The sequence below is a fragment of the Stenotrophomonas sp. 1337 genome, assembly GCF_031455455.1.
In the GTDB taxonomy this organism is placed as follows: domain Bacteria; phylum Pseudomonadota; class Gammaproteobacteria; order Xanthomonadales; family Xanthomonadaceae; genus Stenotrophomonas; species Stenotrophomonas indicatrix.
Genome location: NZ_JAVDSR010000005.1, coordinates 1 through 111,938, shown reverse-complemented (window position 1 = coordinate 111,938; position 111,938 = coordinate 1). Strand labels below are relative to the sequence as shown.

General features: G+C 66.7%; 104 protein-coding genes and 5 tRNA genes (1 of these 109 running past the window's edge). 57 read left to right on the top strand and 52 right to left on the bottom strand.

Going from position 1 to position 111,938, the window contains the following annotated elements; translation table 11 throughout:
• On the top strand, positions 1-454 hold the 3' end of the coding sequence (locus J2X70_RS09390) for an alkene reductase (RefSeq protein ID WP_025879265.1). It extends 662 nt beyond the left edge of the window; 454 of the gene's 1,116 nt are visible here — the last part of the coding sequence; its start codon lies off the left edge, out of view; its stop codon occupies positions 452-454.
• A 75-nt stretch (positions 455-529) separates the two neighbouring features.
• Here J2X70_RS09390 and J2X70_RS09385 read toward each other — a convergent pair whose 3' ends face one another.
• The gene (locus J2X70_RS09385; protein WP_025879264.1) at positions 530-1,423 is read right to left on the bottom strand and encodes a mechanosensitive ion channel domain-containing protein; all 894 of its coding nucleotides are present in this window, start codon (positions 1,421-1,423) and stop codon (positions 530-532) included.
• Positions 1,424-1,573: 150 nt separating this feature from the next.
• A complete protein-coding gene (gene ppsA, locus J2X70_RS09380) occupies positions 1,574-3,952 on the bottom strand; it encodes a phosphoenolpyruvate synthase (RefSeq protein WP_025879263.1) in 2,379 nt (792 codons plus the stop codon).
• A 145-nt stretch (positions 3,953-4,097) separates the two neighbouring features.
• Here ppsA and J2X70_RS09375 point away from each other — a divergent pair, with 145 nt between their 5' ends.
• From J2X70_RS09375 to J2X70_RS09365, 3 genes are all read left to right on the top strand, one after another.
• Positions 4,098-4,919: a pyruvate, water dikinase regulatory protein gene (locus J2X70_RS09375; RefSeq protein ID WP_025879262.1), complete on the top strand. Its 822-nt coding sequence runs from the start codon at positions 4,098-4,100 to the stop codon at positions 4,917-4,919.
• A 170-nt stretch (positions 4,920-5,089) separates the two neighbouring features.
• Positions 5,090-5,602 (top strand): DUF1249 domain-containing protein, encoded by a 513-nt coding sequence (locus J2X70_RS09370; RefSeq protein ID WP_099784603.1) that lies wholly within the window; start codon positions 5,090-5,092, stop codon positions 5,600-5,602.
• Positions 5,603-5,642: 40 nt separating this feature from the next.
• Entirely contained in the window at positions 5,643-6,131 is a 489-nt protein-coding gene (locus tag J2X70_RS09365) for an 8-oxo-dGTP diphosphatase (protein ID WP_080148528.1), read from the top strand.
• 95 nt (positions 6,132-6,226) lie between these two features.
• Here J2X70_RS09365 and J2X70_RS09360 read toward each other — a convergent pair whose 3' ends face one another.
• Entirely contained in the window at positions 6,227-6,877 is a 651-nt protein-coding gene (locus J2X70_RS09360) for a class I SAM-dependent methyltransferase (RefSeq protein WP_033831406.1), read from the bottom strand.
• Positions 6,878-7,222: 345 nt separating this feature from the next.
• Here J2X70_RS09360 and J2X70_RS09355 point away from each other — a divergent pair, with 345 nt between their 5' ends.
• From J2X70_RS09355 to J2X70_RS09310, 10 genes are all read left to right on the top strand, one after another.
• Positions 7,223-7,837, top strand: coding sequence for a phosphatidylcholine/phosphatidylserine synthase (locus J2X70_RS09355; RefSeq protein ID WP_025879258.1), 615 nt, complete (start codon positions 7,223-7,225; stop codon positions 7,835-7,837).
• Between the two features lie 22 nt (positions 7,838-7,859).
• Positions 7,860-8,918: a class III poly(R)-hydroxyalkanoic acid synthase subunit PhaE gene (gene phaE, locus J2X70_RS09350; protein ID WP_059064468.1), complete on the top strand. Its 1,059-nt coding sequence runs from the start codon at positions 7,860-7,862 to the stop codon at positions 8,916-8,918.
• Between the two features lie 3 nt (positions 8,919-8,921).
• Positions 8,922-9,989: a class III poly(R)-hydroxyalkanoic acid synthase subunit PhaC gene (locus J2X70_RS09345; protein ID WP_309910059.1), complete on the top strand. Its 1,068-nt coding sequence runs from the start codon at positions 8,922-8,924 to the stop codon at positions 9,987-9,989.
• Positions 9,986-10,354, top strand: coding sequence for a YfeK family protein (locus tag J2X70_RS09340; RefSeq protein ID WP_223482942.1), 369 nt, complete (start codon positions 9,986-9,988; stop codon positions 10,352-10,354). Before J2X70_RS09345 ends, J2X70_RS09340 begins: the two co-directional genes overlap by 4 nt.
• Positions 10,355-10,404: 50 nt before the next feature.
• Positions 10,405-10,608 (top strand): PspC domain-containing protein, encoded by a 204-nt coding sequence (locus J2X70_RS09335; protein ID WP_025879254.1) that lies wholly within the window; start codon positions 10,405-10,407, stop codon positions 10,606-10,608.
• Positions 10,605-11,057, top strand: coding sequence for a hypothetical protein (locus J2X70_RS09330; protein ID WP_025879253.1), 453 nt, complete (start codon positions 10,605-10,607; stop codon positions 11,055-11,057). The genes J2X70_RS09335 and J2X70_RS09330 overlap by 4 nt, the downstream gene beginning before the upstream one ends.
• 692 nt (positions 11,058-11,749) lie before the next feature.
• On the top strand, positions 11,750-11,965 hold the full coding sequence (locus J2X70_RS09325; RefSeq protein WP_025879252.1) for a hypothetical protein: 216 nt from the start codon (positions 11,750-11,752) through the stop codon (positions 11,963-11,965).
• A gap of 207 nt (positions 11,966-12,172) precedes the next feature.
• Positions 12,173-14,566: a Tex family protein gene (locus tag J2X70_RS09320; RefSeq protein ID WP_309910054.1), complete on the top strand. Its 2,394-nt coding sequence runs from the start codon at positions 12,173-12,175 to the stop codon at positions 14,564-14,566.
• A gap of 200 nt (positions 14,567-14,766) precedes the next feature.
• Positions 14,767-16,968: a PAS domain S-box protein gene (locus J2X70_RS09315; protein WP_309910052.1), complete on the top strand. Its 2,202-nt coding sequence runs from the start codon at positions 14,767-14,769 to the stop codon at positions 16,966-16,968.
• A gap of 64 nt (positions 16,969-17,032) precedes the next feature.
• On the top strand, positions 17,033-17,272 hold the full coding sequence (locus tag J2X70_RS09310) for a hypothetical protein (RefSeq protein WP_100436483.1): 240 nt from the start codon (positions 17,033-17,035) through the stop codon (positions 17,270-17,272).
• A 32-nt stretch (positions 17,273-17,304) separates the two neighbouring features.
• Here J2X70_RS09310 and J2X70_RS09305 read toward each other — a convergent pair whose 3' ends face one another.
• Entirely contained in the window at positions 17,305-17,595 is a 291-nt protein-coding gene (locus J2X70_RS09305; protein ID WP_099784588.1) for a putative quinol monooxygenase, read from the bottom strand.
• A gap of 52 nt (positions 17,596-17,647) precedes the next feature.
• Positions 17,648-18,736 carry a DUF5694 domain-containing protein gene (locus J2X70_RS09300; protein WP_105164276.1) on the bottom strand — a complete coding sequence of 363 codons (1,089 nt, stop codon included), beginning with the start codon at positions 18,734-18,736 and terminating at the stop codon, positions 17,648-17,650.
• Between the two features lie 160 nt (positions 18,737-18,896).
• On the opposite strand from J2X70_RS09300, the gene J2X70_RS09295 reads away from it, so the two are divergent.
• Positions 18,897-19,190 carry a hypothetical protein gene (locus J2X70_RS09295; protein WP_105164275.1) on the top strand — a complete coding sequence of 98 codons (294 nt, stop codon included), beginning with the start codon at positions 18,897-18,899 and terminating at the stop codon, positions 19,188-19,190.
• A 254-nt stretch (positions 19,191-19,444) separates the two neighbouring features.
• On the top strand, positions 19,445-21,280 hold the full coding sequence (locus J2X70_RS09290) for a methyl-accepting chemotaxis protein (protein WP_100436482.1): 1,836 nt from the start codon (positions 19,445-19,447) through the stop codon (positions 21,278-21,280).
• Between the two features lie 19 nt (positions 21,281-21,299).
• Here J2X70_RS09290 and J2X70_RS09285 read toward each other — a convergent pair whose 3' ends face one another.
• Together J2X70_RS09285 and J2X70_RS09280 are read right to left on the bottom strand one after the other, a co-directional pair.
• A complete protein-coding gene (locus J2X70_RS09285) occupies positions 21,300-21,866 on the bottom strand; it encodes a GNAT family protein (RefSeq protein WP_059064458.1) in 567 nt (188 codons plus the stop codon).
• 81 nt (positions 21,867-21,947) lie between these two features.
• Positions 21,948-22,033 (bottom strand) — tRNA-Leu (locus J2X70_RS09280).
• Positions 22,034-22,171: 138 nt separating this feature from the next.
• Here J2X70_RS09280 and J2X70_RS09275 point away from each other — a divergent pair.
• Positions 22,172-22,552 (top strand): response regulator, encoded by a 381-nt coding sequence (locus J2X70_RS09275; RefSeq protein WP_025879243.1) that lies wholly within the window; start codon positions 22,172-22,174, stop codon positions 22,550-22,552.
• 9 nt (positions 22,553-22,561) lie between these two features.
• On the opposite strand, the gene J2X70_RS09270 is transcribed toward J2X70_RS09275, so the two are convergent.
• Positions 22,562-23,518, bottom strand: a complete 957-nt coding sequence (locus tag J2X70_RS09270; protein ID WP_309910046.1) for an SOS response-associated peptidase family protein — start codon at positions 23,516-23,518, stop codon at positions 22,562-22,564.
• A 78-nt stretch (positions 23,519-23,596) separates the two neighbouring features.
• On the opposite strand from J2X70_RS09270, the gene J2X70_RS09265 reads away from it, so the two are divergent.
• Entirely contained in the window at positions 23,597-24,013 is a 417-nt protein-coding gene (locus tag J2X70_RS09265) for a GNAT family N-acetyltransferase (RefSeq protein ID WP_025879241.1), read from the top strand.
• A gap of 63 nt (positions 24,014-24,076) precedes the next feature.
• On the opposite strand, the gene J2X70_RS09260 is transcribed toward J2X70_RS09265, so the two are convergent.
• From J2X70_RS09260 to J2X70_RS09240, 5 genes are all read right to left on the bottom strand, one after another.
• A tRNA-Glu gene (locus J2X70_RS09260) sits at positions 24,077-24,152 on the bottom strand.
• A 49-nt stretch (positions 24,153-24,201) separates the two neighbouring features.
• Positions 24,202-24,277 (bottom strand) — tRNA-Ala (locus J2X70_RS09255).
• 182 nt (positions 24,278-24,459) lie between these two features.
• Positions 24,460-24,535 (bottom strand) — tRNA-Glu (locus J2X70_RS09250).
• A gap of 53 nt (positions 24,536-24,588) precedes the next feature.
• Positions 24,589-24,664: transfer RNA gene (locus tag J2X70_RS09245), tRNA-Ala, on the bottom strand.
• A 143-nt stretch (positions 24,665-24,807) separates the two neighbouring features.
• Complete coding sequence (locus tag J2X70_RS09240) at positions 24,808-25,206, bottom strand: heavy metal-responsive transcriptional regulator (RefSeq protein ID WP_309910042.1); 399 nt, start codon at positions 25,204-25,206, stop codon at positions 24,808-24,810.
• A 183-nt stretch (positions 25,207-25,389) separates the two neighbouring features.
• On the opposite strand from J2X70_RS09240, the gene J2X70_RS09235 reads away from it, so the two are divergent.
• The 8 genes from J2X70_RS09235 (at position 25,390) to J2X70_RS09200 (ending at position 35,398) form a co-directional block, all read left to right on the top strand.
• Positions 25,390-26,457, top strand: coding sequence for a helix-turn-helix domain-containing protein (locus J2X70_RS09235; RefSeq protein WP_032975236.1), 1,068 nt, complete (start codon positions 25,390-25,392; stop codon positions 26,455-26,457).
• 87 nt (positions 26,458-26,544) lie between these two features.
• Positions 26,545-27,348, top strand: coding sequence for a TlpA disulfide reductase family protein (locus J2X70_RS09230; RefSeq protein WP_025879238.1), 804 nt, complete (start codon positions 26,545-26,547; stop codon positions 27,346-27,348).
• Between the two features lie 30 nt (positions 27,349-27,378).
• A complete protein-coding gene (gene dsbG, locus J2X70_RS09225; protein ID WP_033831389.1) occupies positions 27,379-28,221 on the top strand; it encodes a thiol:disulfide interchange protein DsbG in 843 nt (280 codons plus the stop codon).
• A 520-nt stretch (positions 28,222-28,741) separates the two neighbouring features.
• Entirely contained in the window at positions 28,742-30,184 is a 1,443-nt protein-coding gene (locus tag J2X70_RS09220; RefSeq protein ID WP_309910039.1) for a DcaP family trimeric outer membrane transporter, read from the top strand.
• 78 nt (positions 30,185-30,262) lie between these two features.
• On the top strand, positions 30,263-31,615 hold the full coding sequence (gene adiC, locus J2X70_RS09215) for an arginine/agmatine antiporter (RefSeq protein ID WP_025879235.1): 1,353 nt from the start codon (positions 30,263-30,265) through the stop codon (positions 31,613-31,615).
• Between the two features lie 20 nt (positions 31,616-31,635).
• Positions 31,636-33,924, top strand: coding sequence for an Orn/Lys/Arg decarboxylase N-terminal domain-containing protein (locus tag J2X70_RS09210; protein WP_025879234.1), 2,289 nt, complete (start codon positions 31,636-31,638; stop codon positions 33,922-33,924).
• A gap of 28 nt (positions 33,925-33,952) precedes the next feature.
• The gene (locus J2X70_RS09205) at positions 33,953-34,855 is read left to right on the top strand and encodes a cation diffusion facilitator family transporter (protein WP_025879233.1); all 903 of its coding nucleotides are present in this window, start codon (positions 33,953-33,955) and stop codon (positions 34,853-34,855) included.
• Positions 34,856-34,963: 108 nt separating this feature from the next.
• Positions 34,964-35,398, top strand: a complete 435-nt coding sequence (locus tag J2X70_RS09200; protein WP_025879232.1) for a RidA family protein — start codon at positions 34,964-34,966, stop codon at positions 35,396-35,398.
• On the opposite strand, the gene J2X70_RS09195 is transcribed toward J2X70_RS09200, so the two are convergent.
• From J2X70_RS09195 to J2X70_RS09170, 6 genes are all read right to left on the bottom strand, one after another.
• Positions 35,395-36,108, bottom strand: a complete 714-nt coding sequence (locus J2X70_RS09195) for a TonB family protein (protein WP_309910036.1) — start codon at positions 36,106-36,108, stop codon at positions 35,395-35,397. The two genes, J2X70_RS09200 and J2X70_RS09195, sit on opposite strands and share 4 nt — an antisense overlap.
• Before the next feature lie 326 nt (positions 36,109-36,434).
• A complete protein-coding gene (locus J2X70_RS09190) occupies positions 36,435-36,920 on the bottom strand; it encodes a hypothetical protein (protein ID WP_309910035.1) in 486 nt (161 codons plus the stop codon).
• Positions 36,921-36,970: 50 nt separating this feature from the next.
• The gene (locus J2X70_RS09185) at positions 36,971-37,525 is read right to left on the bottom strand and encodes a hypothetical protein (RefSeq protein ID WP_309910033.1); all 555 of its coding nucleotides are present in this window, start codon (positions 37,523-37,525) and stop codon (positions 36,971-36,973) included.
• Positions 37,526-37,610: 85 nt separating this feature from the next.
• The gene (locus tag J2X70_RS09180; protein WP_025879228.1) at positions 37,611-37,835 is read right to left on the bottom strand and encodes a hypothetical protein; all 225 of its coding nucleotides are present in this window, start codon (positions 37,833-37,835) and stop codon (positions 37,611-37,613) included.
• Positions 37,820-38,533: a glutamine amidotransferase gene (locus J2X70_RS09175; protein WP_309910031.1), complete on the bottom strand. Its 714-nt coding sequence runs from the start codon at positions 38,531-38,533 to the stop codon at positions 37,820-37,822. The genes J2X70_RS09180 and J2X70_RS09175 overlap by 16 nt, the downstream gene beginning before the upstream one ends.
• Positions 38,530-39,303 (bottom strand): YggS family pyridoxal phosphate-dependent enzyme, encoded by a 774-nt coding sequence (locus J2X70_RS09170; protein WP_099842812.1) that lies wholly within the window; start codon positions 39,301-39,303, stop codon positions 38,530-38,532. The genes J2X70_RS09175 and J2X70_RS09170 overlap by 4 nt, the downstream gene beginning before the upstream one ends.
• A gap of 75 nt (positions 39,304-39,378) precedes the next feature.
• Between J2X70_RS09170 and ptsJ the strand changes: the two genes are divergently transcribed.
• On the top strand, positions 39,379-40,662 hold the full coding sequence (gene ptsJ, locus J2X70_RS09165) for a transcriptional regulator PtsJ (protein WP_309910028.1): 1,284 nt from the start codon (positions 39,379-39,381) through the stop codon (positions 40,660-40,662).
• A gap of 10 nt (positions 40,663-40,672) precedes the next feature.
• On the opposite strand, the gene J2X70_RS09160 is transcribed toward ptsJ, so the two are convergent.
• The 7 genes from J2X70_RS09160 to J2X70_RS09130 form a co-directional block, all read right to left on the bottom strand.
• A complete protein-coding gene (locus J2X70_RS09160) occupies positions 40,673-41,179 on the bottom strand; it encodes a hypothetical protein (protein WP_025879224.1) in 507 nt (168 codons plus the stop codon).
• A gap of 82 nt (positions 41,180-41,261) precedes the next feature.
• Positions 41,262-44,372, bottom strand: coding sequence for an error-prone DNA polymerase (locus J2X70_RS09155; RefSeq protein ID WP_309910026.1), 3,111 nt, complete (start codon positions 44,370-44,372; stop codon positions 41,262-41,264).
• Between the two features lie 5 nt (positions 44,373-44,377).
• Positions 44,378-45,787, bottom strand: a complete 1,410-nt coding sequence (locus J2X70_RS09150; protein WP_033831382.1) for a DNA polymerase Y family protein — start codon at positions 45,785-45,787, stop codon at positions 44,378-44,380.
• A gap of 9 nt (positions 45,788-45,796) precedes the next feature.
• Positions 45,797-46,411, bottom strand: a complete 615-nt coding sequence (gene imuA, locus J2X70_RS09145) for a translesion DNA synthesis-associated protein ImuA (RefSeq protein ID WP_032975251.1) — start codon at positions 46,409-46,411, stop codon at positions 45,797-45,799.
• A 286-nt stretch (positions 46,412-46,697) separates the two neighbouring features.
• Positions 46,698-47,705, bottom strand: coding sequence for a cyclase family protein (locus tag J2X70_RS09140; RefSeq protein WP_309910022.1), 1,008 nt, complete (start codon positions 47,703-47,705; stop codon positions 46,698-46,700).
• 33 nt (positions 47,706-47,738) lie between these two features.
• Positions 47,739-48,389, bottom strand: coding sequence for a DsbA family protein (locus tag J2X70_RS09135; RefSeq protein WP_025879219.1), 651 nt, complete (start codon positions 48,387-48,389; stop codon positions 47,739-47,741).
• A gap of 92 nt (positions 48,390-48,481) precedes the next feature.
• On the bottom strand, positions 48,482-49,387 hold the full coding sequence (locus J2X70_RS09130) for a LysR family transcriptional regulator (RefSeq protein WP_033832181.1): 906 nt from the start codon (positions 49,385-49,387) through the stop codon (positions 48,482-48,484).
• A 178-nt stretch (positions 49,388-49,565) separates the two neighbouring features.
• Here J2X70_RS09130 and J2X70_RS09125 point away from each other — a divergent pair, with 178 nt between their 5' ends.
• Positions 49,566-50,444 (top strand): sterol desaturase family protein, encoded by an 879-nt coding sequence (locus J2X70_RS09125; protein WP_309910019.1) that lies wholly within the window; start codon positions 49,566-49,568, stop codon positions 50,442-50,444.
• An 8-nt stretch (positions 50,445-50,452) separates the two neighbouring features.
• Here the strand turns inward: J2X70_RS09125 and J2X70_RS09120 are convergent, their stop codons facing one another.
• Both J2X70_RS09120 and J2X70_RS09115 read right to left on the bottom strand, forming a co-directional pair.
• Complete coding sequence (locus tag J2X70_RS09120) at positions 50,453-51,157, bottom strand: AraC family transcriptional regulator (RefSeq protein ID WP_105164260.1); 705 nt, start codon at positions 51,155-51,157, stop codon at positions 50,453-50,455.
• A 274-nt stretch (positions 51,158-51,431) separates the two neighbouring features.
• Complete coding sequence (locus J2X70_RS09115) at positions 51,432-51,866, bottom strand: glyoxalase/bleomycin resistance/dioxygenase family protein (RefSeq protein WP_025878496.1); 435 nt, start codon at positions 51,864-51,866, stop codon at positions 51,432-51,434.
• A gap of 336 nt (positions 51,867-52,202) precedes the next feature.
• On the opposite strand from J2X70_RS09115, the gene J2X70_RS09110 reads away from it, so the two are divergent.
• Entirely contained in the window at positions 52,203-54,998 is a 2,796-nt protein-coding gene (locus J2X70_RS09110) for a glycoside hydrolase family 3 C-terminal domain-containing protein (RefSeq protein ID WP_132824855.1), read from the top strand.
• 147 nt (positions 54,999-55,145) lie between these two features.
• Here the strand turns inward: J2X70_RS09110 and J2X70_RS09105 are convergent, their stop codons facing one another.
• Entirely contained in the window at positions 55,146-56,051 is a 906-nt protein-coding gene (locus J2X70_RS09105; protein ID WP_032975257.1) for a LysR family transcriptional regulator, read from the bottom strand.
• A gap of 104 nt (positions 56,052-56,155) precedes the next feature.
• Here J2X70_RS09105 and J2X70_RS09100 point away from each other — a divergent pair, with 104 nt between their 5' ends.
• The 3 genes from J2X70_RS09100 (at position 56,156) to J2X70_RS09090 (ending at position 60,013) form a co-directional block, all read left to right on the top strand.
• Positions 56,156-57,514, top strand: coding sequence for an MFS transporter (locus tag J2X70_RS09100; RefSeq protein WP_309910015.1), 1,359 nt, complete (start codon positions 56,156-56,158; stop codon positions 57,512-57,514).
• Positions 57,514-57,900, top strand: coding sequence for a DUF4440 domain-containing protein (locus tag J2X70_RS09095; protein WP_309910013.1), 387 nt, complete (start codon positions 57,514-57,516; stop codon positions 57,898-57,900). Before J2X70_RS09100 ends, J2X70_RS09095 begins: the two co-directional genes overlap by 1 nt.
• A 202-nt stretch (positions 57,901-58,102) precedes the next feature.
• The gene (locus J2X70_RS09090; RefSeq protein ID WP_025878501.1) at positions 58,103-60,013 is read left to right on the top strand and encodes a CocE/NonD family hydrolase; all 1,911 of its coding nucleotides are present in this window, start codon (positions 58,103-58,105) and stop codon (positions 60,011-60,013) included.
• 759 nt (positions 60,014-60,772) lie between these two features.
• Here the strand turns inward: J2X70_RS09090 and J2X70_RS09085 are convergent.
• Together J2X70_RS09085 and J2X70_RS09080 are read right to left on the bottom strand one after the other, a co-directional pair.
• Entirely contained in the window at positions 60,773-61,726 is a 954-nt protein-coding gene (locus J2X70_RS09085) for an AraC family transcriptional regulator (RefSeq protein ID WP_025878502.1), read from the bottom strand.
• Between the two features lie 91 nt (positions 61,727-61,817).
• Positions 61,818-62,150, bottom strand: coding sequence for a hypothetical protein (locus J2X70_RS09080; protein ID WP_025878503.1), 333 nt, complete (start codon positions 62,148-62,150; stop codon positions 61,818-61,820).
• A gap of 128 nt (positions 62,151-62,278) precedes the next feature.
• Here J2X70_RS09080 and J2X70_RS09075 point away from each other — a divergent pair, with 128 nt between their 5' ends.
• From J2X70_RS09075 to J2X70_RS09045, 7 genes are all read left to right on the top strand, one after another.
• On the top strand, positions 62,279-63,037 hold the full coding sequence (locus tag J2X70_RS09075) for an SDR family NAD(P)-dependent oxidoreductase (protein ID WP_025878504.1): 759 nt from the start codon (positions 62,279-62,281) through the stop codon (positions 63,035-63,037).
• Between the two features lie 132 nt (positions 63,038-63,169).
• Positions 63,170-63,619, top strand: coding sequence for an MgtC/SapB family protein (locus tag J2X70_RS09070; protein WP_032975262.1), 450 nt, complete (start codon positions 63,170-63,172; stop codon positions 63,617-63,619).
• Between the two features lie 177 nt (positions 63,620-63,796).
• Entirely contained in the window at positions 63,797-65,455 is a 1,659-nt protein-coding gene (gene lldP / locus J2X70_RS09065) for an L-lactate permease (protein ID WP_025878506.1), read from the top strand.
• A 53-nt stretch (positions 65,456-65,508) separates the two neighbouring features.
• The gene (lldR, locus tag J2X70_RS09060) at positions 65,509-66,273 is read left to right on the top strand and encodes a transcriptional regulator LldR (protein ID WP_032975263.1); all 765 of its coding nucleotides are present in this window, start codon (positions 65,509-65,511) and stop codon (positions 66,271-66,273) included.
• 4 nt (positions 66,274-66,277) lie between these two features.
• The gene (lldD, locus tag J2X70_RS09055; RefSeq protein ID WP_309910010.1) at positions 66,278-67,417 is read left to right on the top strand and encodes an FMN-dependent L-lactate dehydrogenase LldD; all 1,140 of its coding nucleotides are present in this window, start codon (positions 66,278-66,280) and stop codon (positions 67,415-67,417) included.
• Entirely contained in the window at positions 67,414-69,120 is a 1,707-nt protein-coding gene (dld, locus tag J2X70_RS09050; RefSeq protein WP_309910008.1) for a D-lactate dehydrogenase, read from the top strand. The genes lldD and dld overlap by 4 nt, the downstream gene beginning before the upstream one ends.
• 67 nt (positions 69,121-69,187) lie before the next feature.
• A complete protein-coding gene (locus J2X70_RS09045; RefSeq protein ID WP_309910006.1) occupies positions 69,188-70,060 on the top strand; it encodes a hypothetical protein in 873 nt (290 codons plus the stop codon).
• A 49-nt stretch (positions 70,061-70,109) separates the two neighbouring features.
• Here J2X70_RS09045 and J2X70_RS09040 read toward each other — a convergent pair whose 3' ends face one another.
• Positions 70,110-70,403: a hypothetical protein gene (locus tag J2X70_RS09040; protein WP_025878511.1), complete on the bottom strand. Its 294-nt coding sequence runs from the start codon at positions 70,401-70,403 to the stop codon at positions 70,110-70,112.
• Positions 70,404-70,571: 168 nt separating this feature from the next.
• On the opposite strand from J2X70_RS09040, the gene J2X70_RS09035 reads away from it, so the two are divergent.
• Together J2X70_RS09035 and J2X70_RS09030 are read left to right on the top strand one after the other, a co-directional pair.
• Positions 70,572-71,234: a decarboxylase gene (locus tag J2X70_RS09035; RefSeq protein ID WP_309910004.1), complete on the top strand. Its 663-nt coding sequence runs from the start codon at positions 70,572-70,574 to the stop codon at positions 71,232-71,234.
• Between the two features lie 68 nt (positions 71,235-71,302).
• Positions 71,303-72,076: a CDP-diacylglycerol diphosphatase gene (locus J2X70_RS09030; RefSeq protein WP_223495375.1), complete on the top strand. Its 774-nt coding sequence runs from the start codon at positions 71,303-71,305 to the stop codon at positions 72,074-72,076.
• Here the strand turns inward: J2X70_RS09030 and J2X70_RS09025 are convergent.
• Positions 72,073-72,678: a GNAT family protein gene (locus J2X70_RS09025; RefSeq protein ID WP_309910001.1), complete on the bottom strand. Its 606-nt coding sequence runs from the start codon at positions 72,676-72,678 to the stop codon at positions 72,073-72,075. The genes J2X70_RS09030 and J2X70_RS09025 overlap by 4 nt on opposite strands.
• A gap of 219 nt (positions 72,679-72,897) precedes the next feature.
• Between J2X70_RS09025 and J2X70_RS09020 the strand changes: the two genes are divergently transcribed.
• Both J2X70_RS09020 and J2X70_RS09015 read left to right on the top strand, forming a co-directional pair.
• Positions 72,898-75,624: a TonB-dependent receptor gene (locus J2X70_RS09020; protein ID WP_309909999.1), complete on the top strand. Its 2,727-nt coding sequence runs from the start codon at positions 72,898-72,900 to the stop codon at positions 75,622-75,624.
• A gap of 109 nt (positions 75,625-75,733) precedes the next feature.
• Positions 75,734-76,366, top strand: a complete 633-nt coding sequence (locus tag J2X70_RS09015) for a hypothetical protein (RefSeq protein ID WP_032975272.1) — start codon at positions 75,734-75,736, stop codon at positions 76,364-76,366.
• Between the two features lie 27 nt (positions 76,367-76,393).
• Here the strand turns inward: J2X70_RS09015 and J2X70_RS09010 are convergent, their stop codons facing one another.
• Complete coding sequence (locus J2X70_RS09010) at positions 76,394-77,035, bottom strand: hypothetical protein (protein WP_263929273.1); 642 nt, start codon at positions 77,033-77,035, stop codon at positions 76,394-76,396.
• 184 nt (positions 77,036-77,219) lie between these two features.
• Here J2X70_RS09010 and J2X70_RS09005 point away from each other — a divergent pair, with 184 nt between their 5' ends.
• Positions 77,220-78,380: an amidohydrolase family protein gene (locus J2X70_RS09005; RefSeq protein WP_099842774.1), complete on the top strand. Its 1,161-nt coding sequence runs from the start codon at positions 77,220-77,222 to the stop codon at positions 78,378-78,380.
• A gap of 570 nt (positions 78,381-78,950) precedes the next feature.
• On the opposite strand, the gene J2X70_RS09000 is transcribed toward J2X70_RS09005, so the two are convergent.
• Positions 78,951-79,832: a LysR substrate-binding domain-containing protein gene (locus J2X70_RS09000; protein WP_032975274.1), complete on the bottom strand. Its 882-nt coding sequence runs from the start codon at positions 79,830-79,832 to the stop codon at positions 78,951-78,953.
• Between the two features lie 94 nt (positions 79,833-79,926).
• Between J2X70_RS09000 and J2X70_RS08995 the strand changes: the two genes are divergently transcribed.
• Together J2X70_RS08995 and J2X70_RS08990 are read left to right on the top strand one after the other, a co-directional pair.
• On the top strand, positions 79,927-80,628 hold the full coding sequence (locus J2X70_RS08995; protein ID WP_309909996.1) for an ankyrin repeat domain-containing protein: 702 nt from the start codon (positions 79,927-79,929) through the stop codon (positions 80,626-80,628).
• A 49-nt stretch (positions 80,629-80,677) separates the two neighbouring features.
• On the top strand, positions 80,678-82,144 hold the full coding sequence (locus J2X70_RS08990; RefSeq protein WP_032975277.1) for an amidohydrolase family protein: 1,467 nt from the start codon (positions 80,678-80,680) through the stop codon (positions 82,142-82,144).
• Positions 82,145-82,159: 15 nt separating this feature from the next.
• On the opposite strand, the gene J2X70_RS08985 is transcribed toward J2X70_RS08990, so the two are convergent.
• Positions 82,160-83,089 carry a LysR family transcriptional regulator gene (locus J2X70_RS08985; RefSeq protein ID WP_025878522.1) on the bottom strand — a complete coding sequence of 310 codons (930 nt, stop codon included), beginning with the start codon at positions 83,087-83,089 and terminating at the stop codon, positions 82,160-82,162.
• Positions 83,090-83,183: 94 nt separating this feature from the next.
• On the opposite strand from J2X70_RS08985, the gene J2X70_RS08980 reads away from it, so the two are divergent.
• The gene (locus tag J2X70_RS08980; RefSeq protein WP_025878523.1) at positions 83,184-84,380 is read left to right on the top strand and encodes an MFS transporter; all 1,197 of its coding nucleotides are present in this window, start codon (positions 83,184-83,186) and stop codon (positions 84,378-84,380) included.
• 589 nt (positions 84,381-84,969) lie between these two features.
• On the opposite strand, the gene J2X70_RS08975 is transcribed toward J2X70_RS08980, so the two are convergent.
• Positions 84,970-85,623: a response regulator transcription factor gene (locus J2X70_RS08975; RefSeq protein ID WP_032975280.1), complete on the bottom strand. Its 654-nt coding sequence runs from the start codon at positions 85,621-85,623 to the stop codon at positions 84,970-84,972.
• A complete protein-coding gene (locus tag J2X70_RS08970; RefSeq protein ID WP_309909992.1) occupies positions 85,616-88,639 on the bottom strand; it encodes a triple tyrosine motif-containing protein in 3,024 nt (1,007 codons plus the stop codon). The genes J2X70_RS08975 and J2X70_RS08970 overlap by 8 nt, the downstream gene beginning before the upstream one ends.
• 104 nt (positions 88,640-88,743) lie before the next feature.
• Between J2X70_RS08970 and J2X70_RS08965 the strand changes: the two genes are divergently transcribed.
• The 7 genes from J2X70_RS08965 to J2X70_RS08935 all read left to right on the top strand — a co-directional run bounded on the left by J2X70_RS08965 (position 88,744) and on the right by J2X70_RS08935 (position 95,524).
• Complete coding sequence (locus tag J2X70_RS08965) at positions 88,744-89,079, top strand: hypothetical protein (protein WP_309909990.1); 336 nt, start codon at positions 88,744-88,746, stop codon at positions 89,077-89,079.
• 78 nt (positions 89,080-89,157) lie between these two features.
• Positions 89,158-89,574 carry an AraC family transcriptional regulator gene (locus J2X70_RS08960; RefSeq protein ID WP_025878527.1) on the top strand — a complete coding sequence of 139 codons (417 nt, stop codon included), beginning with the start codon at positions 89,158-89,160 and terminating at the stop codon, positions 89,572-89,574.
• The gene (locus J2X70_RS08955) at positions 89,571-90,227 is read left to right on the top strand and encodes a hydrolase (RefSeq protein WP_059064421.1); all 657 of its coding nucleotides are present in this window, start codon (positions 89,571-89,573) and stop codon (positions 90,225-90,227) included. Before J2X70_RS08960 ends, J2X70_RS08955 begins: the two co-directional genes overlap by 4 nt.
• Before the next feature lie 2 nt (positions 90,228-90,229).
• The gene (locus J2X70_RS08950; protein WP_025878529.1) at positions 90,230-90,655 is read left to right on the top strand and encodes a DoxX family membrane protein; all 426 of its coding nucleotides are present in this window, start codon (positions 90,230-90,232) and stop codon (positions 90,653-90,655) included.
• A gap of 119 nt (positions 90,656-90,774) precedes the next feature.
• Positions 90,775-92,622: an amidohydrolase gene (locus J2X70_RS08945; protein ID WP_301867447.1), complete on the top strand. Its 1,848-nt coding sequence runs from the start codon at positions 90,775-90,777 to the stop codon at positions 92,620-92,622.
• Positions 92,601-93,884, top strand: a complete 1,284-nt coding sequence (locus J2X70_RS08940) for an alginate export family protein (protein WP_309909987.1) — start codon at positions 92,601-92,603, stop codon at positions 93,882-93,884. The genes J2X70_RS08945 and J2X70_RS08940 overlap by 22 nt, the downstream gene beginning before the upstream one ends.
• Complete coding sequence (locus tag J2X70_RS08935; protein WP_059064418.1) at positions 93,878-95,524, top strand: MFS transporter; 1,647 nt, start codon at positions 93,878-93,880, stop codon at positions 95,522-95,524. The genes J2X70_RS08940 and J2X70_RS08935 overlap by 7 nt, the downstream gene beginning before the upstream one ends.
• Positions 95,525-95,598: 74 nt before the next feature.
• On the opposite strand, the gene J2X70_RS08930 is transcribed toward J2X70_RS08935, so the two are convergent.
• Positions 95,599-96,423 (bottom strand): alpha/beta hydrolase, encoded by an 825-nt coding sequence (locus J2X70_RS08930; protein WP_025878533.1) that lies wholly within the window; start codon positions 96,421-96,423, stop codon positions 95,599-95,601.
• 198 nt (positions 96,424-96,621) lie between these two features.
• Here J2X70_RS08930 and J2X70_RS08925 point away from each other — a divergent pair, with 198 nt between their 5' ends.
• On the top strand, positions 96,622-97,005 hold the full coding sequence (locus J2X70_RS08925; RefSeq protein ID WP_140227224.1) for a hypothetical protein: 384 nt from the start codon (positions 96,622-96,624) through the stop codon (positions 97,003-97,005).
• Between the two features lie 56 nt (positions 97,006-97,061).
• On the opposite strand, the gene J2X70_RS08920 is transcribed toward J2X70_RS08925, so the two are convergent.
• The 13 genes from J2X70_RS08920 to J2X70_RS08860 all read right to left on the bottom strand — a co-directional run bounded on the left by J2X70_RS08920 (position 97,062) and on the right by J2X70_RS08860 (position 109,647).
• Positions 97,062-97,766 carry a DUF2968 domain-containing protein gene (locus J2X70_RS08920; RefSeq protein WP_025878535.1) on the bottom strand — a complete coding sequence of 235 codons (705 nt, stop codon included), beginning with the start codon at positions 97,764-97,766 and terminating at the stop codon, positions 97,062-97,064.
• A gap of 100 nt (positions 97,767-97,866) precedes the next feature.
• A complete protein-coding gene (locus tag J2X70_RS08915; protein ID WP_025878536.1) occupies positions 97,867-100,017 on the bottom strand; it encodes a TadG family pilus assembly protein in 2,151 nt (716 codons plus the stop codon).
• Positions 100,018-100,025: 8 nt separating this feature from the next.
• Positions 100,026-100,490, bottom strand: a complete 465-nt coding sequence (locus tag J2X70_RS08910) for a DUF3613 domain-containing protein (RefSeq protein ID WP_099784487.1) — start codon at positions 100,488-100,490, stop codon at positions 100,026-100,028.
• Complete coding sequence (locus tag J2X70_RS08905) at positions 100,487-101,371, bottom strand: tetratricopeptide repeat protein (protein ID WP_309909983.1); 885 nt, start codon at positions 101,369-101,371, stop codon at positions 100,487-100,489. The genes J2X70_RS08910 and J2X70_RS08905 overlap by 4 nt, the downstream gene beginning before the upstream one ends.
• A gap of 5 nt (positions 101,372-101,376) precedes the next feature.
• The gene (locus tag J2X70_RS08900) at positions 101,377-102,306 is read right to left on the bottom strand and encodes a type II secretion system F family protein (protein WP_033831344.1); all 930 of its coding nucleotides are present in this window, start codon (positions 102,304-102,306) and stop codon (positions 101,377-101,379) included.
• 28 nt (positions 102,307-102,334) lie between these two features.
• On the bottom strand, positions 102,335-103,276 hold the full coding sequence (locus tag J2X70_RS08895; protein WP_309909979.1) for a type II secretion system F family protein: 942 nt from the start codon (positions 103,274-103,276) through the stop codon (positions 102,335-102,337).
• Positions 103,277-103,278: 2 nt separating this feature from the next.
• A complete protein-coding gene (locus tag J2X70_RS08890; RefSeq protein ID WP_025878541.1) occupies positions 103,279-104,628 on the bottom strand; it encodes a CpaF family protein in 1,350 nt (449 codons plus the stop codon).
• Positions 104,613-105,869, bottom strand: coding sequence for a fimbrial protein (locus J2X70_RS08885; protein WP_309909977.1), 1,257 nt, complete (start codon positions 105,867-105,869; stop codon positions 104,613-104,615). Before J2X70_RS08885 ends, J2X70_RS08890 begins: the two co-directional genes overlap by 16 nt.
• 28 nt (positions 105,870-105,897) lie before the next feature.
• The gene (locus tag J2X70_RS08880; RefSeq protein WP_025878543.1) at positions 105,898-107,256 is read right to left on the bottom strand and encodes a type II and III secretion system protein family protein; all 1,359 of its coding nucleotides are present in this window, start codon (positions 107,254-107,256) and stop codon (positions 105,898-105,900) included.
• Between the two features lie 18 nt (positions 107,257-107,274).
• On the bottom strand, positions 107,275-108,324 hold the full coding sequence (cpaB, locus tag J2X70_RS08875; RefSeq protein ID WP_025878544.1) for a Flp pilus assembly protein CpaB: 1,050 nt from the start codon (positions 108,322-108,324) through the stop codon (positions 107,275-107,277).
• A gap of 24 nt (positions 108,325-108,348) precedes the next feature.
• On the bottom strand, positions 108,349-108,822 hold the full coding sequence (locus J2X70_RS08870; RefSeq protein WP_025878545.1) for a TadE/TadG family type IV pilus assembly protein: 474 nt from the start codon (positions 108,820-108,822) through the stop codon (positions 108,349-108,351).
• Positions 108,819-109,364 (bottom strand): A24 family peptidase, encoded by a 546-nt coding sequence (locus J2X70_RS08865; RefSeq protein ID WP_033831339.1) that lies wholly within the window; start codon positions 109,362-109,364, stop codon positions 108,819-108,821. Before J2X70_RS08865 ends, J2X70_RS08870 begins: the two co-directional genes overlap by 4 nt.
• A gap of 100 nt (positions 109,365-109,464) precedes the next feature.
• Positions 109,465-109,647 (bottom strand): Flp family type IVb pilin, encoded by a 183-nt coding sequence (locus J2X70_RS08860; protein ID WP_025878547.1) that lies wholly within the window; start codon positions 109,645-109,647, stop codon positions 109,465-109,467.
• Positions 109,648-110,338: 691 nt separating this feature from the next.
• On the opposite strand from J2X70_RS08860, the gene J2X70_RS08855 reads away from it, so the two are divergent.
• Positions 110,339-111,319, top strand: a complete 981-nt coding sequence (locus J2X70_RS08855; protein ID WP_309909972.1) for a helix-turn-helix domain-containing protein — start codon at positions 110,339-110,341, stop codon at positions 111,317-111,319.
• A 177-nt stretch (positions 111,320-111,496) separates the two neighbouring features.
• Positions 111,497-111,938: transposase (locus J2X70_RS08850; RefSeq protein ID WP_309909969.1), on the top strand; the 442-nt coding region annotated here is incomplete at its 3' end.

Here is a 111,938-nt window from a genome sequence, read left to right as displayed (position 1 = left end):
GGCGGTGGTCGATGTTGCTGGCGGCGAGCGTGTCGGCGTGCGTCTGGCGCCGCTGACCACGCTGCAGGGGGCGGTGGATGACACGCCGCAGGCGACCTATCTGGCTGCCGCACACCTGCTGGGCGAGCTGGGTGTGGGTTACCTGCACATCGCCGAGGCCGACTGGGAGGATGCCCCGTTGATGCCCGTCGCGTTCAAGCAGGCGCTGCGGATGATCTATCCGGGCACGTTGATCTACGCCGGCAAGTACACCGCCGAGCGTGCCGCGCAGGCGCTGGAGGAAGGCTGGGCGGACCTGATCGGCTTCGGTCGGCCGTTCATTGCCAATCCCGATCTGCCCGAGCGCCTGCGCAGCGGCGCGGTGTTGAATTCGCCCGATCGCGCGACGTACTTCGGTGGTGGCGCGGCGGGATTCACCGACTATCCGGTGCTGGAAGAGGTAGTCGAGGCCTGAAGCAGCGTCCGCCGGGCATGGCCCGGCGCTACCGATGACGGCGGATGGGTGCCGGCCACTGGCCGGCACTGCCGATCAGGGCTTGTCGCGCACCAGTGCATCGGCCTCGACCACGCCGCCATCCTTGCCATGCAGGTACAGGTGCATGTCCTGCTGCGGATACGGAATGTTGATGCCGGCCTTGTCGTAGCCCAGCTTGATCTGTTCGAGCAGGGTGACCTTGGTGCCGAAGTGATCGGCCGACTTCACGTAGCAGCGGATGCCCAGGTTGATCGCGTGCGCACCCAGCTCGTACACCACCACGTCCGGTGCCGGCGTCTGCAGCACGCGCGGATCGGCCTTCATCAGGGCCAGTGCGGTATCACGCGCCAACTGGATGTTGTCTTCGTAACCGATGCCCACCACCAGCTCGACGCGGCGGGTGGGCTCTGCGGTGAGGTTGATGATCGGTGCGGCGGTGATCAGCGTGTTCGGAATGGTGGTGTGCTGGTTGTCCGCGCCGGTGATCACGGTCTGGAAAATGCGTACCTCGCGAACCGTGCCGGTCTGCCCGGCGATGGTCACCACATCACCCACGCGGAACGGACGCAGGGTCACCAGCATCACGCCCGAAGCAATGTTCGACAGCGAATCCTTCAGCGCCAGGCCAACGGCGAGGCCGGCGGTACCGAGCACGGCCAGCAGCGGAGTGATCTGCACGCCCAGCGTACCGATGGCCAGGATCACCACGATCACCAGCGAGGCCGCGTAGACCACGTTGCGCAGGAAGCTGCCCAGCATCGGGTCCACGCCCATGCGCGAGGTGGCGCGCGGCATGGCATTGGACAGCCGTCGTGCCAGCCACATGCCGACCAGCAGCACCACGATCGCGGCCAGCAACGGCACGCCGTAGGTCTCCAGCAGGCGTTCCCAGTCGAGTGAGCGGAACCAGGAGGTCGTGGCGGGGGAGGGTGGGGCAGCGGCGATCATGCGGACTCCTTTGCAACGGCAACAGGTGCGACGGGAACATGGCGTACGCGGACGCCAGAAACAGCAAGCCCCGCAGAGGCGGGGCTTGCGTGCAGCTTCAGTATGGGCAGGCGTCGATGAAAGCGACGTCAGCCATCACACGTCAACAGGTCAACCCTTGGCCTTCAACTTGGCCAGGCGCAACCAGGTATCGACCACGGTGTCCGGATTCAACGACACCGACTCGATGCCTTCCTGCATCAGCCATTCGGCCAGATCCGGATGATCGGACGGGCCCTGGCCGCAGATGCCGACGTACTTGCCCTTGGCCCGTGCCGACTTGATCGCCATCGACAGCAGCTTCTTCACCGCCGGGTTCCGCTCATCGAACAGGTGCGCCACGATCGACGAATCGCGGTCCAGGCCGAGGGTCAGCTGGGTCAGGTCGTTGGAACCGATCGAGAAGCCGTCGAAGATCTCCAGGAACTCATCGGCGAGCAGTGCGTTGGACGGCACTTCGCACATCATGATGATCTTCAGGCCGTTCTCGCCCTGCTTGAGGCCATTCTGTTCGAGCACCTGGACGACCTTGCGGCCTTCTTCCAGGGTGCGCACGAACGGGATCATGACCCACAGGTTGTCCAGGCCCATCTCGTTGCGCACGCGCAGCACGGCCTTGCACTCCAGTGCGAAGGCGGCCGAGAAGCTCGGATCGACGTAACGGCTGGCGCCGCGGAAGCCGATCATCGGGTTCTCTTCGTGCGGCTCGTAGTTGCTGCCGCCGATCAGGTTGGCGTACTCGTTGGACTTGAAGTCCGACAGTCGCACGATCACCGGGTTTGGCGCGACCGAAGCAGTCAGGGTGGCGATGCCTTCGGCCAGACGGTCCACGTAGAAGCCGACCGGGTCGGAATAACCGGCGATCTTCTCGTCGATCTTCTTCTTCGTCGCCGCATCCTGGCGGTCGTATTCCAGCAGCGCGTTGGGGTGGATGCCGATGTGGCTGGCGATGATCATTTCCAGGCGCGCCAGGCCGATGCCCGCGTTCGGCAGCTGGCCGAAGTCGAAGGCACGTTCCGGGTTGGCCACGTTCATCATGATCTTCAACGGTGCCGGCGGCATGTTGCCCAGATCAGTGGTGGTGCGCTCGAAGCCGAGCTTGCCTTCGTAGATGAAGCCGGTATCGCCTTCAGCGCAGCTGACGGTGACCAGCTGGCCATCCTCGATGACCTTGGTGGCATTGCCCGAACCGACCACGGCCGGCACGCCCAGCTCGCGCGCGATGATCGCCGCGTGGCAGGTACGGCCGCCGCGGTTGGTCACGATCGCCGAGGCACGCTTCATCACCGGCTCCCAATCGGGATCGGTCATGTCGGCGATCAGCACGTCGCCCGGCTGTACGCGGTTCATGTCTTCAAGCGTCTTCACCACGCGCGCCACGCCGGCACCGATCTTGGCGCCCACGGCGCGGCCTTCGGCGAGAACGTTGCCGCCCTTCTCGGTCAGCGCGAAACGCTCGATCTGGGTGGCATGGCTGCGCGACTTCACGGTCTCCGGGCGCGCCTGCACGATGAACAGCTTGCCGCTGACACCGTCCTTGGCCCACTCGATGTCCATCGGGCGGCCGTAGTGCTTTTCGATGGTCAGCGCCTGGCGCGACAGTTCGGCCACGTCTTCATCGTTGATCGAGAAGGTGGTGCGCAGTTCGGCCGGGGTGTCCTCGATCCTGACGCGCTCGCCGGGGACATCCGAGTACACCATGCGGATCGCCTTGCTGCCGAGCGAGCGGCGCAGGATCGCCGGCTTGCCGGCCTGCAGGGTGGGCTTGTAGACGTAGAACTCGTCGGGGTTGACCGCGCCCTGCACGACCATTTCGCCCAGGCCGAACGAGGAGGTGACGAACACCACGTCGCGGAAGCCGGATTCGGTGTCCAGGGTGAACAGCACGCCGGACGCGCCCACGCCCGAACGCACCATCAGCTGCACGCCTGCGGACAGGAACACGTCCTCGTGCTTGAAGCCGTGGTGCACGCGGTAAGCGATGGCACGGTCGTTGTACAGCGAGGCGAACACTTCCTTGACCTTGTGCACGACATCGTCGGCACCGGTGACGTTGAGGAAGGTTTCCTGCTGGCCGGCGAAGGACGCGTCGGGCAGGTCTTCGGCGGTGGCCGAGGAGCGCACGGCCACGGCCACGTCGCCGCCGCCGTTGTCGGCGCTCAGCTTGGCGTAGGCAGTGCGGATGTCCTGGTCCAGCTGCGGCTGCAGCGGTGCATCGATCACCCAGCCGCGGATTTCCTTGCCGGCTGCGGTCAGCGCGTTGACGTCCTCGACGTCCAGCGTGGCCAGCTTGTCGAAGATGCGCTTGGACAGGTCGTTGTGCGCGATGAAGTCCTTGAAGGCTTCAGACGTGGTCGCGTAGCCCCCCGGAACGGAGACGCCCAGACCGGCAAGGTTGCCGATCATCTCGCCCAGCGAGGAATTCTTGCCGCCTACGCGGGCCAGGTCGGCCAGACGCAGTTCGTGCAACCACAGGATGTTCTCGTTCAAGCGCGATGCTCCGTTTGGCCATCGCCCGAGGCGGGCTTTGATGGCCGCGTCCGTAGGAAGAAGCCGATATGATGCCGGGCAGACCACCGTCGGCACAAGCTTGTGTTGGCGGCCCTTTTAGGCTTCGTAGGGGGTAAATGCGCGCATGTCGACCATCCGTCCGGTGTTCTACGTTTCCGATGGAACCGGTATCACCGCTGAAACCATTGGGCATAGCCTGCTGACCCAGTTCTCCGGGTTCAGCTTCATTACCGACCGGATGTCATTTGTCGATGACCCCGAAAAAGCCCGCGAAGCCTGTGCCCGGATCCAGGCGGCGGGGGAGCGCTACCAGGTCCGGCCGATCGTGGTGAACTCCTGTGTGGACCAGAGCCTGAGCCTGATCCTGGCCGAAAGCGGGGCGCTGATGCTGGATGTCTTCGCCCCGTTCATCGAGCCGCTGGAGCGCGAACTGTCCAGCTCGCGCCTGAACCGGGTCGGCCAGGCCCACGGCATGGTCGACTTCGACACCTACCACCGGCGCATCAACGCGATGAACTTCGCGCTGACCCACGACGATGGCATCGCGGTGAACTACGACGATGCCGACGTGATCCTGGTGGCGGTGTCGCGGGCGGGCAAGACGCCTACCTGCATCTACCTGGCCCTGCATTACGGGGTGCGCGCGGCCAACTACCCGTTGACCGACGAGGATCTGGAGAGCGACCGCCTGCCGCCCCGCCTGCGCAACTACCGGCGCAAGCTGTTCGGCCTGACCATCGACCCCGACCGCCTGCAGCAGATCCGCCAGGAGCGCCGGCCCAATTCGCGCTACGCCAACCTGGACACCTGCAAGCGCGAGGTGGCTGCGGCGGAGGTCATGTTCCAGATGGAACGCATCCCGACCCTCAGCACCACCCATACCTCGATCGAGGAGATCTCCAGCAAGGTGCTCGGCACGCTGGGGCTGCAGCGCGAACTGTATTGACGGGGGCGCCACGACCAACGGTCGTGGCCCACCTGCGCGGTTGACGGGGCGCTACGAGCCACAGTCGTGGCCCACCTGCGCGGTGGGTATCGACCGTTGGTCGATACAGGGCCCCTTTGGCCGGGGCCGATCAGTCCCCACGTTGAAGGGCCAACGTGTAGGATCAACCCATGGCCCGAGCATTGCCCCGTACCGAGCGCATTCCCCGCCTGAGCCGGCTGAGCTGGCTCATGGGGCTGTACGCAGAGAACTACCGTCACCTGGTGCGCCTGTTCGCGCCGGCCGAGCTGGTGGCGGGAAGCTATGTCTCTTCGGTGGGCGATGGCCTGGACGTGCGCCTGGACGTGATCGAGTGCCACCGCTACACGGTCGAGCTGCGCCTGACCTATGACCTGGCCGACCCGGTGACCGGTGAACCGGACCCATCGGCCTTCGTCCGCCTGTACCGGGACGCGCGCCAGGCCGAGACCACCCACTGCTACGTCGGCCGCCGCTGGCAGGACACGATGGGCCTGTACCCACCGCCGGCCGAGCTGATCAGCCATCGCATGCGGATGAACACCTTCCTCGGCAAATGGCTGGAATACCTGGCCGAACGCGGCCATGGCGTGGCCACCCTGCGCCGTGATCCAGACGGCAACACCGTGGGTGAGGGCGACCGTCGCCTGTCGCTGGTGCGTTGATCGGCCATAATCCACGGCTGACCCGCCGCCGGACCCGCACATGCCGTATACCCCGATCGTCGCCACCCTGGGCTATGTGCTCTCGCCCGATCGCCGCCAGGTGCTGATGATCCACCGCAATACCCGGCCGGGCGACCACCATCTGGGCAAGTACAACGGCCTGGGCGGCAAGGTCGAGCCGACCGAGGACATCGCCGCCGGCATGCGCCGCGAAATCGCCGAGGAAGCCGGTATCGACTGCACGGCCATGCGCCTGCGCGGCACCATCAGCTGGCCGGGTTTCGGCAAGCACGGTGAAGACTGGTTCGGTTTCGTGTTCGTCATCGACAGCTTCGAGGGTGCCCCGCACGGCGGCAATCACGAGGGCACCCTGGAGTGGGTGGACGTGGACAAGCTCGACCAGCTGCCGATGTGGGAGGGCGACCGCAACTTCCTGCCGCTGGTGTTCGATGCCGATCCGCGGCCGTTCCACGGAGTGATGCCTTACCGGGATGGACGCATGCAGAGCTGGTCCTTCAGCCGGCTTTGAGGCATTTCGGAGGCCGCTGCGCTCGCCGGACATGGTCCGGCGCTACCATCCGGCGCAGCCTCGGTAGCGCCGGGCCATGCCCGGCGGGGAGAGCTTCAGCGCCGGCGCGCCAGCAGCAGGTGGAAGTGCTTTTCCCGCTGCTGGCCGTCATTGCCGGCCGTGCATTCGCGATGCGAGCGCCATGCCGTGACGGTGAAGCCGGACACCCGCAGCGCCAGCTCCACTGCGTCCAGCTCATGCAGCTCAAAGTCGGCGGCAAAGGGCAGGCTGCGCATGAATCCGGCATCGCCGAAGGCCAGGCATAGCCGGCCGCCGCGATGCAGCACCCGTGCCAGTTCATCCAGTACCGGTGCCAGGTCCGGCCAGAAGTACAGGGTGTTGACCGCCAGCGCAGCATCGACGCTGGCATCAGCCAGGGGCAGGGCATGGGCATCACCCTCGCGCAGCGCGGCACGGCCAGCCAGGCCGCTGGCGGCAAGGTGCTGGTTGCCGGCGTCGACCATGGCACTGGACAGCTCGACACCCACGTAGCGACTGCCAATGGCCTGCAGCAGCAGCGGCGCAAAGGCGGCGTTGCCAGGACCGATTTCCAGCACCTGCTCTCCGGCAGCGACGGCCAGCAGTGCGATCGCCGCCTGGTTGAGGGCGTCGTTGCTGCGGTTCATCGATTCGCCCACGGCCAGCGCGGCCTCGCCATGGGGCTGCCGCAACTGCGCGGCCAGGGTGCGTGCATCCAGCATCAACATCGTCCGTCGGTAAGGAGTCGGACGTGGCGGCGGCGGGTCCGCCGCAGACCATAGCGCTGGCGGATCGGCTTGGGAAGTAGGGAAACCCCGGCTTGTGGTGATGAGGAAATGTCCAGCGTCGCAGTCGGTGAGAACCAGTTGTCCACAGGGGGTGTGGATTACGCGTGGGCAACTTTGTGGATAAGCGCTGACAGGCGCCACCCCCCTAGGCTGTCAAGATGGGTGGCGAAAAATTCACCGCCGGTGAGGATCGGTGAGTGACGGGTGAAGGGCAGGGGCAGCCCACGCTGTTGCCGGTGGCGGCGCTCGCGGTACCCTGTGGGCCTTGATGCCCCGTGAGACTTCATGAAACGTCACTTCTCGATGCTGCGCGAGTTCCATCTGGCGGACTGGTTCACCCTCGCCAACGCTTTCTGCGGCACCGGCGCGGTGTTTGCCGCAATGCGTTTCCTGCAGGATGGCGAGCGCGGCTACCTGCTGTTCGGCATGGCGCTGATCCCGCTGGCTTTCATTTTCGACGCATTGGACGGCCGCATCGCGCGCTGGCGCAAATCCAGTTCGACCCTGGGCCGCGAGCTCGACTCGCTGTCGGACGTCATTTCCTTCGGGGTCGCGCCCGCAGCGCTGGCCTATGCCTGTGGCATGCAGGGGGGCTGGGACTGGCTGGTGCTGAGCTACTTCGTCTGCTGCGGCGTCAGCCGCTTGGCCCGTTACAACGTAACCGCCGAGGCGATGAGCGGTGACGAAGGCAAGGTGAAGTACTTCGAGGGGACGCCGATTCCCACCAGCTTGGCGCTGGTGATCGTGCTGGCGATCGCCGCCGGCACCGATGCCATCGGCCACGACCTGTGGCTGGGCCAGTGGCAGATTGGCCCTTGGCAGCTGCATCCGTTGGTGCTGCTGTTCGCGTTGTCCGGGTCGCTGATGATCAGCAAGACCCTGCGCATTCCCAAGCCATGACCCAGCCCTGCGGAGGAGCGCGATGACCAGCTCGGCCAACGACGCCGGCAGCAGCGATTTCGAAAATCTGGCCCGCCAGTACTTCGGCGCCTGGGGTGATGCCTTGCGCCATGCAGCCGTGCCGGGAACCCCGGCTGGCGACGACCCGGGCAGTTGGAAGCGCCTGTTCGACTGGTGGGGCCAACTGCTGCCCGGGACCGGTGCTGCCGCGCCCGAAGAGGCAGTGCGGCGGTTCCGCGAGCAGGCTGGCAGCTGGTACGGCACCATGCAGGAAGTCGCTGCACGCTTTGCCGGCCGCGATGCCAGCAGTGCCGAGGTCGCCCAGGCCTGGCGTGAAGCGGTGAAGGGGCAGGGCGACGGCATGCTGCAGTGGATGCTGCAGGGGGCCCGCGGCAGCACCCATGTGGACGCTGCTCCGCCCGAGTTCACGGCGTGGTTCCAGCAGTTGCAGACGCTGGCTGGCCCTTGGCTGCAGAGCCCGGCGTTCGGGCCCGGCCGCGAGCACCAGGCGCGGTGGCAGGCCCTGCTGCGCGCGCAGGAGGAGTACCAGCAGCATTCGCAGGCCTATGTCGAGCAGATCAAGCAGGCACTGGAAGAGGCATTCGACCTGTTCGAGCAGCGACTGGCCGAACACGAGCAGCCCGGCAGCCAGCTGACCAGCGCCCGGGCGATGTTCGATCTGTGGATTGAAGTCGCCGAGGAGGCCTACGCCAAGGTCGCCATGTCCGAGCCGTTCCAGCAGGTGTATGCCTCGCTGGGCAACGCACAGATGCGCCTGCGCGCAGGCCTGCAGCGCGAGGTTGAACAGATGAGTGAACGCATCGGCCTGCCCACCCGCAGCGAGATGGATGCCGCCCACCGTCGCATTGCCGAGCTCGAGCGCAGCCTGCGCCGGGTGCAGGCACAGGTGGCGGCGCTTGCCGGTACCGATGCCGTCGATCCGGTTGCCCAGCCAGCGCCTGCCAGGGTCAAGCCCGTCGCGCGCAAGCCTGCAGCGAAGAAGGCTGCAGCGAAGAAGCCTGCTGCGAAGAAAGCGCCAGCGAAGAAGGCCGCCACCCGCGCGACCACGCGGAAGTCGTAAGCCATGAAAGGACCGCTGGGCTTCAATGCCGATGACCTGATGCAGGAGACCCTGGGCATGCAGCGCAAGCTGATGGAGGGGTTGAAGCTGCTGCCGCAGGTGGAGGATGTCGACTATGGCGCCACCGCCCGCGAGGAAGTCTGGCGCGATGGCAAAGTGGTGCTGTATCGCTTCGTCGGCGAGAACGCGCCGGTGCGGCGTACACCGCTGCTGATCGTGTACGCACTGGTCAACCGCCCGTACATGGTGGACCTGCAGGCCGATCGGTCGCTGGTGCAGAAGCTGCTGGCATTGGGCCAGGACGTATATGTGCTGGACTGGGGTTATCCGGACCGTTCCGAACGCTACCAGACACTTGAGGACTATCTGCTGCGCTACATCGATGGCGCGGTGGATGCGCTGCGCGCGCGCAGTGGTGGAACGGTCGACATGCTGGGAATCTGCCAAGGCGGCGTGTTCGCCCTGTGCTACGCCGCACTGCGACGGCAGAAGCTGGGCAACCTGATCACCATGGTCACCCCGGTCGACTTCCAGACCTCCAACAACATGCTGTCGCACTGGGCCCAGCAGGTGGATGTGGATCTGCTGGTGGATACGCTGGGCAACATCCCGGCCGATCTGATGAATGCCAGCTACCTGATGCTCAAGCCATTCCGCCTGAACGTGCAGAAGTACGTGGGCCTGCTCGACATCCTCGATGACAAGGCGGCGCTGGAGGATTTCCTGCGCATGGAAAAGTGGATCTTCGACTCGCCGGACCTCGCGGGTGAAGCCTTCCGCGAGTTCATCAAGCAGTTCTACCAGGGCAACGGCCTGGTCAACGGCACCGTGCGCATCGGCGAAGAGGCGGTGGATCTGTCGCAGGTGACCCTGCCGGTGCTGAACATCTACGCCGAACAGGATCATCTGGTGCCACCGGATGCATCGCGCGCGATGCGTGGCCGGCTGGGCACGCAGGACTACACCGAATCCAGTTTCCGCGGTGGGCATATCGGCATCTACGTCTCCGGCCGCGCACAGCGCGAAGTGCCGGCGACCATCGACAACTGGCTGAAGGAACGCACGCCATGAAACATTCCCCTCTGCTCGCGTTTGCTCTGGCCCTTGCGCCCGGCGTCGCCAGCGCTGCGCCGAGCGCCGATGCGCGCCGCGAGATCGCGCAGTTGATCGGAAGCCTGGATGGCTCCCAGTGCCAGTTCCAGCGCAATGGCAGCTGGTATGGTCCCGCCGATGCGCGTTCCCACCTGCAGCGCAAGTACGACTACCTGCTGAAGAAGAACATGGTCGACACCGCCGAGCAGTTCATCGAGCGTGCCGCGAGCCAGAGCAGCATGAGTGGCAAGGCCTACCGGATCCGCTGCCCCGGCAAGCCCGAACAGACCTCCGCGGCGTGGTTCGGCGCCCGCCTGCAGGCCTTGCGCCAACGCACGCCGTAGACATTGCAGGCGCTACAGTGGCAACAGCCAGTCAGCCGGGAGACCTCGCCATGAACGCTGTGCCGCGCACCCTGTCGCGCTCGCTGAACGACCGCATGATTGCCGGAGTCATGGGCGGCATCGCCCATCGTTTCGGCTGGAACCCGACCCTGGTACGGGTGCTGTACGTGGTGGTCTCGCTGGCGTCGGCCGCCTTCCCCGGCATCCTGGTCTACCTGCTGCTGTGGCTGCTGATCCCCAACGAGGCGGATTGAACACCGCGTCCCGTCCCTGGCCGATCTGGCTGCGCGCGTTGCAGGTGCTGGGCGCGCTGTGGACCGTGCCCAATACCCTGATCGGCCTGCTTGGCGGTCTGGCCGGGTTGCTGGGTGGTGCGAAGATGCGCTGGAGTGGTCGTGATTGCGCGGTGGTTTTCGATCACTGGCCCTGGGGCCCGGGCGGAGCGATCACCCTGGGCAACGTGATCCTGCACACCGGCCACGATCTGGGCATGTGCTGCCGTACCTACGCGCATCAGGCGGGGTGGGGCGTGGAGCCATTGATCCGGCTGGATGACCATGAACGTGCGCACGTGTACCAGTATCTGGTGCTGGGGCCGCTGTACCTGCCGGTGTATCTGCTGTGTGGAGGTGTCAGTGCGCGTAATCCGTTCGAGCGTGCGGCCGATCATTACGCGCGGTTCGGGCACGGCTGGTGGCCGTAGATTCCAGCCAACGGCGCAGCCCCTCGTGGGTGGGTCACGAAATGCGATTCATGTGATTGGGCCGGGCGGGGTGGGTTGCGCAGGGGCCGCTGCAAGTACGTCCCTGTAAGTTCGGTCGCCGCATCCATGCGGCTCACGCCCCTGCGCAACCCACCTGCCCGGCCCCTGACAGTTTCCGGGCGCGTCCAGCCACGGAGAAGAAAAAGAACAGCAACCGCGGGTCGCGCGCTGCGCTTGCTCTACAGAAAGCGGCCAACCACGCCGCTTTTGCTTTTGATCTTCTTTTTCTTTTCCGTGGGTGGCAGACCGCAGAAATCTGTCAGAGGGCGGTCGGGTTGGGTTCGCGGGGGTGTCCGCGGCATGGATGCCGCGGCCAAGTCTCCAGGGACGGATTCACGGCGTCCCCCGCGAACCCAACCCGACCGACCCACCTGCGGCTTTTGCATTCCGCGACCAACCACACCCACCCACGAGGGGCTGCGCCGTTGGCTGAAAACACCTCCATTCGTTATCCGGAAGTTAAAGATCCGTAAGCATTCTGCTGCGATCCCGCAGTCATCTGCATGCAACCGATCGTCATTAGTCTTCGTGACGTTCCAGTCAGCTTGGTCGCGGTAAGCTCTATCCCGATGAGCCAACAAGTACCGCTCATCGTGTGCAGTACGCAGTAGCAATTTGGAGGAAGACATCACATGGCAATCGTTCTTTATGTCGGTGGTAGCAAGGATGGCGAGAAGGGCGTGGTGCCCTACGGCTTCAGCAAATCCCGCGCCGATACCGCGCTGGGGCCGGAGTTCTACACGGAGCGGTTCATGGAACTGCAGGGTGTCGGCAAGGTCCGCCTGATGGCGCTGGAGAGCCTGCGTGACGACATCGTCATGCAGCGTGCCGCCCGCCACTACCGCTGACCTTCGCAGTACGCGGCAGGACGCGCTCCACCATCGCGCGTCCGCGCCGGCATCCCAGCCCCGGGGCCAGTCCGAGCCCTTTTTGCCAGGATGCCGGCGTCCCATCCGGACCCACCGCCTGAACCGCCGCTCTGTCAACGCCTTGTCCCTGCCGCCCGCGCATTGCAAGAATGGGCCTTTCCCGCAATGCGGCCCAGGCCGGAAACAATGCACGACGCCAAGCACGCCCAGCGCCAGCTCGCCCAGCAGATCGCCCAGACCATCGCCGATGAAATCGGTGCCCAGACCGCACAGGTCAGCGCCGCCGTCGGCCTGCTCGATGAAGGCGCCAGCGTTCCGTTCATCGCCCGCTACCGCAAGGAAGTCACCGGCGGCCTGGACGACACCCAGCTGCGCAACCTGGAAACCCGCCTGACCTACCTGCGCGAACTGGAAGACCGCCGTGCGGCGGTGCTGGCCAGCATCGGCGAGCAGGGCAAGCTCAGCGATGAGCTGCGCAACGAGATCCTCGCCGCCGACACCAAGAGCCGGTTGGAAGATCTGTACCTGCCATACAAGCCCAAGCGTCGCACCCGCGCGCAGATCGCCCGCGAAGCAGGACTGGAGCCGTTGGCCGATGGCCTGTTGGGCGACCCGACACAGGACCCGCAGATCTTTGCCGCCACGTTCGTGGATGCCGACAAGGGCGTAGCCGACACCAAGGCCGCGCTGGAAGGGGCCCGCGCGATCCTGATGGAGCGCTGGGGCGAGGACGCCACGCTGGTTGGCGAGCTGCGCAGCTGGTTGAGCGAGCAGGGCGTGATCCGTGCCCGCGTTGCCGAGGGCAAGGAAACCGAGGGCGCCAAGTACCGCGATTATTTCGAGCACGCCGAGTCGTTGGCGAAGATTCCCTCGCACCGGTTGCTGGCGTTGTTCCGTGCACGCCGCGAGGAGATCCTGTTCCTGGAGCTGGACCCAGGCAAGGATGCCGAGGCCGGACATCAGTACGCCGAAGGGCGCGTGGCGCACAACGCCGGTATCCGCGATGCGGGGCGCCCCGCTGATCGCTGGCTGCTGGACGCCTGCCGCCTGACCTGGCGGGCCAAGCTGCACATGCACCTGCTGCTGGACCTGTTCAACCAGGCTCGTGAGAAAGCCGAGGCCGAAGCCATCGCGGTGTTCGGTGACAACCTCAAGGATCTGCTGCTGGCCGCACCGGCCGGCCCGAAAAGCGTGCTGGGCCTGGACCCGGGCATCCGCACCGGCTGCAAGATTGCCGTGGTCGACGCCACCGGCAAGCTGGTCGCCACCGACACCATCTACCCGCACGAGCCCCGCCGGCAGTGGGAGCAGTCGCTGCAGACGATCAAGCAGCTGTGTGCCAAGCACAACGTGCAGCTGATCGCGATCGGCAACGGCACCGCCAGCCGCGAGACCGACAAGCTGGCCGGTGAAGCCATCAAGGCGCTGGGTGACAACGCGCCGCAGAAGATCGTGGTCAGTGAAGCCGGGGCTTCGGTGTATTCGGCGTCGGAAACGGCGGCCAAGGAATTCCCGGACCTGGACGTGTCGATCCGTGGTGCGGTATCGATCGCGCGCCGCCTGCAGGATCCGCTTGCCGAACTGGTGAAGATCGAGCCGAAAGCGATCGGCGTGGGGCAGTACCAGCACGACGTGGATCAGTACCGCCTGGCGCGTGCGCTGGATGCGCGCGTGGAGGACTGCGTGAATGCCGTTGGCGTGTACGTCAACACGGCGTCGGCTGCACTGCTGTCGCGCGTTTCGGGCCTGTCGTCGACGGTAGCCGAGAACATCGTGCGCCACCGCGATGACAACGGTCCGTTCAAGCGTCGCAAGGACCTGCTGAAGGTGTCGCGCCTGGGCGAGAAGACGTTCGAGCAATGCGCAGGTTTCCTGCGTATCGCCGATGGCGATGAGCCGCTGGATGCATCGTCGGTGCACCCGGAAGCCTATCCAGTGGTCGAGCGCATCGTGGCCAGCACCGCGCGTCCGATCAAGGCGCTGATCGGCGACGGCAGTTTCCTGCGCGGCTTGAAGGCCGAGCAGTTCACCGACGAGACATTCGGTGTGCCGACGGTGCGCGACATCCTCAAGGAACTGGAAAAGCCGGGCCGTGATCCGCGCCCGGAATTCAAGGCGGCCCGTTTCGCCGAAGGCGTCGAGGACATCAAGGACCTGCGCGAGGGCATGGTGCTGGAAGGCGTGGTCAGCAACGTGGCCGCGTTCGGTGCGTTCGTCGATATCGGCGTGCACCAGGACGGCCTGATCCACATCTCGGCGCTGTCCGATACCTACGTGAAGGATCCGCGTGACGTGGTCAAGGCCGGCGACATCGTCAAGGTGAAGGTGCTGGAGGTGGACGTGCCGCGCAAGCGCATCGCCCTGACCCGTCGTCTGGACGACACGCCCGGCCAGGCCACCAGCCGCCCGGGCAGCCGTGACGAACGCAGCCAGGGGCAGGCGCCGCGCCGCGACGCCGGCAACCCCGGGCAGGGACGTGGCCAGGGGCGCAACCCGGGCAATGGCGGACGCCCGGCACAGGCCGCGCCGCCAGCCAACAATGCCCTGGCCGAGGCGTTTGCCCGGGCCAAGCGCAGCTGAGTCCGCCGTCCCCCTCCCGGCGCGATCCGGGCGGGGGACTTGTCGATGTTCCCCGGCAATGCGCACACTTGCGCCGGAAGGGGCGCCTGGGCCCCTGCTGTCGCTGGGGAGGCCATGCCGTCAGCACCATCCGCCCTGTTCCGTGACCGCTGTGGCTCGCCACGGCCTGCGGGCAGCTGCGTCGGCAGGAGAGGCGGCTGATGGCCGATCAGGGCAGCAGCGGCAACGCACTGCTGGAGCGCCGGCTGCAGGAACTGGCCGAAGAGCGCCGCCGCCTGGCGATGATCATCGAGGGCACCGCGGCCGGCACCTGGGAATGGAACGTCCAGAGCGGGCAGATGCGGGTCAACGAACGGTGGGCCGAGATCGTCGGCTACCGGTTGGACGAACTTGAACCGATCTGCCAGAAGACCTTCATCGCGCTGGTCCATCCGGATGATCTGGCGCTGTCCGATGCGGCCCTGCAGGACCACTTCGATGGCCGCACCGACCACTATGTCTGCCTGTTGCGGATGCGCCACAGGAATGGCGAATGGATCTGGATCCACGATCGCGGACGGGTATTCGAATGGGACGGGCAGGGCAGGCCACTGTGGATGGCCGGCGCCCATGCCGACGTCACCGAACTGCAGCAGGCGCGCCAGGACGCGGCCGAAATGCGGCAGCGCCTGCAGGCGATGGTGGATGCTTCAGACGAAGTCGCGGTGATCGCGACCGACACCGATGGCATCATCACCATTTTCAATACCGGCGCGCAGCGCCTGCTCGGCTACACCGCCGCTGAAGTAGTGGGTGAGCGCCGCCTGGATGCCTTCCACGACCCGGTTGAACTGCAGGCGTGGCTGCGACCGCTGGCGACCGCCGATGGACAGGTTCCGGGTGTGTTCGAGGCACTCAGTGCACGTGCCGAGGGCCAGACGTATTCGCGGCAGTGGACACTGCTGCGCAAGGACGGTCAGCGTCGCCAGGTACGCCTGTCAATCAGCCGCATGGATGGCGCCAATGGCGAGCGCATCGGCTATGTCGGCATGGCCATCGACATCACCGAGATCCTGCAGGCGCGCGCCGAGGCTCGTCTTGCGGCGGAAAAATTCGCCGGTGCGTTTACGTCGGCGGCACTGGGCATGGCGCTGGTGTCGCTGGAAGGGCGCTGGCTGGATGTCAACGATGCGCTGTGCCGCATTCTCGGCTACACGCGCGAGGAACTGCTGCAGGTCGATTTCCAGCGGTTGACCCATCCGGCCGATCTGCAGACCGACCTGGCCCTGGTGCAGGACCTGCTGGCGGGGCGACGCACGCACTATCACCTTGAAAAGCGTTACCTGGGCCGTGAGGGCAACACCATCTGGGCACGGCTGTCGGTATCGCTGGTACGCAATGAGCGCGGTGAACCGTTGCATTTCGTGTCGCAGATCCAGGATGTCAGCGCCCAGCGCAGCAGCGAGCAGCGCCTGTTCGAAAGCGAGCAGCGCAGCCGCATCACCCTGGATGCGGTTGCCGACCTTGTACTCAGCGTGGCCCTGGATGGCCACATCGAATATGCCAACGCGGCCGCCGTGCGAATGCTTGCCGGCGATGGAGCGCTGTCGCTGGCCGGGCATCTCGTGCAGGACGTGCTGTCGTTGACCACCGAATACGCACCGCAATCGCAGCTCGACGTCAGCGTGCTGCTGGATCCGGAAAGCAACGCCGTGGATCTGCATGCCGATCTGCTGCTGCAGATGGGCACCGCCGTGGTGCCGGTTGACCTGACCCGGGCCTGGCTTCGCGACGACGAGGGCCAGGTGCGTGGTGCGGTGTGGGTCCTGCGCGATGACACCCAGCAGCGCGCACGCGAGCGCGAGGCACGGCACCTGGCGGAGATGGACCCGCTGACCGAACTGGGTAATCGCCGCGGCTTCGAAGTGCATCTGCAGCAGGCGATCACCCGGGTCGAGCGGACCGGGCAGGCGGCGTCACTGATGTACATCGATCTGGACCGGTTCAAGCCGGTCAACGATACCTTTGGTCATCTGGCCGGCGACGCCGTGCTGTGGGCCGTGGCCAGCGTATTGCGCCATGGTGTACGCGACTCGGATGTGGTGGCCCGCCTGGGCGGTGACGAATTCGCGGTAATCCTGTCCGGGTGCAGCCCGCGGCGAGCGGCGCGCATCGGCGGCGAGTTGCTGCATACCCTGGCCAACCTGTCCATTCCGTGGGACCAGCACCAGCTGCGGATCGGCGCCAGCATCGGCATCGCACCGCTTGCCGCCGGCATGAGCGTGGACCAGGCCGTCGCCGCCGCCGATGCCCAGTGCTACCGGGCCAAGGCGATGGGTCGCAACAATGTGCAGGTGCAGGGCGAAACCGGCGAACTGCCCGGTAGCTCGCCGGCGGACGGCGGCGACCTCAGCGACGGCTGATCTCAGCCTGTGAGAGGGGCGCGGCGAATACTGCGCCAACGCCCCACCTTGGCAGGAAAACAACATGACGTCCTGGAACCTGAGTGCAGTCCGTGCTTATGCACCGGCCGTTGTCGGCTGGTCCCTGGCTCTCTCCGGCTGGCTCCGGCTGGAGCAGCTGCGCAATGACCAGCAGGCCCGGATGCTGGTCCCCGTGGTGCAGTGGGGCGTGGCGCTGATGCTGCTGGTCACCCTGGGCTGCATCGTCGCCACCAGCCTGGTGCTCTGGCGCGCTGCGCGTCGTGATGCGCGGCAACGCCCTTGATCTGCACGCAGCGCAGGGCAGACGGCGGACGGCTACAGCGCAGCCGGATCCATCAGCAGGAACGTGCCCGGACTGCGCTGGTGCGCGTCGATCAGGGGAACCAGGCGGCGGAAGTGCTCGGTTGCGCAATGGGTGTCCAGCGCTGCGCGATCCGGCCATTGCTCAATGAATATGAAGTGGCCGGGATCCTTCTGGTCGACGAACAGGTCGTAGGCGATGCACAGAGGTTCGCTCCGCGTGCAGGCAACCAGCTCGCGGTATAGCGGCAGGACGATTTCGACCGCTTCAGGATGTATGAAATCCTCGGCGATGACCTTGAGCATGCTGGAACTCCCGTGCAGGAAACACAGCATTGTAGGCGCGCGCCGCAGGGCCTCAGCGCAGCACCTCTTCGGCATCCACCAGCTGCACGTCGTGCATCATGTTGAGGTAGGCCTCGTAGTAGCCTTTGTGCGAGGCGCCAACGATGGCCAGCAGGCGCGTTCCCGGGCGCTGGCCCAGCACTTCGCGGATGTTGGCGACCATGCGCAGGTTGCGGGTTTCCCAGTAGCCCACATAGTTGCGGCCAAAGCCCTGGGGTGAGGGTTCGACCAGCGCGGCACCGAAATCGGCCTGGTAGGCCTGCAGGCCGACGCCGGGGCGGTTGTAGGCGCGATACAGGTCCAGCACGCCACCGACCTTGCCGACGTTGGCATACAGCGGCTCGTCGGCGTCCAGCCGTGCATTTGCGTGCGGGTTGTCCCAGGCCTTCATCATCGCTTCGCGTGCCGCCTTCTTGTCCTCGGGCGGGGTGGGCGAATCGGCGGTGTGGTCGTCCACGGCCCACAGGCGTTCCAGCCCCAGGCGGGCAGCGAGGACTGCCGCCACCAGGTTGGTTTCATTGCGGCGGGTCAGGCTCTTGTCGAGAATCCCGACCAGCGCAGCATCCAGGCCGTCGCCGGCGATCCGGTCCTGCACAGGCAAACGCAGCCATTGCACCTGCGCCGATCCGCGCTCGCCAGCGGCCAGGAATACCGCGGCCAGGTGCCGACGCTGCGCGGCTGTCGGGCTTGCCGGCCATGCCGACAGCAGGCGCCCCATCTCGGCGTTGGCGCTGGGCACGTCGAGGCCGGTGGCGACGCGGGCCTCATCGGTGTCGTAGCAGTAGGTTTCAACGCTTTCGGCATAGCGGCTGGGATTGCGACGCATGAAGTCGCACTGCAGGCCGGACAGGTTTTCGGTGGCAATCGCCTGCGGGCGCCAACGCGCCAGGCGCTGCAGCAAGGGCTCCAGCATGGTCGGCTCGAAGGCCTTTGGCAGTTCCGACAGATGTGCTGTCCCAAGCACCAGTACTTCGTTGTGGCGACCGGCGGGTGGCCCCTTCAGCTGGTCGGGATGGAAGCTGGGGCGGAAGCCCGCGTCGCTGGCCAATGCGCCGGCACTGCACAGGCTGAGGAAGATGATGGCGTTCAAGCGTCGAAGCATGCTGCCTCCCAGGAAAAATCCATTCAGTGGGCACATGCTGCCGGCAGTGCGCAGGCAAGGGATGTCCCGATGGTCATTGCAACCTTCTGCGTGCCTGCCGCATCCCCTTTCCGTCAGCGCTGGTCCAGAATGGTGGCTGGAAGACTTCCGGAAGCGCGTCATGGATGAAATCGCCACCATCGCAGCTGCAGGTGCCGTGCTGGGTGCACTGGCCGGCTGGATCGGGCCGGGGAGGTGGCGGTGGCAGCTGTTGCGGCTGGCACCGTTGCTGCTGGTGCCGTTCGCGCTGTACATCCTCGCCACCCGCAGCTGGATCCTGGGCGGAGGCGGGCCGCTGGCGGGGCCGTCCCTGCTGGTCGTCTGCGGCAGTCTGGGCTACCTGCCGGCGGTGCTGGCAACGATGCTGCTGCGCTGGGTTCTGCGGCGCGCTGCCGACCAGGGGCTGGCCCCCTAAAGTTGCTGGCCGTCGCGCCGTTACCTTCTCTGGAGCCCGCTGCAGGCTCCCGCCGCCGGACCCGAGGCTGCCTCCGATGGGTGGCCCGTGCCGTGTGCTCCGCCGCTGTTTGATGACGATCGCAGCTGCCGTACTGTTCCTGCCAGTCGCTCGAGTGACGCCTTCCGGCGTCTGCAGTCCCAGGCAATCGAAGTTGCCGCCGGGCATCCCGCCCGGCGGGTCGCAACCGCTACCCGGACACCGAGGATCAGACGATGCTTATTTCAGGCTCCATGGAAGGTGCACAGGCGCCGGTCGAAGTGCTCACCCGTTGGTCTCGCCTGCGCGCGCTGCGGGGGGTGTTGGGCAGGCAGCGCCGCGCCACGGAGGTGGCCGAGCAGCATCGGCGGCACGTCGAGCTTGAGGCCCAGGTGGCCGCATTGCACCGGGTGCAGGCGGTCATCGAGTTCGCCCTCGACGGCACCATCCTGCAGGCCAATGACAACTTCCTGCAGGCAGTGGGATATCGCCTGGATGAGATCCAGGGCAGGCATCATTCCCTGTTCGTCGATCCCGAGGACGCGCGCAGTACCGGATACCGCGACTTCTGGGCGCGGCTGGGCCGCGGTGAGTTCGATGCAGGTCAGTACCGGCGCTTCGGCAAGGGCGGGCGCGAAATCTGGATCCAGGCCTCCTACAACCCGGTGCTTGACCAGCACGGTCGGCCGTACAAGGTGGTCAAGTTCGCCACCGACATCACCGCGCAGAAGCAGCAGGCAGCCGAATCGGCGGGGCAGCTGGCCGCCATCGACAAATCGCAGGCGGTGATCGAGTTCAGCATGGATGGCCGCATCCTGGCGGCCAATGCGAACTTCCTGGCCGCCACCGGCTATACGCTGGAAGAGGTGCGTGGCCAGCATCATTCGCTGTTCGTCGAGCCCGACTACCGGGCCAGTGTCGAGTATCGGCGGTTCTGGGAAAAACTCGGCTCCGGCGAGTACGACGCAGGCCAGTACCGGCGGCTGGGCAAAGGCGGTCGTGAAGTGTGGATCCAGGCGTCGTACAACCCGATCCTTGATGCCGGTGGCCGGCCGTTCAAGGTCGTCAAGTACGCCACCGACATCACCGCACAGGTGCATGAGAGCCAGGCCATGCAGCGCGCCGTAGCGCAGACGCGCGAAGTGGTGGCGTCGGCAAAGGAGGGCGACCTGACCCGGAGCATCGGCATGGCCGACAAGACGGGCCCGATCGCCGAGCTATGCGGTGGCGTCAACGCGCTGGTCGAGGCGATGGCGGCCATCATCGGTCAGATCAAGTTCGCCGCAGACACCATTGCGGTCGGTGCGAGCGAGATCGCCGAAGGCAACAATGACCTTTCCCAGCGTACCGAACAGCAGGCTGCCTCTCTGGAAGAAACCGCCGTGTCGATGAAGGGGCTGGCCGAGACCGTGCAGCGCACCGCGACCAACGCGCGCCAGGCCAGCCAACTGGCCGGCGGCGCCGCCGATGTGGCCGCACGGGGTGGCCAGGTGGTGCATGACGTGGTCTCGACGATGGAGGTGATCAATGCTTCCTCGCGTCGCATCGTCGACATCATCGGTGTGATCGATGGCATTGCCTTCCAGACCAACATCCTGGCATTGAACGCGGCGGTGGAAGCGGCGCGTGCCGGTGAGCATGGTCGTGGTTTCGCCGTGGTTGCCACCGAGATCCGCGAGCTCTCGCATCGCTCGGCAGGTGCGGCAAAGGAGATCAAGCAGCTGATCGATGCGTCTGTTGCCAACGTCGGTGCCGGAACGGCGCAGGTCGAGAGCGCCGGCCGGACCATGGACGAGATCGTGGTCGACGTGCGGCGTGTCAGCGACCTGATGACCGAGATCAGTGCGGCTGCGCAACAGCAGAGCGATGACATCCAGCAGATGAACCACGCGGTGGATCTGATCGATCAGGGCACGCAGCAGAATGCAGCGCTGGTGGAAGAGGCCTCAGCGGCCGCGCGCAGCATGGAAGAGCAGTCTTCGCAGCTGCTGCAGACGGTGGCAGGGTTCCGTGTGCACGCGGGGGCAGGGCATGGCCATGGCGTGCATTCCCCGGCGCTGCGGGTGGTGTAGGGCGCCGGCGCGCGCTGGCTTATGGGTGGGCGCGGTCTTCGCCCTGGCCGCAGTGCAGCCGCGGGTGAGTGTGCGCATACATCCAGAAATCGCGCGGCCGTCCACGGACATGGCGATAGGACTGCAGCAATCCCTCGCGTTGCATGCCTGCCCGTTCCAGTACGGCAATGGATCGCAGATTGCTGTCGAGCACGGTGGCCTGGATGCGCACGCAACCTAGTGCGGCCTGCGCCCAGGCGATGACCGCGCGCGCCGCCCCGGTCGCCAGCCCGCGTCCCTGGTGGGCTGGGGACAGGTCGTAGGCCAGTTCCGCGCGGTGGTGCTCGATGTCGATGTCGTTGAGGCCGACGGTGCCCAGCAACTGATCGTGACTGTCGAGGATCGCCCAGCGGCGGCATCGTGTGTTGCGCGCATGGTCGACGATCTGCCGCTGCAGAGCCTCTACAGAGACATCGCCCCAGCTGGTGTGCTCGATCACGCCCGGCAGCGACAAGTAGTTCGACCAGGCGACCGCGTCTGGAAGGACCAGTTCGCGCAGGTGAGCCTGGAACGCTGGGGGAAGGGAGGGAGCGGAGTGCGATGCCATCGCTCCAGTGTCGACGGCGTTGGTCGGGCAGGGCAAGACCGGAAACGACAAAGGCCAGGTCGTAGACCTGGCCTTTTATCGTGGTGCCGGTGAAAGGACTCGAACCTTCATGGGGTCACCCCCGGCTGATTTTGAGTCAGCTGCGTATACCATTCCGCCACACCGGCAGCAGCGGGCTAGTGTACCCGAGCCGGGCGGGCGTTCATAGAGGTGCGGGCGAACAGGGCCGAAATGGCTTCAAATTGTCGGTATCGGCCGACTGCTGGCTATACTGGCAACGCTTAACAGGCACGGAGCGATAGCCTATGTCAGCGTTGCAGGACCTGCGGGTGCTGGTAGTGGAGAACGACGAGATGAGTGCGGCGCTGCTGCAGATGCAGCTGGTGCATTCCGGTGCTCTGGTCGTTGGTCTTGCCGCGTCCGTTGCCGAGGCACTGCGCCTGCTGGAAGAGGCCAGCCCTGACGTGGCCCTGCTGGATTACCGGTTGGCCCACAACGAGACCAGTGAACCGGTCGCTGCGGCGCTGGCCGCGCGCGGGGTGCCGTTCGTGCTCGCCACCGGCATGACCGCCGAACAACTGCCGGTCGCGATGCGATCGGGTGTGCTGTTGATCAAGCCCTATCTGTCGGCGGAACTGTCCAAGGCATTGGTCCGCGCAGTGGGACGTTCCAGCGCCAACGCCTGATCCGACCGCTCAGGCGGCTTCTTCGTAGACATAACGGATCTCCTCGCGGTCGTCGAGGATGGCGTACTGCGCTGCCCGGTTGTCCGGGTCCGGGTTGAGCCAGGCGTCCAGATGCTCGGCGCGGATCGGCAGTACGCCCCGGTCATGGCCGGCAGCGGCAACATCGATTGACGGTCCATCGGTGATGGTGGCGAACGACAGCAGGCGTCCTTCCGGGCCCTCCCATTCCGCCCACAGGCAGGCCAGCAACAAGTCGCGCGGCGGATCAGGGCGGAACTCCAGCACCACGTCCTGTTCCTTCTCGTCGTTGTGCAGGGTGCGGCCGGCAATGGCGTGGCGAGGGACGTGCTCGTAGAAGGCCTGTACCACCACCACGCCGTGGCGCAGTCCGAAGGCCCCGCGCCAATAGCCTTCCAGGCTGTCCCGCCGCGCATTGTAGGTGCCGGGGTAGAGGACATCGTTGCGCGCGGGCTTGTCCGGAAGCCGGCATTGATAGCGCATCGGCTTGATCACGCGCCGGCCATTCTCGCTGACCATCACCGGCGCGTAGGTGCCAGGAAAAATACGGTTGTCGCGTGGCAGCAGCTGTTCCCGGTGCAGGTCGTCCAGCCGTGCCTGCGCGCGGTCGATGCGGTTGCCGGCAACGCGCAGGTCATTGCGCGCTTTCTGCGTGGGACGGGTGGCCAGGGTTGCATTGGCGATGTCGCGACGCTCAAGCTGCCGCTCCAGCTCAGCCTGCAGCTGTTGCCGCTCCTGTGCATGCCATTGCTGGATCTTCGCCACGATGTCGCGGCCCAGTTCGGTGCGCGCACCGGCAAATCCGTCGTCCATCGCTTTCGGCGTTTTCGGTCGTTTCTTGCCGGGATCATGCGCATAGAGTTCGGCGAACTCCTCCAGGGAGAGGACGGCGCCGAACTCGCGCACCAGCTTGGCGTAGTCGGCGCGGATCAGGGCGGAATAGCACATTGGACTCTGCCGGAAGATGGGTCGCAGCGGCTGCGACGTGGATGCGGCAGGATAGCTCGACCTTCCAGGAGACGTTGCATGAATGATCCAGAGACGATCCAGTTCCGTCAGGCGGTGCCGACGGTTGAGGACTACTGCCAGCTGCGTGCGCTGGCCGGGCTCAGTGCAAAGACCCATGAGGCGGCGACGCGGGCATTGCCCAATACCGTTTTCGGTGTCTGTGCCTACCAGGGCAGCGAGCTGGTAGCGATGGGCCGGATCATCGGCGATGGTGGTTGCCACCTGCAGGTCTGCGATATCGCCGTGCTGCCGCGCCTGCAGGGGCAGGGTCTGGGCAAGGCGGTGATGCAGCGTCTGAGCGACTGGATGCAGGGCAACCTGCCGCCGTCGGCGTATGTGAGTCTGTTGGCCGATGGCGAGGCACATCGGCTGTATGCGCAGTTTGGCTTTGCGGCGACCGCGCCAGCCTCGATCGGCATGTATCGCCGGTTCTGAAACGCGGTCACCAGGGAATCGCAGGCAAAGAAAAACCCCGGCCGAAGCCGGGGTTTCAAAGATTGGCGTCCCCACGGGGATTCGAACCCCGGTCGCCACCGTGAAAGGGTGATGTCCTAGGCCTCTAGACGATGGGGACGCACGAAAAACTTCAAGTTGTAGAACTCTCGACGGCCTAATGCCGAAAGTGGTGGAGCCAAGCGGGATCGAACCGCTGACCTCCTGCATGCCATGCAGGCGCTCTCCCAGCTGAGCTATGGCCCCGTGTTACCGAGCCGCCTATCATACCTGCCTGTTCACATTTGTGGAAGCTTTTTTTGAAGCTTTTTCATCGAATCGTTCATTGCCACAAGGGCAGGAGCGTTCCGACGCCACAACCTGAATGCCGGTGGGCGGTGAACAAAAAAGACCCGGTTATCGGCCGGGTCCTCGTTGTTCATGATGAGTGGCGTCCCCACGGGGATTCGAACCCCGGTCGCCACCGTGAAAGGGTGATGTCCTAGGCCTCTAGACGATGGGGACGCAGATCTCATCAATTTTCTTTGCGACCTTTCGACGGCCTAATGCCGAAAGTATGGTGGAGCCAAGCGGGATCGAACCGCTGACCTCCTGCATGCCATGCAGGCGCTCTCCCAGCTGAGCTATGGCCCCACGTCGCTGAGGAGCGAAATAATAGCTGTGCCCCCCGGGGGTTGGCAAGCGCTTTGTTGCACTTTTCTACACATGGCGCGCGATGGCGCGGAGGCGATTTCCGCCTGCCAGGCAGCACATGTGTCGACGCAGACGCCAGGCGCTCAGCGGTCTTCCCCGGTCAGCGCGGCCAGGATCGGGCACTGGTCGAGCGCGCCATGTCCGGGGCAGGCATCGACCAGTTGCGAGAGGGCGCCATGCATGCGCTGCAGTTCGGCCATCCGCAGTTCGATGTCCTGCAGTCGAATCCGCGCGGTGTCACGCACGCTGCCCATGTCCTGCGGAGGATGATCGCTGAGGGAAAGCAGTTCACCGATCTCGTCCAGGCTGAAGCCCAGAGTCTTTGCACGGCGGATGAAGCGCAGGCGTCGCAGATCGTGCTCGCCGAAGATGCGATAGCCACCTGCCGTACGTGCCGCGGTGGGCAGAAGCTGCTGACGTTCGTAGTAGCGGACGGTGTCGATAGGGACGCCGGCCTGGCGTGCCAACTGACCAATGTTCACGGCGGACTCCTCTGGACCTGCCGTGCATAGTCATCCCTGGACTCTGGTCAAGAGTCAAGGCTTTGCCTGCGTCGCCCATTCAGCACACTTTGCAACTTTCTTCATAGCCCCCGGGGCAAGGCAGTTCCTACCCTCAACCTGAACCGGCCGCTCGACGGCCTGAACCGGAAGAGGAGGTGGGGAGTGGAGGGAATCAGCAACGAAGGATTCGTCGAGGTTGCGGTGGTTGAATACCCCGGAGGCGACCCGTCGGCTGCATCGGTGCTTGCCGAGATGGCGCACGTCGCCAATCGTCTGGCGCAGCAGCAGCGACGGCCCTGCAAGCGGGTGCTGGTCACCCGCTGGATTGTGCCTGCCAGCAATACCGGCGTGCATCGCATTGCCGGTGCCGAAATGCTGGACGCGGCAATTCCCGCAGTGATCGCCTTGCCGGGCCAGGTCAGTTCCGGTGCGTCGCTGCGCGCCGAGGATGTCCTGCTGGACTGGTTGCGGGCCCACTACGACGGCGGCAGCCTGCTGGCCGCCGCAGGTGACGGGGTCAGTGTGCTGGCACGGGCGGGTCTGTTGACGGGGCGCACGGTGTCAGGCCCTGACCTCAACCGCCATCCGGCGCTGCAGGTGCAGGTCGGCAGCTGGGCACCCAGTGAGCGTGCACTCGTCGATGATGGCGATCTGCTCACCGTGGGCGGGGCCCAGGCCTGGCGCTTCCTCGGTCTGCGCCTGCTGTACCGGCTGCACGGCCAGGGCGTGGCCAGCGCGGTGGCACAGCAGTTGGGGATAGTGGTGCCAGTGGGGATCCAGCAGGATCTCGAGCGATTCAGTGCCAACTTCGCCCATGGTGACCGTGACGTGCTGAAGGCGCAGCGCTGGCTGCATACCACGGCTGCACGTGGGGCGACGCTGGGGGCAATCTGTGAGATCTCCGGCCTGGAACCGCGGACCCTGCAACGCCGTTTCCTGAAGGCGACCGGGCTGCGGCCCATCGAGTACTGCCAGCGACTGCGCGTGGCCAAGGCGCAGACGTTGCTGCAGCAGGGCGCCAGCATCGACGAAGTTGCCTGGGGGGTGGGCTACGCCGATCAGAGCGCATTCCGCCGGCTGTTCCTGCGCATCGTCGGCATGACGCCCGCCAACTATCGTCGCCACGTCAGCAATAAACGCCGCGACCGTCCGCTGACGCCTGCCGTGGCCGGCAGTCTGCGGGGGCTGCGCGCCTCGCCGGGCACGCAGCTGGGGCGCAACGCCGCTTGATGAACTCTGTTGGATGCGTCGTGCTTGCATCGCAGGCACGACGCTTTGACCATGCGGGTCTGTGCAGGCGAGAGCGGGGGTGAGCTGATGTCGAGTGTTGGGCCGGTGCCGATGCCGGTGGTGTTGATCCTGATCTTCCTGTTGCTGGCGATGGCCATTGCGCGGTTCTGGTCGCGTGCCGAGCCTGGCCAGGCTCGGCCACCTGCAGCCGGGATGGTGCTGGACATGTTGCTGGTTGGCCTGCTGTGTGGCCGGCTGTCCTTTGTTGCCGCGCATTTCAGCCTTTATCGTGAAGCTCCCTGGAGCGTGCTGCAGATTGCCGATGGTGGGTATCACCTGCCCGTTGTGATTGGCGCTGGATTTGCTTGGGCGCTGTGGCGACTGCGCAGGCATCGCGCGTTGAGGGCGCCGGTGCTGGCAGGTGCGCTGGCCGGACTGCTGCTGTGGGGCGGTGCAAGCCAGGGGCTCGCGTACTGGCAGGCAAAGCAGATGCCGCTGCCGACACTGCAGGTAGTCGACCTGCAGGGCAGGGCGATTGACCTGCAGCAGTTTCACGGCAGGCCGCTCGTGCTGAATCTGTGGGCCAGCTGGTGCGGCCCGTGTCGCCGGGAGATGCCGGTACTGGCGACGGCCCAGCAGGAGCATGCCGATATCCAGTTCGTCTTCCTCAACCAGGGCGAGACCCTTGCCGAGGTCCAGACCTTTCTAGCCGCTGAACACATCTCGCTGGGCAACGTCCTGCTGGATGAGTCATCGGCTGCCTCTACCTCGCTGGACGTCCGGGCTTTCCCCTCCACGCTCTTCTTCGACGCGCAGGGGCGGTTGCAGGAACTGCATCTCGGCGAACTGACGCAGGCCGGTCTTGAACACAAACTGCGCCGGCTGCGGTAGCCTGCGCTGGCATCCCACTACGGAGTTTCCATGTTGTCGATTTCCCCGCGCATCGCGCATACGCTGATGCTGCCGGCCATGCTGGCGCTGGCTGCCTGCAGCCAGGCACAGACCCCGCCGGGCAAGGATGCCGCTGCACCGGCAACGGCTTCGGCAACGGCAGCCGCCAGGAAGGGTGAGTTGCCAGCTGTCCTGAAGGGCATCGAGAAGCATGGCTTCGAGGTGGTCTCCGAATTCGACGCGCCGGGCGGCCTGCGCGGCTTTGCCGGCATGGTTGGTGGCCAGCAGCCGGCGGCGGCTTACGTGACCGCCGATGGCAAGCATGTGCTGGTGGGTAGCCTGTTCGACGCCGAGGGCAACGAAGTTGCAGCCGAGACGCTGGAGAAGCTGGTTGCCGCGCCGATGTCGGCCAAGATGTGGAGCAAGCTGGAGGCCAGTGCCTGGGTACGCGATGGCAAGGCCGATGCGCCGCGCGTGGTGTACACCTTCAGTGATGCCAACTGTCCTTACTGCCACAAGTTCTGGGAGGCGGCACGGCCCTGGGTGGACGCAGGAAAGGTGCAGTTGCGCCACATCATGGTCGGCGTGATCCGCGAAGACAGTCCGGCCAAGGCGGCGGCGATCATGGCCGCGCGCGATCCCAGTGCGGCACTGCTGGAGAACGAGCATCAGTTCGATCGCGGTGGCATCAAGCCGCTGCCCAGCATCAGCCGGGACATCGCAGCCAAACTGGATGCCAACCAGGTGCTGATGGTGGAGATGGGCTTCCAGGGTACGCCCGGCATCCTGTTCCAGGATGCGCAGGGCCAGGTGCAGCGACGTGCCGGCCTTCCGCAGGGCAACGATCTGCAGGCGGTACTCGGCCCACGCTGAGGCCCCCGGGCTGCTGAACCGAGTGACAGGCCCACATGGCGACATGTGGGCCTGTTGCTTTCTGCGACAGTCCCGGCGAAGAGGGCTGCGCACGTCACGAACAGATGTCACGTCTGAATCGTGACTGACATCAAGCATTTCGCTTTGATCCCAATCAAGGCCAAAAACGACAGTCGAACTAGCCTTGGCGCATGGAATACAGCGTCACTGCGCTATGGATGCCGCACACGTCATGCCCTCGAGAGGGCGTGCGCGCAATGCCATTCACGACATTCTCACCCAGCGCTTGTTACCCAGACCCCTGCGGTCGCCCCCCCTTCGGCAGCGCTGCCGCAGTGGAAGCGACTCCGGCGCTGTCCGGGCAGGTGGGGCAATGTCATCGCCCTGTTGCCTGCATCGCGCAGGCTGGCGACGGTCGTCGACGCAGTACCCGCATTTCCAGCAACGGCTCGTTGAGGTCGGGGCGGCGCACGCGCGCTGCTCGGCCGCGCGGCGGAAGTTCCAGTCCGGGGAGGATGCAATGCGCTTGGCGGTACTGAGTATGGGGTGCCTGACGGCGATGGCAGCGATGCCGTTGCACGCACAGGAGGATGCGCAGGCATTGCGTCGGGAGATCGACGCGATGCGGCAGACGCTGCAGGGCATGCAGCAGCGTCTGGACCAGCTTGAACGACGCGAAGAGCGTGCGGCTGCGGCTCCCGTTGTACTGCCGTCGCCGACGCCCACTGCATCGCAGGCGACCACGACGGTGTCAACCGCCAGCGGGATCCTGCACCCGACCCAGGTTCCCGGCGTGTCGCCGACCGTGCTGCCCCAGCGTGAGTCGGTGGCCGATCCGTCAACGGCGGCCTCGCGCCCGGACAGCGCCGCCGGCCCGACCGATCCGGACCTGAAAGGCTTCTTCGCCATTCCCGGCACCGACACCGTGATCCGCATCGGTGGCTATGCCAAGCTCGATGCGATTGCGGATTCGCGCGGCGCCGGGGACGAGGATCAGTTCATTCCCTCGTCGATGCCGGTGGGCGGCAGCCATCGCGATGTTTCGAACTTCAACATCCACGCCAAGCAGACGCGTTTCAGTTTCGAAGCGCGGCGGCCGACCACCCATGGCAACCTGCGCTTCTATCTGGAGAATGACTTCTTCGGCAGCAGCGATGGCTATCAGTTCCGCCTGCGCCATGCCTATGGCCAGCTTGGCAACACGTACGCGGGTTACGGGTATTCCAGCTTCATGGACCCGGACAGCCTGCCCGACACGCTGGATTTTGCTGGACCCGGCGGCGCCGGTTACCTGCTGGTGGCCGGCATCCATCACAGCTTTGCACTGGGCAAGGGCAACACCCTGACCCTGGCCGCCGAAGACCCGGACACCGAGCTGGCCGGCGCCAGCGATGCGATGGCGGCGGTCAATCGATTGCCGGATGTGAGTGCCATCGCGCGCATGGAGCGTGACTGGGGGCACCTGCAACTGGGCGTCGTGGCGCGCAATCTGGCCTACGACGGCGATGCCCGCCGTGACCGCGTCTTTGCCGGTGGCGCGCAGCTCAGTGGCTCGGCCTCGGTGGGGGAACGCGATCTGTTGCTGTTCGGCGCGCTGGGCGGCCGCGGCCTGAGCCGCTACACCGCCGATCTCACCGGTTCCGGTCTTGACGCCGTGGTAGGTGCCGATGGACGTATCGAAGCGCTGGACCTGCACGGTGGCTTCGTCGGCTATACCCACTACTGGTCGGATCTGTGGCGCTCGAACCTGATCTACGGTCAGCTGACACTGGAGCGCAATGCGGCGCTGCCGAGTGATGCATTCCGGCAAAGCCGCTATGGCGTGTTCAACCTGATCTGGAGCCCGGCACCGTCGTGGACGATGGGCATGGAACTGCTGTACGGCCGCCTGCAGCAGCAGAGCGGAGCACGCGGCGACACGGTCCGGGTGCAGGGCAGCCTGCAATACAACTTCATCAAGTAAGCGCCAGCGGCAGCACGCCAGCGCAGCCATTCCCCACGCCCGGGTTCACCGGGCCCATGCCAGGTACAGGAGATTGTCATGGCAGAAGCAAAGAAAATCGGGGTGGTCGGAGCCACCTTCCTCGTCGCCGGCAACATGATGGGCTCAGGGGTGTTCCTGCTGCCCTCCAGCCTGGCCAAGATCGGTACCGCCTCGATATGGGGGTGGCTGATCACCACGGCCGGTGCGCTGCTGCTGGCCTTCGTGTTCGCCAAGCTCGGCAAGCTGGCGCCCAAAGCGGGTGGCCCGTATGCGTATGCACGCGATTGGTTCGGTCCCTACATGGGCTTCCAGACCAACACCATCTACTGGTTCGCCAACTGGATCGGCAACGTTGCCATTCCCATCGCGGCGGTGGGCTACTTCAGCTACTTCTTCCCGATCCTGTCCGAACCGCTGGTGCGCTGCATCGCGGTGCTGATCCTGGTGTGGGCGTTGAGCTTTGCCAACATGATCGGACCGGCGTTCGTCAGCCGCGTGCAGACGGTCACCACCAGCTTCGCGCTGGTGCCGATCCTGGGTATCGCCATCTTCGGCTGGTTCTTCTTCGATGCCGACATCTTCAAGGGGGCCTACAACGTCTCCGGCGAGTCGAACTTCGGCGCGATCTCCAGTGCTGCGGCACTGACCCTGTGGGCCTTCATCGGCGTCGAGTCGGCCTCGGTCACGGCCGGCGTGGTTGAAAACCCGGAGAAGAACGTGGCCCGCGCCACCCTGGCCGGTGTGTTCCTGGCCGCCATCGCCTACATCGCCAGCTCGTCGGTGATCATGGGCATGGTGCCCAATGGCGAGCTGCAGGTGTCTGACGCGCCGTTTGCACTGGCGGCGGCCAAGGCCGTCGGGGGCTGGGGTGGTGCGCTGGTCAGCCTGTGTGCCTTCATCGGCGCCGCAGGTTCGCTGGGCGGCTGGATCCTGCTGACCGCGCAGAGCGCCAAGGCGGCCTCCGATGATGGCCTGTTCCCGAGCATCTTCAGCAAGACCAACAAGGACGACGTGCCGGTCAAGGGCGTGCTGATCGTGGCGGTGCTGATGACCCTAGCGGTGCTGGTGACCTCCACCTCGAAGACGGCCTCGGCCCAGTTCGACGTGATCACTTCGGCGGCGGTCGTGCTGACGCTGCTGCCGTACATCTATTCGTGCGTGGCCTGCTACTTCGTGGTGGAGCGGTCGCACACGCTGGTGCACACCGGTGCGTTCTGGACCCTGACCAGCCTGACGGTCGTGTACTGCCTGTGGGCGATCTACGGCTCGTCGGGAACGATCGTGCAGTACGCCTTCCTGTTCGTGCTGTTCATCACTGTGTTCTATCCCTTCTTCAGCGAGGAGCGTCGCCAGCAGCGGCAGCGTTCCCGCGAGGCGGCGGCAATTTCGTCCGGCGCCCAGCGTTCCTGAGTTAGACAAGGAGAATCAACGTGTATTTCAAGTCCCTGGATTATCCGGTCATCGTCATTGACGGTGACTACGACTCGCCGCGCATCGGCGGCATCCTCATCCGTGCGCTGGTGGAAGAGCTGCGCAGCAATGACCAGCGCGTGCTGTGCGGCCTGAACCTGGACGATGCCCGTGCCGGCGCCCGTACCTATGTGGCCGCTTCGGCGGTGCTGATCTCGATCGACGGCAGCGAGGAGGTCGATGGCGAGTTCCAGCGCCTGACCGCCTTCCTGCGCGAGCAGAGTGCGCGCCGGGCCAACCTGCCGGTGTTCCTGTATGGCGAGCGCCGTACCATCGAGAAGGTGCCGAGCAAGCTGCTCAAGTACATCCACGGCTTCATCTTCCTGTTCGAAGACACCAAGAGCTTCATCTCGCGTCAGGTGATGCGTGCGGCCGAAGACTACATGCAGAACCTGCTGCCGCCGTTCTTCAAGGCGCTGATCCACCACGCGGCCGAGTCGAACTATTCCTGGCATACGCCGGGCCATGCCGGCGGCGTGGCGTTCACCAAGTCACCGGTCGGGCGCGCCTTCCACCAGTTCTATGGTGAGAACACGCTGCGCAGCGATCTGTCGATTTCGGTGCCGGAGCTGGGCTCGCTGCTGGATCACACCGGCCCGATCAAGGAGGCCGAGGACGAGGCCGCGCGCAACTTCGGCGCCGACCACACCTTCTTCGTCACCAACGGTACGTCGACGGCCAACAAGATCGTGTGGCATGGCACCGTGGCTCGCGGCGACGTGGTGTTCGTCGACCGCAACTGCCACAAGTCGCTGCTGCATTCGCTGATCATGACCGGCGCGGTGCCGGTGTACTTCACGCCCAGCCGCAATGCGCACGGCATCATCGGCCCGATCAGCCTGGACCAGTTCACCCCGGAAGCCCTGCAGCAGAGCATCGCGGCCAATCCGCTGGCCAGCCAGGCTTACCAGGCCGGTTCCAAGCCGCGTATCGCGGTGGTGACCAACTCGACCTACGACGGCCTGTGCTACAACGCCGAGAAAATCGCCGAGGAGATCGGCAGCGCGGTCGACTTCCTGCATTTCGATGAGGCCTGGTACGCCTATGCCGCGTTCCATCCGTTCTACGAGAACCACTACGGCATGGCCAAGGGCAAGCCGCGCGAGCAGGATGCGATCATCTTCACTACTCATTCCACGCACAAGCTGTTGGCCGCGTTCTCGCAGGCCTCGATGATCCACGTGCGCAATTCGGCCAGCCGCGACCTGGACGCCGAACGCTTCAACGAATCATTCATGATGCATACCTCGACCAGCCCGCATTACGGCGTGATCGCGGCGTGTGATGTTGCCTCGAAGATGATGGAAGGGGATGCGGGGCGTTCGCTGGTGCAGGAAATGCATGACGAGGCGATCGCCTTCCGCAGGGCGATGCTGCATGTACGCGACGATCTGGGCCGCGATGACTGGTGGTTCAGCGTGTGGCAACCGACAAAGGTCGAGCGCAGCTTGGACAAGGGCGATACACCGGCGCCGCTGGTCGCCAAGCGCGAGGAGTGGTACCTGCAGCCCGATGCGCACTGGCACGGGTTCGAGAACCTGGTCGATGACTATGTGCTGATCGATCCGATCAAGGTGACCCTGTTGACGCCGGGGCTGTCGATGGACGGCAGCATGGGCAAGCTGGGCATCCCGGCTGCGGTGCTGAGCAAGTTCCTGTGGGGCCGCGGCATCACCGTGGAGAAGACCAACCTGTATTCGGTGCTGTTCCTGTTCTCGATGGGCATCACCAAGGGCAAGTGGAGCACGCTGGTTACCGAGCTGATGGCGTTCAAGGAGCTGTACGACCGCAACGCGCCGCTGACCCAGGCGCTGCCGTCGCTGGCCGCCGACTATCCCCATGCCTATGCCGGCTGGGGCCTGCGTGACCTGTGCGACGCATTGCATGCGTTCAACCAGGAGTTCGCCGTGGCCAAGGTGATGCGCGAGATGTACGTGGACCTGCCGACGCCGGTGATGACCCCGGCCGATGCCTACAACCACCTGGTGAAGGGCGAAATCGAGCGGGTCGACATCGAGCAGATCAGCGGCCGCATCGCTGCGACGATGCTGGTGCCGTATCCGCCGGGCATCCCGACGATCATGCCGGGCGAGCGCTTCGGCGACCGCGACGAACCGATCATCCAGTCGCTGCGCATCGCCCGCGAGCAGAACGCGCGCTTCCCGGGCTTCGAGTCGGACGTCCATGGCCTTATCATCGAGCGCGATGGCGACGTGCCGTCCTACAAGGTGGAGGTGCTGAAGGCCTGAGCCGGTACGGTCGGCCCTTCGGTGGACGATGGATACCGCGCGCGAGCAACGCATCCTGAAGTTCTCGATCGGGGTCACCGTGGCGGTCAGCGCGGTCGGCTTCATCGGTGGCCTGCTGGTGGGATCGCAGGCCATCCTGTTCGACGGCATCTACAGCCTGGTCGACGTAGCCCTGACCTTGGTGTCGTTGTCGGTGCTGCGGTTGGTGGCGCGGGAGCACAGCCCGCGCTTCCAGTACGGCTATTGGCACCTGGAGCCGATGGTCGAGGCGCTGGGCGGGGTGATCCTGTCGCTGGCCTGCGTGTATGCGCTGGCCAACGCGGTGATCGGCTTGACCACCGGCGGGCACGAAGTGAAGTTCGGACCGGCGCTGTGGTGGGCGGCGCTGCTGAGTGCCAGCAACCTGGGCATGGCCGCGTTCGTGGCCCAGCGGGCCCGCAGGCTGCAGTCGGCATTGCTGTGGCTGGATGTGCGCGGCTGGTTGCTGGGGGGCTTGATGAGCCTGGCGGTGGTGCTGGCCTTCGTATTGGCGCTGGTGCTGCATGGTGGCCAGTGGCACCACTGGGTGCCCTATCTGGATTCGATCGTACTGGCGTTGATCAGCCTGGCGGTGTTGCCGGTGCCGGCGCGCAGTGCGTGGAAGGCCATGCGTGAAGTGCTGCAGGTGGCGCCCGATGACCTGGACGAGCGCGTGCAGCAGGTGATGCAGGCATTCGTGGCCGAGCATGGCTATGCCGGCTTCACCAGCCATGTGGCGAAGATGGGGCGGATGCGCTTCATCGAGATCCACATCCTGACGTCGCCGTCTACGCCGCTGGGCACGGTGGGTGAGGTGGATGCGATGCGCGATGAGATTGCAGTGCGGTTGGACGCGCGAAGCAGCACGTTCTGGCTGACGATCGATTTCACCGCGGATCCGGCGTGGACCTGATCCTGCCGATCGTTGCGTGCGTTGGACCGCTCTGTTGCATGCAATTGGTTTGACCTCAACAGCAGTTGAGGTCGCAGACTGCATCGCATTCCCCACAAGGCATGCGGTATGAACCTGCTGACCACCCCGGACTTCAGCCATGGCCTGCTGGATCTGTTCGATCCGCCCGGCCTGCACGATCCCAGTGCCAACGGATATTCGCATGTGGCGGTGGTGCGACTGCCAGCGCGTGTGATCCATATCGCCGGACAGGGAGGCGAGGACGACCAGGGAAGCCTGTCGCCGAGCTTCGAGGAGCAGGTGTCGCAGGCACTGGACAATCTGCAGACCGCGCTGCGGTCGGCGCATGCGGATCTGGCCGATGTTGCACGACTGCGGATCCTGGTGGTCGACCACGACGAGGATCGCCTGGGCATCATCGCCCGCCAGGTGCGGCGACGTTGGGCCAATCGCGCAGCGCCGACCTGCACGTTGATTCCGGTGCCGCGGCTGGCGTTGGACGGAATGCTGTTCGAGATCGAGGCAGAGGCCTACAGCGCTTAGCGCAGGTAGTACTCCACCGGCACCACCAGTTCCTGCGGAGCTGGCAGTTCTTCTGGAATCCGGGGCAGAGGCTGCGCGCGGCGGAATGTCTGCAGCGCGCTTTCATCCAGCATCGGCTGTCCACTGGACTGTTCCAGGCGCAATGCCCGCAGGTGGCCGTCGCGGTCGATGCTGGCCCTGACCCATGCGGTGCCCTGCTGGCGCCGCGACCTCGCTACGGCGGGGTAATAGCGGTAACGCTCCAGCCGCGCCATCAGGCGGGCTTCCCACTGGTCGCTGGCGGCGCCGGCCTGGAAGTCCGCCGGTGGTGCGTCCGGAGCGGGCGGTGCGGCCGTGATCGATGCCGGTGCGGAACGGGCATCGGTCGCGGCCGCAGGCGGGGCCACGGGCAAGGGCTGGTGGCCGTCGCCATTCTTCTCGCTGGCGGCGAGGTTGCCCTCGGGTGCCGCCGTGGCCCGCGGTGGTGGGGATGTTTTCCGCGCTTCGGCTGCCCGCGATTGCTGGGCCTGGCTGAAGCGTTCGGACTGCAGTTCTTCCACCGGCTGCGGCGGCGTGGCTGGCGCCAGCAGGCGCAGGCTGATGCGCACGTCCTGTTCCGGCGGCGGCTGCAGCGGCGGGGTGGACACCCAGTGGACGAACAGCAGCAACGGCAGCAGGTGCAGCCCGATGCTGATCGTCACCGCTTGCCAGTGCTGCCGACGCTCACTCATCGCTGACTACCCCGGACGGGTCGGCGACGTCGGCAGCGAGCAGAGGGCCAGTGACCGTATCAGCACCTGAGGCAAAGCTGTGTTGGATGAGTTTGCGACGGACGTGGGCGTGCAGCGGCCGGTAGCGGGCTGCGCACAGCTGCGCGACATCCGTCGATTCGACAGGCATGGGCACGGGGCGGGCGAGGGCTGGGGAAGGGAACAGCCCGCGGCGGCAAGGGCAGCGGTGTCACGTTACAGTAAAGAAGAATCATTTGCATCTGTGTTTGTGTGCACCCGTCCTGCGGTAGTGCCACGCGGGCGTGCGCTGGCACGCGTAGAGCGGGCTATGGCGAGCGCGCGGCGCGTTCCATCTGCAGCAGCAGGCGGTGCGCGGGGAACATACGCAGGCAGGGGTAGCGGGTGCGGTAGTAGGCATCCCAGTAGCTGGCAGCGCGCTGTCGGCAGAGGTCGAAGAATGCGCGGTTCTCGCCAATAAGCGCGGCATAGCGCTGCAGGCCGGTCTGTCGCGCCGGGATCGCCACGGCCGATGCGATCTCGTCCACGTACTCACCCAGCAAGGCCAGCTGGAAGGCATGCACCCAGGGCTTCGGCGAGGGACCCAGCGTCTCGATCGCACGTTGCCGTACATGTCCGTCACAATGGCGCGAAAGCAGGCAGAGGCAGAGGGCGCGCGCATCGTCCTGCAGATGGGATGCGAGCCGGAACAGGTTCGTAGCGTCCGCATAGATGCGATAGGGGAAGCGCAGCAGTTCTCCCTCGAGGACGAGGCGGTGTTCACCATTGCCCGACAGGTTGTCGATCCGTCCCAAGCGTCGCTGGAGCTCGGTGCAGGTTGCCTGCAGTGCGCTTGGAACGTCGATCAACGCGACGGTTCCGCCAGTGTCGTGCCGCGATGGTCGCAGTGGATCTGCAGGCTCTCGGTGGCGTTGGGGTGCAGATCGAAGCCGCACCGCTGCAGTGCATGCTTGGCCGCTGCAACGGCGTCTGCATGACGGCTGACGCGCTGCTGCTGCCAGCGCAATGGAGTGAACACGCCCAGCGGAAGCAGGCGTACGCGCCGGCCGTTCAGGACCAGCGAGACATCCACATGGCGACCGTCCAGATCATGGCCGTTGGCGCCGAAAATGGCGTCGATCTCATCGTGGCGATGCCGATAGCAGCAGCGGAACACGGCGATGCCGAGCCGCCGTACCAGACGCCGGAAGCCTCCCAGCTTTCCCTGGCTGCATTCGAAGCCGCGGGTGACCAGCAGGCGCAGCGTAGATGGCAGCAGTGCCTGCGCATCAAGCAGGCACTGCAGGACCTCGGCCTCGAGGATGACCTGTGACGCGGGCCAGCGCGGGGCAATGCGCAGGCCGTCGATGGTGCCTCGTGACAGGGACAGTCTGGAGGTTGGCGGGAGGTGGTCTGGCATGGGCGCGTTCCTGCGGCATCGAGCGGGAACGACTCTACAGGACGTTGCGCAGCATGCGTTGAGTCAATGCCGCATCACTTGGCGATCAGAGATCGCGGTATTGGATCTGCGCGGCCAGCACGCGCAGGCCATCGGCAGTGCTGGAGAGGATGCGCTCCTCACCGATGCCCTTCTGCCGTTGCAGGCTGAAGCCTTCGGCGGCGGGCAGGCGTGCGGCGATGGCATCGATGCGTTGCAGCGCGTTGGGACCGTCACAGTCGAAATGGCCCCAGTGGATGCCGTTGTGCTGGATGGTCAGGCGGTAGTGCATGGGCGGGTCTCCGGCAGGTCGTACAGCCACTGTTGGAACATCGCGGTCGCCGCGGCGGCGAGAGGCCCGCCGTAGCGGCGGGCCTGCGCGCGCAGGTCGATGGGATCGATGCCGGCCGCGGCCAGTTCCAGCGCGTGGCCGATCAGCCAGCGCTCGAACTGGCGCGCATCCAGTTCGGGATGGCATTGCAGGGCGAGTGCATGGTGGCCGATGGCGAAGGCCTGGTGGCGACAGGCGGGCGTACTGGCGAGGCGGCGTGCGCCCTCCGGCAGTTCGAAGGCTTCACCATGCCAGTGCAGCACCGGGATGCCCTGTAATGCCTGCAAAGGCGAGCGCTGGCCTTCATCGGTGAGCAGCAGCGGTGCGAAACCAATTTCCTTGCCGCCGGTGGGGGCAACGACCGCATGCAGTGCGCGCGCCATCAACTGGGCGCCCAGGCAGATGCCCAGCGTCGGCCGCTGTTGCTGCAGGCGACGCTGCAGCAACGCGATGCTGTCGGCGAGGAACGGGTAGGCCGATCCATCGTTGACGCTGATCGGGCCACCCAGCACCACCAGCAGATCGGCATCTTCGGCAGCATCGAGTGCATCCACGCCGGCTTGCAGTGCATGTACCTGCCATCCCTGCGCGAGCAGCAGCGGATGCAGGGTGCCAAGATCCTCAAAGGCCACGTGCTGCAGGGCAACGGCGCGCTTCATGCCGGTGCTCCCGGGGTGGGCCAGTAGAAGCTGTCGGGCGTGGAGCGTGCACCGAAGATCGCCTGGCCAACGCGGACGACGGTGGCACCTTCCTCGATGGCGACTTCAAAATCACCGGACATGCCCATCGACAGCTGCGACAGGTCCAGGCCTGCCGGCGCCGCCTGCTGAAGCTGGTCGCGCAGCTCGCGCAGGCGCACGAAGCAGGCGCGTACGCGTTCCACCTCGGGAGTGAAGATGGCGAGGGTCATCAGGCCACGCACGCGCAGGCGGTCGAAGGCGGGCAGCTGCTGCACGAAGTCGGCCACCGCTGCTGGTTCCAGGCCGTATTTGCTGGGCTCGGCCGAGGTGTTGACCTGTACGAACACATCCAGCGTACGGTCCTCCAGCAGCAGCCGCTGCTGCAGCGCCTCGGCCACGCGCAGGCTGTCCAGTGCCTGGAACTCGCTGGCGAAGCGTGCGACGTACCGGGCCTTGTTGGTCTGCAGGTGGCCAATGACCGACCAGTGCACGCCAAGGTCAGCCATGGCCTCGGCCTTGCGCTGCGCCTCCTGCACCTTGTTTTCGCCCAGCTGGTGGCAACCGGCGGCTACGGCCATGCGGATGCGTGCTTCATCGACGGTCTTGCTGACCGGTAGCAGGCGCACGCTGGCCGGATCACGACCGGCGCGGGCACAGGCGCTGGCGATGCGCTGGTGCACGGTGGCGAGATTGGCGGCGATCTGTTCGACGGACTGGGCGACGGGCCAGTCGGCGGCGGCGAGGGACATGGGGCACCTCCGGTGCGGGGTGGCCAGGGTGGGATACACTGGCACAGGACAAGAGATAGTTTGGCATAGGACAAAATGAAAATCACCGGGAACAGCGCCGAAGCGATCTTCGACAGCATCCGCGAGGGCATCGGTAGCGGCCATCTGGCGGCCGGCAGCGTGCTGCCGCCGGTGCGGGATCTGGCCGATCGACTGGGGGTCAACCGCAATACCGTAGCCGCTGCCTACAAGCGGCTGGACGCGGCGGGCCTGGCCAGTACGGCGGGACGTCGCGGCACTGTGGTGCGCGGCCTGCCGGCGACGATGGCACGCGAGGGCAGTGCACCGGGATTGGCCCTGCACGATCTGGCCGGCGGCAATCCGGATCCGCGCTGCCTGCCCAGCCTGCGGGTGGCTGCGACGTCCTCGCGCCTGTATGGGGTGGAGACGGTTGATCCACGCATGCAACGCCTGGCACGGGCCTCGCTGGATGCCGATTGCCCGCCGGGCTATGCGCTGGAACTGAGCCACGGCGCGGTCGATGGCATCGAGCGCCTGCTGTCGGCGTGGCTGCTGCCGGGGGACCGCATCGCGGTGGAGGATCCCTGTTTCCTGGGCAGCCTCAATGTCCTCGGTGCGGCCGGACACGTGCCGTTGCCGGTGGCGGTGGATACGCGCGGCATGCAGGTGGAATCACTGCGGCAGGCGTTGGATGCGGGTGCACGCGCGGTGCTGCTGACCCCACGCGCGCACAATCCCACAGGTGCCAGCCTGGATGCGAAGCGTGCGCGTGCGCTACGCCGGTTGCTGGCCGGCTATCCGCAGGTGGCGGTGCTGATCGACGATCACTACGCGCTGCTCTCGCAGCAGAGCTATCACTCGGTGCTGCCGATGGACGGTCGGCGTTGGGCGCTGCTGCGTTCGTTGTCCAAGGCATTGGGCCCGGACCTGCGCGTGGCCTGGTTGGCCTGCGATGGGCAGACCGCGGTGCGCCTGCGCCTGCGCCTGGCGGCGGGCACCGGCTGGGTCAGCCACCTGCTGCAGGATGCAGCCAGTTCGGTATTGGAGTCGGCGCAGCAACGGGCGAAGGTGGCTGCCGCCGGTGAGCGCTACCAGCAGCGGCTGCAGGGTCTGCAGGCCATGCTGCAGGCGCGCGGGCTGCCGACACCGATGCCGATGGAAGGCTTGAATCTGTGGCTGCCACTGCCGGCCGACAGCACGCCGCAGGTGCTGGCGCTGGCGGCGCGTGGCTGGCATGTGCGTGGGGGTGAAGTCTTTGCGGTGTCTGCACCGGCGCATGGGTTGCGCATCACCTGTTCGGCACTCGGCCCACCGCAGCAACGTCGGTTGGCCGATGACCTGGCGGCGGTGATGCGCTGAGCGTGCGCGCTCAGGGCGCGGCGCTGGCGCCGGGGCGCACGTAGTAGGACTGGCCGCTGTCGTCGAGGAACACCAGCTCCGGCTTGCCCTGCCAGGAACTCAGCATGGCGCCGGTGTTGTTCTGGTGCTTGACCATCAGGCTGGCACCGCGGTCCGGGTTGGCCACCACCTTGAAGACTTCGGTGGTGCCGGTGGCATCGTCAAGGGTCAGCAGGGCTTCGCCACCCCGGTCGCTGGTGCCGTAGCCGCCGCGCTCGGAGCCATCGGGGCCGAGCAGGATCAGGCCGGACAGGGCGGTGGCACGTGGCCCCTGCGGGCGGCCCCGGCTGAGGGGGTCGGGAACCGGGGCGCCAAGGATCACCCGCGGCTGGCCGCTGGCATCGTGGATGATCAGGCCGCGCGCTTCGATCACGCGGTGCGGTGACTGGCTGCGATGCAGGTTCCAGGCTGTCCAGCCGGAAACGAGCAACGCGAGCATGGCGACCACCAGGGTGGTCAGGGTCAGGGCACGAGCCATTGTGTATTCCTTCCTTGGACGTGGCCGACGATAGCGGAATCCGGTCGGCCGTGGCCAGTTCGGTGTGTGACGGTGTGTATCGTCAATGGAAGTCGCGGCTGTGGCTGCGCAGTCCCTGCAGCAGTTCGTCCAGGCAGTGCATGCGCTGCACGATCACATGCTGCACGCCATCCACGCGTTCCAGCCGGCCGTCGATCTGCATCAGCTGCGTATCTACCAGGATGTGGTGCTGGCGGTCGGCCAGATGTCGCCAGACTACGGCGTTGACCATGCCGGTTTCATCTTCCAGGGTAAGGAAGGTGACACCGCTGGCGGTCTGCGGGCGCTGGCGCATGCGTACCAGGCCGGCGATGCGTACGCGCCGGCCATGACCATGGTTGGCCAGCTGCGCGGCATCCAGGCAGCCACGGGTTCGCAGCTGCGCACGCAGGAACGACATCGGATGGCGGCCGAGGGTGGTGCCGGTGCTGCGGTAATCGGCCTGCATGTCTTCCCAGGCGCTGGGCAGGGGCAGGGCCACGCGCGCTTCGGCGGTGGCGCGGGCCTGGTCGAACAACGGCAGGCGGTTCTCCACGCCGGAGATATCCCAGCGTGCGCGGTGGCGATGGCCGCTGAGGCCGCGCAGGGCGCCGGCATCGGCGAGCAGGCCCTGCTGGCGGCGATCCAGTGCGGTGCGCTGGCAGAGATCGCCGACATCGTCGAAGGGGCGCCGTGCGCGTTCACGCATGATGATCTGCGCGGCCGGTTCGCTGCAGCCATCGACCAGGCGCAGGCCGAGCCGGATTGCCGCCGCGCCCTTGCTGAAGTCCAGTGTGCAATCCCAGTCGCTGTGGCGCACGTCCACCGGCAGTACCGTGATGCCATGCCGGTGCGCATCCTGCAGCAGCTGGTCGGGGCTGTAGAAGCCCAGTGGCTGGCTGTTGATCAGGCTGGCGGTGAATGCAGCCGGGTGGTGGCACTTCAGCCAGCAGCTGGCATAGGTGAGCAGGGCGAAGCTGGCCGCGTGGCTTTCCGGAAAACCGTAGTCGCCGAAGCCCTTGATCTGCTCGAACAGGTGCTCGCCATATTCCAGACTGAAGCCGTTTTTCAACATGCCCGTCAGCAGCTTTTCGCGGTGCGGTTCCAGGCCGCCACGACGCTTCCAGGCGGCCATCGAACGGCGCAGTGCATCGGCTTCGCCTGCGGTGTAGCCAGCCGCGTCCACCGCCAACTGCATGACCTGTTCCTGGAACAGTGGCACGCCCAGTGTGCGCGCGAATACGCGGTCGAGCTGGGGGGGATAGAGTGGGTTGTCCGGATCGTTCAACGCATCCGGGCCTTGTTCGCGCAGGATCCGCCGACGTTCCAGGTAGGGATGGACCATGTCGCCCTGGATCGGGCCAGGGCGCACGATCGCCACCTCGATCACCAGGTCATAGAAATTACGCGGCTGCATGCGTGGCAGCATCGCCATCTGCGCGCGCGACTCGATCTGGAACACGCCGATGGTGTCGGCGGCGCAGATCATGTCGTAGGTCGGCTTGTCATCGTCCTCGATTGCATCCATGCGTCCTTCGTGCAGGCCGTGCTGCTGCAGCATCGCCAGGCATTTGCGGATGGCGGTGAGCATGCCCAGGGCAAGGCAGTCGACCTTCATCAGGCCGGTGGCGTCCAGGTCATCCTTGTCCCACTGGATGACGGTGCGGTCGGCCATCGCCGCGTTCTCCACCGGCACCAGCGTCGACAGCGGATGCTCGGAAATCACGAAGCCGCCCGGATGCTGCGACAGATGGCGCGGAAAATCGATCAGCTCGGCGGTCAATGCCAGCAGCCGGCGCATCAACGGTGTTTCCGGATCGAAACCGCGCTCGCGCAGGGTTTCCGGCAACGGAATGTTGCCGCCCCAATGGTCCATCGCCGCGCCCAGCTCGTTGACCTGGTCCATCGGCAGGCCCAGCGCGCGGGCGACATCGCGGATCGCGCTGCGGCCACGGTAGCTGATCGCCACCGCCGTCAACGCGGCACGCTCGCGGCCATAGCGGTTGAACACGTACTGCAGCACTTCCTCGCGGCGCTCGTGTTCGAAGTCGATGTCGATGTCCGGTGGTTCATCACGCTCGGCCGAGATGAAGCGTTCGAACAGCAGGTTGCTGCGCGCCGGGTCGATCTCGGTTACACCCAGCACGAAACACACCGTTGAATTGGCGGCCGAGCCACGGCCCTGGCAAAGAATGTTCTGCTCGCGGGCGAAGCGCACGATGTCCTGTACGGTGAGAAAATAGGAGGCGTAGTTCTTCTTTGCGATCAGGTCCAGCTCGTGTTCGATCTGTTTGCGCTGGGCTTCCTTGATGCCCTCCGGCCAGCGCCAGGGAATATTCTTCTCGACCAGCACGCGCAGCCAGCTGTCCGGGTCGTGGCCTTCGGGCACCAGTTCGCGCGGGTAGGTGTATTTCAGCTGGTCCAGGGAGAAGTGGCAGCGTTCGGCGATGCGCAGGGTTTCTGCCAGCAGGTCGGGCGGATACAGCTGGGCCAGTGCAGTGCGCGGGCGCAGATGGCGCTCGCCGTTGGCAAACAGGCGCCAGCCAGCCTCGGCCACGCTGCAGCGGTGGCGGATCGCGGTCAGCGTGTCCTGCAAGGCACGACGCCGGCGCACGTGCATGTGCACGTCGCCACTGGCGACCAGCGGCAACCGGTGGCGCTCGCCGAAGGCCTGCAGCTGCTGCAGCCGGCGCGTGTCGTCGTGTTCGTGGTGCAGCTCCACGGCCAGCCACAGGCGCTGCGGAAAACAACGGCGCAGCAGTTCCAGTTCGGTGGCCGCCGGTTGCCGGTCCAGCCACAGGCACAGCAGGCCCTCGGGCAGTCCCTGCAGATCCTCGCGCAGGCAGCGGTATCCGCCCTTGGCTGCCCGCCGGCGACAGGTGGTGATCAGCTGGCACAGTCCGGCGTAAGCGACCTGGTTGGTGCACAGCAGGGCCAGCTTGGGCCCGTTTTCAACCTGGAATTCGGCACCGACGATCAGCGCCACGCCGTGCGTCTTCGCCGCCTGCCATGCGCGCACGATGCCAGCCAACGAGCATTCGTCGGTGATGGCCAACGCGCGGTAACCCTGGCCGGCGGCGCGTGCGAACAGTTCCTCGGCGGTGGATGCGCCACGCTGGAAGCTGAAGGCCGACAGGCAGTGCAGTTCGGCGTATCCGGGCAGATCGGTGTGCATGGGGCTCAACCGAACCAGCCGTGCAGCATCCACGGCGCATGCGGATCATTGCGCGTGCGGAAGGCCCAGCCCCGCTGGCCCTGCGCGGTTTCCACCACGTAATAGTCGCGGCGTGCATCGGCCTGGTCCCACCAGCCCGATTCAATCCGTTCCGGCCCGGCGACGATACGCAGGCGCGGATCGCGCAGCGGCTGTGGCGTCTCCAGCAGCCAGCCGGGGCGCAGCGGCCACCAAGCGGGTGGCTTGGCCGGTGGCTGGGTGCCACTGGCGCGTTCGGGGCGGTGGTCGGCCTGCACGGCCAGTGGCTGCACGGCGTCATCGCCGAGGCGGGCACGCAGGCGCTCGCGCAGCTGGGTCCATGGCATCGCCTGCGCCGGGCGGGTATCGAACAGGTCACGTGCGGCCGGCACGAACGGCGGCAGCTGTTCGGCCTGCAGGCGCAGCGCACGGCTGCCGGCGGGCAGGGCGAAGGCTTCCATGCGGTTGCGTGCGATCTCGAACAGCAGCGCCGCATCGCGTTCGGGGGCCAGCAGGCCGATGGTCAGCACGCTGGCCGGCAGCAGGTCATGCTCGAAATGCAGGTCGAAACGCTGCACGCCACCATCGCGCGAACACAGGAATGCGGCCAGATCCAGCAGCAGGCGCCGCAGCGGGAACAGCAGGGCCTGGCTGGATTCGATCTCGTATTCGAATTCGATGCGCGCATCGAACCGGTCCGGCGGCTGGTAATAGCGCAGCGGCGCGTTGCCCAAACCGCGCACGGCATCCAGCTGCTGCAGTACCTCGGGGGCGAAGCGGCGGGCCAGGCTTTCGCGCGGCAGGTCGAAGGCCGCCCCCAGCGTGCGCAGGCCGGAGCGTGCCAGCACGGTCACTGCATCAACGGGCAGGCCACTACGCGCCAGTGGCAGCTGTGCCAGTGCGGCGGGCAGCTGCTGCGCATCGATGCCAAGGCCATCGTGCACATTGGCCAGCACGCGCGCGGCATGCGGGTTGGGGGCAGCGACCAGGCGATGGCGGAAGCCCAGGTCGTGCAGGCCGTTGCGCAGGCGTTGTTCGATTGTCAGCCAATCGCCGAACAGGGCACGGCTGGCACCGATTTCCAGCACCAGCGCATGCGGAAAATCGAGGCTGACCAGCGAGCTGGTGGCATACAGCCAGCTGGCCAGCAACTGCCGGGTGTGCTGTTCGGCGCTGGGATCGTAGTCATGCAGCTGCAGGTCCTGCACCAGCACCTGCGCGGCCGACAGCAGCATGCCCGGGCGCAGCCCCGCTGCCCGCGCGGCAGGGCTGACCGCACGCAGCACACGACGCTGCGCCGGCCCCTGCAGCAGTACCAGTGGCCGCTGTGGATCGGGCTGCAGGCGCAGCACGCTGTCCAGCGCCAGCTGCGGCAACAACAGGCAGGCCCAGTGCATGGCGCGGCCTCAGTGGGCGATGGCCAGCGGCAACGGCTGCGCTGGTGGCAGCCCGCCGCGGCACTTCAGCACCCGCACCTGGCCATGGTCGAGCTGCAGGCGCAGGCTGGCCGGGGAGGGGTTGCGGGCGGCGCGGGCCTCGCGGAACACGAAACCCAGGCATTGGCCGCTGTCGGCGGCAACCTGCAAGCGGCGCAGGGCACGATCGTCGGCCTGCTGCGGCCAGCACAGCACGGCGGCGCAGGCGGCAGAGCGCAGGCACTGCTCGGCCGCCCACAGCGCCTGCTTTGGTGCGGCGTGGATGATCTGCAGCTGGGCCAGGTCGAGCCCGGCGGCGGCCCATGCCGGGGCGTGCGGGCGATGGGGTGGGGCGACCAGCACGATCGGCCGTGGTTGCTGGCTCAGCTTTGCCAGCGCTGGCCAGACCAGGGCCAGTTCACCGACCCCGGGTGCGGCCTGCAGTACTTCGCACAGCCCGCTGGCTGGCCAGCCACCGCCGGGCAGGCGCGCGTCCAGCGCCGGGTGGCCACTGGCCAGATGGTCGCTGGCTTGCCCCTGGCGTGCCGGCCCGCGCCAGACCTGGCGGCCGTCCAGCAGGCGGTCGAGGGCGACGACGGCGCCCATCAGCCGGTCCTCCGGGGGAGGCGCCGGGCTGGCGGGAAGCGGCAGAAGTGGGCGGAAACGGCAGGCATGGAGCGAGTATCGACAGGCCGATATCAGGGGCTGAGACCGGACATGCTACTCGGCTTGTGAGTAATATTACTAATGAAATCGGAGGGCGGGGTTTCAGCTTGCTGAAGGAGGTAAAGCATCCACGCAGGGCGTGGATCTACTGGGGAACGGGGGCCTGGATGCGGGAAAAGCGGTGCCGGCCAAGGTCGGCACCGCCCACCCTGGCCCGGCTATCGGGTCACGGGCGGACCGGCAGGGCCACCGGGCGCAGTGGCGCGGCGTCGCCGCCGCGGATCTTCAGCGGGCCACCGATGAAGGCGAACTCGTAGACCTTGTCGTGCGCCAGTTCATCCAGCGCCACCAGCTCGATGATCGGCGCGCCCTGCTGCGCCAGCAGGTAGGTGTGCAGGGGCACGTAGTCGTCGGACACTTCGGAAGGGAAGGTCTCGAAGCTGAGGTTGTCGGCGCCGACGATCATCGCGCCGCTGTCCTCCACCAGGAAACGCGCCGCATCCAGGCCCATGCCCGGCGGGTTGGCCATGTAGGCCTTGGGCTGTTCGAACAGGCGCATGCGACCGGTGCGGATCAGTACGATGTCGCCCTGCTGCAGCTGCACGTGCTGGCGTGCCAGCGCATCCTTCAGGTCCTGGCGGGTGACGCGGTAGCTGTCCGGCAGCATGTCCATGCCCTTGGCGCCGGCCACGTCGATCAGTACGCCACGGGCGATCAGCGGCGGGAATTTCTCGATGCCGGTGACGTTCCAGCCGCGGTCGCCGAGGTGCTTGTCGGCCTCGAAGCCATTCCAGATCTTTCCATGGATGCCGAAGTGGTTCAGCGCATCGATGTGGGTGCCGGTGTGGCTGTACATCGAGAACGCGGTGCCGGTGTAGCTGCGGGTGAGGTTCATCGTCTCGCCTACGCCCATCGGGTCGTCCATCACCGTGCCGCGCGGGGTGTGGGTCATCCAGAACTGGTAGTGCGGGTCGCCGGCATCCTGCCAGCTGGGCATGCCGACGTAGTACTCGGTGGCCAGATCGTAGGCTTTGCCGCCGCTGACCCGCGACAGGATCGCTGCGCGTGAGGCCTCGGTGATCAGGTTGAGGCGGCCGATCTCGTCCTTCGGCCCCCAGGGGCTGGTGCCGACCTGCTGGCCGGAGGGAACGCGTTCGTGCGCGGACACGGTGGTGGAGGCCGCGGCGCCGGCCAACAGCAGGGCCAGGGCGGTGCCCAGGGTACGTGGGGTCATGGGAATCTCCTTGAAGGTGGGAAACGGTGCGGCTCAGGCCGCGACCAGCGGCGCCAGGGCCTGGCGCAGTTGCGGCAGCGGCAGGGTCTGCAGGCGCAGGCCGTTGCCGGTGATGACGGTGGGGATGGAGCGGATGCCGAGTGCGGCAGCTTCAGCGCGGTCGGCCTGCACGCGCTGGCGCACCTCATCGCTGCGCATCCGGTCGGCGAAGACGCCACGCCGATGCCCCAGCTGTTCGGCGATGTCCAGCAGCACCTCGACGTCACCGACGTTTCGGTGCTGGTGCAGGTGCGCCCACTGCACGGCATCGAACATCGCGCCGTGTGCGGCGTTGCCGCCGAGCATGCCGGCGGCCTGGCAGGCCAGTGCACCCAGCCAACCGGAAGGGTATTCGAAGTCCTGTGCCCGCATGCCGTCGATATCGATGCGCGCGCTGTCGTCATGCGCGGCGCAGTCGGCCCAGTGGCGCAGGATGATGGCCTTGGCGCGCGGCATCGAGCCGAATACCTCGATCATCTGTTCGCGCGAGTCCTGCAGCACGAAGCTGCGGTGGCGGACCTGGATGCCGAGTTCGACCGAGACCTGCTGCAGGCGCGGGGCCAGCACGAAGCACCAGCCGCAGACCACGTCATGAAAGAAATCGACCACCGGTGCAGTGGTGGTCAGCGAAGGAGAGGCGATCATCGGCCTGCCGTCCGTGAGAGGGGAGGCGGCAGAGTAGGCAGTGGCGCCGGGCCGAAACAGCACGCGGCGGGCAGCTCAGTTTTCGCTGGCGGTTACGAATCCAACCCGGCGCAGGCGGGCAGTTCGGCGTGCAGGAAATCGATGAAGGCGCGTACCTTCGGTTGCAGGTGGCGCGCGGTGGGGTAGACCGCGTAGACGAACCGCGGCGGATAGCGATGGTCGGGCAGCACCTGCTGCAGTTCGCCGCTGGCCAGTGACGGTGCGGCCAGGAACGAGGGCAGCGCACCGATACCGAGGCCGGCGACCAGCAGGTCACGCAGCAGCAGACTGTTGTTGGCGGTGACCCGTGTCGGCAGGGTCACCGTGACCTGGCCATCGGGGCCGAGCAGCGGCCAGCTGCCGGGTGAATCGGACAGGCTGTAGCCAAGCACGCTGTGCGCCTGCAGTTCTTCCACCACCTGCGGTGCCGGATGGTGCTGCAGATAGGACGGTGCCGCGCACAGCACCTGTTGCAGCGAAGCCAGGCGGCGTGCGACCAGCCGCGAATCTTCCAGTTCGGCGCGGATGCGCAGGGATACATCGAACCCTTCGCCAACCGCATCGAGCAGACGGTCTTCCATCACCAGGTCCAGTGCAAGCTGCGGATGCTGCTGCAGGAAGCGTGGCAGCAATGGCGACAGCGTGCTCAGCGCGAATGACTGCGGTGCATTGACCCGCAGGCGCCCGCTCACTTCACCGCGCTGTTCGGCGATGCCGCGCTCCAGCGCGTCCAGTTCATCGAGCAGGCGGCAGCATTCGCGGTAATAGGCATGGCCGGTTTCGGTCAGGCTCATGCGGCGGGTGGTCCGCTGCAGCAGCACTACGCCCAGATGCGTTTCCAGCGTGCGCAGCTGCTTGCTCAGCCCGGCTGGCGACAGGCCCAGGTCTTCGGCAGCACGGGCGAGGCTGCCGCGTTCGACGATGCGGCGGAAGGCGCGCATCAAGGTGAAGGAATCCATGCCGGTCCAGGCCGCGATGAGGTCGACATTGTAGATCCACGCCAGACGTGGATCGCCCACCAAGGTGGGCATTCAACGTGAGCGGACGCGGGGTTGCGCTGTTTGTTCAAGCCTGCAGCCCGCATGCCGGGCCAGCATGCAGGCCCCTCACTGTTCAGAGCCAGCCATGAAGCACTGGATGCTCCGCCTGTATGCCCCGTTGTTCCTGCTGGGTTTTGTTGCCGCCGCCATCACCTGGGTCGGCCACTCCCACGGTGACCCGCTGTGGCTGCTTGCCTTGCTGGCTGTCGCCATCGCGGTGTCGTTCGCTGCCGAGCGGCTGTGGCCTTACGATCCGGCGTTCAACCACGACCAGGATGACCGCCTGCGCGACGTCCTGCATGCGCTGGTCAATGAAAGCCTGAACCTGCTGTCGATCGCCACGGTGCCGATGCTGGCGGCAATCGTGCCCTGGCACGTCTGGCCGACGCAGTGGCCATTCGCGCTGCAGGTGCTGGTGGCGATCATCGCCGCTGACCTTGGCATCACCCTGGTGCACTACGCCAGCCATCGCATCGGCTGGTTGTGGCGGTTGCATGCGGTGCATCACAGCGTGATCCGCATGTATGGCTTCAATGGTTTGATGAAACACCCACTGCACCAGGCCGCCGAAGCGGTGGGCGGCGTACTGCCGCTGCTGCTGTTGGGCATGCCGATGCCGGTGGCCGCAGTGCTGGCGTTCGCCATCGCGATCCAGCTGCTGCTGCAGCATTCCAACGTGGACATGCGCCCGGGTGTGTTGGGCCGGGTGATGGCATGGGCACCGCTGCACCGCTTCCACCACATCCGCTATGGCACTGCAGGTGATGTCAATTTCGGTTTGTTCTTCACCGTGTGGGACCACCTGCTGGGGACCGCGTTTGATGCTCCGGGCTATCGGTTGCGGCAGCGTGATCTGGGCATCGGCAGCCAGCCGGACTATCCGCAGGCGTATTCCGCACAACTGCTGGCCCCCTTCCGCGCGCTGCCCCATGGCGAGGTGCCGGAACTTCCGGAAGGACTGCGCAGGCGCGGGTGATCGATGCGTCAGGCCGCGTGCAGCTGCAGGCCCTGCAGTTGCGCGGCACCGATGCCGAACATGCGGCGCAGGCTGCGCGAGAGGTGGGGAAGATCGGCGAAACCGGCGGCATGCGCGCTGTCGGTCAGGCTGTGCCCGCGCAGATGATGCGCCAGCGCACTGCGCAGCCGTTGCCACAGCACCCAACCGCGCAGGGTCACTGCCAGCTCGGACTGGAAGCGCCGATGCAGCTGGCTGGTCGACAGATGCGCGGCCTCGGCGATATCGGCGGCCGGCACCGGGCCGGGCAGGTGCTGGGTGATGCGGGCCAGCGCCGCCTGCACACGGCGGTCCAGGGGCTGTGGGCGGCTCAGTCGCGGCAGCCACTCGTGCAGCTGCGCGGCATTGCCGGGCAACGACTGCAGATGCTGCTGGATCTGTTCGAGGTCGGCATGTGCCGGTTCGAGGAACACCGTGCAGCCGTCAGCGGGCGCCGACAGGATCGCGTGCGATTGGAAGGAGCGCAGCCACAGCCGTTGGCCCTGCTGCTGCACGCCATCGATCTCGACCTGCCAAGGGTCGCCGTCGCTCAGCAGCAGCTGATGCGCGTAGTGCGCGTGCGCGGCGCTGTCACCGGCGTGGCCCTGCAGCACGGCCACGTGTGCATCCAGCAGCAGGGTGCCATTCCAGGGTAGAGCGGAGGAGGACATGGAGGAATTGTAGATCCACGCCATGCGTGGATGACGTATGCCGCAAAGGTTCATGGGAAAAACATCCACGCATGGCGTGGATCTACTGCGCGCCGGGAATCTGTCGAAGGCGGGGTGGGGCCGGTTGCGGGGGCATGAGCCGCATGGATGCGGCGACCGAGGCTACATGGACGTACTTGCGCCGTCCCCCGCAACCGGACCTGCCCCGCCTACCAACAGGAGCCCAGCTTTTGCTTCGGCTATTGCTGTTGCAGTTGCCGTTGCCTCTGCGGGTGCCGGGCGCAGCCCGGCCGCCACCTCACCGCCCCTGCGGGTCCGGCCGGTGGTGCACGTACTCGACCACGGTGCCATCGGGATGCACCGCATTGAACGCCGCACCGGTCGGTACCACCTGCAGCGGAAAGATGATCTCGGCGCCGGCGGCCACCAACTTGTCGTGATAAGGCCGAACGTCGTCGACCAGCAACGTGCCCGTGGTCGACGTGAACGGCGCCAGCGCCTCGTCGCAGCCTTCGATCAGCAGGAACGCACCGACCATCGCCAGCCGCAGGCCCGCATCGGGAAACGGAAAGCCGGCATCGGCGACCACGCCCTGCAGCTGCTCGTAGAAGGCCACGCTGCGTTCCAGTTCGCCGGGGGCGACGAACACCCGGATCAGCACGCGCGGGCTGCGCTGGCTGGAGGTGTCACAGCGGTCGCGCCAGAGATGGTCGAAGTCGCGATGTACGGTCATGGGCTCGATTCGTCGCCGGGGAGAACCATTATCGGCAGCGCCGTGCAGCCCGTTGATGACCGCCGGTGATGGGCTGATAACCAGTCCGCACATCGCGCCTGTGACTTAGGTCCTGTTGACAGCGATGAACGCCCTCGCACACTCTTCACATGATGGGTCGCCCTGCGCGGCCCGGACAGGCAGGTTGTCACGCACGGGAGGAGGGTCCCGCGCGCAGACCGGCCCGTCCTCTGGCCTGCAAGGCGTTGCCCGGCAACGCATGCGCGGCATGACGCTGCACCCTTCGGCGGCACTTTCCCTGGACCGATTGCCTTGGCAACGGAATTACGCCCGCCGATGAAAACGTTTACAAAGCCGCTCGCCCTGTCCCTGGCCCTGTCTGCCGCACTGGCCACCCCGGCCTGGGCCGACTCCGCCGCCTTCACCGTGCTGACACTGGAACAGGCGCCGACCGCGGACGCGATGCCGGCCCTGGCTGCCCAGTTGAAGACCCTGCAGGTGGATGCGGTCAGCGTTCGCCAGGTACAGCGCGGCATCGGCCAGGTCGATCCGCTGCAGCTGCTGGCCGATGGCCTGGGCTACCAGTACCGCTTCATCGCCGCCGGCAAGGATGACGGCCAGACCCAGCACGGCCAGGCCGTGTTGACCCGGCTGCCGATCGCCGCCGAATCCGGCCCCGACCAGCCGGGCCTGAACTACCTGCGCCTGGATGACGGCCGCCATGCAGTGGCGGTGTACACCGACGCTGGCGCCGGTGCTTCGCAGTTGCCGGCACTGGTGTCGCGTTCGCGACTGGGCGCGCCGGCGGTGCTGCTCGGCGCGGTGGCCGGTGAATCGGCCAAAGCGGCCGGCTTCGATCCGGCACGCGTGGCCCTGGAGGCCGATGCCAGCTATTTCAGCGATGGCTTCCAGGCCGCCAGCAGTGCGCCGTTCAAGGTTGAAGGCAGCGCGCTGCGTGCAACCCTGCTGACCCTGGCCTATGCGGCTGACAAGGGCGGCGAGCAGCCGTGGATGGATACCACGCTCACCGCCGATGCGCGCGCTGCGCTGCTGCTGAAGGCGATGACCGAGGACGAGAAGTTCCAGATGCTGCACAGCTACTTCGGGCTGGGCAAGGACGGTGGCAAGCTGCCGGAAGGTGCGGTGGGTTCGGCCGGTTTCGTGCCGGGCGTAGCGCGCTTGGGCATTCCGTCGCAGCAGTCGGCCGACGCCGGCGTGGGCGTGACCAATCCCGGTGGCATCCGCCCGGGTGATTTCGCCACCGCCATGCCGTCGGGCCCGTCCACGGCGTCCACCTGGAACCGCGGTGTTGCCTTTGCCGGTGGCGCGACGATGGGCCGCGAAGCCTGGCAGCAGCGCTTCAACATCCTGCTGTCCGGCAGCGTCAACCTGCAGCGTGACCCGCGTAACGGCCGCAACTTCGAATACGCTGGTGAAGACCCGCTGCTGGCCGGTTCGATGGTCGGCGCAGTGATCCAGGGCGTGCAGAGCCAGCACGTGATCTCCTCGATGAAGCACTTTGCGCTGAACGACATGGAGACCCGCCGCAACTTCCACGACGTGCGCATTGGCGAGCAGGCCATGCACGAGTCGGATCTGCTGGCGTTCGAGATCGCGCTGGAAGCTGGCCGCCCGGGCGTGGCGATGTGCTCGTACAACAAGATCAACGGTACCTACGGCTGCGAAAACGGCTACCTGATGAACCAGGTGCTGAAGCAGGAGTGGAAATTCCCCGGTTTCGTGATGTCCGACTGGGGCGGCGTGCACAGCGGTTCGAAGGCGGCGCTGGCCGGCCTGGACCAGCAGTCCGCCGGTGAAGTGTTCGATGCGGCGGTGTTCTTCGATGAGCCGCTGCGCCTGGCCGTGCACGGCGGCGTGGTACCGCAGGCGCGCCTGAACGACATGGTCGCGCGCATCCTGCGCACGATGTTCCTGCACGGCAACTTCGACAACCCGCCGCAGCACCAGAAGGTCGACGCTGAAGCCGGTTTCGCCGTGGCCCAGCGCACGGTGGAAGAAGGCAGCGTGCTGCTGCGCAATGAAGGCAGCCTGCTGCCGCTGGCCGACAGCGCCAAGCGCATCGTCATCATCGGTGGCCATGCCGACAAGGGCGTGATCGGTGGCGGCGGTTCGTCGATGGTGGGCGTCACGGCCAAGGGCACCAACGCGGTGCCGGGCGTGCTGCCGACCACCTGGCCGGGCCCGGTGATATTCCATCCGTCCTCGCCGTTGGAATCGCTGCGTGCCGCGCGTCCGGATGCCACCATCACCTATGTTGACGGCACCAATGCCGCCGCTGCGGCCAAGGCTGCTGCACAGGCGGATGTGGCCATCGTGTTCGCCACCCAGTGGGCGGCCGAATCGGTGGACCTGCCGGACATGCAGCTGCCGGACAACCAGGATGCGTTGATTTCGGCGGTGGCCAAGGCCAACCCGAAGACCGTGCTGGTGCTGGAAACCAACGGCCCGGTGCGTACGCCGTGGCTGGCGCAGGTGCCGGCGGTGCTGCAGGCCTGGTACCCGGGTATCCGTGGCGGTGAAGGCATTGCCGCACTGCTGACCGGCCAGGCCAATCCGTCCGGCCGCCTGCCGGTGACCTGGGTGGTGGACGAATCGCAGCTGCCGCGCCCGCACATCGATGGCCTTGGCTTCAAGCCGGCCAAGCCGTTCGGCGATGTGTTCGATTTCGATATCGAAGGCGCCAACGTCGGCTACAAGTGGATGGCGGCCAAGGGCCTGACCCCGACCTTCGCCTTCGGCCACGGCCTGTCCTACACCTCGTTCGCCTATGAAAACCTGAAGGTGAGCGTGGAGGGTTCGCGCCTGGTTGCCAGCGTCGACATCCGCAACACCGGCAAGCGCGCCGGTGCCGACGTCGCCCAGCTGTACCTGAAGCTGCCGGCCGGCAGCGCCACGCCGATCCGCCTGATCGGCTACGACAAGGTCGAGCTGCAACCGGGCGAACAGCGCCGCATCCGCATCGAAGCCGAGCCGAAGACCCTGGCGCATTACGATGCGCAGGCACGCCAGTGGAAGATCGCCGGCGGCACCTACCAGGTGCAGTTGTCGCGCAACGCCGCCGAGCCGCTGCAGACGGTGGACGTGCAGCTGGTGGAGCAGGTGCTGCGCTGATCCGCTGCGGCACTGATGGTTGAAGACACGGCCCCGCAAGGGGCCGTGTCTGTTTACGGGGTGCCGCTGCGCTCGCCGGGCATGGCCCGGCGCTACCCGATTACGGGCATCCCGGTAGCGCCGGGCCATGCCCGGCGGGCGAAGGATTCAGCTGGCGTCGTCACCAAACCACCCGCGCAGGAAATCGATCAGCTGCCGCACCTTCGGCGAGGGCTGGCTGCTGTGCGGGTACACCGCGTACACGCTCTGCTGCGGGAAACGATGCTGGCGCAGCACCGGCCGCAGGCGGTCGTGGGCGAGATCGTCCTCGATCAGCCAGCGTGGCAGCACGGTCACTCCTGCACCGGCCACGGCGAACGCGCGCAGGCTGCTCGCCCCATCCACGCGTATCACCGCGTTGCCCGGATTGGTGGCGAACAATGCATCGCTGCCATCCGGCGCGACCACCGGCACATCGGCCAGGCGCGGATAGCCGAGGCGGGGCAGGGTTCCCAGCAGTACCGGATCATCCACCGCCTCGGCGGACCCCAGGCGCGCCAGCAATGCCGGAGCGGCGACCGCGCACAGCGGGTGACGTTCCAGCTCGGTGGCATGCAGTTGCGAATCGGGCAGGCGGCCGAGGCGGATCGCCAGGTCGAAGCGCTCGGGAATCAGGTCGGCCGGTGCCGGCGAGGTCGATAGATGCAGCGCCAGCGCTGGATGCTGCGCGCGGAAGGCCTCCAGTGCTGGAATCAGCCGCAGCTGCGCGTACTCCGGGGTGGTGGTCAGGCGCAGTACGCCCTGCAGTTGATGCTGGTCGCGGCGCGCGGCATCGATGGCGGCCTGCGCGGCATCCAGTGCCTGCACGCAGTGCTGCAGGAACTGTTCGCCGGCCTCGGTCAGCGCCAGGTGGCGGGTACTGCGCAGCAGCAGGGTTACCCCCAGCTCCTGCTCCAACCGCTTCAGGTTGAAGCTGACCACGGCCCGGCTCAGGCCCAGGCGCTCGGCGGCGGCGGTCAGGCTGCCGGCCTCGACCACGGCACGGAAGATATCGAAGCGATCGAGGCTGACCATGATGGCTGATTGTCAAAACAGGTTTGACAGTGTTGCAGCTGCCGTCGTGTTTTTCCAACAACGCTGGTCCGCGATGCTGTCGCCTTCGCTGCCGGAGCCTGCTGATGCCTTCCCCACGCCTGCGCCATGAGGCGATCTTCCTGCTGGTGTTCGCCCTGGACCTGGTCAACATGTTCATCGCCACCGTGGCCTACCCGGCGCTGGCGGCCGAGCTGCATGCGGACATCGGCACCCTGGCCTGGGTGGGCACGGCCTACATGCTGGGCCTTAGCGTGGTGATTCCGCTGGCCCCGTGGCTGGCCGCGCGCTGCGGCGAGCGTCGCCTGCTGCTGGCTGCCTTGTTGCTGTTCGCAGTGGCTGCGGGCCTGGCCGGCGCCGCGCCGTCCATCGGCTGGCTGCTGGGCTGGCGGCTGCTGCAGGGGTTGGCTGGCGGGCTGCTGATTCCGGTGGCGCAGGCGGCGGCGTACCGGCAGTGCACGCCTGAGCAACGCGGTGCGCTGACCCGGCGCATCCTACTGGTGGCGTTGCTGGTGCCGGCACTTGCACCAGCTCTTGGCGGCCTGCTGGTGCAGTGGCTGTCCTGGCGCGGCGTGCTGTGGGCCAGCCTGCCGCTGGCGGTGCTGGCGATCGCCCTGGTGCTGGCGTGGATGCCGGCCGATGGCCTGCGCAGTGCGCCACGCCTGCAGGGCTATGCACTGGCCACCGCCATGTCTGCGCTGGGCGCGTTGCTGCTGGCATTGACCTGGCTGGGTGAGCCCGATCATCGCTTCGCCGGCGCAGGGTTGCTGCTGCTGGCAGCAGTGCTGGCCGCCGCCCACCTGCATAATGCACGCCGGCAGCCGCAGCCGCTGCTGCGCTGGTCGCTGCTGTCCCATCGAGGCCTGCGCATGGCAATGCTGGTCTATCTGGCGGTGCCGGGTGTGTTCATCGGCAGCCAGCTGGCCAGTACCCTGCAGTTGAACCACGCCGGTTACAGCGCCGCGCAGATCGGCGCCTTGATGTTGCCGTGGGCGCTGGCCTCGGCACTGGCAATCACCGGCAGCCGACGCTTGCTGGCGCGCTTCGGGCCGGGCTCGGTGCTGCGGCTGGGCATGGTCCTGCAGGCCAGCGGTCTGCTGCTGATGGCGCTGCAATCGCAGCCCCCCTTCACGCTGGCCGCAACGCTGTTCGCCCTGATGGGCGCTGGCGGCAGCCTGTGCAGTAGCACCGCGCAGACGTTGGCGTTCCATGGTGTGGACGCCGAGGCGCTGGGCGATGCCAGTGCGCTGTGGAACCTCAACCGCCAGCTCAGCTTCTGCCTGGGTACCGCCGCCATTGCTCTGCTGCTGGCCTTGGCCATGCAGTGGTGGCCGGCGCATGCCACCGGCGTGGCGTTGGGCCTGGCGGCCGTACTCACCCTGTTGCCGCTGGCGCTGCTGCGCCGGTCGCAGCTGCATTCCCTTTCCACTCCGGAGACTGCTTGATGGACATGAACGCCGAACACGAAATCCACTTTCTGCACGACAAGCTGCAGGCCTGGTTCCGCGCAGAGGTCGCGGCCGATGCACTGGCTGATCTGATGGAACATTTCTGCGCGGACTTCAGCATGGTCGGCATCTCCGGTCGCAGGTTGGACCGCGCTGCCGTGCAGGCGCTGTTCGTGGGCGGACACGGCGCCCGGCCGGGACTGCGGATCGCCATCGAGGCCGTGCAGGCGGTGGAAGCGCCGTCGCCGCTGGCGATGCTGCGTTATCGCGAGGGACATGCAGTGGGTGCGGGAGAAACCGCGTGGCGGGAATCGCTGGCAGTGCTGCGGCAGGAAGGAGGGCACTGGCGCTGGCTGGCCCTGCATGAAGTACCGGTGGCGTGATGGATCCGCCGGGCATGGCCCGGCGCTACCGTGGTTGGTCGTGAACGGGTAGCAACGGGCCATGCCCGGTGAGCGCGGCGGCAGCAGACCGCACATGTGCCATCAGTCCTGCCTGTAAACGCCGCAGAATGCAAAGCAGGCACACGCTTTGCCGGGGGCTACGGGAGTAGGCTGGGGCCTTTCCTGCCGGGAGGTGATGTCCATGCGTGTGCGTGCCGTTGCTGTTGCCGTAGCCCTGAGCCTGTCCAGCGCCGTGCTGGCCGCCGACACGCCGCCGATGACCCCGGACATCAGCGGAAAACCCTTCGTCGCCCCCGATGTGGGCCGCGACTACGACAAGCGCGTGGTGATGGTGCCGATGCGTGATGGCACCAAGCTGTACACGGTGATCGTGGTGCCCAAGGGTGCCCACAATGCACCGATCCTGCTGACCCGCACACCGTACGACGCCGCCGGCCGCGCCAGCCGCAGCGATTCGCCGCGCATGCGCGATCTGCTGCCGCAGGGCGATGAAGTGTTTGTGGATGGCGGCTACATCCGCGTGTTCCAGGACATCCGTGGCAAGTACGGCTCCGAAGGCGATTACGTGATGACCCGGCCGCTGCGTGGGCCACTGAACGGTACCAAGGTCGATCATTCCACCGATGCGTGGGACACCATCGATTGGCTGGTCAAGCATGTGCCGGAGACCAACGGCAAGGTCGGCATGCTCGGCTCGTCGTACGAAGGCTTCACCGTGGTGATGGCGCTGACCGATCCGCACCCCGCACTGAAGGTGGCCGCGCCGCAGAGCCCGATGGTCGATGGCTGGATGGGTGACGACTGGCTCAACTACGGCGCCTTCCGTCAGGTCAATTTCAACTACTTCGCGATGCAGACCGAGAAGCGTGGCAAGGGCACGCCGCTGCCGTCGCTGGGCTACGACGATTACAGCACTTTCCTGCGCATCGGCTCGGCCGGTGACTACGCCCGCTTTACCGGCGTGGACCAGCTGACCTGGTGGAAAAAGCTGGTACAGCACCCCGCATACGATGCGTTCTGGCAGGGCCAGGCGCTGGATGCGGTGATGGCGAAGACGCCGCTGAAGGTGCCGACCATGTGGCTGCAGGGCCTATGGGACCAGGAAGACATGTGGGGTGCCAACCACGCCTACCAGGCGATGGAAGGGCGCGATACCGGCAACACCCACAACTACCTGGTGATGGGCCCGTGGCGGCACAGCCAGGTGAACTATGACGGCAGCCAGCTTGGGGCGCTGAAATTCGATGGCGATACCGCGCTGCAGTTCCGCCGCGACGTGCTCAAGCCGTTCTTCGATCAGTATCTGGTGGATGGCGCGCCGAAGGCCGATACGCCACCAGTGCTGGTGTACAACACCGGTGAAAACCATTGGGACCGCCTGCAGGGCTGGCCGCGCAGCTGCGAGAAGGCGTGCGCGGCAAACAGCAAGCCGCTGTACCTGCGTGCCGGTGGCAAGCTGGCGTTCCAGGCGCCGGCGGCGGGCGAGGGCGACTTCGAGGAATACGTGTCTGATCCGTCCAAGCCGGTGCCGTTCGTACCGCGTCCGGTGCGCTTTGGCGACCGCGACATGTGGACGACCTGGCTGGTCAAGGATCAGCGCTTCGTCGATGGCCGCCCCGACGTGCTGACCTTCATCACCGAGCCGTTGACCGCACCGCTGCGCATCGGAGGTACGCCGGTGGTGAACCTGCAGGCGTCCACCAGTGGCACCGACAGCGACTGGGTGGTGAAGCTGATCGACGTGTATCCCGACCAGGAAGCATCGACGCCGGAGATGGGCGGCTATGAGCTGCCGGTGTCGCTGGCGATCTTCCGTGGCCGCTACCGCGAGAGCTTCAGCGACCCCAAGGCATTGGCGGCCAACCAGGTGCTGCCGTACCGTTTCGACCTGCCCAATGCCAACCACACCTTCCAGAAGGGCCACCGGGTGATGGTGCAGGTGCAGTCCAGCCTGTTCCCGCTGTACGACCGCAACCCACAGACCTACGTGCCGAACATCTACCTGGCCAAGCCGGGTGACTACCAGAAGGCGACGCAGCGGGTATGGCACAGCGCCGCGCAGGCCAGTTACATCGAACTGCCGGTGTACTGAGACGGAGGGGATGACGCCGGGCACGGCCCGGCGCTATCCCGGTCGCGCGATGTCGGTAGCGCCGGGTGTGGTAGTGCCGGCCGCTGGCCGGCAACGCGATGGTGCGAAAGCGTGAACAGATCGCTTGCAGGACCGACGGGGTAGTGCCGGCCGCTGGCCGGCAACGCGGTAGTGCGAAGGCGTGTCGACCAAGGTCGACACCTACCGGAACAGATCGCCTGCAGGACCGACGGGGTAGTGCCGGCCGCTGGCCGGCAACCCGGTGGCGCGAAAGCGTGTCGACCAAGGTCGACACCTACCGGAACAGATCGCCTGAAGGACCGACGGGGTAGTGCCGGCCGCTGGCCGGCAACCCGGTGGTGCGAAAGCGTGTCGACCAAGGTCGACACCTACCGGACAGATCGCCTGCAGGACGGACGGGGTAGTGCCGGCCACTGGCCGGCAACGCGGTGGTGCGAAAACGTGAACAGATCGCCTGCAGGACCGATGGGGTAGTGCCGGCCGCTGGCCGGCAACGCGATGGTGCGAAAGCGTGTCGACCAAGGTCGACACCTACCGGAACAGATCGCCTGAAGGACTGATGGGGTAGTGCCGGCCGCTGGCCGGCAACGCGATGGTGCGAAAGCGTGTCGACCAAGGTCGACACCTACCGGAACAGATCGCCTGCAGGACTGATGGGGTAGTGCCGGCCGCTGGCCGGCAACGCGGTGGTGCGAAAGCGTGTCGACCAAGGTCGACACCTGCCCGGGCAGATGCGCTTCAACCAACCTTCGAAGGGCCGGTGCGCCAGCGGCTGGGCACCAGCCCGAAGCGCTTGCGGAATGCGGCAGCGAAGTTGCTGGGATGCCGATAGCCGGTTTCCGCCGCCGCCTGTTCCACGCTCCAGCCGGATTCGCGAAGGCCCTGCTCGGCATGTCGCATGCGTTGTTCGTGCAGGTAGTCGAACACCGAGCAGCCATACGCCTGGACGAAGTGCCGGCGCAGGGCGCTGGGGCTCATGCAGGCCAGTTGGGCAAGTTCCAGCAGGCTGTGCGCATGGCCAGGGTCGTCGTGCAGGAACGTCCGTACGCGTTCCAGCCGCGCCCGCTGGCCACTGCGCAGCGCACGCGCACCTTCGGCGTGCAGATCATCGGCCTGCAGGCCGGTGGACAGCAACTGCAGGGCAATGCCCTCGCGCCACAGCGCGTCCAGGCCGTCCTGCCAGGGGCTGTCGAACAGCTGCGCGAGAGGCGGCAGCATCGCGTGCGGAATGGCCCAGTGCCTGCATTCCATGTGTGAACCCAATGCCCGCTGCAATTGCGGTTGCCGCAGCAGGTCCGGGTCCAGATCGGCTGGCACCATCAGGCTGATGCCACGCAGGCGCATATTGCCCGGATGGACGCCGACCATTGCCACATGGTCGCGGTGGCTGGTGGTCACTGCGGTGCCTGCGCGCAGGCTGAAGTCACTGCGGTTGGGAACCTGCACGTCGACCTGGCCCTGCAGCATCACGCGGATGACCAGGCCGGGCCGTTCGTGCGCTGTGGCGGTGTAGGCGATGCGGTTGTGCACATCCGATGCGAGCAGGCTCATGCCGCCGCGCAGGGTCTGTTCGTGCAGGTCGCCGTGACCGGCCCACTGTTCTTCGCGCAGGTGGCTTGGATCGGCACGGTAGTCATAGCCGTGTCGCTGGCCAAAACGGCGGTAATCGGCAAACGTGAAATATCGGGACATCGCTCGGCGCTCAACCATGGATGATGGGTGCCGGCGACGATGTGCCCGCACGTTCCATCGTGCACCTGCAGCGCGGATCGGTCCTGCGCTTTCAGAGTTGGAAATAGATTCCTGTCATTTTCTCCAATGCCAGCCCGAATGCGATATCCAACGGGTCAATCGATTGGCATTTACGGCCAAGTTGAAGATCGCGCAGCAATGCGCGTGCGTACTGTAACTGCTCGGGACGGGTGATCGATTCGTCTTCGTAGTGGTCAAAGAGCAGGCCGAACCGCGTATTGAGGGTAGTGAGGAAGCCGCTGTCGAACAGCAGATCGACCGTGGCATCGCTGAGCATCACTTCGTACAGATCGCCAGGCAGGCAGGAATCGGTATCCAGCCGCCGTTCGGCATCGGCAGAAAGTGGAACGCAGGCTGTACGCATGGGAGCTCAGGTGGCGGGCAAGCGCGCAAGTATCACGCATGCAGCGCTTTCGTCACGAAGAAGGGCGTAGTGTCGGTGAGGTCGGACGGTTCTGTCCGCATCGATTTCCCAACAGATGGAGACCACAGATGATTGATTACCGACTCAACGGAAAAACCGCGATCGTCACCGGCGGTGTATCCGGTATCGGCCTGGCGGTAGCGGAAACGCTAGCTGCATCGGGCGCGCGCATTTCGGTGTGGGACCTGAAGCAGGATGCGGTGGATGCCACGGTGGCCACGCTGCGCAACCAGGGTGCCGAGGCCATCGGTGTCGCGTTGGATGTCACCGACGAGGCGGCGGTGGAAGCGGCGGTGCAGCGCACGGTGAAGGAACTGGGCGGCGTGCATGTTGCAGTGAATAACGCTGGCATCGGCGGGCCAGCGGCAAGCAGCGGCGACTATCCCATTGATGGCTGGAAGCGCGTGGTCGATGTGAACCTGACCAGCGTGTTCCTGTGCCAGCGGGCGCAGATCCAGGCGATGCGCACGGCGGGCAGCGGCGGCAGCATCATCAACATGGCCTCCATCCTGGGCCAGGTCGGGTATGCCGGTTCGACCGCCTACGCGGCGGCCAAGCACGGCGTGGTCGGCCTGACCCAGACGGCTGCATGGGAGCACGCTGCCGATGGCATCCGCATCAATGCGGTGGGCCCGGGCTTCATCAACACGCCGTTGCTGGAAAAGATGGACGCCAAAGTGCGTGCCACGCTGGAGGGCCGGCATGCACTCAAGCGTTTGGGAACGCCGCAGGAAGTGGCCGCGCTGGTCGCCTGGCTGGCCAGCGACGATGCCTCGTTCGCGACGGGTGCCTACTACGCCATCGACGGTGGTTATCTGGCGCAGTAGTGCCGGCCGCTGGCCGGCAACTCCCGTTGCATGGAACAAGGCGGCATCGCCCGGTGAAGAGGGCGTGCCATCGCCTTCACCCCCGTCCCACGGCCGCCGGGCAACGCTCCGGGAAACTTCCGGAGCCTCCCCATGGAACTTACCCAGGACATGTCCATTCTGCTGCGCGTTGCCGCCGCCATGGTCTTTGGCGGCGTGCTGGGCGTTGAACGTGAGATGGGCAAGCACGCTGCCGGCCTGCGCACGCACATGCTGATTGCCGGTGCCGCTGCGCTGATCGTCGGCCTCGGTGATTCGGTGGCCGAACACTTCCAGCAGGAACGCTACCGCGATCTGCTGCAGGTCGACCCGGTGCGATTGATCGAAGCGGTGGTGGCCTGCGTGGGCTTCGTTGCCGCCGGCACCATCCTGCGCGGCAATCGCGAAGACCAGGTCAGCGGGCTCACCACCGCCAGTTCGCTGGTGATGGCCGCGGCCATCGGTATTGCCGTGGGCATCGGCAAGTACGTGATCGCGCTCGGTGTCAGCGTACTGTGCGTGCTGGTGCTGGCGTTGATACGGCGGGTGGAAAAGAAGTTGTAATAGCTAAATGGTACGACCAATAATTTCGCATAGCCCTATGGTCTAATAGGCTTTCGGCAGGATTGGAGGTTCAATTCGCGCCTGTGGTCCGATTGTTGGTCAATGTGGTACGACCAATATATGACGGGCCCGACGCCCCCACCCGGTGGGGAACCCCCTGTTCCTGTCGAGAGCCCTATGCAGCCCTGGCAACACGTGTACGACCCCGCCGGCAACCTGTGGTTGTCGAGCCTGATCGCGCTGCTGCCGATCGCCTTCTTCTTCATCGCCCTGGCCGTGCTGCGCATGAAGGGCTGGATCGCCGGCACCATCACGGTGGCCATCGCCCTTGCCGTGGCGCTGCTGTTCTATCGCATGCCGGTGGCGCAGGCGCTGGGCGCGGCCGGCTTTGGCTTCGTCTATGGCCTGTGGCCGATCGCCTGGATCATCATCGGCGCGGTGTTCCTGTACAAGGTTTCGGTCAAGACCGGCCAGTTCGACATCATCCGTGCCTCGATCCTGTCGGTCACCGAGGACCAGCGATTGCAGATGCTGATGGTCGGCTTTGCCTTCGGCGCCTTCCTGGAAGGTGCAGCCGGGTTCGGTGCGCCGGTGGCGATCACCGCCGCGCTGCTGGTCGGGCTGGGCTTCAAGCCGCTGTATGCGGCCGGCCTGTGCCTGATCGTCAACACCGCGCCGGTGGCGTTCGGCGCGATGGGCATCCCGATCATCGTGGCGGGGCAGGTGACCGGCCTGGATGCATTCGAGATCGGCCAGATGGCCGGCCGCCAGCTGCCGTTCCTGACTGTCATCGTGCTGTTCTGGATCATGGCGATCATGGACGGCTGGCGCGGCATCAAGGAAACCTGGCCGGCGGTGCTGGTGGCAGGCGGTTCGTTCGCCATCGCCCAGTACCTGACCTCCAACTTCATCGGCCCGGAACTGCCGGACATCACCGCCTCGCTGGCGTCGCTGGTCTGCCTGACCCTGTTCCTGCGCCGCTGGAAGCCGGTACGGATCTTCCGCTTCGATACCGAAACCAGCGCTGAGGCGGCCGCACAGGCAATGGAGGCGCCGCGCCACAGCGTCGGCCAGATCGCCAAGGCGTGGTCGCCGTTCCTGATCCTCACTGCGATGGTCACCGTGTGGAGCATCAAGCCGTTCAAGTCGCTGTTCGCAGCCGGTGGCCCGCTTGAAGGCTGGGTACTGAAGATTCCGGTGCCGGGCCTGGACCAGATGGTGCAGAAGATGCCGCCGATCGTCGATGCGCCGCTGAGCTATGAGGCGGTGTACAAGTTCGACTGGTTCTCGGCCACGGGTACCTCGATCATCCTTGCCGCAATCATTGCGATCATCGCCCTGCGCATGCCGGCGCGCTCGGCGCTGCAGACCTTCGCTGAAACCGTGCGCGAACTGCGCATGCCGATCTTTTCGATCGGCATGGTGCTGGCGTTCGCCTTCATCGCCAACTATTCGGGGCTGTCGGCAACGCTGGCGCTGGCACTGGCGCACACCGGCAAGGCGTTCCCGTTCTTCTCGCCGTTCCTGGGCTGGCTGGGCGTGTTCCTGACCGGTTCGGATACCTCGTCCAATGCACTGTTCTCGGCGCTGCAGGCGACCACCGCCCAGCAGATCGGCGTGTCCGACGTGCTGCTGGTAGCGGCCAACACCACCGGCGGCGTCACCGGCAAGATGATCTCGCCGCAGTCCATTGCCATTGCCTGCGCGGCGGTGGGCCTGGCCGGCAAGGAGTCGGACCTGTTCCGCTTCACCGTCAAGCACAGCCTGATCTTCACCACGATGGTCGGCCTGATCACCTTGGCCCAGGCCTACTGGTTGACCTGGATGATTCCCTGAGCCATGCAGTACAGGCCGACCAACAGCGGCGTGCTTCGGGCCACAATGGCGCCATGAGCACACAACGGGTTTCGGACAAGGTGGCCGCGCAGCTGCGTGCGCTGGTGCAGGAACAGCAGTTGCAGCCGGGCGACAGGCTGCCGGCCGAGCGCACGTTGGCCGTTCAGCTGGGGGTCTCGCGCACCGCGCTGCGCGAGGCCATCGCGCAGTTGTCCAGCCATGGTCTGCTGACCGCGCGGGTAGGCGGTGGCACTTACGTGAGCGAGCCCGCCGCACGTGCGCGGCAGGCGCTGGATGAACCGCTGGTGCCGTACCTGCCGCTGTTCCAGGGGGACCCGGAATACCGCTTCGATGTGCTGGAAATCCGCCACGCGCTGGAAGGCGCCACGGCCTGGCACGCTGCGCTGCGAGCCACCGACGAGGACCGCGCGCGCATCGCCCAGGCGTTCCAGACCATGATGGATGCGCATGGCAAGGACGACCCCGCCGGTGAGGCGCAGGCCGATGCGGCCTTCCACCTGTCCATCGCCGAGGCCTCGCACAACCTGGTATTGCTGCAGGTGATGCGCGGCCTGTTCGAACTGCTGCAGACCAATATCTCGCAGAGTCGCGAAAAGCTCTACACCTCGGCCAGGACCTTCTCGCCGCTGTCCGACCAGCATCGCGAAATGATGGATGCGGTGCTGGCCGGCGACCCCGAACGTGCGCGCGCCGCCGCGCATGCCCACCTCGAGTTCGTGCACACCACGCTGCGCACCCTCGATGACAACGAAGCCCGGCGTGCGCGGGCTTCGCGTCTACCTTCCCCACACGGTTGACTCCATGATCATCTCCGCCTCCACCGATTACCGTGCCGCAGCCGAACGCCGGCTGCCGCCGTTCCTGTTCCACTACATCGATGGTGGCGCGTATGCCGAGCACACGCTGAAGCGCAACGTATCCGATCTGTCCGACATCGCGCTGCGCCAGCGCGTCCTGCGCAACATGTCCGACCTGAGCCTGGAAACCGAGCTGTTCGGCGAGAAACTGGCGATGCCGGTGGCACTGGCACCGGTCGGCCTGACCGGCATGTATGCCCGTCGCGGCGAAGTGCAGGCCGCGCGTGCAGCCGACAGCCGCGGCATTCCGTTCACGCTTTCCACGGTGTCGGTGTGCCCGATCGAAGAAGTCGCCCCGGCGATCCAGCGCCCGATGTGGTTCCAGCTGTACGTGCTGCGCGATCGCGGTTTCATGCGCAATGCGCTGGAGCGCGCGCAGGCGGCCGGTGTAAGCACCCTGGTATTCACTGTCGACATGCCGGTGCCGGGCGCGCGCTATCGCGACGCACACTCGGGCATGAGTGGTCCGAACGCTGCAATGCGCCGCATCGGCCAGGCCATCACCCATCCGTGCTGGGCGTGGGACGTGGGCCTGCGCGGACGCCCGCATGACCTCGGCAACATCTCCACCTACCGTGGCAACCCAACGGGCCTGGAGGACTACATCGGCTGGCTGGGCAGCAACTTCGATCCGTCCATTTCGTGGAAGGACCTGGAGTGGATCCGTGAGTTCTGGAAAGGCCCGATGGTGATCAAGGGCATCCTCGACCCGGACGATGCGCGTGATGCGGTCGCGTTCGGCGCCGATGGCATCGTGGTCTCCAACCATGGCGGCCGCCAGCTCGACGGCGTGCTGTCCACCGCACGGGCGTTGCCGGCCATCGCCGACGCCGTGCAGGGTGACCTGAAGATCCTCGCCGATTCGGGCATCCGCACCGGCCTGGACGTGGTGCGCATGCTGGCGCTGGGCGCCGACACCGTGCTGCTGGGCCGCGCGTTCGTCTACGCTCTTGCCGCGCAGGGCGAGGCCGGCGTGGCCAACCTGCTGGACCTGATCGCCAAGGAAATGCGCGTGGCGATGACCCTGACCGGCGCGCATCGCATTGCCGACATCGGCCGTGATTCGCTGGTGCGCCTGCCATGAGTGATCGCGATACGGTGCTGGAACAGTTGCGTGCCGCGGTGGGGGACCGCCACGTACTGACCGGCGACAAGGCCACCCGTCGCTTCCGTCGCGGCTATCGCTTCGGTGATGGCCCGGTACTGGCGGTGGTGCGCCCGGGCACGCTGCTGGAACTGTGGCGTGTGTTGCAGGCGGCGGTGCAGGGCGGGGCAGCCATCATCCTGCAGGCGGCCAATACCGGCCTGACCGGTGGCTCGACCCCGGACGGCGATGACTACGGCCGGCCGATCGTGCTGGTCAGCACCCTGCGCCTGACCGGCATCCAGCTGTTGAATGAAGGCCGCCAGGTGCTGTGCCTGCCCGGCGCGACGCTGGACCGGCTGGAGCAGACGCTGGCGCCACTGGGCCGCGAGCCGCACTCGGTGATCGGCTCGTCGTGCATCGGCGCCTCGGTGCTGGGCGGCATCTGCAACAACTCCGGTGGCGCGCTGGTGCGCCGTGGCCCGGCCTATACCGAACTGGCGCTGTATGCGCAGGTCGACGCGCGGGGTGAACTGCAACTGGTCAACCATCTGGGCATCGCGCTGGGCGACACGCCCGAGCAGATCCTGCAACGCCTGCAGAGCGGTGACTACAGCGCTGCCGATGTCAGCGACGGTGATGGCCGTGCCGCCTCCGATCCGCGTTATGCCGAGGAAGTGCGCAAGGTCGATGCCGATACCCCGGCACGCTTCAACGCCGACCCCAGCCGCCATTTCGAGGCGGCCGGATCTGCCGGCAAGCTGGCGGTGTTCGCCGTGCGCCTGGATACCTTCGAGAAGGAGGCCGCCGAGGTCTTCTATATCGGCAGCAACCGCACCGACAGCCTGACCGCGATCCGCCGCCAGCTGCTGACCGGCTTCGAGCGCCTGCCCATCGCCGGCGAGTACATCCACCGGGATGCCTATGACATCGGCGAGCGCTACGGCAAGGACAGTTTCCTGCTGATCGACAAGCTCGGTACCGCGCGCGTTCCGGCCGCATTCGCACTGAAGAGCCGGGTTGATGGCTGGTTCGAACGGCTGGGCCTGCGCGGTGTCACCGACCGGATGATGCAGGCGCTGACCGGCCTGTTGCCATCGCACCTGCCCAAGCGCATGGGTGAGTTCCGCCAGCGTTACGAGCATCATCTGCTGCTGAAAGTGTCCGCACAGGATGCGGCTGCCACCGAGGCCTGGCTGCGCGGCTTCTTCAACGACCACGAAGGCGGCTACTTCCATTGCACGGCGGACGAAGGACGCAAGGCCTTCCTGCATCGTTTCGCGGTGGCCGGTGCGGCGGTGCGCTACCGCGAAGTGCATCGCCGGCAGGTGCAGGACATCGTCGCGCTGGACATCGCGCTGCGCCGCGATGACGCCGACTGGTTCGAGCAGCTGCCGGCCGATATCGATGGGCGCCTGCTGCACAAACTGTACTACGGCCATTTCCTGTGCCATGTGTTCCACCAGGACTACATCGCGCGCAAGGGTGAAGATCCGATGGCCATCGAGCATGCGATGTGGGCGTTGCTGGACCAGCGCGGAGCGGAGTACCCGGCCGAGCACAACGTCGGCCACTTGTATCCGGCCAAGCCAGCGCTGGCCGGCTTCTACCGCACGCTGGACCCGAGCAATACCTTCAACCCCGGCATCGGCCAGACGTCGAAGGCGAGGGGCTGGGGCAGCTGCGACTGCGACGGGCATTGAGCCGCAGCGTGGTGCCTGCGCTACCATCGGTCTCTCGCAAGGACGTGCCGCTGCGCACAGGATGATCATGGTTTCCACGCGCATGGCTTACGCGGTGCTGTCTGTACTGCTGCTGGCATCGTCGTTGCCTGCAGCGGCGGACGTTGCGCCCGTTCAACGGGACGCGGCAGGCAACCGGCTGGAGACGCTGCTGCTGCAGGGCGGGCAGGGGCCGGACGGCCCGGAGCGCTACTGCACTGCTGATGGCCAGTGGTGCGTGCAGGCGCTGCCTTCAGCGGGCGAAGACCAGCCGGCCTCGCTGGAAGTTGCCGAGCGCGCGGATGCTGAAGGCGAGCCGCAGATGCGCTACGTGCCCATCGACGTGGTTGACGATGGCGACCTGCGGGTCTGGCCCTTCATCGTGCGCCTGGCTCCCGGCGCCGGGGCAGGCCAGGCCGTAGCCGATCCACAACAGGCCGCATTGCAGAACGTGCTCGTCGGCGGTCTGGTGGAGGCCCGTGCGATGTATTCCGGCGGCGGTGCCAGCGCATCGACCCTGCACCTGGCGCGCATCCGTCATCTTGACGATGGCATCCAGGTGGACGCCGACGTGCTGTCCGTTGCGTGGTCGGCCAACAAGATGATCCGGGCCTGTTTCAGCGAGCGCGATTTTGATCAGCGTGCCGGCGCCTGCCATGACGAGTACAGCTTCGATGCGGAACTTGCGCTGGCAGCCGAAGCGCAGGACATGCCCGTACTGCGCTACCAGACCGGGGCCACCAACTATCCGGCCGGGGTATCACCGCAGCGGGATTCGCTGGCCAAGGGGCGGTTGACGAAGAAGGACCTGCGCACCGAACAGGATGCGCAATGCAGCTACACGCGCATCTTCCGCTTCACGTCAGGGGCGTACCAGCCGGACCAGCCGCTGCCGGAGTGCTCGGCCTACACCGAGCCCTGAGCCATGGAGCCGGACGCATGCCCGGCTCTGCGCAACGGCCGTGACGCGCTTACTCGCAGCGGGTGGCGGTGATGATGTTGTCCTTGTCCACGAACACGCGCAGGCGGTCCTGGCGGATGTCCTTGGTGGTGATGGTGGCCGGGCCGATGGGGTTGACCATGCCGGCGCCGCTTTCGCTGGACAGGCGGCGGATGTTCGGCTCGTTGGCGGGCTGGCCGATGGCCCAGCCCAGCTGGCTGGCATCGCAGCGGCCACTGCCCTTGACCTCCGGGCCGGGAGTGCTGACACAGGCCGACAGCAACAAGGCCGAGGCGGGCAGCAACAGAGTCAGGCGGATGGTCATGCGGGCGCTCCTGCGCAGGGGATTGGCGGCACGATAGCACTGACCGCGCAAAACCCGGCAGCGTTCGGGTCATTGCCCGCGCGGCCGCCGCACTGCATAGTGGCCGGCGTTGCCGGCAACGTGCCGGCGGGCAGGCCGGGCCACTCCGGTGCAGGTGTTGGGTCCGGTATGAGGTCAGGCAGTTTCCGTGGCAGGCAGAACGCAGTGAAGGCGACGGCAGTGCTGTCGTTGCTCTGCATGGCAGTGGCAGCCATGGCTGCCGAACCGACGCCAGCGCCGGCGGCCGAAGCGCCGGTATTTGGTGGCTGGCGCAACCTGCAGACCGAAGCCGGTTACCAGCCGGCGCAGCGCAACCTGGCGTTCGCGATGCTGCCGCAGGCCGCAACCCGTGGTGATCGCTTCGCCATCCTCGACCGTGAAGGCAAGCGCACGGTGTGCTGCCTGCAGGTGGCCAGCGAGTCGCTGGGTGTTGCCGCGCTGCGCGAGCAGTACCACCTGCCGCAGGCCGGGGTGACCGATCTGAGCAACGGCCGCAGCCCGGCGCGCCCGTATCTGCCGCATGTCTATGCGATGCAGCGGGTGGATGAACTGGCCGATTATGGTTTCGCCGATGTTGCCGGTGCCTACAGCGACCTGGGCGGGCTGCTGCTGCCCGACGCTGCCGCGCTGGCTGTCGACGGCACCGAGGTGCGCGTGGGCGAGGGCCATTATCGCCTGCAGTTCCACCGCCAGCCGCTGGCCGATGATGACGGCGCACTGGACCGGTACACCCTGCAGGTGCTGCCTGCCGGCGCCCCGGTCGTGGTTGAAGTGCCGTTCGGCACCTACTGATTGCCACATCCCACTGGCTAGAATGGCGCGCGGCGCTGCCTGCGCGCCTGATCCTGCGAGTTGTTGCCGTGCGATTTCTGTTGCTGCCCCTGCTGTTGCTGGCCGGTTGTGCCAGCGTGCCCCCTGCGCCGCCACCGGCCCACTCGGATGCGCTGTGGCGCCTGATCGAACGTGATTGCCAGGGCGCACAGTCGCCACGGGGCGATTGCCTGCAGGTGCGCCCGGCCGTTGATCACCGCGATGTGCTGGTCAAGGACGCGCACGGCCGCTATCAGTTCCTGCTGATGCCACTGGACAAGGTCAGTGGCATCGAAAGTCCCGCGTTGTACCGGCGCGGGGCACCCAATTACTTTGCTGCCGCCTGGCAGGCCCGCGCTCGTACCGAGCAGGCACTTGGCCAGCGGTTGCCGCGCAGCGTCGCCAGCCTGGCATTGAACTCGCCGCATGGACGTTCGCAGCACCAGCTGCACATCCACGTCGATTGCCTGCGCGCCGACGTGCTGCGGGCGCTGGAAGACAATCGCGCGGCCCTCGGCACACAGTGGGCACCGCTGCCAGTACGGCTGCGCGGCCATCAATACCAGGCGCGGTTGCTGCCGGGCGAGGCGTTGACTGCCAATCCCCTCAACCTGCTGGCCTATGGCCTGAGCGGTGTGGACAGGGTTGGCCAATGGAGCCTGCTGGTGGCGGGACACGAGGACGTGCACGGCGCGCCGGGTTTCATCCTGCTGGCCACGCAGCTGGATCCCGGCAGCGACAACGATGCCAGCGCCGAGGAGCTGCAGGACCATGCCTGCAGCGTGTTGACCGGCGCGGATGCTTCGCTGGAGCGGGTGCGCTAGTTCTCTGCTGACTGCCGTTGCAGCCAGGCAGGGGCTGTCAGGGCGTAGAGCTGGCGGTCCTGCCAGCCTTCGATATCCAGGTGGTGGTCGCGCAGCAGGCCTTCGCGCTCGAAGCCGATCGCCTGCAGGGTAGCGACCAGAGCGCTGCCTGCATCGGGCGGCAGCAGCACGAACAGGCGACGGATGCCCACCTGTTCGAACAGGAACGTGCACAGCGCCTGCAACGAAGCGTGCAGCTGCCGCCGCTGGGGACAGCCTGCGGCATGCAGCCAACGCAGTTCAACGCTGCGCGCATGCGCGCAATGCAGGCGCAGGTTCAACTGGTCCAGCAGCTCACCCGCTGCGTCGAAGCTGCCCAGCAGCAACTGATCGTTGTCGTGTTGCAGCTGCGAACGCTGAACACCGCAGAGGAAATGGGCTTCGGCATCGAAATGGTCAGGCGGGTTGCCGCTGCGTTCGACCTGACGATAGTGGTGACGCCAGGCGGAAAGGTCTGAACGCTGCAACGGGCGCAGCACCACAGGCCCGTGCTGGAGCAGCAGGAGGTGGCGGCGCAGCACCGGTCGCAGCGGTGGCAGGGAAGTAGGGAAATACCGGTTCATGGGGTGGGACGATGCCGCAGGCCGGCGAGGGGGAACAATGAAAGAAGTTGCAAATGCGGCGCGGTCGCTGGCTGCGGTCTGATTCGGTTCAGGCATAACGCCATCAAGCCTGGTCATTTCCGTTGCAACCATCCGTTCAGGACACTTTCGTTACGGGATCGTTATGCGCACACCGTCGCCAGCGCCCCGGACCACCCGCCCAACTCCCCCAGGAAGCCCATGTCCGCCTCTCCCCTGGCGCTGCGCCCGCGTCCGCTGGTGCTTGCCTTGTCGTCCCTGATGCTGGCCTCTTTGCCCGCCTTCGCGCAGGAAAGCGCACCCACCTCATTGCAGGAAGTGAAGGTCACCGGCTCGCGCATCCCGCGTGCCAGTGTCGAGGGACCGTCGCCGGTCACGGTGATCAGCCGCGAGCAGATCGATGCGCAGGGCTATCGCAATGCATTCGATGCGTTGAGCGCGCTCACCGAGAACACCGGCAACGTGCAGGGCGAGGACTTCGGCAATACCTTCACCCCGGCGGCGAACACCATCAACCTGCGTGGCCTGGGCCCGAACCGCACGCTGGTGCTGGTCAACGGCCGCCGCCAGGCCGACTATCCGCTGGCCTACGAAGGCTCGGTGAACGTGGTCAACCTGGCCAACATCCCCAGTGCGCTGATCGAGCGCATCGAGGTGCTGGCCGCAGGGGCGTCTGCGGTGTATGGCTCCGATGCCATCGCCGGCGTGGTCAACATCATCCTCAAGGACCGCTTCGACGGCGTGGACGTCAACGTGCGTGCCGGCGGCACCCAGCAGGGCGGTGGTGACAACCAGCGCGTGCAGGTGGTGGGAGGCAGCTCGGGCGAACGCTGGGAAGGCCTGTTCGGCTTCGAACTGGACGTGCGCAAGGCGATCCATGCGCGCCAGCGCGATTTCATGGATTCGCTGGACGATGACCCCACCGGCAAGGCGCCGCAGCCGACGGCCGTCGCCTATCGTCGCAATGCAGCCACCGGTCGCAACATCGATCCGGGCACCGCCGGCTGCGATGCGGCTTCGTCCATCTACGGTGGCAGCGTGCTGCGCGCCAACAACCCGCGCCAGGGCTGGTACTGCGGCAGCAACGAAGCCGCTGCCAGTTACTGGACCGTGCAGACCGAGAAGCGCAACCTCAACGGTTACGGCCTGCTGACCTTCCACGTCAACGACACCACCGACCTGTTTGCGGATGTCGCGCTGGGCAGCGCACGGATCAACAACAATACCCGTGCGCCCACCTGGACCTCGTCACGCAACTACTTCTACAACCAGAACACGGGCAACCTGGAGAGCTGGTACCGCCGCTTCGCGCCGGAGGAAATCGGCGGCCTGCCGCGCAATGCCAACCGCTTCCTGGAAAGCTCGTGGTCGTTCAACGTCGGTGCGCGGGGCCAGATCGGCGACAGCGGCTGGGACTACGAGGCCGTCTACAGCCGCTCACGCTACGAGAACCGCACGCGCCGCCCGGTGCTGCTGGCCGGCATCAACGAGTACCTGCTGGGCCCGCAGCTGGGCGTGCGCAACGGCGTGGAGGTCTATGCACCAGACCCTGCGCGCCTGTTCCAGCCATTGACGCCCGACGAGTACGGCCGCCTGTCCGACTACCAGGAAAGCCGCAATGCCGCGTGGCTGCAGACCTTCAGCGCGACGGTCAACGGCCGCCTGTTCGCGTTGCCCGGTGGCGATGCCGCATTGGCCGCGGTGGTCGAAGCGGGCAGCCAGGGCTACCGCAATCGCCCGGACCCGCGCTTGGGCACCGGCGAATTCTGGAACACCAGCGCCGGCATCGGTGCTGGTGGCGAACGTGACCGCTACGCGGCCGGTGTTGAACTGCAGCTGCCGTTGCTGCAGTCGCTGACCACTACCTTGGCAGGTCGCTACGACCAGTACCGCGCCGGCGGCGAGCATATCGGCAAGGCGACCTGGAGCTTCGGTGTCGAATTCCGTCCGATCGAAAGCCTGCTGATCCGCGGCACCGCGGCCACCAGCTTCCGTGCGCCGGACATGAACTATGTGTTCGCCACCGAGACCCGTGGCTACAACCCCGGCATGACCGACTACTGGCGCTGCCGCACCGCCGGCCAATCCTATGACAACTGCGACTACAACGGCCTGTCGATCGACTACAGCAACCGCGCCAACCCGCAGCTGCAGCCCGAGTCGGCCAAGTCGTATGGCTTCGGCGTGGTCTGGTCGCCACTGTCCGGGCTGGATTTCAGCGCCGACTACTACGACATCCGCATCGACAACGAAGTGACCAGCCTCGACACCAGCCGCATCCTGCGTGATGAGGCCGATTGCCGGCTGGGCCGTACTCTCGGCGGCGAAGCGCGCGACGTCAGCTCGTCGCTGTGCCAGGACGCGCTGTCGCGGGTGATCCGCAACCCCTCCACTGCCACCGTGCAGCCGGACCAGGTGACCCGCGTACTGATCAACCCGATCAATGCGGCATCGGAGTCGGTGCGCGGCATCGACCTGAAGGGCAACTGGCGCTTCGATGCGGGTCGCTATGGCCGCTTCACCACGCGCCTGACCTACACCCTGGTGCTGGAGCATGAGTACAAGCAGTTCGCCGATGACGAAGTGCGCGACATCCGCAATTCGCTGGATGACTACCAGTGGCGCAGCAAGGCCAATGGCAGCATCACCTGGAACCAGGGCGACTGGACCACGACGCTGTATGGCAACCGTTTCGGCTCGCTGCCCAAGACCGATGGCAGTGGCCGCATCGCACCGTACATGACCTACAACGCCAGCGTGTTCCGCCAGTTCGGCGAAAACCTGTCGGTGGGCGTGATCGTCAACAACCTGCGCGACAGCCGCCCGCCGGCAGACAAGAACGGTGGCGGTTGGCCCTTCTATCCGGTCGGCAACTACGACCCGTATGGCCGTCAGTTCTGGGTGCAGCTGGATTACCGGTTCCGTTAAGCGATGCAAAACGAAAGGCCCGGCATTGCCGGGCCTTTCTTTGTGTGGCACTTCGCTTCCAGCGCCAAGCAATGGCATGCTCACCCAATCAGCAGGGAGGAAACAACGCATGGACGTTCGTCATCTGATGGTTGTGGTGCTCGCAGTCGCGGGCTGCAGCAGCAAAGAAGAAGCACCGGCAGCCGCTGCCCAGGATGCCACGATGGCGCCTGCCGACCGGGTTGAGGCAGCAACACGGATACGCGATGCTGCAACATCCCTGCACACCGCTCCCGCTTCGCCCGGGTCTGCAGTCATTGCTGCGGCGGCCAAGCCAGCGGAAGGAACGTTCCTCACCGGCGAGCGCAGCCTGTTGAGTGAGGGGGCGATGTCCGTTGAACGATTCCATGCGGTGGTCGGTTCCAACAGAGCATTCGCACAGGCGGTCAGCCAATTCGAGCAGGATGCCGCACGCCAACCGGAAGCACAGGATCTGACCGGGCTGTACAGGTCAGCGGTGACTGCGGCGCTGGACGGGAATACGGACGTGGTCTCGTTCGCATGCGGCTACAGCTTGTGCCTCGGCGAGATCCGCAGCCGGACCGAAGACGGTTTCAGCGCCTGGGCGCGCTCCTTCGGGAAGGGCAACACGCCTCCCGTCTATGCATTCGCAACGGCCGAGTACACCCTGGGCCGGAACCTGCATTCGGGACGCTTCGTGTTCTCCACCGATCCGGCTGCCAATGGCATCACCACCCAGTAGGTCGGGACATGCCGGGCGGATGAAACGTTACGGCAGCGCCTGCACCAGGTACGACTCGATGACGTAGCTGAAAGGCTGCTGCTGGCGGTCGCGCAGCAGCGCGCGCACTTCCAGGATCACACCATGGTCGCCTTCGCCGCGCGGCGGCCAGAACGTCTGGTCGGTCACGGTCTGGCGCTGGAAGCCGAGCGGACCGACCACGCGGCCGAACGGCTCGTCGGTCGTGTCCAGGACCTGGTTCATGGCCGGGCTGAGATGGTCGGGCAGGTACCAGTTGTCGGCCTCGGACAGCACGCGGCTGCCGCAGGCCAGCTGCACGCGCCGGTAACGCAGGGGCGTGGAGGCAGTGGCGCCCAGGGCCTTCAGCACGTCGGCCGGCGCGGTCTTGTCCTGGCCGTGCACACGCACGGCACGGACCCGGGCCTGCTCGGCCAGGCCGTGCTCGGCGCACCAGCTTTCCAGGGTGGCGGTGGCGCTCTGGCCGGCCAGCACGCGCTGGTGCAGTACCTCCACCAGCGCGGCGGAGGCAATCCGCTGCTGGCCCGGCGGCGCCTGCAGGGGCGCGCTGGCGCTGGCATCGGTGGCGGACAGGCTGGCGATCGGGGCAGCGGCCAGCAGGGACGCGGCCTGCCAGCGGCGAAGACGATCGTGGCGGTCGGACGGGCCCATGCGGCATCACAGCGGAAACAGGCGCCCATGTTACCCGTTCAGGCGTGTATCCGGCGTCCCTGCGGCGCACGGTCGCGGACGGGATTCATCGTGCCGGTGAATGCATGGCATGCAGATATTTCGTTGGCCGATGGACGCGGCGGCGGGCAGGATGGCGCCAGTGTTGGCTTTCCGGGAGAACCTGATGACCCTGCAGTTCGTCCATGGCGGCGTCGATCGCGACGGTGCCCCGCTGCGTTTCCACATCCGTGATGGCCGGTTTGTCGGCATCAATGGCGACAATGCAGCAGCACAGGGAGCCGAAAGCGTCGATCTGACCGGCTTTACCCTGCTGCCTGGACTGGTCGACGGCCATATCCACCTGGACAAGAGTTTCGTCGGCGACCGCTGGCATCCGCATCAGCCGGTGAGCAGCCTGCGCGAGCGTCTGGCGGTGGAAAAAGCCGCGATTGCTACCGCCGCACCCATGGCCGATCGTGCCGAGGCCCTGATCCGCCAGTGCAGCGGATTCGGTACGGTGGCGATGCGGTGCCACGTCGATATCGATGGCAGCACCGGCCTGCGTCACCTGGAGGCGGTGCGTGAAGCGGCGCTGCGTTGTGCCGACATCATGCGCATCCAGTGGGTGGCATTCCCACAGGCGGGCGTGATGTCGTGCCCGGGTACGGCGGTCATCCTGGAACAGGCGATTGCTGCCGGGGTGGAGGTGCTTGGAGGCATCGACCCGAGCACGCTGGACGGGGATGCCGAAGGCCAGCTTGCGTTGTTGTTCGGGCTGGCCGAGCGCTATGGCGTGCGTCTGGACATCCATCTGCACGAGCCGGGCGAGACCGGGCTGGCGCAGCTGCTGCGGATCGCCGCGCGCACACGCGCGGCGGGCCTGCAGGGCAGGGTGGCGGTCAGTCACGCCTATGCGCTGGGCGAGGTGCCGTTGGCGCGGGCGCTGCAGGTGGGTGAGGCCTTGGCTGCCGCAGGCGTAGCGATCATGAGCAATGCGCCGGGCGACCATCCGTTCCCGCCGCTGCGTGCTCTGCACGACGCCGGTGTGCGCGTGTTCGCCGGCAACGACAACATCCGTGACTGCTGGTGGCCCTATGGCAATGGCGACCTGCTGCAGCGGGCGATGCTGCTGGGCTATCGGTCGGGCTTCTACACCGATGCGGACCTGATGCTGGCGCTGGACATGGTCACCACCCATGCGGCGGAGGTGATCGGGTTGCCGCAGTACGGCATTGCAGAAGGTCGTCCGGCTACCTTCGTGGCGGTGCGTGCCGACCATGGCCCGGCGGCGGTGGCCGCAGTGCCGGCCGAGCGACGCGTGGTGGTCGACGGCCGTTGGCTGTAGCGGCCGGGCCGTGCCCGGTAGCACCTGGTAGTGCCGGCCGCTGGCCGGCAACTTCAACAGCAACAGCCAAAGCAACAGCGGCATGCCGTGGGAGGGCGGTGCGGTGTCGGATTGCGGGTACGCCGCAAGTACGTCCCTGTAGGCTCGGCAGCGCCATCCATGGCGCGGATGCCCCGCAATCCGACACCGCCCCGCCTTCGACAGGTTCCCGGTGACCAGTAGATCCACGCCATGCGTGGATGAATCTCCATTGGAAATCGAATATCTCGAAAAGCATCCACGCGTGGCGTGGATCTACTGGTCGACCAAGGTCGACACCTGCCAACAGCATCACAGAGCGCCGTCCCGACAGCTCGCGGAGATCTGTCGAAGGCGGGGTGGGTCCGGTTGCGGGGGCGTGAGCCGCATGGATGCGGCGACCGAGCTTACAGGGATGTACTTGAAGCGTCCCCCGCAACCGGACCCACCCCGCCACCCCACAGGAAACCAGCTGTTGCTGTTGCCGTTGCCGTTGAGGTTGCCGGCCAGCGGCCGGCACTACCAATGCGGTGCAGGGCGCAGCCCTGCCGACTATTCCGGCTCGCGCTGCACCTGTCGCCACAACTCGCTGGCCAGCGCACGCACCGCATCATCGGCATCGGCGCGATGCAGCAGGCCGATCTCGTAGTTGTCGACAAGGGGCAGGTCGCGCTGCCCATCGATGATGCGGTGTTCGCGGTTGACCGCGCGCCGTGGCAGCAGGCTGATGCCGATGCCGTCGGCCACCGCGCCCTGGATGCCGCTCAGCGAGGAACTGGTGAACGCGATGCGCCAGCGCAGGCCCAGAGCCTCGACGGCCTGGATCATCTCGTCGCGGTACAGCCCGCGCGGCGGGAAGGTGACCAGTGGCAGCGGGTCCTGCTGCAGGCTGCTGCTGCGCAGGCTGTCGATCCAATGCATCGGTTCGCGCCGGCAGTGCACGGCCTGGCGGGTGTTGCGACGCTGCTTGACCAGCACCAGGTCCAGCTCGCCATGGTCGAAGCCATGGGCCAGATCACGGCTGAGGCCGCTGCTGATTTCCAGCTTGACCTGCGGGTGGCGGCGACTGAAGGCGGCCAGCATGCGCGTGGTCTGCGGGTTCACGAAGTCCTCCGGCACGCCGATGCGCACCGCAGTCTCCACGGTGGCGCCGGCCAAGGCCTGGGCCAGTTCCTCGTTCAGATCCAGCATGCGCCGGGCATAGCCCAGCAGGGTGTGCCCGGCGTCGGTGGGATGCACGTCGCGGTGGCCGCGTTCAAGCAGGCGGTGGCCGGCAAGCTCCTCCAGGCGGCGGATCTTCTGGCTGACCGTGGACTGGGTTGAATGCAGGCGGGTAGCCGCGGTGGTGAAGCTGCCACAGTCGGCGACCATCACCAGGGCCCGCAGCAGGTCCAGTTCGAACACTGTTCTATTCGATTTGGCACTGTCTTGCATTTGAACATTTCACTTCTGGATACCCGTGCCGACTTCTACCATGCAGGGCAGGGGCCGGCAATGGCCGGCGCCATTGCGCATGAGGAGAGTCACGATGCACCACCCTCGCTCCCGGCAGCGCCGTTCGCCATTGGCCCGCATGCTGCTGCTGTGCCTGCTGGCCATGGTCATCCCTGCGTGTACGGCGACTTCCCGAAGCGACGCCGATGCGCAGCTGCGCGATGCCGCCAGCCGCGGTGATGCCCGCGCCGTGCGCGAGGCACTGGATGCGGGTGCTGATCTGGAGGCGCGTGACGGCCAGGGCCGCACGGCCCTGCTGCTGGCCACCCACGGCAACAGCGTTGACGCGGCGCGGGAACTGATCGAGGCCGGTGCCGACGTCAATGCCAAGGACGCGATGCAGGACAGCGCGTACCTGTATGCCGGCGCGCGCGGCCTGGATGAGATCCTGGCGCTGACGCTCGCCCACGGTGCAGACCTGCGCAGCACCAACCGCTATGGCGGTACCGCGCTGATTCCTGCGGCCGAACGCGGCCACGTCGCCACCGTGCGTACGCTGCTGCGCGCCGGCGTGGCCGTGGATCATGTCAACCGCCTGCACTGGACTGCACTGCTGGAGGCGATCCTGCTTGGCGATGGCGGCCCGCGCCACGTGCAGATCGTACAGCTGCTGCTGGACGCTGGCGCCAACCCCGAGCTTGCCGATGGCGACGGCGTAACGCCGCTGGCGCATGCCAAGCAACGCGGCTACACCAACATCGAAACCCTGCTGCGCCAGCATGGCGCGACGCGCTGACACCCGCCCCTTCCACCCGCACGCTGCCGTGCCCACCAGGATGCCGTCCATGTTCCGTTCCCATCCGTTGTCCCTTGCCGTCCTTCTTGCCGTTGCACCGCTGTCGGCGTCTGCCGCCGAACGCGCCGATCTGCTGATCCGCAACGCCACGGTGGTCGATGTCGAGCACGCACGCAGCGTGCCCGGGCAGAGCGTGGTCATCCGTGGCGAGGACATCGTCGCGGTCGGTCCCGATGCGCAGCTACGCAGCCAGTGGAGCGCCAGCCGGCAGATCGACGCCAAGGGCAAGTACCTGATTCCAGGCCTGTGGGACATGCACGTGCACTTCGGTGGTGGTCCGGCGCTGGTGGAAGAGAACAAGGCGCTGCTGCCGCTGTACATCGCTCATGGCATCACCACGATCCGCGATTGCTCCGGTGATCTTCCGCAGCAGGTACTGCAGTGGCGCGGCGACATCGCCAACGGCACGCTGTTCGGTCCGCGCCTGCTGACCTCCGGTGCGAAAATCGAAGGCATCAAGCCGGTCTGGAAGGGCACCATCGAAGTGGGCAGCAAGGCCGACGCGGACAAGGCGATCGAGCGCCTGCAGCACGACAAGGTCGACTTCGTGAAGATCACCGACAGCACGCTGACGCCAGAGCTGTTCCTGTACTCGGCCAGCGCGGCGCGCAAGGCGGGTCTCAAGGCCTCGGGCCACATTCCGATGGCGTTGACGGTGGAGCAGGCCGTGGATGCGGGCCTGGCCTCGATCGAGCATCTGGACTATGCCTTCAAGGCTGGCAGCAAGGACGAGGCGCAGATCGCGGCCGATTTCGGCGCCGGGCGCATCGATCGCGCCGAAGCCAACCGCCGGCTCGACGCCAGCTTCGATCGCGAAACCGCGCTGCATGCCTACCGTGATTTCGCCAAGCGTGGCGTATTCGTGACGCCGACCCTCAACGGTGGCCGCATTCTCGACTTCCTCGACCAGGACGACCACGCCAACGACCCGTATCTGGCCTATATCGGCCCGGGCCTGCGCGCGACCTACACCTGGCGCATCGAACGCGCGGCCAAGGCCACCCCGGCGCAGATCGAGGCGCGCCATGCGCAGTACCACCAGGTGGCTGCGGTGCTGCCGCTGCTGCAGGAAGCGGGAGTGACGATCATTGCCGGTACCGATGCTGGCTTCCTCAATTCGTTCAACTACCCCGGCATCGGCCTGCACCAGGAACTGCAGCTGTTCGTGAAGGAAGGCCTGAGCGCACCGCAGGCGCTGTCCGCCGCGACCCGTTCGGGCCCGGCCTGGTTTGGCCAGATGCAGCGCTATGGCGGCGTCGCCACGGGCAAGGCGGCCGATCTGGTGTTGCTGACCGCCAACCCGTTGCAGGACATCGCTGCCACCGAAAAGATCGACAGCGTGATCCTGCGCGGTGATGTGTACGATCGCGCGGCGCTGGACAAGATGCTGGCCGACACCAAGGCAAAGGTCGCTGCATGGAATGCCGTGGCGAAGCAGGACCACGCTTCGCAGTGATGCGGCCGGTAGCGCCTAGCGCGGTGCCGGCCGCATGCCATGCAGCTGCGGCAGCGTGGTTTTCATCGCATCGATGAAGGCGCGCAGGCGCAGCGGTTGCTGTCGCGCAGCGGGGAACACCAGATGCACCGGCAGCGGTGGTGCCTGCCAGTCCGCTAAAAGCTGCACCAACCGACCTTCGGCCAGATCCTCGGCCACCAGCCAGGCTGACACCACTGCGGCCCCCAATCCCGCACGTGCGGCCTGCTGCACCACGAACAGGTTGTCACTCAGCAGGCGCGGCGTGATCGACAGCGTGTGCGCACGGCCCTGCGCATCGTGCAGCAGCAGACGTTCGCGGTAGTAGGTGACCAGCGAGATCCACGGCAATGCCTGCGCCTGTTCGGGGGTGGTGATCGACTCTGCGTCGGCCAGCGACGGTGCGGCCACGACAATGCGAGGTACTTCGGCCAGCGGCAGGGCAACCACGCGCGGTTCATCGACCGCGCCGACCCGCACCGCGCAGTCGATGCCTTCGGCGATGAAGTCCGGGCGGCGGTCCTCGAGGATCCACTCCAGGCTCAGTTGTGGATGCTGGGCCAGGAAGTCGAGCATGGTGGGCAGCAGCTGTGCCTGGCCGAACGCATGCGGCACCATCACCCGCAGGCGGCCGCTGAGCCTCTGTGTCTGCCCGTGCAGCTCGGCCTGCAGCGCCTCCCATTCGTCCACCACCCGCTGCGCATGGCGTTGGCAGCGCTGGCCGTCCTCGGTCAGCAGCAGACCGTGGGTAGAGCGCTGCAGCAGGCGCAGGCCCAGTTGCCGTTCCAGGGCTTGAAGCCGACGGCTGACGGTGGGCTGGGTGGTGCCCAGCTGCACGGCGGCGGCCGAAAGGCTGCCGCTGTCGACGATGCGCAGGAAGGTACGCAGCAGGTCCAGGCGGTCGCCGCCCGATGCGAGATCGTTCATGCGTATGGCGTATGTAAAGTATGTTGCTGAGCCTACTACAGACGCATCGCGAATGTAGGCACGCTAGGCTCCAATTCTCTCCCTGGTGCCTTCCATGCCCGCTCCCTCGCTCTCAACCGTCGTCTCTGCGCCACGCGCTGCGCCCGCCCCATCACTGGTGCTGGCCATGGCCGCTGGCGCGGGCTTTTCGGTGGCCTCGCTCTATTACAGCCAGCCGATGCTGGGCCTGATCGCGCAGGATCTGGCTGCGGGCGAGCGTGCCGTGGGCCTGGTGCCGACCCTGACCCAGCTGGGCTATGCGCTGGGCATCCTGCTGCTGGCTCCGTTGGGCGACCGCTTCGACCGGCGCAACCTGATCCTGCTGAAGTCGGTGCTGCTGGCGTTGGCCCTGGGGGCGGCCGCCTTGGCCGGCCAGTTGCCGGGGCTTCTTGTTGCCAGCCTGCTGGTGGGGCTGATGGCCACGCTGGCACAGGACATCGTGCCGGCCGCCGCGGTGCTGGCACCGGATGCGCAGCGCGGGCAGGTGGTGGGCAGGGTGATGACCGGCCTGCTGCTGGGCATCCTGCTGTCGCGCGTGGTCAGCGGCGTGGTGGCCGAAGCCTGGGGCTGGCGCGTGCAGTTCGGCCTGGCAGCGCTTTCGGTGCTGGCGATGGGGGCGGTGATGGCACGCGCACTGCCGCACTTCGCTGCGACCAGTACGCTGCGTTATCCGGCGCTGCTGGGTTCGTTGCTGGCGCTCTGGCGTGAGCAGCCGCAGCTGCGCCGCGCCGTGGCCAGCCAGTCGCTGCTGGCGGTGGGCTTCAGTGCGTTCTGGTCGACGCTGGCGCTGATGCTGCACGCACGGCTGGGCCTGGGCAGTGCCGCCGCGGGTGCGTTCGGCATTGCCGGTGCTGCGGGTGCATTGGCGGCACCGGTTGCCGGTCGTTTTGCAGATCGGTTGGGCAGCCCTGCAGTCGCGCGGTTGGCGATTGCCGTCGCCTTGGTTGGCTTTGCGTTGTTGCTGGTTGATTCGTGGCTGCCGGCCGTGGCGCTGCTGCCGTTGCTGGTGGTCAGCGCGCTGCTGTTCGACTTCGGTTTCCAGTCGGCGCTGGTCGCGCACCAGACCCTGGTCTACGGCCTGGTGCCGCCGGCGCGCAGTCGCCTCAATGCACTGCTGTTCACCGGCATGTTCATCGGCATGGCTGGCGGCGGTGCGTTGGGCAGCCTGGCGCTGGCGCAGTGGGGTTGGCACGGCGTGGCGTGGCTGGCGACGATCTGCGCCGGTGGCAGCCTGCTGATCCGTCTGCGTTGAGGGTGGTTCGGCAGGCCTGCGCCCTGCACCTGCTGTAGTGCCGGCCGCTGGCCGGCAACCTCAACAGCAACAGCAACAGCGGGTATTCCGTGGAGGGCGGGGCGGTGTCGGATGGCGGGGACGCCGCAAGTACGTCCTTGTAGGCTTGGCAGCCGCATCCATGCGGCTGACACCCCGCAATCCGACACCGCCCCACCTTCGACAGTTTTCCGGTGTCTGATGGTCCATCTGTGCTTCGCTTGGATCAAATCCAATCGAAATCGAATATTTCGACAATTCAACGTAGAGCATCCACGCATGGCGTGGATCTACGTGTCGACCAAGGTCGACACCCACCAAGAGCAGGCCATGACATTCCGACAGATCGCGGGAAATTGTCGGAGGCGGGGAGGGGACAGATGGCGGGGGCGTGAGCGCCATGGATGGCGCGACCGAGCTTACATGGACGTACTTGCAGCGTCCCCCGCCATCTGTCCCCTCCCCGCCATCCCAAGGAATGCAGGCTTTTGCTGTTGCTGTTGCTGTTGCTTCGGCTGTTGCTGTTGCTTCGGCCTCTGCGGGTGCAGGGCGCAGCCCGGCCGAAGCCCCTTCACTCCTGACCGGTGTCATCCAGGCTGATGATTCCGCGACGCAGTGCCTGGGTTACCGCGTGCGTCCGGTCGCCAACGCCCAGTTTTTCCATCAGGCTCTTCATGTGTGCCTTCACCGTCTGCTCGGAAATCTGCATGCGTTCGCCGATGCGCTTGTTCGACAGGCCGCCGGCCACGTGGCGCAGCACTTCGGTTTCGCGTGGCGACAACCGGTCTTCCACTACGTGCGCGGCGATGCTGGCCGCCACTTCCGCCGGTATCGGTGCGCGGCGGCCACTGGCCACGGTGCGGATGGTGGCCACCAGTTCGTGGCGCAGCATGTCCTTCAGCAGGTAGGCGCTGGCACCGGCCTGCAGCGCGCGCACGGCGCGCACGTCGCCGCGGTAGGTTGTCAGCACGATGATGCGTGCGCGGGGATCGATCGCACGGATCCGCACGATTGCTTCCACGCCATCCATGCGTGGCATCTGCAGGTCCATCAGCACCACATCCGGGCGCAGCTGCTGGTAGCGGGCAAGGGCTTCCTCGCCGTCGGCTGCTTCGCCGAGCAGGCGCAGGTCGGCATGTGCGCCGAGCAGTGCGGCCAGGCCATCGCGCAACAGCGGATGGTCATCAACCACCAGCACGCCGATGGGAGGAAGGGATTCAGTCATGGGAGGTTCTGCTCCAGGGCCAACGCCAGCGCGATGGATGTCGGTGATACAAGCGACGGGCCGGCACGGACAGTGCGACTTCGGTACCCAGGCCGGGGCGTGTCCACAACTGCAGCTCCGCACCCAGCCGTTGTGCGCGCTCGCGCATGCCCTGCATGCCCCAGTGTCCGCCGCCGGCATTGTCATTGGCGATGCCGACGCCATCGTCGCGCACATGCAGCAGGAAGCAGCGCGTGCCGTAGGACAGTTCCACTTCGATGGCACTGGCCTGCGCATGCCGCAGCGCGTTGCGGATGGCCTCGCGCCCGATCAGGAACACTTCCTCGGCGGCTTCGGCCTGCAGCGGCGGCGGGGTGCCTTCCATGGTCAAGCGCAGTGGATTGGTGCCTTGGCCTGCATATTCGGCATGCACGTCGGCCAGTGCAGAGGCGAGATCGCGGCCGGCAAACGGTGCGTCGCGCAGCGCGTTGACCCGTTCCCGGCCTTCGGCCAGATTGCGCTCGGCCAGCAGCATCGCCGATTCCAGCTGGGTGCGTACCGGCTCTGGTGTCTGTGCCGACTGGCTGATGGCGTGCAGGCGCAGGATGAGTCCCTGGCTGCCCTGCAACAGGGTGTCGTGCAGATCGCGCGCAATGCGCTCGCGCTCGCCGTTGCGTTCCTGCAGGCGGGCGCGGAACAATGCCGCCAGCTGCCGGCTGCGGACCCGCACGGCCAGCGCCAGCGCAGCCATCACCACGCAGACGCACAACAGTTTGAACCAGGCGGTCTGCAGGAACGTCGGTGCGATGTGGAAGCTGCGGCTGGCTGGCGTGCTGCTCCAGATGCCATCTTCGTTGGCTGCTTCCACCTCGAAGCGGTAATGGCCCGGCGCGAGGTTGGTGTAATAGGCGCGCGTGCTCGCGCCGGCCTCCTGCCAAGCGTCGTCCACGCCGGACAGTCGGTAGCGGTAGCGGTTGCGCTCCGGCCGCGCCAGCGACAGCGCGACATAGTCGATCTGCAGCTGGGTAGTGCCGGCCGGCAGGCGCAGTCCCTCCTGCAACGGGGCCTGGGTACTGCCATACAGCACGTCACCGATGCGCACGCCAGGCGCCATGGTGTTGATGTGCGACTGCCGCGTGTCCAGCCACGCCAGCCCTTGATTGGTGGCAAGCCACAGCAGGCCATCAGCCGCCAGTACCGCAGTGGGGATGGGGCCGCTCTGCAGGGCGATGCCCGGCATGCCGTCAACCGCGTCGAACAGGCGGGGGGCTATCGCCTGGTCGTTGCGCAGCGCGCTGCGCAGGGTGGCAACCTGCAACCGCACCAGGCCGCGGCTGCCATTGAGCCAGAGCAGCCCGTTCGCATCGGCGACCATGCCGGTGATGCCTTCCAGCACGCCGGCCATGTCGGTGCGCACCGGCAGGAAGCGGCCGTTGCCGGAACGCGCGGCCAGGCCGGCCTCGCCGGCGACCAGCAGCAGATCCTTGTGCTGCAGCAACGCGGTTACCGGGCCTACCGACAGTCCTTCGGTGGCGCCGAAGGTGTTGACCGTGCCGCCGTGCAGGCGGCACAGGGTGCCATCGGCGTAGCCCAGCAGCAGCGCACCGTCATCGGTACGCGCCAGCGACGAACAGGCCTGCTCGGGAAGCCGGGTTTCGCGACGCCAGCGGTTGTCCGTGTAGTGCAGCACCGCGCGCTCGCCGGCGCAGGCCCAGGCCTGGTCCGCATCGGCAAACAGCAGGGCGTGCAGTGGCTGCCCGGTGAACGGTGCCGGCAGCGGTATGAGGGTGGTGTGGCCGCTGACGGTACGCGCCAGATTGATCCAGTCGAACTGCCACACCGGAGTGGGTGCCTGCCGTGCCGCGGCCTGCAGCTGCGCAGCACTGCCGCCCAGCAGCGGACGCCGCAGGTCGAACAGCTTCAGGTCTTCGCCATAGCCATACACCCGGCCATCACTGGCGCGTACCAATGACCGGTAGGGATCGGTAGGGCCCACGGACAAGGTCTGCACGCTGTGCGCACGGAAGCGGTTGAGGCCGAGGTTGGTGCCTACCCAGATGTTGCCTTCGCGATCGGCGAGGACCGGCACTGCCGACGTCGCGGTAAGGCCCTGCGCGGCATCGAAGCGCTCCATGCGCACAGCCTGTTGGCCGTCGAAGGTGACCCGGGCCACGCCACCGTGCGGGCTGAGCGTCGCCCACAAAGCTCCGTCGGCCGTGAACTGCAGGCGCGAGGCGACCAGTCCGGGCAGCCGCCGTGCTTCACGTTCCTCGGCGGGCAAAAGGCCATGCGCGTTGGCCAGCGGCGACGTGCCGCGCACGCGGTCGGCCAGCCAGATTTCGCCGAGCGGGCTCTCGACCAGCGAGGCCATCTGCGAGACCGCGATGCCGGTGGCTTCGAAGCGGGCCGCGCCAGGAGGGCGACGCCATATCTGCAGGTCCGCCAGCACCCAGAACGTGCCGTGGCGGTCCTGCAGCACCCATTGCACGCGTCTCTGCGGCAGGCCGAAGGAAGCCGGCGGCTGCTGCCAGCGACGTCCATCGAACCAGCGCAGGCCGCCATTGACGGCAGCCCACAGGCGGCCGTTGCGGTCATGCGCGAAGCGGGGGACCACACCCACCGGCACGCCCTGCGGGCGGCCGAAGCTGCGCAGGCGTTCCTGCGTGAACTGGCTGATGCCTGCCTGGAAGTAGCCGATCCACAGGCCACCATCGCCGCCATCGAGGCCGAGGGTAACCATGTTGGTGGAGGGAAAACGGGTGCCTGCCGGTGCGGCCTGCCGCTCGAAACGCCGGCCGTCGAAGCGGTACAGGCCCGAACCCGTCGCCAGCCACAACATGCCCTGGCGGTCCTGGACGATATCCCAGATATCCCCCGGGGCGCCCTGGCCGACGCGCCAAGCGGTGTGCTGATAGCCGGGCATGCCATCGCTCACTGCGGGTTGCTGCACGGCGAAGACGGGCAGGGCAGTCAACAACAGCAGGCACGACAGCAGCGCCGGCAGGCGACGCAGGAAGGGGAAGGGGCGGCCACGCATGCGGTCATTCTGGCAGGTGCGGGGCAGGCCGGGGTGACCCGTTCGGGGTAGGCGTACCGCTTCGGTGTCCGCTATCACGCCGTGATGGATGACGGAGCCCGGCGATGCAGCGCTTGTATGTGATGTTCCCTGATCGCGGCCCCGGACTGGGATTGCTGTGGCTGCGCCTGTGCGTGGCAGGAGGGCTGTTGGCGGGCGGAAGCCCGGCCGGTGCGGCGGGACTGCTGTGCCTGGCGGCGATCGGCCTGCTGCTGCTGCCTGGGCTGCTGACCCCGCTGGCGGTGATGCTGGCGGTGCCGGGATTGTACGGACAGGGCGCGGCGCTGCCCTGGCTGCTGCTGCCGTTGGCCCTGCTCATGCTGGGGCCGGGCGCGTATTCGCTGGATGCGCGGTTGTTCGGCCGCCGCCTGCTGCAGCGCCGGCCTCCCCCGAATGGGTGAGCGCCGGCCTCGACCGACGGGGGTAGGGCGATCGCAGCCGGCGGCACACCATGGGTGCTCCCGTCGCGGCGCTCCTTCATGGCTACCGTCCAGCCTCCTGCCCTGTCCGCAACCACCTTGGCACCGCACCAGTCGGCTGCCCTGCAGCGTGCGCTGCGCTACATCGACGAGCACCTGTCGCAGCCGCTGCGGGTGACCGAGCTGGCTGCCGTTGCCTGCGTAAGCCGGTTCCATCTGGTGCGGTTGTTCCGCATGGGTACCGGCGCCAGTCCGCTGCGCTACGTGCGCCGTCGGCGCATCGAACGCGCCACGCAGCTGTTGCCGACGGCCGCGCAGTCGATGACCTGCCTGGCCCAGCATCTTGGCTTCTTCGACCAGAGCCACTTCGTCCGCAGCTTCCGCGCCGAGACCGGCTGCAGTCCCGGCCAGTACCTGGCCGATGGCGCGGCACGTTCCCAGCCCCCTGTTGTTTCCTCCACCGGAGTCCACCCATGAGCCTCGCCACCGCCACCCCCGCAAAAGCACTGCTGTCACCGGCCGACCACGCCTTGATACTGATCGACTACCAGTCGCAGATGGCATTTGCCACCCACACCATCGACATCTCCGCGCTGCGCAACAACGTGTCGTTGATCAGCAAGGGTGCCAAAGGCTTCAAGGTGCCGGTGCTGTTGACCACGGTGGCCGAGAAGTCGTTCTCCGGCCCGATGTTCCCGGAGCTGCCGGCGATCTTCCCCGGCCAGGCGGTGTTCGATCGCACGTCGATGAACACCTGGGAAGACCAGCCGGTGATCGATGAGGTGAACCGCATCGGCAAGCGTCGGCTGGTGCTCGCCGGCTTGTGGACCAGTGTGTGCATCGTCGGCCCGGCGCTGTCGGCGCTGGAGCAGGGATTTGAGGTCTACGTGATCACCGATGCCTGCGGCGATGTGAGCGAAGAGGCGCACGAACGTGCGATCGCCCGCATGGTGCAGGCCGGTGCCGTGCCGATCACCAGCGTGCAGTACCTGCTGGAACTGCAGCGCGACTGGGCGCGTGCTGAAACCTACGACCTGACCACCGGCATCGCCCGTGACCATGCGGGTGGCTATGGCGTCGGCATCCAGTACGCCAAGACCATGTTCGGCGCGCAGGAAGGCGGGCACTGAGCGTGCGCGATGGCCATGGCCTCGACCTGGCTTTGTTGATCCTGCGGGTGGCGGCGGGAGGATTCCTGCTGCCGCATGCGCTGGGCAAGTTGTTCGGCTGGTTCAACGGACCGGGCCTGGCAGGTTTTGCCGGCGAGCTGCGTGGCTTCGGTCTGCCGTCGTCGGCGCCGTTGCCACTGCTGCTGGCGCTGCTGCAGGTGGTGGCCGGTAGCGCTGTGATGTTGGGCTGGCAGGCCCGGATCGCCGCGCTTGTCGCCGCCGCCTTCATCGCCTTCACCGCCCTGCTGGCGCTGCGCAACGGGTGGTTCTGGATGCGCGGCGGGGCCGAGTATCCGTTGTTGTGGACGCTGGCACTGCTGGCCATCGCCCTGGCCGGGCCCGGTGCATGGGCGGTGGATGGTCTGCTTCTTTCTGGAGACATCGCGTGAACAACGAACCTCTCGATCCTGGCCGCCGCAATGTGGTGCTGGCCACCAGTGCCGCGCTGGCGCTGGGCCTGGCTGGCGGTACCGCCGCGGCCATCCAATCCCCTTCCAAAGAGCGTCGCATGAGCACACTGGTCATCCGCAACGCACGCATCACCACGCTTGATCCGCAACAGCCGCATGCGCAGGCACTGGCCGTGCAGAACGGCCGCATCGTTGCCGTGGGAAGCGACGAGGACATCATGCGCGGTTGGGGCAGCGAAGCCACGATCGTCGATGCGCAGGGGCGGCGAATCGTACCCGGACTCAATGACAGCCACACCCACCTGATCCGTGGTGGCCTGAACTACAACCTGGAACTGCGCTGGGATGGCCTGCGTTCACTGGCCGATGCGATGGCCATGCTGAAGGCGCAGGTTGACCGCACGCCTGCGCCGCAGTGGGTGCGCGTGGTCGGTGGATTCACCGCGACCCAGTTCACCGAAAAGCGCCTGCCGAGCCTGCAGGAGCTGAACGACATCGCTCCGGATACGCCGGTGTTCCTGCTGCACCTGTACGACCGCGCGCTGCTCAATCGCGCCGCGCTGCGTGCCTGTGGCTATACCAAGGAAACGCCGGACCCGCCCGGCGGACAGATCGTGCGCGATTCGCTGGGCAACCCGACCGGCCTGCTGCTGGCCAAGCCGAATGCACTGATCCTGTATGCGACCCTGGCCAAGGGGCCGAAGCTGCCGGTCGAGTACCAGGCCAATTCAACCCGCCATTTCATGCGCGAGCTGAACCGCCTGGGCATCACCTCGGTGATCGACGCCGGAGGCGGTTTCCAGAACTACCCCGAGGACTACCAGGTCATCGAGCAGCTGCATCGCGATGATCAGCTGACCGTGCGCATCGCCTACAACCTGTTCACCCAGAACAAGGGCAGCGAGGTCAGCGATTTCCGTGGCTGGAGCGAGATGCTGCAACCGCGCCAGGGCGATGACCTGCTGCGCCACAATGGTGCCGGCGAGATGCTGGTGTTCTCTGCAGCCGACTTTGAACTGTTCAACGAGCCGCGCCCGGAACTGCCACCGGAACTTGAGCCGGAGCTGCACGATGTGGTGAAGCTGCTGGTGGAGAAGCGCTGGCCGTTCCGCATCCATGCGACCTACGACGAAAGCATCAGCCGCATCCTCGACGTCTACGAGCAGGTCAACCGTGAGGTGCCGTTCGATGGCCTGCACTGGTTCATCGACCATGCCGAGACCATCACCCCGCTCAACATCGAGCGTATCCGTGCACTCAACGGCGGCATCGCCGTGCAGCACCGCATGGCCTACCAGGGCGAGGCATTCGTGCAGCGCTATGGCGTGCAGGCGGCGCGGCACACGCCACCGGTGAAGCGGATGCTGGCCGAGGGCGTGCCGGTCGGCGCCGGCACCGATGCTACCCGCGTGGCCAGCTACAACCCGTGGGTGGCGCTGTCGTGGCTGGTGACGGGACGCACCGTCGGCGGCCTGGCCCTGTACGGCGATGAGAACCTGCTGGAGCGCGAGCAGGCCCTGCGCCTGTGGACACAGGGCAGCGCCTGGTTCTCCGGCGACGAAGCGGTGAAGGGCACGCTGAAGGTGGGCCAGCTGGCCGACTTCATCCTGCTGTCGTCCGACTTCTTCCGCGTCGATGAGCAGCAGATCGCCGACATCACCAGCCTGCTGACCGTGGTGGGTGGCCGCATCGTGCATGGCGACGGCGACTACGCCGGGTTGGCGCCGCAGCTGCCTCCGGCGATGCCGGACTGGTCGCCGGTAAACCGCTTCGGTGGCTACCACGTCGGTGGCGGGGCGACCGGGTTGGCTGCGGCGCACCGTCATCACCATGGTGTGGCCTGCGGCACCCATGGTGCGCATGGCCACGCGGTCCGTCATCCGGCGCCAACCGACGACCTGACCGCGTTCTGGGGCGCGATGGGGTGTTCGTGCTTCGCGTTCTGACCCTGGCATCGCTGGTGTTGCCGTCGTTGGCGCTGGCCTGCGGCGGTGGTGCCTGTACCACGGTCGGCGACGGCAAGTTGCAGTGGGATGCATCGCTGCGCCTGCGTGGCATGTACTACGCCCCGACCCGGTTTGGCGTCGGTGCTGGCGACGATGGCTACGGCCTGCTGCGTGCGCTGGCTTCTGCCTCTTTCGCGCAGGGTGATTGGCAAGCGAAGCTGCAGCTGGGTACGCATGCCGAGCGCGGCAAGGCCGGCGGCCCAGGTCGTACCGATCGCGGCGCGCTGGACGTGCAGCAGGCGTACTGGCGCTGGTCCGGCGCTGGCATGCACGTGCAGCTGGGCCGGCAGGAAGCGGGCTATGGCAGCTCGCGCCTGTTGTCGGTGCGCGACGGGCCGAACATCCGCCTGGCCTTCGATGGTGCGCGGGTGGGGTGGCAGGGCAGGCTGGGCGCACTGGACCTGATGGCGCTGCGCCCGGTCGAGAACCGCCCGGGCGCTTTCGATGACCGCGGTGAGCGCGGTGCACACCTGCTCGGTGCGTATGCGACCACGGCCAAGGGCGCTGGCATCAGCCAGTGGGACCTTTACCTGCTCGACTATCGTCGCGAGGGCGCGCGCTTCGCCGCGGGCAGCGGCACCGAGCGGCGGCAGACCCTGGGCGCGCGCTGGTTCGGCCAGTCGGGTGCGCTGGACTGGAATGCCGAACTGGTGGCGCAGGGCGGTGAACTGCGGGCGGTGACCGGCGATCTGGACATCCGCGCCTGGACCCTCGCCACCGATACCGGTTGGCGCTGGAGCGCGCTGCCGCTGCAACCGCGGCTTGGCCTGAAGGCCGACATTGCCAGCGGCGACGCAGACCCGGGTGATGGTCGTCTGGGTACGTTCAATGCGTTGTTTCCCAAGTCCGCCTATTTCAGCGAAGCCAGCCTGTTGGCACCGGCCAACCTGATGGATCTGCAACCGACACTGGCACTGCGCCTGCATGAGGCGGTGACCACCGAGCTGGGTGTGCAGCTGGCCTGGAAGCATCGGCGCGCCGATGCGGTCTATACCACGCCGGCACCGTTGGCAGCGTTGCCCGGCAGTGCCGGAGGCGCACGCCGCATCGGTACCCAGTACAAATCCGAAACCCGCTGGCAGGTCAATGACCACTGGCAATGGCAGCTGCAGCTGGCCTGGGTCGACGCGGGTCCTGCACTGACGCAGGCCGGCGGCCGGGACACGCTGTTCGCCTCAATCGTTGGAGCTTGGCAATGGTGAACGCATCGGCGTCACAACACTCCCCGCAGGTCGATGGCGCATGGTCGCCGTTGAAGATCCGCATGTTCCGCTCGATCTGGCTGGCGATCCTGGCCAGCAACATCGGCACCTGGGTCAACGACGTGGCTGCGGCCTGGGTGATGGCCGAACGCACCGGTTCGGCGCTGATGGTCGCGCTGGTGCAGTCGGCCACCACCGTGCCGATCGTGCTGTTGGCGCTGGCGGCCGGGACCCTGGCCGACATCGTCGACCGCCGCAAGTACCTGCTGTTCACCCAGGGCTGGATGCTGCTGGTGGCGGCAGCGACCGCCGTGCTCACGGCATTGGATCTGCTGACGCCGCAGCTGCTGGTGCTGCTGACCTTCTGCATGGGCTGCGGTGCGGCGATGGCGATGCCGGCACAGGCCGCGATCGTCTCCGAGCTGGTTCCGCAGCCGATGCTGGCCTCGGCCGTGGCACTCAACTCCATCGGCATCAACATCGCCCGTTCCATCGGGCCGGCCATCGGCGGGGTGATCGTGGCCCAGCTGGGTGCGGTGTGGGCCTTCGGGTTCAACGCCATCACCTTTGCCGCCATGCTGTTCGTGGTGTGGGGCTGGAAGCGTGATCCGAAGGCGTCCAGCCTGCCGCCCGAAGGGTTCGGCGCTGGCCTCAAGGCGGGCCTGCGCTATGCCAGCCGTGCCGGTCGCCTGCAGGCGGTACTGATCAAATCGGCCGGTTTCTTCTTCTTTGCCGCGGCGATGAACGCAATGCTGCCGGTGGTGGTGCGCGGGCAGATGCAGGGCGGAGCGGGGCAGTACGGCGTGCTGCTGGGTTGCATCGGCATCGGTGCGGTGGGCGGTGCGTTGCTGCTGCCGAAGCTGCGGGCCAGGCTTGATCGCGACCTGCTGGTGCTGCTGGCCACCTTGTCGCTGGCGGCAAGCCTGGCCGGCCTGGCGCTGACCCGCAGCTGGTACGTGTTGCCGCTGGTGATGCTGGTCAATGGCTTTGCCTGGATCACCGTACTGTCCTCGTTGCAGATCGCAGCACAGACGGCGGTGCCGGCCTGGGTGAGGGCGCGCGCGCTTGCCCTGTACATCATGGTGTTCTCGGCCGGCATGGCGGCCGGTGGCCTGAGCTGGGGTGCACTGGCGCAGCGCACATCGCCCGAGCTGGCACTGCTGGTGGCTGCAGCCGGCGCGGTCATCGGCGGCCTGCTGGTGTGGCGGGTACGCATTGCAGGCGCCGAAGATCTGAACCTGAGCCCGGCCGGGCACTGGCCCGCACCGGAACTGTCGGTGCCGGTGTCGAATGATCGCGGACCGGTGCTGGTGACCATCGAATATCGCATCGATGCCGCCGACCGCGCCGCGTTCCAGGCGCAGATGCGCACGCTGGGAACGATCCGTCGACGCGATGGTGCCGTGGTCTGGGGCGTGGTCGAAGATGTGGCAACCCCGGGCATTCATCTGGAGTATTTCGTCGCAGCGTCGTGGTTGGAGCACCTGCGCCAGCATGAACGCATCACCGCTGACGACAAGGCGATCCAGGAGGCGCTGCGCGCGCTGCATCGCGGCGAGCGCGCGCCGGTGGTGCGTCACTTCGTTGGCGGCCATGATCCATTGCCGGCGGCGGCGCCGCATCACCACAGCGACATCTGATTGTCCCGTGATTGAGCCGGCCGCTGGCCGGCTCCATGGCAGGAGCGGCGGCGCACGGGCGCCGCCGCGATACGTCATCTGCGTGCGAATGCCAGCAGGTCGGCGTTGAACTGATCGGCATGGGTCAGGGTGAGGCCGTGCGGTGCACCGGCGTACACCTTCAGTTCTGCGTTGCGGATGATCTGCGAGGACAGCTTGGCCGAAGCATCGAAGGGCACGATCTGGTCGTCATCGCCATGCACCACCAGAGCCGGCACGTCGATCTTCTTCAGGTCGTCGGTGTAGTCCACCTCCGAGAATTCGTGGATGCAGTCGTACTGGCCTTTCACGCCGCCCAGCATGCCCTGCAGCCAGAACGAATCACGCATGCCTTCGGTGACGCTGTTGCCATCACGATTGGCGCCGAAGAACGGCGTGGCCAGATCCTTGAAGAACTGCGAACGATCGCCACCGGTGCCCTTGCGGATGCCGTCGAACACTTCCAGCGGGGTACCGGCCGGATTGCCTTCGGTCTTCAGCATCAGCGGCGGCACCGCGCCGACCAGCACCACCTTGGCCACGCGCTTGCTGCCATGGCGGCCGATGTAGTGCGCCACTTCGCCACCGCCGGTGGAATGGCCGACCAGGATCGCGTCCTTCACGTCCAGCGCATCCAGAACGGCAGCAAGGTCATCGGCGTAGGTGTCCATGTTGTTGCCGTCCCAGGTCTGGCTGGAGCGGCCATGGCTGCGGCGATCATGGGCGATCACGCGGTAGCCGTTCTGGCCCATGAACAGCATCTGCGGGTCCCAGGCATCGGACGACAGTGGCCAGCCATGGGCGAATACGACAGGCTGGCCGGTGCCCCAGTCCTTGTAGAAGATGCGGGCGCCATCATTGACGGTCACGAAATTGCTCATTGCAGGTTCCTTGGCGAAAGGGAGGGAAGACGCCTGCGGGTTGGCCGGCGCCTGCGGCAGTACAGCGCACGATGGGCGATGTGCATTGCACGGCTGTGCCGGATTGGCGTGGTCGTCGCGCTGACGCGACTCGCTCTGGCGGCAGGCCGGTGCTGATGGCAACCATGGCCATCGGACGCGTGAGGGCCAGTCATGAAGATGCCGGGATGGGCAGTGCTGCCTGCACTGTTGTTGGCTGCTGTCGCGATGGCACAGACCAACGTGTACAAGTGCACCGGAGGTGAGCATCCGGTCTACCAGCAGACGCCCTGCCAGGGGCGCGCGGAGTGGCGCTGGGAAGTGCCCGGTGCCGAGTCGAAGGCACGCGGGCCCACACCTGCAGTCGTGCAGCCTGCCCGCAGCGGTAGCAGGCGGACGTCACGGCGCGGGCGCGCACAGGGCGCGCTGATATCGATCACGGCTGACCCACGTGGCTGCGAGCGGGCGCGCCAGCGGCAGGTGGCAACGCTGGCCAAGCCGCGCAGGCTCGACTACCTGCAGCGCAGGCAGCTGGATGACGCGGTACGCGAGGCCTGTCGTTGAGCACAACGAAAAACGGCACCCGAAGGTGCCGTTCTCGTCTACAGGCCCGGAAGACCTCAGCGGCCGTCGCTGGCGGCGGCCGGTGCCGTCGCCGCATCCGGCTTGGGCAGGCTCAGCTCCGGGTTGCCCTGTTCGGCCTGCAGGATCTGGATCCGTCGCTGCAGCGCATCGAGCTGGCTGTTGGTGCTCTGCACGTCGGTGCTCAGGCTGACCGCCTGCTGCTGTGCCTGCTGCAGCGCTGCGCTGACCTGCGCCGACTGCGCCTGCTGCTGTTCCATTTCCTGCTGCAGGGTGCGCAGGCGCTCTTCGTTGTAGGCCACCAGGCGCTCGGTGTAGCGCTTGCCGGCTTCCAGCCGGGTGGTGTCGATGTAGACCTGCGCCAGCTGTTCGGACTGCTGCGCGAAGGTGCGGTAGACACGCTCGGCGTTGTCGACGGCATCGGTCTTGATCACCCGCCAGAAGTTCTTCTCCTGGAACAGGGCCACGTAGTACGTCAGGGTATTGGCGTTGAACAGCAGGCTGGCGCCGTAGTTGCCGTTGTAGGTGGTACGCAGCTCGGTGAGCTGCTGCGCATCCATCAACTGCTTGAGTTCGTCGACGGTGTTGCGTACCACCGGTGCGGCCTTGGCCGGCTCCACCGTGGCAGTGCGATCGCCACGTGCGGCCAGCGCCGACGGCGCCACCACCATCATGGCCACGGCCAGCAGTGCTGCGCCGCGCCGATACCGGGCGAAGACGGTGCCCCCTGAAGTTTCTCGCATGTCTAGACCATCCACGGATGTAGTGTGGGTTGAGTTGAATGTGGTTCCCCGCCGCGAGTCTAGCATGGGCGCGGACGCCGCCAACCGGTGCCCGCGCGGGTCAGAAGACCAGCTGCGCCGAGCTGCACTGGATCGACTGCATGCTGACATCGGTGCGGCCCAGTTCCAGCCCGAGCAGGCTGGCCAGGGTGTTGGTCAGCAGGGTGCCGACGCTGTTGAGTACGGGCTTGAGCGCCGCCAGCACCGGGTTCAGCAGCGCACACAGCAGGCCACTGCAGGTGACGTTGTTGCCGGGGGTGGTCACGCCGCCGCCGTTCTGCCCATCCAGGAATCCGGCCGGGGCGGTCTGGATGTAGGACGCCAGGTTGGTGCGCACGCAGCCGTTGTAGTCGATCAGGTTGCCCAGCAGGCTGTCGCAGCGGTTGATCAGCAGGCCGCCGACCAGCGAGCCCAGCAGGCCGTCGAGCAGGCCCAGGCCCTGGCCGGTCACGGTAGCGCGGTAACCGGCCCAGACCGATCCATCTTCCCAGCAGGTGCTCAGGCCAATCAGGCAGGGCTTGGGTACACCCTTGGTAACGGTCCAGTTACCCAGTGGTGCGAGGTTGCGTGACGGGTCGCCATCGCGCAGCAATGGAATCACCTGGTCCACGTTGTAACGCCCGCCGCTGGGGAAGGCCGCCTGCAGGTAACGGTCGGCCAGAGCCTTGGCGGTGTCATTGGCGCTCATGCCTTGCTTGGGTGAACTGAGCATGCCTGACAGCACCCGCAGCAGTTCGTTGACCAGGTCTGACACGGCGGTGCCGACGGCCAACGGGTTGATCCGGGTCGAGCCGGTCTGGCCTGCGGCCAGGGTCAGGCTCTGCGTGCTGGTCAGTGCCGGCAGGGTGACCTTGTCGTTGATCAGGGGCTGCCCCAGAAGCTTCAACAGCTGCTCGTTCTGCAGGGTCGCGTCACAGACGTTGCTCTTGGAGAAGCGATCGGCCGCGTTGACCTTGCCGACGCAGGCGCGCAGTACCGAGGAATCGACCTGGACGGTGGCCGTCGGCGGCGCCGCACCGCACTGGATGCTGGTCAATGTCCCCATCGCATTGGCCACATCCACGTGCAGTGGCAGGTGCAGGCGGGTGCCGAGCAGGTTCAGCAGCGGGCCGATCGCGAACAGGCGGTCGCTGTCGACGTCCACCATCAGCCGCACCTGCGCGTTGTAGGCGCGTGCGCCGACGCCACCGATGGCGATCGACGGCGGCTCCACCACGCCGGCCTTGACGTCGATGCCCAGCAGGTTCAAGCCCTGCACCTGCACACCATTGCCATCGTTGGCGATCGAGATCGCGGCGGTGACAAGATCCAGCACGTTGACCCTCGATTCCAGCGCGCTGCCGATGGTGCCGTCCGGTGAGATCACCTGCGCGAACAGGCCGCCGCCGCCGTTCTGGCTGCCCAGCAGAATGTTCAGCTGGTTGATGTCCAGCCGCGTGCCGACCAGGTTGGACAGCGCCTGCAGCTGTACGCCGACGGCGGTCTCGCGGCCCACCACCGTGGCAGTGGCATTGACCAGCTGTGCCAGTGATATGCGGTTGACCGACAGCAGCCGGTTGAAGTCGGCCACGCTGAGGTCGGCGGTGACCGGGATGCCCAGTGCCGCCAGCAGCCCCGACGGGGTGACGGTGGCCTGTGCCAGGCCGTCGTAGGACAGAATTGTTGCGTTGGTGACGTCCAGGCCGACCAGCCGAAGGGTCGCCATCAAGGGGGAGTTGCCATTGGTGCGCAGCAGCTGCGAACCCACTGCAAACACGGCGGTGGGTTCCGAACGCTTGGCCACCGCCTGCACGCGCAACGTGGGCAGCCCGCTGTTCTGGCCGAAGAACGGCAGCACGCCGCGTTCGGCAATGACCCGCACCGCGTTGCGTGGATTGCCTGCGTCCACGCTTGGGCTGAAGTGGTCAGCCGTTCCGCGGGTGGCATTCCAGTTGCCACATTGGATCTGCACCTGCCCAGGGAAGGTGTTCTGTGCGAGCGCGTTCTGCCGGGCCGCGCTGTTGTCGGCGTTGTCGGGCCGGCACAGGTCCAGCCGTTGTGCGCCTGCCAGCGCAGCCAGATCGACCACCTTCTGCGCATCGCGCTTGGCCCAGAACAGGAAGCCGATCTCGATCAGGCCGAGCATGGCCAGCAGCGCGATCATCACCAGCATCATGGTGACCGACATACCGCCGCGCGGGCGACTGAAGCTGATGTGGCGTGCTCGGTTCATGGCGGGCCTCAGCGTCCGGATCGGGAGGATCCTGCGGACTTGGCGACGTCGGTTTCGAAGAATTGCGGAATGTCGTACTGGAAGCTCTTCAGGTAACGCGCGTAGCTGGATGTGGCCTGGTCGCCGAGGATCGGCAGGCGGGCACCGGCCACCTCGCCGGACGCTTGCAGGCGGAACAGGCTGCGAGTGGTGTCACCGATCTGCGAGGTGTTGGGCTGTAACTGCGTGCCGCCGAAATCAGGCCTGGTTTCAGGGGCTGCGGGGGCTGCGATGGGCGCTGCGGCTGGTGGCGGCGATACGTCCACGGTAGCCAACGGCTCGCTGTGCAGGGGAGCGGCTGCCGGCGCGGGCGCGGCACCACCCAGCATCTGCCCGGTCAACGGTTGCTGCGGCGTCTGCGCCTGCACAACCGCAGCGAAAGACAAGCCGGCAAGCACCGGCAGCATGCAGCGGATCAGCGGCGTCGAGGTCATGGCGTGTTCCCGGTGGGATGGTCGGTGGAGCCGAAGCGTTCCAGCATCGAGGGCGGCAGTCGTGGTGGGTCGCGTTCGTCGCGACCATCGCGGCGCGGTTCGGCGGCCAAGCGTGGGCCTGCGTTGGCGGAGTTGGCAGCTACCGAAGCAACTGGTTGTGCCGCTGCCGCCGCTGCAGCAGTGGCAGCGGCCTGGCGTTGCTGCAGCCGCGCGCGGATCTGCTGCGCCTGCTGTTCCACGCTGCGGCGGGTCTCCCCGCTGAAGCTGGCCTGCTGGGCCAGCCGTTCGACGGTGGCAGTGTCGCCACGCAATAGCGCCCACAGGGCAAGATTGGCGGTGGCCTTGGCATTGCCTGGCGACAGTTCCAGCGCCTTGGCCAGTGGCTCGCGTGCCTGTTCGAAGCGGCCGGCACGAAGCCGTGCATAGCCCAGGTCGCCGAGGTAATCGGTGTTCAGCGGGCTCAACTGGGTGGCACGTGCCAGCGCCTGTTCGCCGCCCTGGTCGTCGTCGCGGAGGGCAGCGATCAGGCCCATGCCGTGTGCAGCGGCGGCGGCCTGCGGGCCATTGCCGAGTTCGCGGTACAGCGCCAGCGCCGCATCGATCTGGCCGGTCTGGCGCAGTGCGTCGGCCTGCAGCAGGCGCAGTGCCGGGGTATCGCCGTAGCGCTGGCGGAACGCATCCACGTGCGCCAGCGAAGCGTACCAGGCGCCCTGCTGCTGCATCCGCTGGATCAGTTCCAGGTAGGCGTTGCGGCTGTCCTGCGGGGCCGGCGTCGGCTCGGCCAGGCTCGGCGCACGCAGGTACTTCGGCGTGGTGGAGCTGCAGCCGGCAACGGCGGCAACCAGGGCAAGCAACAGGCAGGCAGGGCGCAGGACAGGCATGAAGGTCATCCCATTTTCGACAAGGTAGTGGCCAGCGCGACCAGCGCCGGTCCGGCCAGCACCAGCATCAGTGCCGGCAGCAGGGTCAGCATCATCACCACGGTCATCTTCACCGAGAGCTTGCCGACCTTTTCCTTCAGCGCGTTGCGGCGCTGCTCGCGCAGGCGGACGCTGAACTGGCGCAGCGGTTCCTGCACGGCACCGCCGTGGGCGTGCACCTGCAGGATCAACTGCACAAGGCTGGACAGATCGTCATCGCCGTACACATCGCTCAGCCGGCGCAGCGACTGCGCGCGCGTGCGCCCATGGGTGTAGGACACATTCGCTTCCTGGATTTCCCCACCCAGCACCGGCAGTGCGTCGCGCAGCTTGTCGCCCAGTGTCTGCAGGCTCTGATCCATGCTGTAGCCCACGCCCTGCAGCAGGCGCAGCAGGTCGATCAACAGCGGCAGCTCATTGTTCACCGCGCGTCGCCGCCGCTTGACCCACGCACTGAGCGCGAACTTCGGCAGCAGCAGGCCAGCAGCCAGCGCGCCGATCACCACCATGATCCTCGACAACCCCGTGGCGTCACTCAGCGTCAGCGCAATACCCAGTACCAGGACCGCCAGCAGCAGCCGCAGGCCGAGGTAGATGGCGGTGCCGCGGCGGGTGTTCCAGCCGGCCAGGTCCAGCAGCAGGCGATCCTCACCGGCCAGCAGCGCCGCTTCCAGGCGTCCGCCGCTCAGTCCGCGGCCGAACTGCTCCAGCCAGCCGAGTGAGTCCTTGCGTGCGTCAGCCGCTGTGTCGTCGCTTTCGCGCGGACGCAGCGCTGTCTTCAACGTGGCCTCGCTGCGGTCCTCGCGATGGCTGCGCACCCAGCTGCCAAGCCCCAGCAGGGCGACGCCGGCGGCCAACACCAGCAGGGCAGCCACGAACCAGATGCTGGCGCTCATTGGATGCCTCCTGCGTGGACGGGGATGTTCATAGTGATTTGGCCAGGCGGTACAGCAGGAAGGCGCCGGTCAACTCCAGCGCCAGCGCGATCAGCAGGATCTTGTGGCCCAGTGGGTCGTGCAGCACCGGCTGGAAGAATTCGGGACTGGAGATCGCCATCAGCACCGCGCTGGCCGGCGGCAGAAGGCCCAGTACCCATGCCGACATGCGGGTTTCAGAAGTGGTTGCGGCCAGTTCCTGCTGCGCCTGTTCCAGGTCACGCATGAAGTCGCCCATGCGCTGCAGGATCTGGTCGGCACGGCCACCGATGCGCACGCTCACGCCCATCACCACCGCCAGCACCTTCAGCACGTCCATGCGGTAGGGCTGTGCGGCCAGGTTGAGCGCACGGTCAAGGTCCATGCCGCCACGTGCATAGCGCACCGTGGTGTCGAGCAGGCCGCGCAGCGGCGCGTTGGTCTGCATCGACGCGACCTGGAAGGCAGCCTGCAGGCTGTTGCCGAGCGCGGTAAGGCGCACCAGGTTGTCGAGGAAGTCCGGCAGCTGGTGCAGCAGCTGCGCCTGCAGCTTGCCGATACGGCGCATCAGCCACAGCCAGCAGCCCAGCAGGTACAGCAGCAGGGTCAGCGGGAACATCCAGAAGGTGCCCAGGCGCAACACCGCGAACGCGGACAGGGCGATGCCCGGCAGCAGCATCAGCAGCGGCAGCTTCCAGCCCGGTGCCAGGCCGGCACGCTGCAGCAGCCCGTTCCAGGGCAGGGCGCGGCGACCCGGCGCAGGCAGCGCCGCCTGCCGTGCTGCATCGGCCGGCGCGGCGGCAGCGCCGGTGCCGCGCGCCAGCTGCTGCTCGGCATGCTGCAGCGAGGCCTGGCGCTGTTCGCGGCTGCTGGCCGTCCCCCACAGCCACACCGCCAGCGCCAGCAGCACCGACACGATGCTCAGCACACCCAGCAGCAGGCCGGTACCCATGCTCAGAAGTCTCCGTACAGGGATTCGCGCAGCAACTGCCGGAACGGCTCCAGCTTGTGCGAATGTGGCTGGAAGCCGAGGCCGATCCAACGGTCGATTTCCTTGCCGCTGCCATCGATCTGCACTTCGTGGCGGAACATCTCCTGGGTGGTGATCAGGTTGTCGCTGACGCCAGTGATTTCAGTGATGGACACCAGCACCCGGCGGCCGCTGCCCAGGCGCGAGATCTGCACGATGAAGTCGATGGCACTGGCGATCTGCCGGCGCAGGCTGTCTTCGCTGCCCTGGAAACCGGCGAAGCCGGCCAGCATCTCGATGCGGTACAGGCAGTCGCGCGGTGAATTGGCGTGGATGGTGGCCATCGATCCGTCATGGCCGGTGTTCATCGCCTGCAGCATCTCCAGCACCTCGGCGCCACGCACCTCGCCGACCACGATGCGGTCCGGGCGCATGCGCAGGCTGTTGCGCACCAGGTCGCGGATGCTGACCGCGCCCTGGCCTTCGGCGCCACCGATGCGGCTCTCCAGGCGCACCACATGCGGGTGGTTGAGCGAGAGCTCGGCAGTGTCTTCCACGGTGATGACGCGTTCGTTGGCCGGCACATAGCTGGCCAGCGCATTGAGCAGCGAGGTCTTGCCCGAGCTGGTGCCACCTGACACCAGGATGTTGCAGCGGCCCAGCACCATCGCCTTCAGCAGCGCCTGCATCGGCGCATCGAAGGTGCCCTTGGCCAGCAGTTCGTCGGGGGTGAACGGATCCTTGCGGAACTTGCGGATGGACACCATCGGCCCGTCCACCGCCAGTGGCGAGATGATCGCGTTGAGGCGGCCACCATTGGGCAGGCGTGCATCGACCATCGGATTGGAATCATCCAGGCGGCGGCCGAGCGGGGCGATGATGCGGCGCAGGATGCGCAGCAGGTGGGTGTCATCGGTGAAGCGCTGAGGTGCGCGTTTGAGCTGCCCACCCTGGGAGACATGCACATCCTTGAAGCCATTGATCAGGATGTCTTCGATGGTGGGGTCATGCAGCAGGTCATCGAGCGGGCCGAACCCGGTCAGCTCCTTGACCAGGCCTTCGGCCACCACCTGCATTTCTTCTTCGTTGATGGGGATGCGCCATTCCTGGATGAAACTGACCGTCTGCACTTCCACCCAGCGGGCGATGGTGTCGGGGGCCCAGGAATCGATGTCGATGCGCTCGTCTTCGATGCTGTTGAGCAGATGCTCGTGCGCGGCCGACAGCACCTTCTGGTACTGCTCGGTCTGTGCGAACGGCAGGCTGCCCGGTGCATGCTCCGGCACCGTGCTGCGGGCGACAACGTGCGGGAACGGGGTCACTTTGTCTTCCATTGCGATCCACCCAGGGCAAGGGCAAGTCTTTCCCGCAGGCCGTGCGCCTGGACCGGGCAGGCAGCCGGATCCAGGCGTTGCACCAGCGGGGCGAGGGCACGCAGGTACGGGTCGCGCGGCGCATCCTGCAGCAGCAGATGGCCATGGCTGGCGGAGGCGCGTACCCGCGACCGCTCGGGCAGGGTGGCCAGCAGCGGCAGCTCGAAGCGGCGCGCGATCTGTTCGGGGCTCATGCCACTGTTGTCGTCGTGGCGGTTGATCACCAGCTGCAGTCGCTTCTCGCGGTCGCGCTGGCCGGAAAGGTGCTTCAGGGCGTGGTCCAGCGACACCAGGGTGGCGATCGATGCGTCGGCCACCAGCCAGATTTCATCGGCCTGGTCCAGCAGCAGCGGCGGCAGCTGCCGCAGCGGGCAGCCGCCGGCATCGCACAGTACGCTGGAAAACACGCCGCGCAGTCGTTGCAGCAGCGCACCAGGATCGGAGGGGGGCAGTGCGTCGCTGCCGCTGGCACGGTCGAGCAGGACCAGTCCGCTGGTGTGCCGGGCCATCGCCGTGCGGGCCAGGGTGGCATCGATGCGGCTGGCATTGCGCAGCGCATCTTCGTAGTGGAAGCGGCTGTCCAGGTTGAGGTACAGGGCGAGGTCGCCGGCCGGCTGCGCCAGCTCCATCAGCAGCCCGTCGTGCACGGCGGCATCGCCCTGGGCCAGGGTGCGGGTCTGCTGTGCGAGCACCGACAGGTGTGCGGCCAACGTGCTGGTGCCGACGCCGGCGCGCACGCCCAGCAGCACGATCAGGCGCGCCTTGTGCGCCTGCTGTGCGCTTGCGGCGGGGCGCGGTGACAAAGCGCGACGCAGGGCGGCTTCGATGCCGGTGTTGTCACTGTCCAGGTCCAGTACATCGCGCAGGCCGGCGCGCAGCGCCATCACCACGCCTTCCACCTGGCCGGCGCTGGTGGCGCCCACCGCCACCAGGGTCAATTCGGGTTGGGTCTGCTGCAGCTGCTGGGCCAGCACTGTCGATGCCGAGGCATGCTCCGGGCGGAAGTCCAGCAGTACCAGGTTCTGCGGGCCACGCTGCAGGTCCTGTGCCGAGGTCGGCTCGCTGCTGTCCTGCCAGTGCAGTGCCGTGGTCGGCGGCAGCTTGGCAGCCAGGCGTGGCAGCAGTTCACGGTCGATCCCGTACAGGACCAGGTTCATCGGTGGTCCTTGCGGGTGCAGCGGCAGGGCAGTGGCGTAGGGCATGGGCGTAGTACCGGAGACGTCATGCAGGTCAGCGCGAGAAACCGGGAACCGGATCGCGGCTGATCGGGCCAAGCAGCCACGCGCCCCATTCGGGCATGTTCGGCTTGGCTTCGCGATCGCCGGGCAGCGGCAGTTCGGTATTGCGGGCAATCGGCTGTACCAACCGCGGGGTGACGATGATCACCAGTTCCTTGTCCTGGCGCTTGTAGTCGAAGTTGCGGAAGAACGTACCGATGATCGGCAGGTCGCCGAGCAGCGGAATCTTGTTGACCGTCGAGGCCACGGTGGAACTGACCAGGCCGCCGATGACGAAACTCTCACCATCGCCAAGCTCGACGGTGGTGTCGGCGCGGCGGGTGGTGATCGAAGGGATCTGCACGCCGTTGAGCGCGATCGCATTGGTGTAGTCCAGGTCGCTGGCTTCCGGGGCAACCTTCAACGCAATGCGGTTCGGTGAGAGCACCGTGGGAGTAACGGTGAGGCCGATGCCGAAGGGCTTGTAGGTGACCGTGGTCGTGCCGAGCCCCTGCGGCTCCAGGATCGGCAGTTCGCCACCGGCCAGGAAGCTGGCGCTCTGCCCGGACAGCGCGACGAGAGTGGGCTCGGCCAGCACGCGCGCCATGCCGTTGGCCTGCAGCAGGTCGACATCGGCGTTCCACAGGCCCTTGGTCGAACCGAACACCAGCCTGAACGCCGAGGAGATCGGTGACTCGCTTTCGTTGCTCGACTCACCTTCCTTCATGCCAGGCAGGATGCCGGTGTTGCCTGGCAGCTGCCCGCCCGGCCGCGCGAATCCATAGGCGAAACCACCGTTGCGGTTCTGGAAGTTGATGCCGATCTGCTTCAGCGCGGTCTTGTTGAACTCGACCACCTTCACCTCGACCTGCACCACGCCGCCGCTGCTGATGGTGGAGGCATCGGCCAGGCTTCCGTCCTTGCCGAGCGCCATCACCGCGGTCTTCTGCTCCTGCATGTGCGCCAGCACGCTGTCGCTGCTTCCCTGCAGCAGCCCCTGCTGGTCCTGCTGGGTGAACACCAGTCCGCTGGAGCCGGCATCGGCGGCGCCCTGCACGGCACTCTGCACCCGCACCTGCACGCGCTGCGGTTCGCTCTGCTTGCGATGCCAGAGCAGCAGGGTGGTGGTGCCGGGGGCCTTGCCTACCAGCAGCGCCTGGCGTGCGCCGCGCAGCATCACGATGTCAGCTACGCCGGGGTCGGCGATGGCAACCCGTTCCAGGTCGGCCGGCAGCGTCCATGGCCGCTGTTCGCGGGTCTGCAGCAGCAGATCGTCGGCAGCCACGCTCGCACCCGGTGCCAGCAGCACCAGCAGCAGGGCCAGCCAGCGCTGGCGGACAGTGGGGCGTAGGCGGTGGCGACGTTCAGTCATGTGCGCTCTCGGCAAGGGTCAAAGGGAGCCACGGGGGGCAGCAGTGTCGCCGCGGATGATTTCGATGCCCGCCGGTCGCGGCGTCGAGCGACGCTGCACCGGTGCACGTGCCGGCGTTTCGTGGACGCTGCGCTGCACGCTGCTGCCGCGGCCAGCCAGCGCATCGCCATCCAGACCGGCGTAGGCGTTGTTCTCCGGTCGCTGCAGGGCCTGCTGCTGCTCGTTGTCCAGGCCGCGCACCGGGTCCAGCACGCCGCGCGCCTGTGGGAACAGCGCCACATCCGGCAGGCCGGTATCGGCGGGATTGCGCAGGGCGAGGAACAGCTTGCCCTGCTGTGCGCCGAGCAGCAGCCGGTTGGCGTCGGCCACCGGCACCGCCAGCACCGCGGTGCGCGCCGGCTGCGTGGCATCGCTACCGTTTGCGTTGCTGGGGGCGCTGCTGGAACCGCTGGTGATATCGGCTGCACGTGAGTCGTTGCCTGCCGTGGCCGGGGCCTGGCCCTGGCTGCTCGTCGGGGCTGCCGCGATGTCCTGCTGTCCGTAGCTGAGCACGCGCAGGCGTGACAGCAGCAACCGCGTCTGTGCGATGTCCTGCTGGCCGTTGTAGCTGGTAGCGGCGCTGCGCAGGTTGAGGAAGACGTCGACGAAATCACCGGGCAGGATGCGGTTGCCTGCCGCGACCAGCTCATCGACCGGCACCGCCAATGCCCGTTCACCCGGCCGCAGCTGCAGCGAGAAGCCCTGTGCGAGCAGGCTGGCAGCAATCGCGCTGCCTTCGCTGATGTCCTGCACCGGCACCTTGCCGACCACCGCTGCCAGGTCGGCAACGGCCCCCGGCACTTCCGCGGTGCGTTGCGTCAGCCGCACGCCATTGGCGCTGATCGGCTCGCCGGCGGGTAGCCGCGCGGTGGCTTCAACGACACTGAAGGTCTGCGCATCGGCCTTCACGATCGTGCTCGGGTTGTCCGCCGAGGCCGCAGGCTTCCGCCCGATCACAAAGGCGACCACGGCCAGCAGCACGGCGAGCGCGATCAGTGCGATGGCGGCGATGCGGGTCAACTTGAGCATGAAAATCGTCTCCTGTACCGATCGTCAGTTGCTGCCGAGGTCCAGCTGGGCGACCGCGACGCTGCGGATGGGGGCCTGCATCACCCAGCCATAGAGCGTGGCGGTGCCGGGCAGGAAGGGGTGGGACGCATAGTCGTAGCTCACCGTCACGGTCATGCATTGCACCGTCGCCAGGCCGGCGCAGGGCGCCTGCGGCGAGACCACGATGGCGCCGGTGCCGCCGCCACTGCAGTCCGGGTTCTGCCCGGAAAACTGCAACAGCCATTGCATGGAGCGGCGGGCCGCCAGGCAGGCGGCGGTGCGCCGCTCGCCGGCGTTGCCAAAGCGCAGCGAAGCACGCGCGCCCTCGGCCGAGGCCGTCGCCAGCGTCTGCTGCGCGGCCATGATCAGCACGCCGGAAAAGGTGAGCAGCAGCAGCGGCACCAGGCCGAGCAGCAGCATCAACGCGAATTCGATGCTGGCCACGCCGCGTTGGCGTTGGCGCGCGAACGCTTTCATGCGACGCCTCCATAGGTGGTTGCCAACACCCAGCCAATCGCCGCGAAGGCCAGGTAGGCTGCGTAGGGAATGCCCTGTCGCCCCTCGCGCGCGGCATGCAGTTCGCGCAGGGCAGCGTGGCCATTCAAGTGCGTGCTGGCGCGGTTTACCTGCATCTGCAGGCGCAGCGGCAGGTGACCGGCCAGCTGCCGACCGGCCAGCACCAGCACGGCGTGGGCGCCTGCGGCCAGGCTGGCCAGCACCCACACCGGCAGCAATGCCTTCCAGCCCAGCAGCAGGCCGAGCACGGCGAAGAACTTCACATCGCCGGCGCCCATCCAGCGCACCGCATAGAACGGCAGCAATGCCAGCAGGCCAACGACTGCGCCCAGCAGGTGTGGCGCCCAGGCCGTGCGCGTTGCATTGAACTGGCCGGCGATGATCAGGGGCACGGCGATCGTGCACGCGGCCAGCAGCCAGGTGTTGGGCACGCGGCGGGCGTACAGATCGCTGATCGCAATCCGCAGGCACACTCCCATGGCCAGCAATCCCAGCAGTGTCATCGCACACCCTCGTTGTCCGCCACTGGACAGTTGCAGAACCCTTCATCGGCCACCGCGGCCGCCATCGAAGCGACCGCAGGTGCTGTACCCCGCTCGCTGGCTAGGTGGTGGTGGCGTCGGTGGCAATGGCCTGCAGGCGGGTGAACAACGTGGTGAAGAACGCGGTGATCTGGGTTCTGCCCACCACGATCAGGATGCCGGCGATCACGGCGGCCAGCAGCCCGTATTCGAGCGCGGTCACGCCATCTTCTTCTTTCAGGAACTTGCGGATCGATGCGTTCATGACGGTTGTCTCCCTCTACCTGTCAGTTGCTGCAGGACACCTGCATGGCCGGTGGCCCGGCTCCGCCGGGACCGTCCGTAGGCCCCCGCCATCCTGGCGGAGGAGGCACGGCGGGCAATCCCGCTGTGCTCAAGCAGGGTGATCATTCCCGGGCAGGGCAGCGGCCGCGCAACCACGACCACCCAGCTCCAGGCCGGTGGTCGAAACGGTATCTCGTACGTGCATGGTCATGCTGTCCCCCTGGGTGTGGCCGCTGTCTGCGTGCCCGATCACCGTGTATTCGACTTTGCCTGAATGGCGGTTCCCTGCAACCGGAACCTATATGCAAATTCGGCAGATTCGCTGGATGCCTGAATATTCCGGCGCGGATCTGTGACGTAAATCCGTTCCTGCGCAAAACGATTCATGGTCGTGCAGATAATGTGATGCCCATCCGCGCGCATGCGAAAACCATGCCATCGGCGCGCACATTTTCTTCACGCAGTTGATAATTCCGCGGCGTCGAAACATCCTGTTTACGACTGCCGATTATCGGGCATACTCGCATTCAAGGTTTTGCATTTTCAGGGAGGGACGCGCGTGCATCGCAGCGTCCATCTCGGCAACGGACGATGCTCTTGGAAACGGCGTGCGCCCTGTCAGGCAGTGGGGGCGGGGTCGTGCGGCAGACCAAACGGGGGACGACACTGTCATGGTCGATGGTGGGGTGGAAGACAACGACGACGGCGATCTCAGGTCAATCGACCTGGCCACGCTGAGCGGCGTGCTCCGCGTGTGCGATGTGGAACTGTTGCTGCTGGATGGCAATGGTCCGCGCGCGGCATTTGCTTCGCGCGTTCACGAGGAAGCCCTGTTCTGCAGCATCACCTGTGGCTTCCACTGCCGCGGCCGTTTCATGCTGCCGCCGGACTGGGCAATGCTCGGCTACCTGCACACCACCGATGATGCCTTGAGCTGGTGCCATGGCGTGCCGCTGACGCCGGGCATGGCCTTGACCGTGATGCCCGAAGGCATCAGTGAATTCACTCTCAGCCCTGGTGCCCAGATGACGCTGATGCTGGTGCCGGTCGCGCGCGTGCAGCGCAAGTTGACCGAGCTGAGCCTGCGCAGCACGCCACCGGCGGGGCAGGCGCTTTCACTGTTCAACCTTGGCGATGATGCGATGCCGCTGGTACGCCATTACCAGCAACTGCACGCGCAGCTGGGGCAGGGTGGTGGGCTGCAGCCGGAAGAAACCGAGCGCCTGCTGCACGAGCATGTCCAGGCGCTGCTCGGTGCCGGCCCAGCCGATCGGCCCAGTTGCAGCCGCGCCCGCCGCACGCATTACCTGATCGCGCAGCGGGCGGAGAACTTCATGCGCCTCAATCTTCGCCGCAATATCTACATGAATGAAATCTGCGATGCCGCCGGCGTCAGCGAGCGTGGCCTGCGCTATGCGTTCGAGGATCTGTTCGGCACCTCGCCCAATCGCTACCTGTCGATGCTGCGGCTGTGCGCGGCCTGCCGCAGCCTGTCGATGGCCGATTCCAACCGGCGCTCGGTCAAGGCCATCGCCCTCAGTTGCGGGCTGTGGGATCTTTCGCGCTTTGCCGACAACTACCGGAAAGTGTTCGGCGAACTGCCGCGTGACACGCTGATGCGCGCGCCGGCACAGCTCGGCCAGCCAGCCTGAGGGGTATCGGCCGGGCTGCCGCCCGGCACCCGCAGAGGCAAGGGCAACGGCAACTGCCGAAAGCAAAAGCAGGTTTCCTGTGGAATGGCGGGGTGGGTCCGGTTGCGGGGGACGCCGTAAACCCGTCCATGAAGTGACCCCCAGGAGTTGGACACCTGATCCAACCCCGAGGGTTACATGAATAGATATGAGGTTTGTTTCAAATTGCAGGTCGCCAAAGAGGCCTGCAAGACCTCCACATCGGTCAAGGCGGTTGCCCGCCGCCATGGCCTGGAGTTCTCCACGGTCAGGCGGTGGGCTGCGACCTACCGGCTGCATGGTCGGCAAGGGTTTGACCGCAAACCCCGATCCTATGATCTCCAGTTCAAGCTGGAGGTGCTTGAAAAGATGGGCCAGGAGGGCATGTCCGCGCGCGAGGCCACGACGTACTTCCAGATCGGAGATGCCGGCGCGGTGGGGCGATGGCAACGGCTGTATGCTCGCGGGGGCGCTCAAGCGCTGGCACCACCTCCACCACCGCCACCAAGACCGATGAAAAAGACCCGCTCGTCCAAGCCCGCCGAGGACATGAGCCGCGATGAGCTCCTCAAGGAAGTGGCCTATCTGCGTGCGGAGACCG

Coding starts and splice junctions, on each gene's coding strand:
- J2X70_RS09275 (WP_025879243.1), top strand. CDS start 22,172: ATGTCAGCGTTGCAGGACCTGCGGGTGCTGGTAGTGGAGAACGACGAG.
- J2X70_RS08925 (WP_140227224.1), top strand. CDS start 96,622: ATGCCGGGATGGGCAGTGCTGCCTGCACTGTTGTTGGCTGCTGTCGCG.
- J2X70_RS09160 (WP_025879224.1), bottom strand. CDS start 41,179: ATGGCTCGTGCCCTGACCCTGACCACCCTGGTGGTCGCCATGCTCGCG.
- J2X70_RS09290 (WP_100436482.1), top strand. CDS start 19,445: ATGCTTATTTCAGGCTCCATGGAAGGTGCACAGGCGCCGGTCGAAGTG.
- J2X70_RS09205 (WP_025879233.1), top strand. CDS start 33,953: ATGGATACCGCGCGCGAGCAACGCATCCTGAAGTTCTCGATCGGGGTC.
- J2X70_RS08860 (WP_025878547.1), bottom strand. CDS start 109,647: ATGAACGCATCGATCCGCAAGTTCCTGAAAGAAGAAGATGGCGTGACC.
- J2X70_RS09020 (WP_309909999.1), top strand. CDS start 72,898: ATGTCCGCCTCTCCCCTGGCGCTGCGCCCGCGTCCGCTGGTGCTTGCC.
- J2X70_RS08885 (WP_309909977.1), bottom strand. CDS start 105,869: ATGCCCTACGCCACTGCCCTGCCGCTGCACCCGCAAGGACCACCGATG.
- J2X70_RS08990 (WP_032975277.1), top strand. CDS start 80,678: ATGTTCCGTTCCCATCCGTTGTCCCTTGCCGTCCTTCTTGCCGTTGCA.
- J2X70_RS09025 (WP_309910001.1), bottom strand. CDS start 72,678: ATGAACCGGTATTTCCCTACTTCCCTGCCACCGCTGCGACCGGTGCTG.
- J2X70_RS09135 (WP_025879219.1), bottom strand. CDS start 48,389: ATGATCGCCTCTCCTTCGCTGACCACCACTGCACCGGTGGTCGATTTC.
- J2X70_RS09230 (WP_025879238.1), top strand. CDS start 26,545: ATGTCGAGTGTTGGGCCGGTGCCGATGCCGGTGGTGTTGATCCTGATC.
- J2X70_RS09375 (WP_025879262.1), top strand. CDS start 4,098: ATGTCGACCATCCGTCCGGTGTTCTACGTTTCCGATGGAACCGGTATC.
- J2X70_RS09320 (WP_309910054.1), top strand. CDS start 12,173: ATGCACGACGCCAAGCACGCCCAGCGCCAGCTCGCCCAGCAGATCGCC.
- cpaB (WP_025878544.1), bottom strand. CDS start 108,324: ATGCTCAAGTTGACCCGCATCGCCGCCATCGCACTGATCGCGCTCGCC.
- dsbG (WP_033831389.1), top strand. CDS start 27,379: ATGTTGTCGATTTCCCCGCGCATCGCGCATACGCTGATGCTGCCGGCC.
- J2X70_RS09005 (WP_099842774.1), top strand. CDS start 77,220: ATGACCCTGCAGTTCGTCCATGGCGGCGTCGATCGCGACGGTGCCCCG.
- J2X70_RS08900 (WP_033831344.1), bottom strand. CDS start 102,306: ATGAGCGCCAGCATCTGGTTCGTGGCTGCCCTGCTGGTGTTGGCCGCC.
- J2X70_RS08975 (WP_032975280.1), bottom strand. CDS start 85,623: ATGACTGAATCCCTTCCTCCCATCGGCGTGCTGGTGGTTGATGACCAT.
- ptsJ (WP_309910028.1), top strand. CDS start 39,379: ATGAAAATCACCGGGAACAGCGCCGAAGCGATCTTCGACAGCATCCGC.
- J2X70_RS09180 (WP_025879228.1), bottom strand. CDS start 37,835: ATGCACTACCGCCTGACCATCCAGCACAACGGCATCCACTGGGGCCAT.
- J2X70_RS09125 (WP_309910019.1), top strand. CDS start 49,566: ATGCTCCGCCTGTATGCCCCGTTGTTCCTGCTGGGTTTTGTTGCCGCC.
- J2X70_RS09095 (WP_309910013.1), top strand. CDS start 57,514: ATGGACATGAACGCCGAACACGAAATCCACTTTCTGCACGACAAGCTG.
- J2X70_RS09270 (WP_309910046.1), bottom strand. CDS start 23,518: ATGTGCTATTCCGCCCTGATCCGCGCCGACTACGCCAAGCTGGTGCGC.
- J2X70_RS08935 (WP_059064418.1), top strand. CDS start 93,878: ATGGTGAACGCATCGGCGTCACAACACTCCCCGCAGGTCGATGGCGCA.
- J2X70_RS09075 (WP_025878504.1), top strand. CDS start 62,279: ATGATTGATTACCGACTCAACGGAAAAACCGCGATCGTCACCGGCGGT.
- lldD (WP_309910010.1), top strand. CDS start 66,278: ATGATCATCTCCGCCTCCACCGATTACCGTGCCGCAGCCGAACGCCGG.
- J2X70_RS09295 (WP_105164275.1), top strand. CDS start 18,897: ATGGATGAAATCGCCACCATCGCAGCTGCAGGTGCCGTGCTGGGTGCA.
- J2X70_RS09045 (WP_309910006.1), top strand. CDS start 69,188: ATGGTTTCCACGCGCATGGCTTACGCGGTGCTGTCTGTACTGCTGCTG.
- phaE (WP_059064468.1), top strand. CDS start 7,860: ATGACCAGCTCGGCCAACGACGCCGGCAGCAGCGATTTCGAAAATCTG.
- J2X70_RS09105 (WP_032975257.1), bottom strand. CDS start 56,051: ATGGTCAGCCTCGATCGCTTCGATATCTTCCGTGCCGTGGTCGAGGCC.
- J2X70_RS09070 (WP_032975262.1), top strand. CDS start 63,170: ATGGAACTTACCCAGGACATGTCCATTCTGCTGCGCGTTGCCGCCGCC.
- J2X70_RS08945 (WP_301867447.1), top strand. CDS start 90,775: ATGAGCACACTGGTCATCCGCAACGCACGCATCACCACGCTTGATCCG.
- J2X70_RS09340 (WP_223482942.1), top strand. CDS start 9,986: ATGAAACATTCCCCTCTGCTCGCGTTTGCTCTGGCCCTTGCGCCCGGC.
- J2X70_RS08910 (WP_099784487.1), bottom strand. CDS start 100,490: ATGACCTCGACGCCGCTGATCCGCTGCATGCTGCCGGTGCTTGCCGGC.
- J2X70_RS08995 (WP_309909996.1), top strand. CDS start 79,927: ATGCACCACCCTCGCTCCCGGCAGCGCCGTTCGCCATTGGCCCGCATG.
- J2X70_RS08980 (WP_025878523.1), top strand. CDS start 83,184: ATGCCCGCTCCCTCGCTCTCAACCGTCGTCTCTGCGCCACGCGCTGCG.
- J2X70_RS08915 (WP_025878536.1), bottom strand. CDS start 100,017: ATGAACCGAGCACGCCACATCAGCTTCAGTCGCCCGCGCGGCGGTATG.
- J2X70_RS09120 (WP_105164260.1), bottom strand. CDS start 51,157: ATGGCGTGGATCTACAATTCCTCCATGTCCTCCTCCGCTCTACCCTGG.
- J2X70_RS08920 (WP_025878535.1), bottom strand. CDS start 97,766: ATGCGAGAAACTTCAGGGGGCACCGTCTTCGCCCGGTATCGGCGCGGC.
- J2X70_RS09130 (WP_033832181.1), bottom strand. CDS start 49,387: ATGGATTCCTTCACCTTGATGCGCGCCTTCCGCCGCATCGTCGAACGC.
- J2X70_RS09300 (WP_105164276.1), bottom strand. CDS start 18,736: ATGCTTCGACGCTTGAACGCCATCATCTTCCTCAGCCTGTGCAGTGCC.
- J2X70_RS08855 (WP_309909972.1), top strand. CDS start 110,339: ATGGTCGATGGTGGGGTGGAAGACAACGACGACGGCGATCTCAGGTCA.
- J2X70_RS09335 (WP_025879254.1), top strand. CDS start 10,405: ATGAACGCTGTGCCGCGCACCCTGTCGCGCTCGCTGAACGACCGCATG.
- J2X70_RS08985 (WP_025878522.1), bottom strand. CDS start 83,089: ATGAACGATCTCGCATCGGGCGGCGACCGCCTGGACCTGCTGCGTACC.
- J2X70_RS09085 (WP_025878502.1), bottom strand. CDS start 61,726: ATGTCCCGATATTTCACGTTTGCCGATTACCGCCGTTTTGGCCAGCGA.
- lldR (WP_032975263.1), top strand. CDS start 65,509: ATGAGCACACAACGGGTTTCGGACAAGGTGGCCGCGCAGCTGCGTGCG.
- J2X70_RS09140 (WP_309910022.1), bottom strand. CDS start 47,705: ATGACCCCACGTACCCTGGGCACCGCCCTGGCCCTGCTGTTGGCCGGC.
- J2X70_RS09080 (WP_025878503.1), bottom strand. CDS start 62,150: ATGCGTACAGCCTGCGTTCCACTTTCTGCCGATGCCGAACGGCGGCTG.
- J2X70_RS09220 (WP_309910039.1), top strand. CDS start 28,742: ATGCGCTTGGCGGTACTGAGTATGGGGTGCCTGACGGCGATGGCAGCG.
- J2X70_RS08965 (WP_309909990.1), top strand. CDS start 88,744: ATGCAGCGCTTGTATGTGATGTTCCCTGATCGCGGCCCCGGACTGGGA.
- J2X70_RS09345 (WP_309910059.1), top strand. CDS start 8,922: ATGAAAGGACCGCTGGGCTTCAATGCCGATGACCTGATGCAGGAGACC.
- lldP (WP_025878506.1), top strand. CDS start 63,797: ATGCAGCCCTGGCAACACGTGTACGACCCCGCCGGCAACCTGTGGTTG.
- J2X70_RS09170 (WP_099842812.1), bottom strand. CDS start 39,303: ATGTCCCTCGCCGCCGCCGACTGGCCCGTCGCCCAGTCCGTCGAACAG.
- J2X70_RS09110 (WP_132824855.1), top strand. CDS start 52,203: ATGAAAACGTTTACAAAGCCGCTCGCCCTGTCCCTGGCCCTGTCTGCC.
- imuA (WP_032975251.1), bottom strand. CDS start 46,411: ATGGGCGCCGTCGTCGCCCTCGACCGCCTGCTGGACGGCCGCCAGGTC.
- J2X70_RS08905 (WP_309909983.1), bottom strand. CDS start 101,371: ATGCCTGTCCTGCGCCCTGCCTGCCTGTTGCTTGCCCTGGTTGCCGCC.
- J2X70_RS09100 (WP_309910015.1), top strand. CDS start 56,156: ATGCCTTCCCCACGCCTGCGCCATGAGGCGATCTTCCTGCTGGTGTTC.
- J2X70_RS09040 (WP_025878511.1), bottom strand. CDS start 70,403: ATGACCATCCGCCTGACTCTGTTGCTGCCCGCCTCGGCCTTGTTGCTG.
- J2X70_RS08960 (WP_025878527.1), top strand. CDS start 89,158: ATGGCTACCGTCCAGCCTCCTGCCCTGTCCGCAACCACCTTGGCACCG.
- J2X70_RS08955 (WP_059064421.1), top strand. CDS start 89,571: ATGAGCCTCGCCACCGCCACCCCCGCAAAAGCACTGCTGTCACCGGCC.
- J2X70_RS09360 (WP_033831406.1), bottom strand. CDS start 6,877: ATGTTGATGCTGGATGCACGCACCCTGGCCGCGCAGTTGCGGCAGCCC.
- J2X70_RS09195 (WP_309910036.1), bottom strand. CDS start 36,108: ATGAGTGAGCGTCGGCAGCACTGGCAAGCGGTGACGATCAGCATCGGG.
- J2X70_RS09265 (WP_025879241.1), top strand. CDS start 23,597: ATGAATGATCCAGAGACGATCCAGTTCCGTCAGGCGGTGCCGACGGTT.
- J2X70_RS09150 (WP_033831382.1), bottom strand. CDS start 45,787: ATGCACTGGGCCTGCCTGTTGTTGCCGCAGCTGGCGCTGGACAGCGTG.
- J2X70_RS09090 (WP_025878501.1), top strand. CDS start 58,103: ATGCGTGTGCGTGCCGTTGCTGTTGCCGTAGCCCTGAGCCTGTCCAGC.
- J2X70_RS08895 (WP_309909979.1), bottom strand. CDS start 103,276: ATGGGTACCGGCCTGCTGCTGGGTGTGCTGAGCATCGTGTCGGTGCTG.
- J2X70_RS09285 (WP_059064458.1), bottom strand. CDS start 21,866: ATGGCATCGCACTCCGCTCCCTCCCTTCCCCCAGCGTTCCAGGCTCAC.
- J2X70_RS09200 (WP_025879232.1), top strand. CDS start 34,964: ATGAACCTGCTGACCACCCCGGACTTCAGCCATGGCCTGCTGGATCTG.
- J2X70_RS09000 (WP_032975274.1), bottom strand. CDS start 79,832: ATGCAAGACAGTGCCAAATCGAATAGAACAGTGTTCGAACTGGACCTG.
- J2X70_RS09185 (WP_309910033.1), bottom strand. CDS start 37,525: ATGCCAGACCACCTCCCGCCAACCTCCAGACTGTCCCTGTCACGAGGC.
- J2X70_RS08870 (WP_025878545.1), bottom strand. CDS start 108,822: ATGAAAGCGTTCGCGCGCCAACGCCAACGCGGCGTGGCCAGCATCGAA.
- J2X70_RS09325 (WP_025879252.1), top strand. CDS start 11,750: ATGGCAATCGTTCTTTATGTCGGTGGTAGCAAGGATGGCGAGAAGGGC.
- adiC (WP_025879235.1), top strand. CDS start 30,263: ATGGCAGAAGCAAAGAAAATCGGGGTGGTCGGAGCCACCTTCCTCGTC.
- J2X70_RS08865 (WP_033831339.1), bottom strand. CDS start 109,364: ATGACACTGCTGGGATTGCTGGCCATGGGAGTGTGCCTGCGGATTGCG.
- J2X70_RS09115 (WP_025878496.1), bottom strand. CDS start 51,866: ATGACCGTACATCGCGACTTCGACCATCTCTGGCGCGACCGCTGTGAC.
- J2X70_RS09315 (WP_309910052.1), top strand. CDS start 14,767: ATGGCCGATCAGGGCAGCAGCGGCAACGCACTGCTGGAGCGCCGGCTG.
- J2X70_RS09385 (WP_025879264.1), bottom strand. CDS start 1,423: ATGATCGCCGCTGCCCCACCCTCCCCCGCCACGACCTCCTGGTTCCGC.
- J2X70_RS09355 (WP_025879258.1), top strand. CDS start 7,223: ATGAAACGTCACTTCTCGATGCTGCGCGAGTTCCATCTGGCGGACTGG.
- J2X70_RS09010 (WP_263929273.1), bottom strand. CDS start 77,035: ATGGGCCCGTCCGACCGCCACGATCGTCTTCGCCGCTGGCAGGCCGCG.
- dld (WP_309910008.1), top strand. CDS start 67,414: ATGAGTGATCGCGATACGGTGCTGGAACAGTTGCGTGCCGCGGTGGGG.
- J2X70_RS08970 (WP_309909992.1), bottom strand. CDS start 88,639: ATGCGTGGCCGCCCCTTCCCCTTCCTGCGTCGCCTGCCGGCGCTGCTG.
- J2X70_RS09370 (WP_099784603.1), top strand. CDS start 5,090: ATGGCCCGAGCATTGCCCCGTACCGAGCGCATTCCCCGCCTGAGCCGG.
- J2X70_RS09310 (WP_100436483.1), top strand. CDS start 17,033: ATGACGTCCTGGAACCTGAGTGCAGTCCGTGCTTATGCACCGGCCGTT.
- J2X70_RS09015 (WP_032975272.1), top strand. CDS start 75,734: ATGGACGTTCGTCATCTGATGGTTGTGGTGCTCGCAGTCGCGGGCTGC.
- J2X70_RS09175 (WP_309910031.1), bottom strand. CDS start 38,533: ATGAAGCGCGCCGTTGCCCTGCAGCACGTGGCCTTTGAGGATCTTGGC.
- J2X70_RS09155 (WP_309910026.1), bottom strand. CDS start 44,372: ATGCACACCGATCTGCCCGGATACGCCGAACTGCACTGCCTGTCGGCC.
- J2X70_RS08890 (WP_025878541.1), bottom strand. CDS start 104,628: ATGGAAGACAAAGTGACCCCGTTCCCGCACGTTGTCGCCCGCAGCACG.
- J2X70_RS08930 (WP_025878533.1), bottom strand. CDS start 96,423: ATGAGCAATTTCGTGACCGTCAATGATGGCGCCCGCATCTTCTACAAG.
- J2X70_RS09035 (WP_309910004.1), top strand. CDS start 70,572: ATGAGGTCAGGCAGTTTCCGTGGCAGGCAGAACGCAGTGAAGGCGACG.
- J2X70_RS08880 (WP_025878543.1), bottom strand. CDS start 107,256: ATGACTGAACGTCGCCACCGCCTACGCCCCACTGTCCGCCAGCGCTGG.
- J2X70_RS09305 (WP_099784588.1), bottom strand. CDS start 17,595: ATGCTCAAGGTCATCGCCGAGGATTTCATACATCCTGAAGCGGTCGAA.
- J2X70_RS09365 (WP_080148528.1), top strand. CDS start 5,643: ATGCCGTATACCCCGATCGTCGCCACCCTGGGCTATGTGCTCTCGCCC.